This is a genomic window from Arthrobacter sp. H35-D1, from assembly GCF_030063185.1.
Taxonomy (GTDB): Bacteria; Actinomycetota; Actinomycetes; order Actinomycetales; family Micrococcaceae; genus Specibacter.
In genome coordinates this window covers 24,770-128,005 of record NZ_JASISP010000009.1, presented here as the reverse complement: position 1 = coordinate 128,005, position 103,236 = coordinate 24,770, and the positions used below count along the sequence as shown (strand labels likewise).

At 62.8% G+C, this 103,236-nt stretch carries 91 protein-coding genes and 4 pseudogenes; 63 read left to right on the top strand and 32 right to left on the bottom strand.

Going from position 1 to position 103,236, the window contains the following annotated elements; translation table 11 throughout:
• Positions 1–267 precede the first annotated feature (267 nt).
• From QMG25_RS11595 to QMG25_RS11585, 3 genes are read left to right on the top strand one after another with little or no spacing between them, the layout of a single operon-like run.
• Positions 268–600, top strand: a complete 333-nt coding sequence (locus QMG25_RS11595) for a hypothetical protein (RefSeq protein WP_283460394.1) — start codon at positions 268–270, stop codon at positions 598–600.
• Positions 597–752 carry a hypothetical protein gene (locus QMG25_RS11590; protein WP_283460393.1) on the top strand — a complete coding sequence of 52 codons (156 nt, stop codon included), beginning with the start codon at positions 597–599 and terminating at the stop codon, positions 750–752. Before QMG25_RS11595 ends, QMG25_RS11590 begins: the two co-directional genes overlap by 4 nt.
• A 12-nt stretch (positions 753–764) precedes the next feature.
• Entirely contained in the window at positions 765–1,196 is a 432-nt protein-coding gene (locus tag QMG25_RS11585; RefSeq protein ID WP_349307130.1) for an ATP-binding protein, read from the top strand.
• A gap of 175 nt (positions 1,197–1,371) precedes the next feature.
• On the opposite strand, the gene QMG25_RS11580 is transcribed toward QMG25_RS11585, so the two are convergent.
• Genes QMG25_RS11580 through QMG25_RS20530 form a run of 3 tightly spaced genes read right to left on the bottom strand, consistent with a single transcriptional unit; the run spans position 1,372 to position 3,871 of the window.
• Entirely contained in the window at positions 1,372–2,187 is an 816-nt protein-coding gene (locus tag QMG25_RS11580) for a tyrosine-type recombinase/integrase (protein WP_283460392.1), read from the bottom strand.
• Complete coding sequence (locus QMG25_RS11575; protein ID WP_283460391.1) at positions 2,184–3,116, bottom strand: tyrosine-type recombinase/integrase; 933 nt, start codon at positions 3,114–3,116, stop codon at positions 2,184–2,186. The genes QMG25_RS11580 and QMG25_RS11575 overlap by 4 nt, the downstream gene beginning before the upstream one ends.
• Positions 3,113–3,871, bottom strand: coding sequence for a tyrosine-type recombinase/integrase (locus tag QMG25_RS20530; protein WP_502866391.1), 759 nt, complete (start codon positions 3,869–3,871; stop codon positions 3,113–3,115). Before QMG25_RS20530 ends, QMG25_RS11575 begins: the two co-directional genes overlap by 4 nt.
• Before the next feature lie 635 nt (positions 3,872–4,506).
• Between QMG25_RS20530 and QMG25_RS11565 the strand changes: the two are divergent.
• Positions 4,507–4,749 (top strand): annotated as a pseudogene (locus tag QMG25_RS11565) (ATP-binding protein); the annotation flags it as partial.
• 86 nt (positions 4,750–4,835) lie between these two features.
• Entirely contained in the window at positions 4,836–5,153 is a 318-nt protein-coding gene (locus QMG25_RS11560) for a transposase (protein WP_283460389.1), read from the top strand.
• Positions 5,154–5,389: 236 nt separating this feature from the next.
• On the opposite strand, the gene QMG25_RS11555 is transcribed toward QMG25_RS11560, so the two are convergent.
• A complete protein-coding gene (locus tag QMG25_RS11555) occupies positions 5,390–5,638 on the bottom strand; it encodes a hypothetical protein (protein ID WP_283460388.1) in 249 nt (82 codons plus the stop codon).
• 316 nt (positions 5,639–5,954) lie between these two features.
• Complete coding sequence (locus QMG25_RS11550; RefSeq protein WP_283460387.1) at positions 5,955–6,824, bottom strand: GT-D fold domain-containing glycosyltransferase; 870 nt, start codon at positions 6,822–6,824, stop codon at positions 5,955–5,957.
• Positions 6,825–7,193: 369 nt separating this feature from the next.
• On the opposite strand from QMG25_RS11550, the gene istA reads away from it, so the two are divergent.
• The 3 genes and pseudogenes from istA (at position 7,194) to QMG25_RS11535 (ending at position 10,735) form a co-directional block, all read left to right on the top strand.
• A complete protein-coding gene (gene istA / locus QMG25_RS11545) occupies positions 7,194–8,717 on the top strand; it encodes an IS21 family transposase (protein ID WP_283460385.1) in 1,524 nt (507 codons plus the stop codon).
• Positions 8,714–9,493 (top strand): IS21-like element helper ATPase IstB, encoded by a 780-nt coding sequence (gene istB / locus QMG25_RS11540; RefSeq protein WP_283460383.1) that lies wholly within the window; start codon positions 8,714–8,716, stop codon positions 9,491–9,493. The genes istA and istB overlap by 4 nt, the downstream gene beginning before the upstream one ends.
• Before the next feature lie 191 nt (positions 9,494–9,684).
• Positions 9,685–10,735: pseudogene (locus QMG25_RS11535) on the top strand (IS110 family transposase).
• A gap of 591 nt (positions 10,736–11,326) precedes the next feature.
• Here the strand turns inward: QMG25_RS11535 and QMG25_RS11530 are convergent.
• From QMG25_RS11530 to QMG25_RS11515, 4 genes are all read right to left on the bottom strand, one after another.
• Entirely contained in the window at positions 11,327–12,025 is a 699-nt protein-coding gene (locus tag QMG25_RS11530; RefSeq protein WP_283460381.1) for a phosphocholine cytidylyltransferase family protein, read from the bottom strand.
• A gap of 332 nt (positions 12,026–12,357) precedes the next feature.
• On the bottom strand, positions 12,358–13,500 hold the full coding sequence (gene wecB, locus QMG25_RS11525; RefSeq protein ID WP_283460379.1) for a non-hydrolyzing UDP-N-acetylglucosamine 2-epimerase: 1,143 nt from the start codon (positions 13,498–13,500) through the stop codon (positions 12,358–12,360).
• A gap of 101 nt (positions 13,501–13,601) precedes the next feature.
• A complete protein-coding gene (locus QMG25_RS11520; protein ID WP_283460377.1) occupies positions 13,602–14,192 on the bottom strand; it encodes a YdcF family protein in 591 nt (196 codons plus the stop codon).
• Between the two features lie 128 nt (positions 14,193–14,320).
• Positions 14,321–16,072, bottom strand: a complete 1,752-nt coding sequence (locus QMG25_RS11515) for a hypothetical protein (protein WP_283460375.1) — start codon at positions 16,070–16,072, stop codon at positions 14,321–14,323.
• Positions 16,073–16,491: 419 nt separating this feature from the next.
• On the opposite strand from QMG25_RS11515, the gene nhaA reads away from it, so the two are divergent.
• Together nhaA and hutU are read left to right on the top strand one after the other, a co-directional pair.
• Complete coding sequence (gene nhaA / locus QMG25_RS11510) at positions 16,492–17,832, top strand: Na+/H+ antiporter NhaA (protein ID WP_283460373.1); 1,341 nt, start codon at positions 16,492–16,494, stop codon at positions 17,830–17,832.
• A 275-nt stretch (positions 17,833–18,107) separates the two neighbouring features.
• Positions 18,108–19,787 (top strand): urocanate hydratase, encoded by a 1,680-nt coding sequence (gene hutU / locus QMG25_RS11505; protein WP_283460371.1) that lies wholly within the window; start codon positions 18,108–18,110, stop codon positions 19,785–19,787.
• A gap of 159 nt (positions 19,788–19,946) precedes the next feature.
• Here the strand turns inward: hutU and QMG25_RS11500 are convergent, their stop codons facing one another.
• Entirely contained in the window at positions 19,947–21,038 is a 1,092-nt protein-coding gene (locus tag QMG25_RS11500) for an AI-2E family transporter (RefSeq protein WP_283460369.1), read from the bottom strand.
• A 428-nt stretch (positions 21,039–21,466) separates the two neighbouring features.
• On the opposite strand from QMG25_RS11500, the gene QMG25_RS11495 reads away from it, so the two are divergent.
• The 5 genes from QMG25_RS11495 to rsmD all read left to right on the top strand — a co-directional run bounded on the left by QMG25_RS11495 (position 21,467) and on the right by rsmD (position 27,588).
• A complete protein-coding gene (locus tag QMG25_RS11495) occupies positions 21,467–21,766 on the top strand; it encodes a hypothetical protein (protein ID WP_283460367.1) in 300 nt (99 codons plus the stop codon).
• A 903-nt stretch (positions 21,767–22,669) separates the two neighbouring features.
• A complete protein-coding gene (gene thiL / locus QMG25_RS11490) occupies positions 22,670–23,686 on the top strand; it encodes a thiamine-phosphate kinase (protein ID WP_283460365.1) in 1,017 nt (338 codons plus the stop codon).
• The gene (locus tag QMG25_RS11485) at positions 23,676–24,665 is read left to right on the top strand and encodes a DAK2 domain-containing protein (protein WP_283460363.1); all 990 of its coding nucleotides are present in this window, start codon (positions 23,676–23,678) and stop codon (positions 24,663–24,665) included. The genes thiL and QMG25_RS11485 overlap by 11 nt, the downstream gene beginning before the upstream one ends.
• Positions 24,652–26,913: an ATP-dependent DNA helicase RecG gene (locus QMG25_RS11480; RefSeq protein ID WP_283460360.1), complete on the top strand. Its 2,262-nt coding sequence runs from the start codon at positions 24,652–24,654 to the stop codon at positions 26,911–26,913. The genes QMG25_RS11485 and QMG25_RS11480 overlap by 14 nt, the downstream gene beginning before the upstream one ends.
• Before the next feature lie 84 nt (positions 26,914–26,997).
• Positions 26,998–27,588: a 16S rRNA (guanine(966)-N(2))-methyltransferase RsmD gene (gene rsmD / locus QMG25_RS11475; RefSeq protein ID WP_283460358.1), complete on the top strand. Its 591-nt coding sequence runs from the start codon at positions 26,998–27,000 to the stop codon at positions 27,586–27,588.
• Positions 27,589–27,702: 114 nt separating this feature from the next.
• Here rsmD and QMG25_RS11470 read toward each other — a convergent pair whose 3' ends face one another.
• Positions 27,703–28,293, bottom strand: coding sequence for a cysteine hydrolase family protein (locus QMG25_RS11470; RefSeq protein ID WP_283460356.1), 591 nt, complete (start codon positions 28,291–28,293; stop codon positions 27,703–27,705).
• Here QMG25_RS11470 and QMG25_RS11465 point away from each other — a divergent pair.
• Together QMG25_RS11465 and QMG25_RS11460 are read left to right on the top strand one after the other, a co-directional pair.
• A complete protein-coding gene (locus tag QMG25_RS11465; protein ID WP_349307128.1) occupies positions 28,235–29,515 on the top strand; it encodes a Gfo/Idh/MocA family protein in 1,281 nt (426 codons plus the stop codon). The genes QMG25_RS11470 and QMG25_RS11465 overlap by 59 nt on opposite strands.
• Positions 29,516–29,760: 245 nt before the next feature.
• Positions 29,761–30,303, top strand: a complete 543-nt coding sequence (locus QMG25_RS11460) for a PepSY domain-containing protein (RefSeq protein WP_283460352.1) — start codon at positions 29,761–29,763, stop codon at positions 30,301–30,303.
• A 478-nt stretch (positions 30,304–30,781) separates the two neighbouring features.
• On the opposite strand, the gene QMG25_RS11455 is transcribed toward QMG25_RS11460, so the two are convergent.
• The 7 genes from QMG25_RS11455 to QMG25_RS11425 all read right to left on the bottom strand — a co-directional run bounded on the left by QMG25_RS11455 (position 30,782) and on the right by QMG25_RS11425 (position 36,759).
• Positions 30,782–31,456 carry a DedA family protein gene (locus tag QMG25_RS11455; protein WP_283460350.1) on the bottom strand — a complete coding sequence of 225 codons (675 nt, stop codon included), beginning with the start codon at positions 31,454–31,456 and terminating at the stop codon, positions 30,782–30,784.
• 122 nt (positions 31,457–31,578) lie between these two features.
• Positions 31,579–32,145, bottom strand: coding sequence for a hypothetical protein (locus tag QMG25_RS11450; RefSeq protein ID WP_283460348.1), 567 nt, complete (start codon positions 32,143–32,145; stop codon positions 31,579–31,581).
• A 1-nt stretch (position 32,146) separates the two neighbouring features.
• Complete coding sequence (locus QMG25_RS11445; RefSeq protein WP_283460346.1) at positions 32,147–33,118, bottom strand: ABC transporter permease; 972 nt, start codon at positions 33,116–33,118, stop codon at positions 32,147–32,149.
• Entirely contained in the window at positions 33,111–34,013 is a 903-nt protein-coding gene (locus QMG25_RS11440; RefSeq protein ID WP_283460344.1) for an ABC transporter permease, read from the bottom strand. Before QMG25_RS11440 ends, QMG25_RS11445 begins: the two co-directional genes overlap by 8 nt.
• Positions 34,010–34,747, bottom strand: coding sequence for an ABC transporter ATP-binding protein (locus QMG25_RS11435; protein ID WP_283460341.1), 738 nt, complete (start codon positions 34,745–34,747; stop codon positions 34,010–34,012). Before QMG25_RS11435 ends, QMG25_RS11440 begins: the two co-directional genes overlap by 4 nt.
• A 101-nt stretch (positions 34,748–34,848) precedes the next feature.
• Positions 34,849–36,165, bottom strand: a complete 1,317-nt coding sequence (locus tag QMG25_RS11430) for an alpha/beta hydrolase (protein ID WP_283460339.1) — start codon at positions 36,163–36,165, stop codon at positions 34,849–34,851.
• Positions 36,166–36,369: 204 nt separating this feature from the next.
• Entirely contained in the window at positions 36,370–36,759 is a 390-nt protein-coding gene (locus QMG25_RS11425) for a hypothetical protein (RefSeq protein ID WP_283460338.1), read from the bottom strand.
• Positions 36,760–36,914: 155 nt separating this feature from the next.
• On the opposite strand from QMG25_RS11425, the gene QMG25_RS11420 reads away from it, so the two are divergent.
• Complete coding sequence (locus tag QMG25_RS11420; RefSeq protein ID WP_283460336.1) at positions 36,915–38,345, top strand: sensor histidine kinase; 1,431 nt, start codon at positions 36,915–36,917, stop codon at positions 38,343–38,345.
• Here the strand turns inward: QMG25_RS11420 and QMG25_RS11415 are convergent.
• On the bottom strand, positions 38,326–39,003 hold the full coding sequence (locus QMG25_RS11415; protein WP_283460334.1) for a response regulator transcription factor: 678 nt from the start codon (positions 39,001–39,003) through the stop codon (positions 38,326–38,328). The genes QMG25_RS11420 and QMG25_RS11415 overlap by 20 nt on opposite strands.
• Before the next feature lie 219 nt (positions 39,004–39,222).
• Between QMG25_RS11415 and QMG25_RS11410 the strand changes: the two genes are divergently transcribed.
• From QMG25_RS11410 to QMG25_RS11365, 10 genes are all read left to right on the top strand, one after another.
• Complete coding sequence (locus QMG25_RS11410; RefSeq protein ID WP_283460331.1) at positions 39,223–39,975, top strand: phosphatase PAP2 family protein; 753 nt, start codon at positions 39,223–39,225, stop codon at positions 39,973–39,975.
• An 8-nt stretch (positions 39,976–39,983) separates the two neighbouring features.
• Positions 39,984–42,572: a rhomboid family intramembrane serine protease gene (locus QMG25_RS11405; protein WP_283460330.1), complete on the top strand. Its 2,589-nt coding sequence runs from the start codon at positions 39,984–39,986 to the stop codon at positions 42,570–42,572.
• Positions 42,573–42,640: 68 nt separating this feature from the next.
• A complete protein-coding gene (locus QMG25_RS11400) occupies positions 42,641–43,867 on the top strand; it encodes an SGNH/GDSL hydrolase family protein (protein ID WP_283460328.1) in 1,227 nt (408 codons plus the stop codon).
• 309 nt (positions 43,868–44,176) lie between these two features.
• The gene (locus QMG25_RS11395) at positions 44,177–45,376 is read left to right on the top strand and encodes a phosphodiester glycosidase family protein (protein WP_283460326.1); all 1,200 of its coding nucleotides are present in this window, start codon (positions 44,177–44,179) and stop codon (positions 45,374–45,376) included.
• Between the two features lie 21 nt (positions 45,377–45,397).
• Positions 45,398–46,396 (top strand): decaprenyl-phosphate phosphoribosyltransferase, encoded by a 999-nt coding sequence (locus tag QMG25_RS11390; RefSeq protein WP_283460324.1) that lies wholly within the window; start codon positions 45,398–45,400, stop codon positions 46,394–46,396.
• A gap of 61 nt (positions 46,397–46,457) precedes the next feature.
• On the top strand, positions 46,458–47,864 hold the full coding sequence (locus QMG25_RS11385; protein ID WP_283460322.1) for an FAD-binding oxidoreductase: 1,407 nt from the start codon (positions 46,458–46,460) through the stop codon (positions 47,862–47,864).
• Positions 47,861–48,610 carry an SDR family NAD(P)-dependent oxidoreductase gene (locus QMG25_RS11380; RefSeq protein ID WP_283460319.1) on the top strand — a complete coding sequence of 250 codons (750 nt, stop codon included), beginning with the start codon at positions 47,861–47,863 and terminating at the stop codon, positions 48,608–48,610. Before QMG25_RS11385 ends, QMG25_RS11380 begins: the two co-directional genes overlap by 4 nt.
• Positions 48,611–49,032: 422 nt before the next feature.
• Complete coding sequence (locus QMG25_RS11375; RefSeq protein ID WP_283460317.1) at positions 49,033–49,584, top strand: hypothetical protein; 552 nt, start codon at positions 49,033–49,035, stop codon at positions 49,582–49,584.
• Positions 49,585–49,906: 322 nt separating this feature from the next.
• Positions 49,907–50,308 (top strand): hypothetical protein, encoded by a 402-nt coding sequence (locus tag QMG25_RS11370; RefSeq protein WP_283460316.1) that lies wholly within the window; start codon positions 49,907–49,909, stop codon positions 50,306–50,308.
• A 53-nt stretch (positions 50,309–50,361) separates the two neighbouring features.
• The gene (locus tag QMG25_RS11365; RefSeq protein ID WP_283460314.1) at positions 50,362–50,574 is read left to right on the top strand and encodes a hypothetical protein; all 213 of its coding nucleotides are present in this window, start codon (positions 50,362–50,364) and stop codon (positions 50,572–50,574) included.
• A gap of 6 nt (positions 50,575–50,580) precedes the next feature.
• On the opposite strand, the gene QMG25_RS11360 is transcribed toward QMG25_RS11365, so the two are convergent.
• Genes QMG25_RS11360 through QMG25_RS11350 form a run of 3 tightly spaced genes read right to left on the bottom strand, consistent with a single transcriptional unit; the run spans position 50,581 to position 53,458 of the window.
• A complete protein-coding gene (locus QMG25_RS11360; RefSeq protein WP_283460312.1) occupies positions 50,581–51,351 on the bottom strand; it encodes a spermidine synthase in 771 nt (256 codons plus the stop codon).
• Entirely contained in the window at positions 51,351–52,547 is a 1,197-nt protein-coding gene (locus tag QMG25_RS11355) for an aminotransferase class I/II-fold pyridoxal phosphate-dependent enzyme (protein ID WP_283460310.1), read from the bottom strand. The genes QMG25_RS11360 and QMG25_RS11355 overlap by 1 nt, the downstream gene beginning before the upstream one ends.
• A gap of 8 nt (positions 52,548–52,555) precedes the next feature.
• A complete protein-coding gene (locus QMG25_RS11350; protein ID WP_283460308.1) occupies positions 52,556–53,458 on the bottom strand; it encodes an SDR family NAD(P)-dependent oxidoreductase in 903 nt (300 codons plus the stop codon).
• 105 nt (positions 53,459–53,563) lie between these two features.
• Between QMG25_RS11350 and coaD the strand changes: the two genes are divergently transcribed.
• From coaD to mutM, 6 genes are all read left to right on the top strand, one after another.
• Positions 53,564–54,079, top strand: coding sequence for a pantetheine-phosphate adenylyltransferase (gene coaD / locus QMG25_RS11345; protein ID WP_283460306.1), 516 nt, complete (start codon positions 53,564–53,566; stop codon positions 54,077–54,079).
• A gap of 542 nt (positions 54,080–54,621) precedes the next feature.
• On the top strand, positions 54,622–55,671 hold the full coding sequence (locus QMG25_RS11340) for a S1C family serine protease (protein ID WP_283460304.1): 1,050 nt from the start codon (positions 54,622–54,624) through the stop codon (positions 55,669–55,671).
• 323 nt (positions 55,672–55,994) lie between these two features.
• A complete protein-coding gene (locus QMG25_RS11335; RefSeq protein WP_283460302.1) occupies positions 55,995–56,474 on the top strand; it encodes a YceD family protein in 480 nt (159 codons plus the stop codon).
• A 57-nt stretch (positions 56,475–56,531) separates the two neighbouring features.
• A complete protein-coding gene (rpmF, locus tag QMG25_RS11330; RefSeq protein ID WP_044579357.1) occupies positions 56,532–56,735 on the top strand; it encodes a 50S ribosomal protein L32 in 204 nt (67 codons plus the stop codon).
• 61 nt (positions 56,736–56,796) lie between these two features.
• Positions 56,797–57,570, top strand: coding sequence for a ribonuclease III (gene rnc / locus QMG25_RS11325; RefSeq protein ID WP_283460295.1), 774 nt, complete (start codon positions 56,797–56,799; stop codon positions 57,568–57,570).
• Positions 57,570–58,553 (top strand): bifunctional DNA-formamidopyrimidine glycosylase/DNA-(apurinic or apyrimidinic site) lyase, encoded by a 984-nt coding sequence (mutM, locus tag QMG25_RS11320; protein WP_283460293.1) that lies wholly within the window; start codon positions 57,570–57,572, stop codon positions 58,551–58,553. Before rnc ends, mutM begins: the two co-directional genes overlap by 1 nt.
• A gap of 173 nt (positions 58,554–58,726) precedes the next feature.
• Here mutM and QMG25_RS11315 read toward each other — a convergent pair whose 3' ends face one another.
• From QMG25_RS11315 to QMG25_RS11300, 4 genes are all read right to left on the bottom strand, one after another.
• On the bottom strand, positions 58,727–59,695 hold the full coding sequence (locus QMG25_RS11315) for a type IV toxin-antitoxin system AbiEi family antitoxin domain-containing protein (protein ID WP_283460291.1): 969 nt from the start codon (positions 59,693–59,695) through the stop codon (positions 58,727–58,729).
• Between the two features lie 221 nt (positions 59,696–59,916).
• The gene (locus QMG25_RS11310; RefSeq protein ID WP_283460289.1) at positions 59,917–60,993 is read right to left on the bottom strand and encodes an NAD-dependent epimerase/dehydratase family protein; all 1,077 of its coding nucleotides are present in this window, start codon (positions 60,991–60,993) and stop codon (positions 59,917–59,919) included.
• A complete protein-coding gene (locus QMG25_RS11305) occupies positions 60,990–63,665 on the bottom strand; it encodes an alpha/beta fold hydrolase (RefSeq protein WP_283460399.1) in 2,676 nt (891 codons plus the stop codon). The genes QMG25_RS11310 and QMG25_RS11305 overlap by 4 nt, the downstream gene beginning before the upstream one ends.
• Positions 63,666–63,730: 65 nt before the next feature.
• Positions 63,731–64,756 carry a 3-oxoacyl-ACP synthase III gene (locus QMG25_RS11300; protein WP_283460286.1) on the bottom strand — a complete coding sequence of 342 codons (1,026 nt, stop codon included), beginning with the start codon at positions 64,754–64,756 and terminating at the stop codon, positions 63,731–63,733.
• Between the two features lie 285 nt (positions 64,757–65,041).
• On the opposite strand from QMG25_RS11300, the gene smc reads away from it, so the two are divergent.
• Positions 65,042–68,719 carry a chromosome segregation protein SMC gene (gene smc / locus QMG25_RS11295; protein ID WP_283460284.1) on the top strand — a complete coding sequence of 1,226 codons (3,678 nt, stop codon included), beginning with the start codon at positions 65,042–65,044 and terminating at the stop codon, positions 68,717–68,719.
• 20 nt (positions 68,720–68,739) lie between these two features.
• On the opposite strand, the gene QMG25_RS11290 is transcribed toward smc, so the two are convergent.
• The gene (locus QMG25_RS11290) at positions 68,740–70,116 is read right to left on the bottom strand and encodes a sugar porter family MFS transporter (RefSeq protein WP_283460282.1); all 1,377 of its coding nucleotides are present in this window, start codon (positions 70,114–70,116) and stop codon (positions 68,740–68,742) included.
• A gap of 369 nt (positions 70,117–70,485) precedes the next feature.
• Between QMG25_RS11290 and QMG25_RS11285 the strand changes: the two genes are divergently transcribed.
• Both QMG25_RS11285 and QMG25_RS11280 read left to right on the top strand, forming a co-directional pair.
• Positions 70,486–71,532 (top strand): ATP-binding cassette domain-containing protein, encoded by a 1,047-nt coding sequence (locus QMG25_RS11285; RefSeq protein WP_283460279.1) that lies wholly within the window; start codon positions 70,486–70,488, stop codon positions 71,530–71,532.
• Between the two features lie 20 nt (positions 71,533–71,552).
• On the top strand, positions 71,553–72,410 hold the full coding sequence (locus QMG25_RS11280; protein WP_283460398.1) for an ABC transporter permease: 858 nt from the start codon (positions 71,553–71,555) through the stop codon (positions 72,408–72,410).
• A gap of 424 nt (positions 72,411–72,834) precedes the next feature.
• Here the strand turns inward: QMG25_RS11280 and QMG25_RS11275 are convergent, their stop codons facing one another.
• Complete coding sequence (locus QMG25_RS11275; protein WP_283460277.1) at positions 72,835–74,064, bottom strand: MFS transporter; 1,230 nt, start codon at positions 74,062–74,064, stop codon at positions 72,835–72,837.
• Positions 74,065–74,130: 66 nt separating this feature from the next.
• On the opposite strand from QMG25_RS11275, the gene ftsY reads away from it, so the two are divergent.
• From ftsY to QMG25_RS11250, 5 genes are all read left to right on the top strand, one after another.
• Positions 74,131–75,330, top strand: a complete 1,200-nt coding sequence (gene ftsY, locus QMG25_RS11270) for a signal recognition particle-docking protein FtsY (RefSeq protein WP_283460276.1) — start codon at positions 74,131–74,133, stop codon at positions 75,328–75,330.
• A gap of 414 nt (positions 75,331–75,744) precedes the next feature.
• The gene (locus tag QMG25_RS11265; protein ID WP_283460274.1) at positions 75,745–76,416 is read left to right on the top strand and encodes a response regulator transcription factor; all 672 of its coding nucleotides are present in this window, start codon (positions 75,745–75,747) and stop codon (positions 76,414–76,416) included.
• A 218-nt stretch (positions 76,417–76,634) separates the two neighbouring features.
• Entirely contained in the window at positions 76,635–78,026 is a 1,392-nt protein-coding gene (locus QMG25_RS11260) for an ammonium transporter (RefSeq protein ID WP_283460271.1), read from the top strand.
• A complete protein-coding gene (locus QMG25_RS11255; RefSeq protein WP_283460269.1) occupies positions 78,023–78,361 on the top strand; it encodes a P-II family nitrogen regulator in 339 nt (112 codons plus the stop codon). Before QMG25_RS11260 ends, QMG25_RS11255 begins: the two co-directional genes overlap by 4 nt.
• Positions 78,362–78,622: 261 nt before the next feature.
• Positions 78,623–79,453: a hypothetical protein gene (locus tag QMG25_RS11250; RefSeq protein ID WP_283460267.1), complete on the top strand. Its 831-nt coding sequence runs from the start codon at positions 78,623–78,625 to the stop codon at positions 79,451–79,453.
• A 343-nt stretch (positions 79,454–79,796) separates the two neighbouring features.
• Here the strand turns inward: QMG25_RS11250 and QMG25_RS11245 are convergent, their stop codons facing one another.
• Positions 79,797–81,242 carry a glucose-6-phosphate dehydrogenase gene (locus QMG25_RS11245; protein ID WP_502866390.1) on the bottom strand — a complete coding sequence of 482 codons (1,446 nt, stop codon included), beginning with the start codon at positions 81,240–81,242 and terminating at the stop codon, positions 79,797–79,799.
• 298 nt (positions 81,243–81,540) lie between these two features.
• Here QMG25_RS11245 and ffh point away from each other — a divergent pair, with 298 nt between their 5' ends.
• The 13 genes and pseudogenes from ffh (at position 81,541) to QMG25_RS11180 (ending at position 91,427) form a co-directional block, all read left to right on the top strand.
• Positions 81,541–83,115 carry a signal recognition particle protein gene (gene ffh / locus QMG25_RS11240; protein ID WP_283460265.1) on the top strand — a complete coding sequence of 525 codons (1,575 nt, stop codon included), beginning with the start codon at positions 81,541–81,543 and terminating at the stop codon, positions 83,113–83,115.
• Positions 83,116–83,283: 168 nt separating this feature from the next.
• A complete protein-coding gene (locus tag QMG25_RS11235; RefSeq protein WP_283460263.1) occupies positions 83,284–83,982 on the top strand; it encodes an alpha/beta fold hydrolase in 699 nt (232 codons plus the stop codon).
• Positions 83,983–84,091: 109 nt separating this feature from the next.
• Positions 84,092–84,643: a GNAT family N-acetyltransferase gene (locus QMG25_RS11230; RefSeq protein ID WP_283460260.1), complete on the top strand. Its 552-nt coding sequence runs from the start codon at positions 84,092–84,094 to the stop codon at positions 84,641–84,643.
• Positions 84,644–84,818: 175 nt separating this feature from the next.
• Positions 84,819–85,271, top strand: a complete 453-nt coding sequence (locus QMG25_RS11225) for a hypothetical protein (RefSeq protein ID WP_283460258.1) — start codon at positions 84,819–84,821, stop codon at positions 85,269–85,271.
• Positions 85,272–85,607: 336 nt separating this feature from the next.
• Positions 85,608–86,015 carry a 30S ribosomal protein S16 gene (rpsP, locus tag QMG25_RS11220; RefSeq protein WP_283460255.1) on the top strand — a complete coding sequence of 136 codons (408 nt, stop codon included), beginning with the start codon at positions 85,608–85,610 and terminating at the stop codon, positions 86,013–86,015.
• Between the two features lies 1 nt (position 86,016).
• Positions 86,017–86,259 (top strand): RNA-binding protein, encoded by a 243-nt coding sequence (locus QMG25_RS11215; RefSeq protein WP_283460253.1) that lies wholly within the window; start codon positions 86,017–86,019, stop codon positions 86,257–86,259.
• A 161-nt stretch (positions 86,260–86,420) separates the two neighbouring features.
• A complete protein-coding gene (gene rimM, locus QMG25_RS11210; RefSeq protein ID WP_283460251.1) occupies positions 86,421–87,035 on the top strand; it encodes a ribosome maturation factor RimM in 615 nt (204 codons plus the stop codon).
• Positions 87,035–87,832: a tRNA (guanosine(37)-N1)-methyltransferase TrmD gene (gene trmD / locus QMG25_RS11205; RefSeq protein WP_283460249.1), complete on the top strand. Its 798-nt coding sequence runs from the start codon at positions 87,035–87,037 to the stop codon at positions 87,830–87,832. Before rimM ends, trmD begins: the two co-directional genes overlap by 1 nt.
• A gap of 275 nt (positions 87,833–88,107) precedes the next feature.
• Complete coding sequence (gene rplS / locus QMG25_RS11200; protein ID WP_283460247.1) at positions 88,108–88,467, top strand: 50S ribosomal protein L19; 360 nt, start codon at positions 88,108–88,110, stop codon at positions 88,465–88,467.
• 13 nt (positions 88,468–88,480) lie between these two features.
• A complete protein-coding gene (lepB, locus tag QMG25_RS11195) occupies positions 88,481–89,137 on the top strand; it encodes a signal peptidase I (protein WP_283460244.1) in 657 nt (218 codons plus the stop codon).
• A gap of 93 nt (positions 89,138–89,230) precedes the next feature.
• Complete coding sequence (gene lepB / locus QMG25_RS11190) at positions 89,231–90,361, top strand: signal peptidase I (RefSeq protein WP_283460242.1); 1,131 nt, start codon at positions 89,231–89,233, stop codon at positions 90,359–90,361.
• Positions 90,361–91,035 (top strand): annotated as a pseudogene (gene rnhB / locus QMG25_RS11185) (ribonuclease HII). The gene lepB (QMG25_RS11190) and the pseudogene rnhB overlap by 1 nt, the downstream one beginning before the upstream one ends.
• Before the next feature lie 59 nt (positions 91,036–91,094).
• The gene (locus QMG25_RS11180) at positions 91,095–91,427 is read left to right on the top strand and encodes a DUF2469 domain-containing protein (RefSeq protein ID WP_283460240.1); all 333 of its coding nucleotides are present in this window, start codon (positions 91,095–91,097) and stop codon (positions 91,425–91,427) included.
• 80 nt (positions 91,428–91,507) lie between these two features.
• Here QMG25_RS11180 and QMG25_RS11175 read toward each other — a convergent pair whose 3' ends face one another.
• Positions 91,508–91,735, bottom strand: a complete 228-nt coding sequence (locus QMG25_RS11175; protein WP_283460238.1) for a hypothetical protein — start codon at positions 91,733–91,735, stop codon at positions 91,508–91,510.
• A gap of 126 nt (positions 91,736–91,861) precedes the next feature.
• Between QMG25_RS11175 and QMG25_RS11170 the strand changes: the two genes are divergently transcribed.
• Positions 91,862–95,137, top strand: a complete 3,276-nt coding sequence (locus QMG25_RS11170; RefSeq protein WP_283460235.1) for a DEAD/DEAH box helicase — start codon at positions 91,862–91,864, stop codon at positions 95,135–95,137.
• Positions 95,138–95,187: 50 nt separating this feature from the next.
• Here QMG25_RS11170 and QMG25_RS11165 read toward each other — a convergent pair whose 3' ends face one another.
• On the bottom strand, positions 95,188–95,406 hold the full coding sequence (locus tag QMG25_RS11165; RefSeq protein WP_283460233.1) for a hypothetical protein: 219 nt from the start codon (positions 95,404–95,406) through the stop codon (positions 95,188–95,190).
• 242 nt (positions 95,407–95,648) lie between these two features.
• On the opposite strand from QMG25_RS11165, the gene QMG25_RS11160 reads away from it, so the two are divergent.
• The gene (locus QMG25_RS11160) at positions 95,649–96,020 is read left to right on the top strand and encodes a hypothetical protein (RefSeq protein ID WP_283460231.1); all 372 of its coding nucleotides are present in this window, start codon (positions 95,649–95,651) and stop codon (positions 96,018–96,020) included.
• Positions 96,021–96,261: 241 nt separating this feature from the next.
• On the opposite strand, the pseudogene QMG25_RS11155 reads toward QMG25_RS11160, so the two are convergent.
• Positions 96,262–96,453 (bottom strand): annotated as a pseudogene (locus QMG25_RS11155) (IS1595 family transposase); the annotation flags it as partial.
• Positions 96,454–97,053: 600 nt separating this feature from the next.
• Here QMG25_RS11155 and QMG25_RS11150 point away from each other — a divergent pair.
• The 6 genes from QMG25_RS11150 (at position 97,054) to QMG25_RS11125 (ending at position 102,973) form a co-directional block, all read left to right on the top strand.
• Positions 97,054–97,410, top strand: a complete 357-nt coding sequence (locus tag QMG25_RS11150; protein WP_283460229.1) for a YraN family protein — start codon at positions 97,054–97,056, stop codon at positions 97,408–97,410.
• A complete protein-coding gene (locus QMG25_RS11145) occupies positions 97,410–98,963 on the top strand; it encodes a YifB family Mg chelatase-like AAA ATPase (protein WP_283460228.1) in 1,554 nt (517 codons plus the stop codon). The genes QMG25_RS11150 and QMG25_RS11145 overlap by 1 nt, the downstream gene beginning before the upstream one ends.
• Before the next feature lie 5 nt (positions 98,964–98,968).
• Complete coding sequence (dprA, locus tag QMG25_RS11140) at positions 98,969–100,216, top strand: DNA-processing protein DprA (RefSeq protein ID WP_283460396.1); 1,248 nt, start codon at positions 98,969–98,971, stop codon at positions 100,214–100,216.
• A gap of 143 nt (positions 100,217–100,359) precedes the next feature.
• Positions 100,360–101,313, top strand: coding sequence for an LCP family protein (locus QMG25_RS11135; protein WP_283460395.1), 954 nt, complete (start codon positions 100,360–100,362; stop codon positions 101,311–101,313).
• A gap of 66 nt (positions 101,314–101,379) precedes the next feature.
• Entirely contained in the window at positions 101,380–102,315 is a 936-nt protein-coding gene (locus QMG25_RS11130; protein ID WP_283460225.1) for a tyrosine recombinase XerC, read from the top strand.
• A gap of 154 nt (positions 102,316–102,469) precedes the next feature.
• Complete coding sequence (locus QMG25_RS11125; protein ID WP_283460223.1) at positions 102,470–102,973, top strand: DUF3145 domain-containing protein; 504 nt, start codon at positions 102,470–102,472, stop codon at positions 102,971–102,973.
• Positions 102,974–103,236 lie beyond the last annotated feature (263 nt).

The following is a 103,236-nucleotide window of genomic DNA, read 5'->3' as shown; positions in this document are numbered from 1 at the left end:
TCACGATTCTGCGTCTGGAAGGCGAAACGAACCTTGCCAAAGCCACCCGCGGAGCCCGCAACTACCCACACCGCGCCCTCAAACTCGCCGGCCTAAATATCAGCTAAACGACTTTGCAGAGGCCCTGTACCCACCCCAGCCAAAACCACAGCCCTCGCCGAACTCTGCCAACACCTCACCAACACCAAAACCCGCTACCCCGGCACCAACCTAACCATCAAATACAACATCAAAAACCAGCCCCAACCACAAACCCATTAAATCGCTATGACCAGTGCCCTGAAGCCCGGGGCATGGTCCCATTCCCCTCTGTGGGCCTTGGTCACCGACCCGGTCCGTGACTGGCTGGACCGGGCCACCGCGACGGATCGGCGCCGGCTACTGAACGCGGTGGACGCCGCGGCAGGATCAGCGGGCTTCGAGGCCGCGATGATGGCCGCCGATACCCTGATCCAGCGTGGAGATGCCCCAGACATGGCAGCTTTGGGGATGGTGGCCCGCCGACTGGCCGATGGCACCGAACCAGCAGCAGTGAACGTGGATTTGAGCGTCTATGACACCTTCACCACCCTGAACACCAGCACAGGAGAAATAGCATGAGCACAACCACCGTTCAAGACGTCATCGATGCGGGGCGACTAACCTCTTTGACCAGTTCTGTGTTGGCCGAATGGGCGGGCAAAGGCAGCCCCAAACAACGAGAATACCTACACGAAGTGTTCCGGGCCGAGCACGAATCCGGGTTGGAATAACGCCGGGCCCGGCTGCTGAAATCCGCGAGGCTGCCGGCACTGAAATCCCGGACAGGTTTTGACTACTCCAGCGTGAAATTTCCCCAGGACTACAGACGTGAAGCCCTGGCCTCGCTGGAGTTCATCAACCATGCCCAAGACCTGGTGCCCTACGGGGATGTCGGCACCGGCAAAACCCACATGGCCGCCGCCCTGGTCGCCGCAGCCTGCCAGCAAGGAATCCAAGCGAGGATCTTCACCACCTCGTGCCTAGTGATGGCGCTACGCCGCGCCAAAGACGAGGGCCGACTCGATAAAGAACTGACGTCCATAGCGAAAAACCAGCTCCTGGTCATTGACCTATGCCGAGCTGGCAACTATGCCGAGGTGCCGCGAACGTTGGCGGCAGAAAGGGCCCTGCTACTTGGCTCCGGAGAAGAATCGGCTGTTGCCATATCGGCATAGTTACAGGCTCTCGAGGAACGCCAGCGTCTTGTCGGTTGGTCGGTATCGTCCTGGAGTCGCTGCTGTAGGAGTCACTAGAGCGAGTGCCTTTTCCTTGATAGCGAGGTCCGCATGGATGTAGGCGTCTGTGGATCGAACTCCAGCGTGGCCAAGCCACAGTGCGATCACTGAGGTATCAACGCCGGCTTGGAGCAGGGACATGGCACAGGTAATGGCGAAAGACGTGAGGATGAATCGCCTTTCCTGCCAGCGAGGGGCATTGCTGTGCGGCAGTCTTGGCATGGGTGGTGGCGCGCAGTTCGACGGCATCGCGGCTGAGACGGCGTCCGTTGCGGGTGGGGAAGAGCGGTTCTTGGGGTTGGCCGGCTCGTTCTTTCAGCCAGACCCTCAGCATTGCCTCGACGATGTTGTTGAGTGGAACCGCGCGTTGCTTACGTCCCTTGCCTTCACACCTTACGTTGGCGCCGGGACCCAGGCTGATGTCGCTACAGTTCAGTCCGGTGATCTCGGAAACACGCAGCCCGGTTTGAATAGCCAGGAGCATGAGAACCTTGTCCCGGCGGCCTTCCCACTTGGACTGGTCTGGGGCGTCGATCATCGCGTCAACTTCCGGTGCGGTGAGAAAGGTGACGATGCGCTTTTCGAACCGTTTGGGTGGGATCGCCAGCACTCGCTGGATCGGGAGCGCATGTTCGGGATGGCGCAGTGATGCGTAGGAATAGAAGGAACGGATCGCGGTGAGGCGGACATTGCGCGTTCTCGCGCTATTCTGCCGTTGGTTCTCCAGATAGTTCAGGAATCGGGAGATCATGGTCGAGTCCAGATCCTCCCAATCAAGTTGAGCTGGCAATTTTTTGGTCTGTTCGTGCACGAACTCCAAGAGAAGCTTCAGGGCGTCCCGGTAGGCGGCGATGGTGCGAGGACTGGCCTGGCGCTGTTGGATCAGGCGGTCAGTGAAAAACAGTTGCAGGGTCGGGGCTATGAGCGTCATGAGTGTGCCTTAATCCAGTGCGCGTCTTGGCGTTCGGCCGCCAAGGCTAGTAGTTCCGGTGCGGCGGAAAGATACCAGTAGGTGGAAGCCGGTTCGCGGTGGCCAAGGTACGTCGAGAGTGCTGGAATCTTAGCCTGCACGTCCTCTTCGCTTCCGTACCAACTGAGAAGGGTTTCAATAGCGAACCGGTGTCCTAGGTCATGAAGTCTCGGAGCGGATGGTGCATCTGCCCCGATACCGGTAGCCGTCACCAGATGACGGAACGTCTGCGACACGACCTGGTAGCAGAGGCGTTTGCGGGTCAGCGACACGAAGAAGCTGGCATCGAACGGTGAAGGTTGCAGCTCATCGCGCATGGCGGCATAACCTTTCAAAGCCTTCGTGGTGCTCTCCTGTAGAGGCGCCATCCGGGATTTTCCGAATTTGGACTCCCGGATCAGTAGCAGCTTCTCGTTCCAGTCCACGTCGGAGCGATCGAGTTTGATGGCCTCGCCAATGCGCAGTCCCGTTGCCGCCAACAAACCGATCAGGGTCTCATACGTTGCTGCCCTCAAGGGTTGGGCGATCGAGTTGCGGGCTTGGCTCATCAACGCTTCGATATCGGCGGCGGAATAGATGAAGGGCAGACGCCATCGCTGTCGGTGAGGCATCAGCCCCAATGGCGGGACTTCGGTGTCGGGATAGATCCCTGCGAGATAGCGGGCGAATCCGCGTGCCGCGGTCATTCGCCTCGGGCCCATGCTCGAAGGAACAGCAGTCGAAGATTGTTGCGACCATTCCAACGCCGCTTGTATGGTGATTGTCGCGCATCCGCAGGTATCCAGGAACAGTACAAAGTCTGGCAACAGCCAGTGGCTTTCCGCGAGTTTGTGCCCGAGCGAATGGCGCAGCCGCAGATAGTTTTCCAAATCCTTTTCCAGTTCGCTCATCGCACTGTCCCCGGCCAAGGCTGGGCCACTTGACGCAGCGAGTCAAAATCGACCTTGGCATAAAGAGCGGTGGTGGCCAGATCTTGGTGACGAAGAACCTGGCCGATAGCGATAAGGCCGGCACCATGTTTGAGCATCTCACCAGCCAAGGCATGCCTGAGCCGGTGTGGGCCAAACTTTGGTAGGCCTGCGCGTTTGCAGGCGCGTTCAATGACGTCCCCAACCAGCTCGGCACGAATTGGTCCCCGAGGAGCACGGCAAGTCAAGAAGACATGGGTGGCATTAGCCGGCTGCCGGCCACACGACAGATATGCCACCAGGGCTTCACCGACTTCGGCAGGAAGCGGCATCCGGTCCCGCCGGCGGGCTTTGCCACGAACCACGAGCTCGCCTGCTCGCCAATCCACGTCACACAGCTCCAACCGTGCGACCTCGATTGATCGAAGCCCCAGACGGGCCACCAGCAACGAAATCGCGAAATTCCGAGCACCCAGCAGCGTGCCACGGTCAAAACTGTCAAGCAACAACTGCACGTCAGTAGGCGAGACAGATGGAGGTGGCAGTGTCGCCAACCGCCAGCCACCCACCGGGGGCACAGCCGATCCCAAACTCAGCTCAGTGATTCCCTGCAGATACAAAAAACGCAAAACCGCCCTCAGCTCGGCCACACGGCCCTTCGCCGAGCCGGCCGACACCCTGCTGCACTCCCGTAGCAAGAACTCGTTGATATCCGCCCCCGTCAAAGCCGACGGCATGAAAACTCCCTTGCCCTGGCACTGTTCATCCAAGAATCTTCGTGCCGTGTTCTCATAACGGAGCACCGTCGTTGGGGCGAGGCCACGCTCCAGGAACATCCAGGAACGATATTCATCCATCAGCTTGCCCAGTCCCGTCGCCACTGGGGCGGCCTCGGGGACAACACCGGAGCACCGCAAAAATTCCAGCAGAGGTACCAAAGCCCGGGGCCAGGGACTCTCCGGGTCCCCGCCCCTTTCCGTGCGGATAAATAAGTGCCCAGGACGTGCTCGTTCAACTCCTCGACCATCAGTCCTTCAGCACAAAGCCATCGACCAATCCGCCCGATGTCCTTGAGCATGTTCCGGATCGTACCCGGCGTATAACCCCGCCCCACCAACCATGCGCGATACCCCTCAACCTGGGCACCCAGCTGACAATCATTTCTCTTCGGACCAGACATGAGATTTCGCCTCCTTCAGGGAAGCACCGTTGCCTCCATGACCAGCGTCCTCCCACCGTAACTATGCCGATATGGCAACAGCCGATTCTTCTCCGGAGCCAAGTAGCAGGGCCCTTTCTGCCGCCAACGTTCGCGGCACCTCGGCATAGTTGCCAGCTCGGCATAGATCGATCTATGCGGACATCCGCATAGATCGATGAGCTAGGCTACCTCCCGATCGACACAGAGGGAGCCAGGCTCCTCTTCCAAGTCATCGCCGACGGCTACGAGAAACGCAGCCTGATCAGCACCACTAACCTCGAGTTCTCCCGCTGGGGAACCGTATTCGGCGATGACAACATGGCGGCCGCCGTCATCGATAGAATCGTCCATCACGGACGACTCCTACAGTTCCGCGGCGAGTCCTACAGGGTCAAGCATGCCCTCATGAAATAAGCAACCGCTCAAACGGCCGGAAACCAAGCACACATGGCAGGAATCTTAGCGCCGAAACGGCCGACATAAAGTTGACGAAACACAACGTGAAAGAACACGTGCGAACACTGCTGCGTACCAGCTCGCTGGAAGATGCCGAACTCGCTAAGGAACACCTTGAATTTCTCGTGAAGGAATCCAACCAGCCCGAGACGACCAGGCTCTACCGGACCATTTGCCGATGGTGGAAAGAGATTGAAGTTCTCATCGTCACCGGCGCCACCACGGGCAAAGTTGAGGCCAACAACACCAGCATCAAACACATCAAACGCACCGGCAGAGGCTTCGTCAATAGCACCAACTACACGAACCGCAATATGCTAAGAAGCGCCGCCCCAACAGCGGTGAACTTTCCATTGCAATAGTGGAATTCACCACGAGCCGCAGAGAGCACTCTTACCGCCCTTGTCGACAACCGAATCCCCTTCCCACGAGCCAAGAACAGGGCGATCTGCTGCCGCCTCGGGACGGGCATCGATGCTGATCATCGACGATGATCCTCCCACCGGTGCGCTCACCCAACGGCTTCACTGATTTACGCTTCACACGCTTGGATTGCAGCAGGATCGAAGGACTTGGCCAGCTTCCCCTTGGGCAGGGCCTAGATCCACCGGTAGATGGCCTCGTGGGAGACGGTGCGGCCTTCGGCGTCGGGCGATTTCGTAATGGTCTCAACGCTGGTGTCCGTCGCCTCCAAATGCAAACGGCCGGCGATCTGCCGCGACGTCCTTGACCTAGCCAGATTTGCCTTCACACGTGCAGCAATGACCGGATTGGTGTCGATTTTCCGGGCCTGCGGACGCTTGCGTTCCCGCTCAGCAGCACAGTCCGCACTCACCGGACGATACACGCGGGTCCTCGTCGAGTTACGTCCACGCTACCGCCAAATAATCGTGTAATCAAGGCCAATACCAGCCCCGATCTGCCGATCAGTCCAGCCAGCGAGTATCCCCACCGCAATATCTGCCCGATCCGAAAACGACAATCGCCTACGCCCCACCAACAACTCCTCTAATCAACCAACTTGTTGCTTCGAGGGTATGACACCGCCGACTACTTCTGCGCCGATTCGCCACTCGAGCGGTCGTTGGTTAAATCACGCGCCAACACTGGTGTGGTCACGTCCGTCATCAAGTGCGCGTTGATTCTTATGCTGGCCCTTGGCATCAACTGGCAACAGTGGTTGGTTTGCTCTCAGGCCAGGCACCATTCGAAAAGACATTCTTGTAGCTGTCGCTTATATGTCCGATGTCGATAGCCCGTTTGCCGATAGCAGCGAGCTTGGCAGTGAGCACAGTTCCCGCTGGGCCCAAGGAAATCAGAATCAGATCAGAGTCGTCGTTTGACAGAATATCCATGAGCCGAGGAATGTCCGAGAAAGCTTCGGTTGGTAAGGAGTATTCGAAAGTGATCCTGGCTGCGGAATTGAAAAGTTCAGGGGTGGCCTCGAAGCGGGAGTCTTTCCCAGCCACTACCTTAATGGATAGTCCTTCCCATACCGAACGCCAAGCTCTCACGCCTTCCTGACCAGTCAACTGGAAGAAAATTGGTCTTGTCACGTGAGCGTTGCCCATCTCAGCATGCCCTGCAATGAGGGGTTTCATTTGGCCCCACACATCAGCCCATACCCCTGACCAGTGCACATCTCTGTAAACGTGAGGGAATCCAATGAGCAATTTCTCTGCCGTGGTGCTAATTACGTCCTCAAGCGCGGCAGCTAACGCGGGAGAATTTTTTTGAAATGCAAGCTTGTACTCGGGCCGGAGCATGATTCGCATCTCCCCGTCCCCAAAACGGGTAAAGCTGAGCTTATTGTTACGAATCGATTTAATCGTCTCAATAAAGCCGAGCTGGTGCTGCCTAGCAAACCTTTGCACGTCATCGAGGATGGGCGACGTAGCAGCTAGCCTCAACACTTCCTGAGTGCGCCTGTTGGTTTGCGCTTCCCAGAGGAGCTTCATGGAAAGTTCATTCTGTTCACTGAGGGCCGCAGCGATGCGTTCTAGCAAATCGTTCTCTAGTGTTGGCTTCATCATTGCAATGGCTTTCTCCCGATGGCTGGCCTGTCCAACCACAAGCAACACTAGCCTGAGCAGCCGGTTCGACCAGTCAGCATCAGCCTGGACCCTTGCGTGGCTCGATTAAAGGTTGGCCGAACCATTGGTCCGTGCCTCGCTAGAGAGTTGCCTGAGCAGGACGCCATTCCAGTGTTAGCGGCCATGGCAAACTGCCCATAGGCGGCCACGAAACTGCCCACTGATGGCCAGCAGAAATGCCCATTGGTGGCCATGAGATCTGCCCACTCTTATTTTCTAGCATCGCCGTGTTGTTAACGGCGGGAGCCCCTTCCTGGGGTTTGATGTCGGTGTCTAATCGCACCAAACCAATCCAGGAAGAGGCTCTATATGAAGTCTGACGGAGAAATCATGGAAATTCTTGAAGCGTATGATCACACGCAGTCGTTTCGCGCCGCCGCTGTTCTCGCGGGCTGTTCGCACCACACCGTGGCCAAGCACGTCGCCGCCCGCGATGCCGGGCGGCCCTTGGCGGAGCCGGTGGCCCGGGACAAGATCACCGATGAGTACCTGCCCAAGATCGAGGAGCTCGTGGAAAGGACACGGGGTCGGATCCGGGCCGATGTTACCCACCAGAAGCTGGTGGGCATGGGCTATGCGGGCTCGGAGCGTTCCACCCGCCGCGCAGTGGCCCAGGTCAAGGCGGCGTGGAAGCTCGGGCGGGTGCGCGTGCACCGACCGTGGGTAACCCAGCCTGGCGGCTGGCTACAATATGATTTCGGAGACGGCCCTTACATTGACGGTGTGAAGACGGTGTTGTTCGTTGCCTGGCTGGCCTGGTCACGGTTCCGGATTGTCATCGCTTTGCGGGACCGGACGGCGCCGTCCGTGTTCGCGGCCCTGGATAGGTCTTTCCGCATCGCTGGCGGGGCACCCACTTATGTCCTCACGGATAACGAAAAGACGGTGACGGTCTCCCATGTGGCCGGGGTGCCGGTGCGGAACCTGCAAACCGTGGATTTTGCCCGCTACTACGGGGTGACGGTGTTGACGTGCCAGCCGGCGGATCCCGCTTCCAAGGGCGGGGTGGAGAACGCGGTGAAGGTCGCCAAGGCTGACATCGTGCCCAGGGACACGAACCTGCGCGCCGAGTACGCCTCCTTCGCCGAGGTGGAGGCCGCGTGTGAGGAGTTCATGACCCACATTAACACCCGTGAACACCGGGCAACCAAGCGCAAACCTGTGGCGATGCTCGCCGAGGAGGTCCTGCGCCTGCATCGGGTTCCGGATGACGCCCACACGGTCTCCTTTGGCTTGGCCCGTACGGTGCCGCCGAACACGCCCATGGTCACGTTCAACAACGCCATGTACTCCGTCCCATCCCACCTGTTGGGGCAAAGGGTTTTTGTCCGTTCCCATGGCACTGGCCCGGATGAGAAGGTCGTCATTGTTCACCACGGGCCGGCAGGCCCGGTAGAGGTCGCCCGCCACGGCAGGGCACGGCCGGGAAGTCCGGCGATCAACGATGAGCATTTCCCCGGCTATGTGGAGAAGATCCCCGGGGATTACACGCCGCGGGCCCGTACCGGGGCCGAGGCGGAGTTCCTGGCCATCGGCGGCGGCGCCGCGGCTTGGTTGAAGGAAGCCGCCGCCATCGGCACTGCACGGATGAACCAGAAGATGGCTGAGGCCGTGTCGCTGGCGAAGATCGCCGGCGTCATTGAGGTTGACCGGGCGCTGGGTACCGCGGCGATCCATGGCCGCTTCGCGCACGGGGACCTGTCCTCGATCTTGCAAGCAGGCAGGGCCTCCGCCACCACCCACGCCGCCAGCGAAGACACGTCCCTGACCCAGGGCACCAGCGCCTGGGCCGCAATCACCACCGCCACCACCAGTAACGAGGTAAAGCCGTGAATCCGATCAACACCACCGCCGCAGCCCTGCCCGATGACGTGGAAGCAATGATGCGGTCTTTGAAGATGCCCCACGCTCGGGCCCTGGCACCGGAACTCGTCGCGACCGCCCGTGCCCAGCGCTGGGAACCAGTCGAGGTCATCAAGGCCCTCTTCACCGAGGAAATCCGGGGCCGGGCCGCCTCAATGCTCGCCACCCGTCGCAAGGCCGCCGGGTTCCCAACCGGGAAAACCTTCGATGTCTGGGACCCGGATGCTTCCTCAATCCCGACGCCAACCCAGCAAGCCCTGCGAACCCTGGAATGGATCCGCCGCGGGGAAAACCTTGTCGTCTGTGGGCCCTCCGGCACCGGGAAAACCTTCTTCCTCGAGGCCCTGGGCCAGCAGGCCGTGGAGGAAGGCCTGCGCGTGGCCTGGTTCCGTCTCGAGGACCTAGGACAGCTCATCCGCGCCCACCGCACCGACGACAGCGTCACCAAAGCCGTCAACCGGGTGCTGCGAGCCGATCTGGTCGTGATCGATGACATCGGGCTCCTTGCCGTGGGAACCGATGCCGCCGAGGGACTCTACCGGGTCGTGGATGCCGCCTATGAGAAACGCTCCATCGCGATCTCCTCCAACCTGCACCCGGCCGGCTTCGACGAGCTCATGCCAAAGACCCTGGCGACGGCGACCGTGGACCGGCTGCTGCATCATGCCCATGTCTGCCAAACCAGTGGCGACTCCGTCAGGCTGACCCAGGCCCTAGCCGGGAAAGGGGTGACACAACTGAGCTAAAACACCGGATCAGTATGGCCAACCACAAATCTATATTTGCGGGCAGATCTCATGGCCATATCCGGGCATTTTTAATGGCCACCAGCGGGCAGATAACCTGGCCGCTGGTGGGCAGAAGCTCATGGCCCTTGACATTCCAGGCCGCTGCCGACCGAACGGTTGTCAACGCCTTGGAATGGAGGAGCACCGTCATGACCATAGTCGCAGAAAAATACGCTTACGTCATCGGTGTTGACTGGCACGCACGCACTCACTCACACCTACGCCATCCTCAGCAGCACAACCAGGCCTTCACCGGCTGCGAAGCCTTCCCCCGTCAGCGCCGCCGGCATGAAGCGTGCATCGCATGGATCCCAGCTGCAACACCACCTGGGGATCCTCACTGCAGTGGAAGAGACCTCGTCCTACGGGGCATCCTTGACGCGGGTCCTGATCGCCGAAGGTATCTCGGTGGTTGAGGCCAAGCTGCCGCCTAAGGCAGCTCGCGCCGGGGTCGGAAAGAATGATGCTATCGACGCCATCGCTGCCGCGGCGGGCATCCTGAGTACAGAGGCCTGGACCGGCTGATTCACCCCCGGGCCGACGGGGCACGAACGGCGCTGAGCGTGTTGCTGGCTGGCAGGCGCAGGGTTGAAGAGTAATGCACTGCAAACCGCAATGCGCTCACCGCATTGGTGCGCCAGGTGACCTGGCCAGGACACCCGCAAGGCACTGACTGACAAACAAACCATAGAGATCAGTGCTTGGCATGCTCGCGCCACCGATAGTGTTGAGCAGCAGGTCGCCCGTGAGGAAGAAATAGACCTGGCCAATGGCATCCTCACCGCCGCCGTCCGGGTGAAGCAGATCAAGGTGCATCTTGCCGAACTCGGCGAACAGCTGGCACTCGGCCTCCAAACCCAGCCCGGACTTGGGCCGGTGACCGTCGGAATCATCCTCCCTGCTTACTTCCAACATGGCAGGATCCGCACTGAAGTCGCCTTCGTATTCCTTGCCGGAGCGTCACCCCTGCAGGCTCCTCGGGGAAACACCACCAGGCACCGGCTCAACAGCCACGGCGACCGGCAACTCAACATGGCATTGGGCGTGATCATCGAAGCCCGCATGCGCTTCGATGACACGCCCAAGGACTACGTGGAGCTCCGCACAGCTGAAGGACTCAGTTACAGGGAAATCAAACTCGTCCTCAAACGCTATCTGGCACGGAACCTAGTTCGGCAGCTGCAACAACTATTCTCTTGACATGAACCATAAAGGGTTCGCTTTTAGTACTCGCGAAGCTTCTGGTGAATGCCCCGATGTTTTTGTGCACTGGAGAGATGGTCTAAGTCCAGACGATGGCTAGTAGCATGGAAATCACGAGCAGGAACACCTGCACCTCCATATGGGCTTCTAAGAAGGAAAATGGGAGTTCCTGAAACGATTGGTCCCGGGTGAATTCTTGGCGACAGCTGCGCAAGGTTCGGGCCTGCGGTTGGCCGCCACGACTAACAGGGGAAAATGCGGCTGCGAACGCACGACAATGACGCGGTGAGTATTGTGCCGCATCTTGGATTTAGCGGGCCACCCATGCGCGAAATATCGGGCCGCGGTCAAGGGGTGCACGGGCCCCCAAGGAGGCCCCCGCGGAACCGGCTACTTCGGCAGCACACGCATTCGCTGCACCACAATCGTGAAAGTGCAGCTGCAGGCAATGGGCGTCTCCACGATTGACCGCTTGCGGATGCCGTTCAAATGGACGCTGTATCCGGAAGGGATGCCACTGGCTCGCTCCAGAAGGAATCATTAAACCCAGCGAAAAACGGACTGCTGCAGTGAATCCGGGCCGATTGATTAGATGCTTGCGTTGGCTCGTACGAGGTCTTCGGGGAAGTCGATCTCAACTGCATAGAACTTGCTGATGTCGACAGGAAGCCACTGCACGCCGTCGTCCGTGATTGTCAGCTCGATGCCGCCTTCAAAGTAGTCCTGCTCGTCCACCTGTTCTAAGCGCTGGATGAGCTTCTTTTTATCTTTCTTGGACACGTAGTTGATTCCGACTGCCTCGCCAAGGGCAACGTTCTGGGGCACTCGTTTGGACAGCTGGTCGATGAACCCGTCGTCATTAACGGTGTACTTCACTTCCTCATCAGAGACGGATGAGACGTCGACGGTGATGAAGGACTGTTGCGCCTTGATATGCTGGCGCAGGTTTTCTAGGATCTGTGGATCGAAGACAACGTCCCCGTTCAGCCACAGAACTCCACCTTTGGGTGAGTTCTTGAGGGCTTTCAGAAGACTTTTTGATGTGTTGGTTTGATCAAAGTTTTCGTTGTAGATAAACGAGGCGTCAGGGACGTGTTCCATGATCTGTTCCATTTTGAACCCGACCACGACATTTAGCCTCAGCTTCTTGCCAAACGTGGATTTCAGGTTGCTCAGCTGTTGGTGCATGATAGTGCGGCCGTCATTGAGTTCGGTCATCGGTTTCGGGTGTGGCCTAGCAAGGCGCGTTCCCATTCCGGCGGCAAGAATTACAGCGTGAACAGTCATATTGGAGTCCGTCTTCCCCTAGATGTAGTGGTGGGGAATCGGTATCAAGATTGAGATGGTGCGTCTGCGGTCCTTGGCCAGTATGCCAAAGATCCCCCAGTATGTATTTTAGCTGAACGTTGCAGGAACAGAAGAATCCAGGTTTGGCTGACTCCAGCGAAGGTGGCCTTGAAGGCCGAACGCGGCTAGCGATGACCTGGTCGGCGCATCAGCACAAAACGCCAGACCGGAAGATAAACCAAGCCGACTGCCACCCGGTAGCCGGACCTATCCACTCCTCTGTGGAACCTCGCAGACCTTAGTTGTGAGGCTGTGGCACGTTATACCGAGCTTTATTGGGTGAAGTCGCTGATGCGGCTTCCGGTGCCCAAAAGTTGGGCGATGGCAGCAACCGTGCGGGCAGCGGCCCTACCATCGCCATAGGGGTTGACCGCCGTTGCCATGGCCTCAAAGCTGGCCGCGTCGGTCAGCAGGTTGCTCACCTCGGAGACGATGCGTTCTTCATCGGTGCCGATCAGCTTCACAGTGCCGGCCACCAGGGCCTCTGGCCGTTCTGTGTTTTCGCGCATGACGAGCACGGGCTTGCCGAGGCTCGGGGCCTCCTCCTGAACGCCGCCCGAGTCGGTCAGCACGATGTGTGCCAGCGAGAGCATGCGCGTGAATTCGCCGTATGCGAGTGGCTCGGTGACCATGACGTTTGTGAGTCCCTTGAGAGCAGGCAGCACCGCGTCGCGAACCACGGGGTTCTTGTGGATTGGCAGCACGATGACCAGGCCCGGTTCCGCCTTGGCGATACGTGCCAAGGCGCGGCCAACTCCGCGCATTGCGTCACCTTGGTTTTCCCGGCGGTGGGTGGTGACCAGCAGGACCTTCTTTCCGCTTGCCGCCAGTTCCTCGAGCGCCGGGTCGGTGAAGGGGACGTTCTTGCCCACTGTGGTCAGCAGGGCGTCGATGACGGTATTGCCGGTGACCACGATATCCGCGTCCTTGACCCCTTCAGCCAGCAGATTCGCCTTGCTTGTGCTGGTGGGGGCCAAGTGAAGGCTTGCCACCTGGGTGGTGATCTTGCGATTGGCTTCCTCAGGAAAAGGGGAGAAGAGGTTGTGGCTGCGCAGCCCGGCCTCGGCGTGGACCACCGGGATACCCCGGTAGAACGCGGCAATGGCGGCGGCAGTGGAGGTGGTGGTGTCGCCTTGGACCACCACGGCGTCCGGCATGTTTTTGGCGAAGACTGCGTCGAGTCGCTTGATGGTACGCGTCAATATTCTATTCAGCGTTTGCCCTGGACGGAGAATCTTAAGATCGTGGTCGGGGGTGATTCCGAACAACTCGTTGACTTGGTCCAGCATCTCCCGGTGCTGCCCTGTCACCGTCACCACGCACTCGAAGTCCTTCGAGTCGTTCAGTGCAGCAACGATCGGTGCCATTTTGATGGCCTCTGGACGCGTGCCGTAGATCGGCATGATGACGGGCATACTTCCCCCAGTGTAAAAGTGAATTGAACCGCCTCGAGTCTAGTCCACTGGCTGCATCCCGAAGGTGTTGTGGTGAGGTCACTAACAATCTTAGGCAGTCGCTATGGCGTGGGCGGTGGCGCGCACTGCTTGTTGAGGTGGACATCAATGAGCCCACCCGTTTCGATGACGAAACGGCGGAACCACTGCCAGGCGGTGAATTGGGGAGTGGTGGCCACCATCGTGACATCGGCGTCGACGCATTGCTGCATCAACAATCCTGCTCGCTCAATGTGGTAGGTCGAGGTGACCACGGCAATGTCCCTCCAGCCGTATTCGGCTGCCAGCCTGCCCAGATCCGTGGCTTCACCCCGGGTATTCATGGGGCTGGGGTCAAAGCAAACTATGTCAGGGTAAATGTTCTTGTTGCTGTGGGTATCGCAATATTCGTCGGCACTGGCGTTGCCGGCGGTGTGGGTGTTGGAGAGCACCAAAAACTGCGCGTCGAGATCGGAGCGCAGCATCATGGCATCGAGCATTCGTTCTTTGCTGGCACCACCGAGCATCACTACGGCATCGACGCGCTGGGGCGGCTGCGTATGGACGTTGTAAAACAGTTGGTAGGCCGTCAAGAGCCAGCCCAGGAAGAGCGCCGCCAAGACCGTGCCCGCAATGATGACGGTTTTTTTGCGAGGTCTCTTGAAGGCTGGCATCCGGCCAGCATAAGCGCGCAACCCACGCGTTCCCTGATCGGCTTGGGCCGGAAGATGCGAATCCCCGCGGGGTTGCCGCCGTCGTTCTTTCACTTGTTCCTGGGAATTCCTGGAGTGCATCTACGCGGCTAGAACGTGAAGTTCAAGATGGTGGTGGTGCCGGAGTTAAGGTCGAGCTTCAGCGTTTGCTCGCCGGCCTTGAAACCGGGTATTTTGGCCTGTTCGTCCAGCGCCATGCCTGAAGACTCCATGCCGTCGATTCGGGTTTGGTCCTCGGCAGCGAGTTCCGGGCCGGCCAGCTGGGTCATGGTGCCCGTGGCCGCCTGCTGTGGCAGCGTCAAGGTGACCTGGACCGGGGCCTGCTTGGCCGGGTCATTCTGGTTGACCACCATCACACCCATGGTGCCGTCTGCATGCTGGACAGGGTAGGTATAGATGTTCTCGTTGCCGTCCACCTCGGAGCGCAGGAAATCCCCGGCGCCCAGCTTGTTGACCATCATGATCCCGTAATACTGGGGGCGCATGGTCAGCTCGCCGTTGGGCTTGCGATATGCGCCGCTGTCGCACAGGGGAGAACCCGGAGCGCCGCCCTTGCACGCTTCGAGACCGCCGTGGAAGTTCAGCTGGGTCACTCCCACCATGGCCGAACGCATCGCGAAGTTGATGGTCCACATGGCGGAGGCATGGGTCTTGAGCACCTCGTTGTGGCCAAAGCAGGTGGAAATGTTGGTTTCGGAGTTCCAGACGGGAATGTCGTGGCCGGCTGCAGCCTCCACCGCTGCCGCAGCGTAGTCGGAGCTGTAGTCGCTCAGCTGGCGCGAGAGGGCATTGGGGATGGTCTGCGCCTGCTCTGAATCTGCCGGAGCGTCACACGTGGACAGCGGATAGTTGTGGAAGGTCAGTGCGCCTTGGTTGGGCAGGTCCAAGGCGGCGTAACCCTTCCACCAGACTTCGCTGTACGCCTGGGGACCGACAACCTTGACCCCCGGTGCCGCTTCGGCGATCGCAGCGGAGTACGCACGGACTTCCACTGCCCAATCGTCAAAGGTGTATTCGGCCGGACGCAGGGCCAGATACTTGTATTCAACCCGGTTGTAGCCGTTGGGCTCATTGCCAAGACTGATGCCGACCATGCGGTCGCCGAGGATCTCATGGGCATACTTTGCGAAGTCTGCAGCACGGTTTGGGTCGTAGTGGCCCATATCCACGGCCATCAGGACCCGGGCGTTGCCCTGATCCAGCAGATGCTTCAGGTTGGTCAAGACCGCCGGAGTAATTTTGACAACCTCGCGGTTGTCATTGGCGTAGGCCGGCACAACTTCCCAATCCGGGATGGGCTCGTCCGTGGACGTCCAGAAGAACCTGCGGTCCACGGCCTGGGCTCCGAAGCGGATGACGGGGTTGCCGGACATCTTCAGGATGTCGACAAAGTTCGATTGGGCCGGGTCCAAGTGCATGTCCACCAAGTGGTCGGTGTCCATCGAGAGCCCGGCGAGGCCCTCAGGCATGGCGAAGCCCGATGTTTCGGCACCGACCTTGATGGTTGTTGCCTTCACTGCTTCCGTGGCCGACGCCGGAACGGCCGGCTGGACGTAATCCGGCCGTTCGAAGGCAGGGAACTTCTCAGGGGTCGCCGGGGTGCTGATGACGATGGGCGGTTGAAAGGCTTCCTTGCCGGAGCTGCCCGTCAAGTTGTCAAGCAATGGCATGCCTGCAAACACCACCGCCACCGCAGCCAGGCCGACGACGGTGCCCGACACTGCCGCTGCCATGGTCCGCTTACGACGCGTCTGCCGCTGCGGTCCCCGCTTCAAGCGACGGGCCTGCCCCGAGTGGGTGGGCGCATCGGAAGATTGGGAATTGCTGCGGGACGGTGTCATTAAGGCTCCAGAAAGGCAGGGAAACGGTCCGGATCATGCGTACATTGATCCGCAATGAGTCTAACGGGATGCCCGGACGACTGCACACCGCCCCCTGCAGGGCCACGCCGGCTGTCCGGGTGACCCGGTGCCAGCTGCCCGCAGCAGCGACAGGGGCGGACGGGCCAGCCGCCGTCGAACACGGCAATGTGTATGGGGGAGCCGGGGCGCCCGCCCACTCAACTGCCAGGCGGTCGGGCGTAACATTGCGCGGACCGCCGGTTTTCTCTCCGCCGCCCCACGCCAAGGATGCGGCCCTTTCCGAGCCTGAAATGCGGCAAACGCAGTTGAGGTGGCGGCCCGGTGGGCAGTAATGTTGTTGAAGGTGAGCCGGGAAGTCTGGTCGGCGCAACGTCGTCGACCCCTTAAAGGAATCCTGTATGAAGAACGAATCTTCGAAGTCAACACCCCGCACCTCCTACGGCCGTGGCAGCTATTCCGAGTTCCTGCGGATCGGGGAGATCCTGCGGAAGGAAACCGTGGGCGGCATGCTGCTGGTCGCGGCAGCCATCATCGCCATCATTTGGGCCAACTCGCCGGTGTCGGAAAGCTACTTCGCCTTGCGCGATTTCAAGATCGGGTATGAGCCCTGGCATCTTGACCTCAGCCTGGGCACGTGGGCGGCGGACGGCCTGCTGGCCGTCTTCTTCTTTCTGGTGGGCTTGGAACTCAAACGCGAGTTCGTCGCCGGGGATCTGCGCCAGTTCAGCAAGTCCATTGTGCCCGTCTCGGCAGCCGTGGGCGGAGTGGCGATCCCGGCAATCATCTATGCCGTCATCAACCTGACCAGCCCGGACACACTGCGAGGCTGGGCCATCCCCACAGCAACCGACATTGCCTTCGCCGTGGCGGTGTTGGCCATCATCGGCTCACACCTGCCCAGCGCCCTGCGCATCTTCCTGCTGACCCTGGCAGTGGTCGACGACCTGCTGGCCATCAGCATCATCGCCATCTTCTACACCGACGAGATCCAGCTTGTGCCGCTGTTGTTCGCCCTCATCCCACTGGCTCTCTACACACTTCTTGCGCAAAAATATCGCCGCTTCTTCGGAACCAAGGTCTGGGCGGCCTGGGTGATCCTGCTTCCCCTGGGCATTGCCACCTGGGCGTTGGTGCACGCATCCGGCATCCATGCGACAGTGGCCGGCGTGCTCCTTGGATTTGCCATCCCGGTGATCCGCTCGAAGGCCAGCGGCGGACCCGAAAGCGGCCCCGGCCTCTCGGAAATCTTCGAGCACCGCTTCCGCCCCATCTCGGCCGGCATCGCCGTGCCGCTGTTCGCGTTCTTCTCCGCAGGCGTGGCGATTGGCGGTTGGGACGGACTGGTCTCAGCCGTAACGGACCCGGTGGCCATTGGCGTTGTAATTGCCTTGGTGCTGGGCAAGCCGATAGGGATCATGGGCACCACGTGGCTCATGAACAAAACCACCAAGGCCTCTCTGGACAGTTCAATCAAATGGATTGACCTGTTTGGTGTTTCGCTGCTGGCCGGGATCGGCTTTACTGTGTCACTGCTCGTCGCCGAGTTGAGTTTCGGCCAGGGCAGCCCCCACGACGACCACGCCAAGATCGGCATCCTCGCCGCGTCAGTTTTGGCGGCGCTGCTGGCGGCCGCCGTGTTGACGTCCCGCAACCGCTACTACAAGACCGTGCAGCTGGCAGAATCCGTCGATGACAACCACGACGGCATCCCGGACGTGTACGAGACGGACCGCAACTAGCGTTCACCCCTGCAACGGGCCCTTCCCATCCGGGAGGGGCCCGTTGTGCTTAAGCTCCAGGGCTGGGCTGCGGCTTGAATTCCAAGCGTCGTGCCTTCCCGGTGTGCGTTCTCTTGCCTTGGAACGGACGGCCTTGAATCCCACCGTCTTGAATCCCAGACAGGGCGGCGGCCATGCCTCTAGCTGGGCGCCGCTGCCGGGGGGTTGGATGGAGGCAGAGGAACCTTGGCCGGAAGCCGCCGGCCCGCACTGACATAGCAGTTAAGGAATTCATTATGGCCACGATGCACGACGCTACCCGCACCGTCCGCGCAGCTCGGGGCACCCAGCTGTCCGCCAAGTCGTGGCAGACCGAGGCGCCCTTGCGGATGCTCATGAACAATCTTGATCCAGAGGTTGCCGAGCGGCCCGAGGATCTAGTGGTCTACGGCGGAACCGGCCGCGCTGCTCGCTCATGGGAGGCCTACGACGCCATTGTTGCCACGCTGAAAACCCTGGACGACGACGAAACCCTCCTCGTGCAGTCCGGCAAGCCCGTCGGGGTGTTCCGCACCAACGTCTGGGCTCCGCGCGTGCTGCTGGCCAACTCAAACTTGGTGGGGGACTGGGCCACGTGGCCCGAATTCCGCAAGCTCGAGGCCGAGGGCCTGATGATGTACGGGCAAATGACTGCCGGCTCCTGGATCTACATTGGCACCCAAGGCATCCTGCAGGGCACCTTTGAGACTTTCGCAGCCATTGCCGCCAAGCGCTTCGGCGGCACCCTGTCCGGAACGCTGACCTTGACCGGCGGCTGCGGCGGCATGGGCGGTGCCCAGCCTTTGGCCGTCACCCTCAACGGCGGGGCCTGTTTGATTGTGGACGTATCCGAAGAGCGCCTGCAGCGCCGCGTGGGCAAGCGCTACCTTGACGAGCTGGCCCCCGATCTCGACACGGCCTTGGCCCGTGTGCTGGAAGCCAAGGCCGGGAAGCGGGCGCTGAGCGTCGGCGTCGTCGGCAATGCGGCCGAGCTGTTCCCGGAGATTTTACGCCGCCACCAGGCCGGTGAATTCACGGTGGACATTGTCACCGACCAGACCAGTGCCCATGACCCGCTCTCCTATCTACCCACCGAGTACTCGGTGGAGGAGTGGTCTGTGGAAGCGCAGCAGGACCCGGACGGGTTTACCAAGAAGTCGCAGAACGCCATGGCCCGCCAAGTCCAGGCCATGGTGGAATTCCAAGATGCCGGTGCGGAAGTCTTTGACTATGGCAACTCCATCCGCGACGAGGCACGCAAGGGCGGCTACAACCGTGCCTTCGAGTTCCCCGGCTTTGTCCCGGCCTACATCCGCCCGCTGTTCTGCGAGGGCATGGGACCGTTCCGCTGGGTGGCCCTCTCCGGGGATCCGGAGGACATTCGCGTGACGGATGAGGCGTTGAAGGAACTATTCCCCGAAGACGCACACCTGCACCGCTGGCTCAACGCGGCCGCCGAACACGTGGAATTTGAGGGGCTGCCGGCCAGGATCTGCTGGCTGGGCTACGGCGACCGTGCGAAGGCCGGCGTCATGTTCAACCAGCTCGTGGCCGACGGCCGCGTGAAGGCACCCATAGTGATTGGCCGCGACCACCTGGACTCGGGATCGGTGGCTTCGCCCTATAGGGAGACCGAAGCCATGAAGGATGGCTCCGACGCCATCGCCGACTGGCCGCTGCTGAACGCCATGCTCAACACGGCCTCCGGCGCCACCTGGGTGTCCATCCACCACGGCGGTGGCGTGGGCATTGGCCGCTCCATCCACGCCGGCCAGGTGTCCGTGGCCGACGGCACGCCGCTGGCCGCCGAGAAACTTCAACGAATACTCACCAACGACCCCGGCACCGGGGTAATCCGCCACGCGGACGCCGGCTACCAGCGCGCGGTGGACGTCGCCGTCGAGCGCGGTGTGCGGATCCCGATGCAGGAGCAATAGCCGCGGGATGATCCAGCGTGCCGCGAGCAACCGAGCGTGTCGATATCCGGCCCACACCGGATGCAGGGTTGGGCGAAAGCCATTGCAGCACCGACATCCACTGCGGAGCGCTTTGTGGAGTTCTTCAGGCGTTCCATATGGCCACTTCTTCCGGAGTCCTCAGTCCGGTTTTCCGGGCCTCGAAGGGCTCGCCGGAACCCATACCTGGATGATTGCCCATCCCACCGCGGCGAGCGGGACCGCCAAGATCGCGCCCAAGATTCCGCCCAGCACGGTGCCGACGGTCAGAGCAAGCAAAATCACTAGAGGATGGATCGACAGGGTTCTGCCCATGACCACCGGCTGCAGAAAGTTGCCCTCAAGCTGATTGACCACAACGATCACCACACCCACGATCAGCGCATCCACCAGCCCATTGCTCACCAGCGCCACCAGCGCCGCCAAGATACCAGTGGCAGTGGCGCCGACGATGGGAATGAAGGCACCCACAAAGATCAGCACAGCCAGCGGCAAGGCCAAGGGAACCTGCAGGATCAACAGGGTCGCGCCGATCAACACCGCATCGACGGCGGCGATGATGGAAGTACCGCGCACATACCCGCCCAGAACCTCGATGGCACGGATTCCCATGAGCCGTGTCTTGGCCCTCTTGGTGCCCTGCATCCGTTGGATGCAGAAGGCCCAGATGGACCGGCCGTCCTTGAGGAAAAAGAACAGTATGACGGCCATGAGTACGAATCCGGTGACCACTTCAGAAAACACGCTCAGTCCTGCGAGGGCGGTGTTCCCCGCCGCCTGGGTAGAGAGCAGGTCTTGGGCCCAGGTGCGCACCTGGTCCAAGGCGGATTCATCAATGGGAAGGGGACTGCCTTTGAGCTGGGTGTACAACTCATCGATGCGCTGGGTTGCCTGAGTGGCCAGTGAGTCCCATTGGGCACGTGTTGCGCTGACGATCGCGGTGACGATGGCGCCGAAGACGGCGATGAGCACGACGAAGGCGGTGGCCGTGGCGAGGGCGGCGGGCCAGTGGTGGCGGCGCAGCCAGCTGACGAAAGGCGATATCGCTGAGGCAAGGATCAGCGCCAAGAGGATCGGGATGACCACGATGGTGACCTGGAGCATTCCATAAATGACCAGGCCAGCCAGGACGATAATGAACAGCAGGTAGCGTGCTCTCTCACCGGTGCGTGCGATCAGGCCGTCCGCACCCGAGCGCTGAATGGCCGGAGTTTGGTGCTGGTTGCCGGGCATGGTGCCTCAATTTCTTCAAAAATGGCATATTGCTGGACATGGTTATGCAGGATTCCACCCTAAACGCCCGGTGGCTTGTTGCGACGCTCTTTTTGGTTGTCTTGCGCCACATGTTCTGCTGCACGGCCCTGACGCCCAGGGCCACGGACGTCCCGACGCGACAAAGATGCGACCCTGGTTTCCCAGGTCGGAGCTGGCGCCGTTCTGATGCCCCGACGAACATAAGGCTTTATACTAGATATAGATCACATTTCAGTATGTTGCTGGCATGCCGTGACGACGGGCATCATCACGGCACCTTCCCTCGCGACAACGCTGTCGCCCGGTGCCGGCGGGGAGCGTGAACTGGAGATCCATATGCGAACGATGATGTTGCATGGCCGGTGCGGATTCCGAATGCAGCTCGTCTCAACGGGAGAAGGCCTGACATGGACTCGCCAGTAGAACAGCGGCCACCGGTAAGGGGCGGCGGGGCCGGGATAAGCGTACGAGCCGAGTCCTCCAGCCAACATCCGGGCGACTGGGGCCGGGCTTTGGCTTCCGCCGTCAGCCGGCTCGTCGAGCAGATCATTGACACCACCGGGATCGATCCCTGCCACGAACCCGGCGGGCTGGACCTGTCCCTGCACATCACCGGCTTGCCAGGTGGTGAAGCCATCACCGTGACCTGGATGCCAGCTTCCAAAGGTACTGAGGAACTTTCTCCCAATCCACCGTTGGTGCCCTGACTTTGCCGTCCTCGTAGAACCAGAGTTCCTCATCGATGACCTCCACAATTTTCTACACAAACTCAAACCTCAGAGACACTTCCAAGCGCTCTTCCTTGTAGCCCAAGCAGCCGCTCGGGTCTCTCGCAAGCCGTGCACTGTCTGGAGCACTGGTCCGCGTATCGCTGGGGAGAACCGCGCGTAAGCCGGCCTAACCGTTGCCGAATTCAATCCTGATGGCGTCTTTGTCCGGCAGCACCACGACGGTGCCTTGCCTGAGCGTCCACCCCTCCGGAAGGAGGAAAAAGCGGCCCCCGCTGAGCACCAGCATTCGCAACTCCGAGTACGTGTAGACGGGGACGCCTCAGTGCCAAGCCGGGTTGCGATCACACCGGGAGCACCAATGGACAGGTCTGACTGGCTGTACACATCCGTCCCGCCCCACCGACTGGAACTGCCCGCCGGCCAGCCCGCCGGACGGTGCGCTGCGGGGTTTTGCGCGTGGAACGCAACAAAGGACGCCACGAATTCGTAGGCGGCCGTGTCAAGACAGCTCCCGGACTCAAATTGGGCCAGGGAGGATAGCCCGGCTGCAGCGTCCGTCCACCCGGATGCATCGCCCTGATAGGCCGCCCCGCAGCCGCCCGCAGCGGATCGCCGGAGTCGGCAGGTCCCGGGGCGCCCAGGCGAGAGTGCCGCCGTCGTTCTTCCCATTGCCTCCGGCGGGCTGTCCGCCGTTGCCTGAACCGTTGCCGTGTCCGGCCCAAGCCAGCAACCAAGTCCCACTGGCCAGTAGTCAGCGGCAATGGTTGATCCTTTGCCCCTCAATTATCCTCTCTGCAGGAGCAGGCAAGGAACAGTATTGACGGGCAGGCCGCGCCGTCCGGTTCCGCCAATGTCCCACCGTGGCGCTACGGTTAAAGCATGACCCTCACCGTGGCCCAGCTGTCCGAATCCGAGCTCCTGGCGCGCATCTTCCCGCGCTTGCACGCCGGCAGCTCCATGCTGCTGGGGCCCGGGGACGATTCCGCCATCATCGCCGCGCCAGACTCCCGCACCGTCATCTCCATCGACACCCAGGTCCAGGACAAGGACTTCCGCCTGCTCTGGCCCAACGGCAGCACCAGCACCGGCTACGACGTCGGATGGAAAGCCGCCGCCCAAAACCTCAGCGACATCAACGCCATGGGGGCCTCCGCCACCGCCATTGTCCTCAGCCTCACCCTGCCAAGCACCACGCCGGTCAGCTGGGTTGAGCAGCTGGCCGAGGGCCTGAGTGCGGCGATTGTTGCGCTCGGGGCACCCCAATGCTCAGTGGCCGGAGGGGATCTTTCCGGCGGTAGCGAAATTGTGGTGACGGTCGCCGTGACGGGAACCCTCGACGGCGCCGCGCCCGTATTGCGCAGCGGCGCCCGTGCAGGGGATCAGATTGCTGTGTGCGGCAACATGGGATTCTCCGCCGCTGGCTGGGCCCTGCACGAAAGCCGGGTGTCCGCAGCGGATTTCACGCCCGGTCTGGCGCTGGCCGCCCGGCTCTTTGCACGGCCTGAGCCGCCGTTGGCAGCCGGGGCGGTGGCCGCTCGCGCCGGGGCCACGGCCATGATGGATATTTCCGACGGCCTGCTCAGGGACGCCGCCAGGATGGCGGCAGCCAGCGGCGCTTCGCTCAACCTTGACCGCACCGTGCTGGCAAAACTCGCTGAAAAGCTGGCCGAACCCGCACAGCTTTTGGGTGTTGATCCACTTGCCTGGGTGTTGACGGGTGGAGAAGACCATGGACTATTGTGCACCTTCCCGGCGGGGACTCCGCTTCCGGACGGGTTCCTTGGGATAGGCTCGGTACTGTCCTTGGAAGCGGCGCAAGCCGCTGTGACCATCGACGGACAGAATTACAAAGGCGCTGTGGACGGCGCTCTGGGATGGGATCATTTTGCAGTCTAAGATCGCCGCAACTGCACCTGTGGTTCGCCGCTGGCTGACCATGGCCGAACATACGTTGGCCAACCACAGCGACAGGCTCAATGCCATCAACATCTACCCCGTGGCAGATGCTGACACCGGCACCAACCTATACCTGACGGTCCGTGCGGCAGCGCAAGCACTGGAGGAACTGGAGCCCTCGGACGTGGGAGTCACCATGGCCACCGCAGGACGGGCGGCCATGGAACAGGCCCGCGGAAATTCCGGCACGTTGCTCTCCGTGTCATTGATGGCGATGGCAGAACCCCTCTCCGGCGCCCAGCGCCTGAGTGGTCCCTTGCTGGCCGCGTCCCTGCACAGGGCGCAGCTGCGGGCTTGGAGCGCGTTGAGCGAACCCATGCCCGGCACCATCCTCTCCGTGCTGGAGGCTGCTGCCGCAGGGGCCAACTCGGTTGAGTCCACCATCCAGGGGGATGAATCCAACCACACACTGGCCGAGACCATCAACGGGGCCGTTAAAGCCGCCCGGGAAGCCGTGGTGTTGACGGAGTCCCAGCTCGGCGTGCTCAGTGATGCCCGCGTGGTGGATGCCGGCGGCGTGGGCCTGCTGCTCATCCTTGATTGCTTGCGTTCGGTGATCGTGGGCGAGCCGCTGCAGGAAGACCTGCTGGACGGGTTATCCGGCTACAAGGTCCAGGACCCCAACATTGCCCTCAACATGCCGGTGCAGGAAGGCGTTGAAGTCATGTGTTCGATCACGCTTTCCCCCTTGGCCGCCGCAGGGCTTCGCTTGGAGCTGGACAGCATGGGCGACTCCGTCATCATGAGCGCCGTGTCGGAGGAAGCAGACCCTACCGGCTCCTACCCATGGCGCCTGCACGTGCACGTGCCCTCCTCCGCCTTGGCGTTGGACGCCATCCGCGCTGTGGGTGATCCCAGCAATGTCAGTATTTCGGCGTTAAGCGCCACTTCTTCCGACAACGGCCATGACCTCCTCTAGCGCCGCGGTGCCCAATCCGGCAAGCCCGTACCCTGAGCTGAGGCTGGAGCTTTCGCGGCTTGTCGGCACCCCTTCGGCCAAGGCGATGGCCAAGGCCTTTGACATCACCACGGTGGGGGAAATGCTCCACCACTTTCCGCGCCGCTACTTGGCCCGCGGCGACCTGACGGACCTGGACCAGTTGGTGGTGGACGAGGAAGCCACCATCCTGGCCCGCGTGGTGGAGCTGAAAACGCGCCACATGCAAACCCGCAAGGGAACCATCAGCGACGTCACGCTCACCGACAATTCCGGCCGCCCCTCGGGCCTGAAGATCAGCTTCTTCAACGGTTTCAAGGCCAAACAGGAACTCAAGCCCGGAGTGCTGGCCATGTTCTCCGGCCGGGTCGGCGTGTACAACGGCAGTAAAGTCCTCACCAACCCCGGCTACGTCCTGCTGCCCGACGACGAGCTGGCCGAACACGAAGCCGAGGTCCAATCCGCCAAGCCCGTTCCGATCTACCCCGGCACCGCAAACTTCCCCAGCTGGAAGTCGGAGAAGATCATCCAAACCCTGCTGCCGGCGCTCGAGCTGGAGAAGATCCCCGACCCCGTGCCCAAGCACATTGCGGCACGGGAAAAGCTCATGCCGTTGTGGGAGGCGTACACGCAAATCCACATCCCCACCGACATGGACTCCTTCCCGGTGGCCCGCAAGCGCTTCCGCTACCAAGAAGCCCTGGCCCTGCAAACAGCGCTGGCGCAAAAACGTTTTGAAGCCATGCATCAGGACGCCACCGGCCGGGCGCGCGTCGAAGGCGGCCTGCTTGACGCCTTCGACGCGCTGCTGCCGTACACGCTCACGGCCGGGCAGCAGGAGATCGGCACGCTCGTGGCCGAGGAAGTGGCTGCCGGGCACCCCATGCACAGGCTCCTGCAGGGCGAAGTGGGTTCCGGCAAAACGGTCGTCGCCCTGCGCGCCATGCTCCAAGTGGTCGACGCCGGAGGGCAGGCCGCGTTCCTGGCACCCACCGAGGTACTCGCCGCCCAGCACTTGTACTCGATCACCGAACTGCTCGGCATCCTGGGCGCCGGGAAACTGCTGGGCGGCCCGCACGCCACCCGCGTCACGCTGCTCACCGGTTCCATGCCTGCCGCGGCCAGGAAAAAGGCCCTCCTGGCGGCAGCCTCCGGGGAGGCAGGCATTGTCATCGGCACCCACGCCCTGCTCTCGGACAACGTGCAGTTCGCAGACCTGGGCCTCATTGTGGTCGACGAACAGCACCGCTTCGGGGTGGAGCAGCGCGACGCCCTGCGCGCCAAGGCGCTCAAGCCCCCGCACCTGCTGGTCATGACAGCCACGCCCATCCCGCGCACCGTGGCCATGACGGTGTTCGGCGACCTTGAAGTGTCGGAGCTGACCGAGCTGCCCGCCGGGCGCACCCCCATCACCACCCACGTGGCGCCGATGGCCGAACACCCCGCGTGGGAGCCGCGCGTGTGGGCCCGTGCCCGTGAAGAGGTCGACGCCGGACGCCAGGTCTATGTGGTGTGCCCCAAGATCGGCGACGACGATGACCACGACGATCACGCCGGCCTGGATCCCGAAGACCTCGGTGAACGGGACGGCCCGGAACCGGAAGGCGACGGGCGCACCATGGCCGGGGTGCTCGACGTCGTCCGTTACCTGCGGGAACTGCCCGCCTTGGCCGGAAAGCGCATTGAGATGCTGCACGGGCGCCTTGACTCGCAGGCGAAACAGGGCACCATGGCCGCCTTCGCCGCAGGGGAGATCGACGTGCTCGTCGCGACCACCGTCATTGAGGTGGGCGTGGACGTGCGTAATGCCACGCTCATGGTGATCGTTGATGCGGACAGGTTCGGCATCTCCCAACTGCACCAGCTGCGCGGGCGGGTGGGGCGCGGCGGGCATGCCGGAACCTGCCTGCTGGTGACAAACCTTGAGCCTGGACATCCCAGCCGCAAGCGCCTCGACGCCGTGGCCGCCACCAGCGACGGGTTCGTGCTGGCCAAAAATGACCTGGAAATGCGGCGCGAGGGAGACATTTTGGGTGCGCGGCAGTCCGGTGGGGCCAGCGGGCTGCGGATGCTCAGCGTCCTGCGCGACGAAGTCCTGATTGAACGGGCCCGGAAAGACGCCACCGACATTGTCAGCAAGGACCCGGAGCTTGAATTCCATCCCGCGCTGAAACTTGAAATTGACATGTACCTGACCGAGAAGAATGAGGCATTCCTTGAACGTGGCTAGCGAAAGCAACGCGGCTGGCGAAACAGAGGCTGGCGAAAACGTGGCTAGCGAAAGCAACGCGGCTGGCAAAAACGGGGCAGGCGCTTGAGCCGGATCGTCGCCGGTGCGGCAGGCGGCAGCCCGCTGGTGTCGGTGCCGGGGGAGGGCACCCGGCCCACCACCGACAGGGTCAAGGAAGCCCTATTTTCGCGGTTGGAATCCATGAACATGCTTTCCGGCACCCGGGTCCTTGACCTGTACGCAGGGTCCGGCTCGCTCGGGGCGGAAAGCGCCAGTCGCGGTGCTGCCTCGGTGGAGCTGGTGGAGTTCAACGAGAAGGCCGCGGCCGTGTGCCAGCGCAACGCCGAACTTGTCAACAAGGTGCTGGGTTCCAAGGTGGTGCGCGTTCAGCGCTCCAAGGTGGAAGCGTTCCTGGTGCGTGCGGCCGAGGCAGGTGTCGAGGCAGGAGCGAACCAATGGGACCTGGTGTTCCTTGACCCGCCCTATCCATTGACCGAAACGGAGCTTTCAACGGTGCTGGAGTTGTTGGGTCCACGGCTGAGCTCCTTTGCCGTGGTGGTGGTGGAACGCTCCTCCCGGACGCCCGAACCAGCTTGGCCTGCTTCCCTTGTCCTTCTGGTTGAGAAAAAGTACGGCGAAACACGCCTCTGGTTTGCCGAACCGTCGGGGGACTGAGGCGCGGCCAGCGTGCCACCGGCTTGCCTGCACCGGCAGCTGTATCGGATCGTTCAGCGTCTTTTCCTTGCCGGGCTCAGACTTGTAGAGCTCGGACTTGTAGGGCTCAGAGCATTACCGTGCCCAGGATAGTTCGTTGGAGGTTGTGATCGAGGCCAGGAGCCCGAGCGATTGAATGCTTGCGGCGTGGGCTTCCGGAGTTGCGGCCGAGCAAGCGTCTTCGACGATGGCTACGTTGTAGCCGTGGTCCGAGGCCGCACGTGCCGAGCTTTCCACCGAGATGTTGGTGGCGACTCCGGCGAAGACCAGCGTCTCGATCCCGTGGGCTGAAAGGATTTTTGCGAGCTCGGGCGTGAATCCGCCGACCCGTTGGTTGGTCACTACCACGTCATTTTCCTGCGGGGCGAGTGGTTCGATGAAGTTGGTGGATGCGGCTCCGTGTTTGAGGGAGTCCCTTTCCTTGGCGATCTGCAGCAGCGGCGAATTTGCCTTCAAGTCGCTGTAGTCGGGGCTGTACGCGATCTGCGTGTAGATGACTGTCGCGCCAGCTTTGCGGGCGCCATCTAGCAGACCGGAGAGCTTATTCACTACATCGCGGTTCACAACTTCGTCGTGAAAAAAGTCTGCGAAGGCACCGTCGGCGCCGATGATGTCGCCTTGGCAGTGGATGGCGACAAGGGCAGTTGATTCCGGGTCAAGATTCATATCAACACTTCCTTCTGCATGGAGTTTGAGGTTGTCGTCTCGTTCCAGGCCCCCGAAGGGTGAGCCGAAACGCATCGCACGCCTCGCGGACCCACTCGCGGACCCAATGTGGCCCACCGTAGCGGTTCTGCAGGGTCAAGGCCAGCAATGGCGTCGACTGGCTGTCGCCACTCTCTCGTTGCAGCCAACGCCAGTAGTAGGGTGGTGGACGGTCCCCAGATCGCCCGAACCTAAGGAACATTCTGTGAAGCAACTACGAATCGGCCTCATCGGCGCCGGCGGCATTGCCGGCGTCCACATTGCCGGGTGGCAGCAGCTGGGGGCCCACGTGTCGGTGTTTTCGCGCTCCGGTGCCGCTGGGTTGGTGGAGCAATACGGCATTGAAGAGGTGGACTCCGTCGAGGCCCTGCTCGAAGCCAGCGACATGGTGGCCATCCTCACGCCGACTCCCTCGCACCACGGTTACGCCATGGCGGCATTTGCAGCCGGCAAGGACGTCATCTGCGAAAAGCCGCTGGCGGACACGTTTGAACACGCCGCCGAGATGGTCAACGCCGCCCGCTCGGCCGGGCTGCGGCTGTTTCCTGCCCACGTGGTGCGGTTCTTCCCGGACTATGTGGCGGCCAAGGCACAACTGGACAAGGGTGTGGTCGGCGTGCCGACAACGTTGGAGTTGAGCCGTGCCGGCGCAGCGCCGGCTGCCGGGTCGTGGTTCTTTGACGAGGCACAGGGCGGCGGCATTGTGCGCGACCAAATGATCCACGACCTCGATCAGGCCCGTTTGCTGGCCGGTGAAGTCACTGAGGTGTTCGCCGAGCAAAACCCGCCCAGCGTTGACGGCATACTGCCCCGTCCCGTCACAGCCCGGGTGGTCCTGACACATGCCAATGGTGCCACCAGTCAGGTGCGCGGAGAGTGGGGTCCTGACGGGCTGCCCTTCGGCACGAACCTGAGCGTGAAGGGTCCCCGCGGCACCATCAGCTTTGCTTCACCCGGCAGTGATAAGAACGAACCCGACGTCGTGGACAGCCCCTACACACGGCAAAATGCCGAGTTTGCCGCAGCCCGCGCATCAGGGGATCCGTCGCGCGTCAGCCCGTCCGACGGCGTCGTGGCCGTGGCACTGGCCGAAGCCGCCGCGGAATCCATCAGGTGCGGGAAGGCCGTGGACTTTTCCGCCGAAGCCGTATTGGCCTTGCTGGACCCTGAACACGCGGGATAAATGCCCGCCGTCGCGATCACAGCTCGTGTTTGTCAGTGGTGGTTGACGTGAGTTTTCGGCCGGCAACGGCTCACCCCTTCTGCAGTGCGTCGGCCGAGTGGGCTCTCAGGGTTCCTCAGCGTCCTATAAGCACCCTTGCGGGAAGGTTGTTCCACGGCGCCGCGGTTTGGTGCCAGTTCGAAAAACCGGACGGGTGCATCAAACAACCCGCCGGACCGATCACCACCACTGAAAGGTCCTCAGCCATGAACATCAGCAAACGTAAGAAAACCGTCGTCGGCTCCCTCGCGGGTCTGCTCCTGATCGGCGGCATCGCCTCAACCGGGATAGCCGCGGCAAACGCCGCCAACAACACGACTCCGCCCTCGCCATCCCAGGGGGAAAAAGGCGAGTCGCAAGAAGTCAAGATCAAGGGATCCGTCTCGGTGACCGAATCGGCCACCGAGGAATCTGACGCCGTGGAGGCCGCCAAACTGGCCAAGCTCGCCACCATCGATCAGAAAAGTGCCGACGCTGCTGCCCTGGCCAGTGTTCCAGGAGGCAGCGTCGTGACCACCAGCCTGGACGACGAAGATGGTTTCGTGGTCTACGAAGTGAGCGTGAAGGACAAAGCCGGAGCCGTGACAGAGGTCATTGTCGATGCGGGGAACGCGAAGGTTCTGGCTTCCGAGGCCGAGGGCAACGAGGCTGCTGAAGGTCCCGAGTCATCCAACGAATCGGAGCAGGGCTCCACAGCGGAGGGGACTGAGGTCCAAGACGCCACTCCGGGAGCTACCACCGGCAAGTAAGAGTAAATCACCCCGCGCAGCGGGAGGTTCGGCCGCCGGCCACGCATTCGCTTTCTTGAATGCGTGGCCGGTTGCCGTACGCCGGGCCGAGACTCATGCAGCCGGGAAAGCCCAGTTTCGTGTTTTAGCCCTCCGTCGCGTCACCGAAGGGTCGGGCACCCGCGTCGTGGGTTGGCAAGCGGACCGGATTCGCGGCACTTGAGGTCATGCCAGCCCTCTGGGTCAAGGCAGGCTTGCAGCCGTTGTGATGCGTTGTTTAGCGCTGATCTTCGATGCCAGGCCTTGCGGATCGCCACTTGGAACGTGAAGGGAACGAATCAGCGAAGCTGTGCGAACTGCCTTTTGGCGATGTGCAGGATCGCGGGATGCAGATCGAGTCCAGTGTGGTGGGTAACATCGGCCCGCAAGCAGGATGAGGGGGGTGCGGGCCCGACGGCAACGGTAGATGACTGGCTAGCCACTGGCCTGCCTGTTGCCGTCAGGCGTGGGAATCTTGTTGGACGGCTATCTTTACCGTGCTGACAGGGGCAGCTGAAAGGTCTTGTTCCTTGCGGGTTTTCCTGCGTTTTTGGACGTGCCAGGCGATGAGTCCGGCAGCGGCGAGGCCGAGGAGAGCGAAGGTGAAGGTGTGCCCGATGCTTTTTGCCACGCTGAGGTAGGCGTTGCCGGCGAAGTAGCCGAGCATCACTGCTGCGCTGCCCCAGATGATGCCCCCTGCAGCGTTGTAGACCAGAAAACGGCGGTAAGGCATGTGGGACGCGCCTGCCAGTGCGGGCATGACGGCTCGGAAGAAGGCAGTGAATCGTCCGAGAAAGACGGCTGCGCCGCCCCGGCGTGCCAGAAAATCGCGTGCGTGGTCCAGTTTTTGTCGACGTTTTTGCAAGAGACGGAGATTGAGCAGGCGCGGTCCAAAACGCCGTCCGACTTCGTATCCTACGGTGTCTCCGAGGATGGCGGCCAGAACCACCAGAGCCGTGATGAGCCACAGGTTCAGGTGCTGCTGGCTGGCCAGGACCCCGCCGAGAATGGCTGCGGTTTCGCCTGGAAGGATGAACCCGATGAACAACGCGTCCTCGGCGAAGACCAAGGCGGTGATCAGCAGGTAGGCCACCACGGGGGTCACCTGCAGTATTGCTGCGATGAGCGTGTTCATCACGGTCCGCCTTCCTTTCCGGCTTTTACCCAGCCTCCCATGATGGTCCTGAGGGGTTGCTGAGCGGGCAGGGCAGGGGACTCGCTTGCGCGTGCTGTTGTTCAGCGGCTCAAGCTGGCGTATTAGTCCAGTTTTTCTCCGGTTCCGGGTGCCTTGGTGGCTGTGCCCGTTGCTGTGGCATACCCGGTGGCGTCGGCGAGGATGGTGATGGTGACTTTGTTGGTTGAGTTTCGGTAGAGGCTGTACTTGTTTTCCGGGTAGTGACCGGGCCCCGTCCCGTTGTCGAAGTAGATGGTTTCGTTTTGGCCGGGAGAGAGGGTGAGCCCGTCCAGCTTTTGGTAGTAGGACTCGGATTTGCCGGTCTTGGCGTCCTTCATCGTGTAGTACACGTCAAGCCCCGTTATGGGTGCTGTGGTGGTGTTCGTGAGGTTGAACTGCAGCCTGTCGGCAACGGCGGCCTTGGTTTTGGGGTCGACGTTGTCTTCGGCCTTGGCGCCGGTGACGGTAAGGCCGGGTTTGGTCCCGGTAGTGTCCATGGGATTGGTTGTGACAGGGAGAACAGTGGAAGCAGCGGCTGAGGCTGAAGCAACTGGTTGGGTGGGTGTTGTGCTGGATCCACAGGCGGCCAACGACCCAAGTGCGATCAGTGCAGCAGTCAGTGTGGCGGCGGGGCGGAGGAACTTTTTCATGTCAGGGGGCCTTTCGTAGGATGGTTTTCTTGGTGCCGGACAGCAATGCTGCGCCGAGGGAGGTGGCGAGTCCGGCCAGGAGCCAGAGGGTGTTGTTGAATGTTCCAGCCCAGATGAAGGACAGGGACTGTTGGTTGTATTCGTTTTTGATGCCGAGGTAGGCGAAGGTGGCGCGTTCGTATTGTTTGGTCACCGAGGTCTGTTCAATGAGGTCGCGGGTGGTTTCGTAGCCGGTGAAGTGGGCCATGACGGCTTGTTCATGGGATTTGTCGACCTGCAGGCTGGCGAAGAGCCCGCCGGGAATCTGGTTGTCGGGGTCCATGGTGTCCCCGATTTGAGGGATGATCAGAACCACAACAAGCCACAGCACCAACGCCAGGATCAACCCGGTGCCAGTACGCAGGGCCAGCGTGGCCAAGGTCATGGCCAGCAGCGACCACATGATGAGGTAGCCGGTGGTGTGGGCTGCCACAATAGCCAGTGCCAGATAGTCGCCGCCTTGCAGGGGCGCGTTGCCCACGAGCAGCAAGGTTGCGACGATGACCAGGAACAGGGCCCCCATGGTGGTGGCCCAGATCAGGGACAGTGCGAGAATCTTCCCTCCGGCGAAGGCATACCGTCCCAGAGGGCGGCTGAAGATCAGCGCAAGAGTGCCACGGCCTTTCTCCTTGGTGATCATTGAAGCGCCCAAGACGACGGCGAACAAGCTGCCGATGATTTCCAAGTACTCCATTCCGCCACGGAGCATCTGCAGGGGAAAGAGCTGTGGGGCCGGGGCGGCGGCCGTGCTTCCGGCCGCTTTCAGGGCGTCGAGGTAGTGGCGGTAGTCGGCGATCTTGAGCCGAAAGTCCGCGGAGGCCACCACCACGGACAAAATGACGGCGACGGCCAGGAATGCGAAAAGTACAAGCAACAACCGGCTGCGGCGCAGGTCGGTGAGTTCCTTCTTGGCCAGGGTGAGCATCTCAATCATGGAGCAGTCTCCTCATCCGTGTCCGTCGAGTCATGACGACGGCGGCGCAACCAGCCACGGCGAAAGCGGCCATGGTCAAGATGCCGCCGGCCATGGTTCCGGTGGCTTGGGGGTCGGCAAGAATCAGCGCACCGACGTGCTTGAATTGCTCGCCGAGGGACAGCGGATCAACCAGGCTGCTGGTCGCTGCAAAGAACCCGCCTTGGGGTGCCGGGGGCGGAGAAACTGGATTCAGCAGGGAGACCGGATGTGCTGCTGTCCCCAGCAGCGGCAAGATGAATATCACAACACTCCAGATCACGATGGGGGTGAGTAGTGCGGAGGTGGAGGAAGCGGCGTGCAGCCCGGCTGCCATTCCCAGCGCCACAAAGGGCAGCATGAACAGCCACGCCAGGGCGTAGAGGCCCGCGATCCGGGCACTGTCTCCGCCGGCAAGAACCTGGCCGGTTACGACACTGATGCATCCGATGTTGAGCAGGGCCGAGAGGGCCAGCAACAGCAGGACGAACAGGGCCAGACCGGCGAGTTTTGACCCCAGATAGAACGCCGGGCCCACATCCCGGGAGAGAATCAGATCCGCAGTCCGGGCTTGCCTGTCCCGCAGCGTGGAGTTGACGCCGACGACGATGGCTAGCAGCGCCCCGATGAGCACTATGTAGATCACCGTGTTTCTGGCGTAGTACAACGGTGAGAGGGCATCAAAGGGGTTGGAAACGGTGGTCAGACCCTGCCGTAGTGCTTCCTGGTAGACCCCCGTTACACTCGCGCGGGCCGAGGACCCGATGAATGCCGACGCAGCAATCATTCCCACGAACACTGCCAGCAGCAGCTGAGGGAGGCGTTCGCGAGTGGTGCATAAAAGTTCGTGGACCATCACAGCGCTCCACCGGGTCATGAACGCTGGCTCGCTTCGATGTGGAGGTAGATGTCCTCCAAAGACTCCTGGGCGGGGAAGGATTCCAAGGTCGCGGCCATCGAATCTTGGTAGATCAGGGTCCCTGCGCTGAGGATCCCTATGCTGGTACACGTTTTTGTCACTTCGGCCAGCAAGTGGGTGTTCATGAATATGGTCATGCCGAGCTGCGTGTTCAAGGAAATGATGATCTCGCGCAGTTTCGCCACACCCTGGGGATCGAGCCCGGAGGTGGGCTCATCCAGGAAGAGCACCGACGGTTCGTGAAGAATGGCTTGGGCAATGCCCGCGCGTTGGCGCATGCCCTTGCTGAAGGAGCTCATCCGCTGGCTGTCGTGCCCGGTAAAGTCCAGGAACTTCAGAACCTCGCGAATCCGTGCCCTCGGTGCCTGCACACCCGAGAGATGCGCGAAAAACAGGAGGTTCTCGACCAACGTGAGATTGTCGTAAAACTGGACGTTTTCGGGCAGGTACCCGATGGTGCTGCGCACCTGGTGCGCAGCCGTTCCAATGTCGCGGCCGCCGATTTCCGCGGTCCCTGTGGAAGGTTCCAACAGGGTGGTCAGGATATTGACGATCGTTGTTTTCCCGGCCCCGTTGTGCCCTAACAAGCCGAAGATCTCCCCGGCGGGCACTGAGAGATTCAACTCGTTCAGTGCTTGGGCGGTACCGTACCTCTTGGTCAGTGCAGTGGTAGATATGGCGGTTGCAGTCATGACATTGGACGCTACGCGGCACCGGCTAAGAGAATGCTGAGAGGGCGAGGAATCCTAATCCACACCGGGCATGAGTTGAAGTGGCGTGACGCTGCCTGGTGTCAGTGGGCCAGTCCAAGTCGGGGGGCCAGCCAGGTCAAGGCTGGGCCCAGGGCGTTCAGTGGTACGTCCCAGGAGTGTCCTGCGCCCGGCACGCTGTGCGTGGTGACAGTCATGCCGGCGGACCGGGCCGCTGCAGATACTTTGTTCATGTAGCCGGTGAATCTCCTGTCCTGTGCGCCGGCGGCAAAATAGATCCAGCTCTGCGGGTACTTGTTCTTGGCCATCACGTTCAGGGGCGTCACGGCATCGAAGGCTGCTGTGTTGCCGCCGAAGGCTTTCTGAATGGTGGTGTTCATGTCGGCGGACAACGCCGGTTCAGCCTCGCCGCTCAGGTCAATGGCGGAGGGATATGTTTTTGGGTGCAGGGCAACCATTTGCAGTGCGCAGGTCCCGCCAAAGGAGAAGCCGCCGACAGCCCAGTGCTGCGGATTCGAATCGACCGTCAGATTGTCTTTGATCCAGGCAGGGACGTCCACGGCCAGGTAGGTGTCCGTCTTGGCGATTTGCGAGTCCATGCACATGGTGTTCGCTGAATTTGAACCGTTGACGTCCGGGACCACCACCACGGGTGCCAGGCCTTGATGGGCGGCGGCGAAAGTGTCCATCGTCTTCTGCAACTCGCCGGCCTTGAGCCAGTCGGCAGGGGAACCCGGCTGTCCGGCGATCAGGACCAACACAGGCAGCAAGGGCTGGTTCGTGGCTTGATAGGCAGGGGGCAGGTAGACGTACCCTGTACGCCCGGTGAATCCGGAAACGCGGCCGGGAATCTGCACGGAGTTCACGGTGCCAGCCACGGGCAGCCCGGCAGGCTTCTCCCAACGATCCACGGCCGGGCCGGAAGTCTTGGTTGCCCATCCATGGCCCGGTTGCTTTTTAGCGGTATTTGGCGACAGCGGGGCAATGTTGGCGGTGCTGGCACCGGTGACATCGCCAACGGTGCGGTATGAGCCGTAGTAGGCGTTGACTTGCATGCCGACGGTAGCCAATACCAGGCCCATGGCCAGAGGGGCCAAAACCCTGCGCCACAGGCGACCGGAAATCAGATGCAACACCATCAGCAGGACGGCGAACACGCCTACACCTATCCACACGAGCACCTGCAGCGGCAAGTCATAGGCACTGAGTGCAGCAACGTTCACCACGTACCAGTTGATCGCCCAAGCCATGAGGGCGGCCAGCGCTGCGGCGCAGACAACGCTGGGGACCCATCCGCGGTGCCGACGCAGCAGCAGCATGACTCCCGAGATGAGGGCCAGAACAGTCAATGCCAGCGGAAAGGGGCCGGAGATCAGGTCGATGTTGTCAATAAAAGACATGTCCAGGTTTCCTGACGTCCGAGGTGAGGTGCGGGAGCGGCTCCCGGGCGTGGGGCCGGCAGGGGGATGACAAGAATGGCCCGGACAGGATGGGGGAACCTGTCCAGACCATTCAGTCTAGTTGCAGCGGGCTCTCGGTGAGGGGCTGCGCGTGGCTATGCAGTAGTTCCTCCTTCCAATGCCATTGCTGGTGGGCTGGCCGGCTTAAGGTGAACCGGGCAGATCACCCGGGTCGGTGTGGTTGCCGCTCTGCTGGAGATCGGGGCCCGTGTCACCGGCCTTCTCCGCGGTGCCAGCCTTTTCACCCGGATCCGGGGCGTCCTTGGCGCCGGGAACATCCTGAGTTTCTTGGGCGTCCTTGACGCCGGGACTGTCTGGCGTATCTCCAGGTGTGGGGGTGTCCGTCGTCGACTGACTCGAGGAGGAGGAGGAGGAGGACGGTGTCGGTGCAGGGGTGGCTGCGCTGGCCGCGCCGGCTGCTCCGAAGCCGAGCCCTGCCAAGGCCATCACGCCCACGGCGCCCATGATCACTTTCTTCTTCATGTCCATGCTCGCCAACCGACCATTGAGGTTCGGTACTTTACTTTCCGTCATCATTGCCTCCTTGTTTCGCTGCCATCCGGGGGTGGGTGGCGATAACTCCACTCTGCGCGGTGGTCGCTGAGAGACCGCTGAGCCCACCTATGCGGGAGCTGAGATCCGGGGCTCTGCGATTGTGCAAAGGACACTGGCACGGGCATGGTTGAACCATGACACCTCTTCGCCTGTGGCCGCGCCCATTCCAAGGTCACGTGCGCCGCGTGTGGGGTGTGCGGGGAAGAGCGACGGCGACGGCCGTCACCGTGGTCGCCCTGGCCCTGGTTGCCGGGGGACTGTTGTTGTTGCTGCTTTTGCAGAGTTCCTTGATCGCCACGTCCGAATCGACCGCGAAGAACAAAGCTGCGGACGTGGCGGCACTGATCGCCAGCCAGGATGTTTCCGAGGCCGGGCAGTCACTGGCAGACACTGCACGGAGCGGCCAGTATGTGCAGATCATCAACCCCCAAGGGGCAGTGGTTGCCTCCTCGGAACGATCGACGGCCACCACTCCGTTGTCGGATTTGCGCCCGGGTCCCGGAGAAACCAAGACCGATTCCGTCTCCAGCTTGCAGAGCATCGAAGATACTGACGAGTTCCTGATCGTCGCCTCCGGGGTGCAAACCGACGCGGGCACCTATACGGTGATCGTGGCATCGACGGTCCAGGTCCAGGCGGACTCCGTGTCCACGGTGGCTTGGTTCCTACTCGGGGCCACACCCTTGTTGTTGGTGGTGGTGGGCTTTGCAGTGTGGTTTTTGGTGGGCAGGTCGCTGCGCCAGGTGGAGCGGATCCGTGGCCAAGTTGACCATATTGACGCCAGTCGGCTTGGCGAACGGGTGGAGGTGCCGGCCACGAACGATGAGATCCATCGCTTGGCCCTGACCATGAACACGATGCTGGAGAAGCTCCAGGCTTCCGACGGTGAGCAGCGCCGGTTTGTTTCGGATGCGAGCCACGAACTGCGCAGCCCTCTTGCGACCATTAGTGCAGGATTGGAAATTGCCGCAGCCGATCCGAGCGGGTATACTTGGCGCGAGCTCCAGGGCATGCTCAGCGGGGAGACGGCACGCATGCGCTACCTTGTGGATGATCTGCTGACCTTGGCCAAAGCCAATGATGGAGGCATCCACATCATCGCCCGGGATGTAGACCTCGACGACGTCCTGGCCGCCGAAATTCGTAGGCTGCGGCCGCTGTCCCCGCACGCTATCAGCGCCAGTCTGGTTCCTGCCAGGGTCACCGGGGACGCCCAACGCCTGGGACAGGTGCTGCGCAACGTTCTGGAGAACGCCAACCGCCACGCGAAGTCTTCCATTGCCATAGAACTTGCATCGGGTTCAGACGGGGTGGTGGTGGTCATAGACAATGATGGGGACCCCGTACCTGCGGCCGACCGCGAGCGGATTTTTGAACGTTTCGTTCGCCTTGATGAGAGCCGTTCACGCGAAAGCGGCGGCAGCGGACTCGGTCTGGCCATCGCGGCGGGCATCATGAGTGCCCACCACGGCACCATCACAGCAACCCAAGCCCCTTCCGGGAACTGCCGTTTCGAACTTCACCTGCCCAGTGGCAACGGGCAGCCTATCCCCGGTCTGCGGTGAGCAGGTATCCCATGCCGCGAACAGTGGAGAGGGTGGACAAGTTGAACGGGGCGTCAACTTTGCGCCGCAGGTACCCTATGTAGACTTCCACCACGTTGTCGCCGCCTTCAAAGGCGGGATCCCAGACGTTGTCGAGAATTTCGGCTTTGGACACCACTTGATCGTGTCGGCGCATCAAAAATTGCAGCAGCCCGTATTCGCGGGCGGTCAAGGAGATGGCAGTGTCGCCGCGGTGGACGCTGCGGTTCATCGGATCCATGCTCAACGTTCCCAACGTCATCACCACGGGTCGTTCCGGGGCGCCACGCCTGATCAGCGCCCTCAGCCTGGCCACCAGCACCAGGAAGCTAAAGGGCTTCGTCAGATAGTCGTCGGCGCCCAGGTCGAAGGCATCGGTTTGGTCGTATTCCCCGTCCTTGGCCGTCAGCATCATCACCGGTGTCCAGATTTTGCGTTGCCGTATTTCCTTCAGCACGTCGTAGCCATTTTTCAAGGGCAGCATCAAATCCAAAAGAATCACATCATAGGGGCTCTCGGTTGCCGCCCAGAGGCCGCTGACCCCGTCGTGGACAACCTCCACGATGAAGCCCTCGTTCGTCAAGCCGCGGCGCACCGTTTCGGCCAGCAATTTCTCGTCTTCCACCAATAGAACCCGCATCTGCATCCTTTCCTCGTACAAGCAGTATGACGGCCCAATCCTGAGAAGTACCTGAGAAAAAGGTTCCTCAGCTACCACTCAGGGAGGCAGTGGCATGCTGGCAGCAATAGCCCGCAACTGGTCAGGAAGACAATGATCCGCAACCCACTTTCGACATCATCGACCACTGCGCACCTTTGGCCATATTTTCGTTCGTGGTGGTGGTCGGGGCTCGGCGCCATGATTTTTGCGGCCACAGTTGTTGTTGGGCTGCTGCTCAAGCGTGGCGGGCCTAAGGTGGCTGAACTCGGTGTGGACATCCAGCTCTCGCAAGAGCGCAACCCCGTTGTGAACTTCCTGTCGCTGGCCATCCACTACGGGTTGGGGCCTGTGGGTGCCCTCTCCTTGCTGGTCTTGATCTGCCTGGGTTTGTTGCTGCTGCGACGTAGTGTGGTGCCCGTTTACGCTTTTGGATGGGTGGTGGGCATCGGATGGCTTGCGGCAGAGGTGGTCAAGCGCCTGGTGTCGCGCATTCGGCCTCCTGCCGATGCCGTGCAAGCACTCATTCACGAACATGGCATGGACAGTTTCCCCTCCGGCCACACCGCGTTCGCCGTCGCCCTGGCGTGGGCGTTCGTTCTCGTCGTGGCACACACACGCCGTGCCAGAGTGTGGGCCATGGCTGCCGGGGTCGTGTTTGTGGCGGTGGTTGCCTTTTCCCGGCTCTACCTGGGTGTGCACTACCCCAGTGATGTCATCGCCTCCGTCTTCATTTCCAGCGCCGCGATCCTTCTCTGGCTGCCGGTCTGGAACAACTTCATCGCACCCCGGCTTTCAGCGGAGCCCCGCACATCCGTCCCCGGCCCGGGCGGGACTGATGGAGCCGAGCGAAATATTTCAGGTACCGGTATATGGCCCACCATGCCTATAAGCTCAAGAGCAAAGACCGCTGGTACAACGACAGGACCGCTCCCATCGAAGCGTCAAAGGTAACAACCCCCATGAAGCCGGCATGGACATTTCGTCTGAAACCGGTCAGGCCGGGCAACCCCCTGCCCGCCTTGCTCAAGGCGGGCAGGCACGCCCCGGCAACGTGGATCCTCCTTGTACTGCTGTGGGTGCCCGGGCTGCTGACGGGCACGGTGATCTCCGGACACCACGGCGTCTGGCAATCCGCGATCCTCGCCACGCCGTCGTCCCTGCCGGAGCAATGGTGGACCATCATCACCGCTGCGTTCTGGGAGCGCGGTTTGGTGGGGTACCTCGTGGGGACCGTGCTGTTGCTGATCGTGGGCATTCCGGCTGAACGCCGGTTGGGAAGCCTGCGCTTTCTCATTGCGGGCTTCACCGGGCAAGCTGCGGGAATCGTGCTGGCCATCGGCATGGTGCACGGGATCCACAATCTGCTGGGCAGCTGGTCCGCGCAGCTCTTGTTGCAGTCCTTTGTGGGGCCTTCCGCCTTCGTGTTCGGAGCGGCCTTGGCCGCGACCACAACCTTGGGTGTGTTGTGGCGCCGCCGCCTCAGGCTCATGTTTTTTGTGCTGCTGATACTGCTGGCCCTCTACAGTGGTTCCTTCCCGGACTTGGTGCGGCTTGCAGCTGCCACAGTTGGGGTTTTCCTTGGCCCTGTGCTTTTCCGCCGTGCTCCTCGGGTCAGTGCTCCTGTTGCTTCACGACGCGAAGCACGGGTTCTGGTAGCCCTCATTGTGGCCGCCTCGGCCGTGGGACCGGTCCTGGCAGGTCTGTTGCCTCACGCTGTCGGCCCCTTGTCCGTGCTCCGCTACCTCTTCACCAACATCCAAACCGTGGATCCACAAACCCTGCAAACCCTGTGCGCCGATCCCACCCAGGTCAAGGACTGCGCTGAGGCGAAGCTGCAACTGCACGCCGGCGCCGGGGGTATTTTCATGGCAATTCTGCCCTCAGTATTGCTGCTGGTGGTCGCGGACGGGCTGCGTCGTGGCCGCCGCTTCGCTTGGTACGGAGCACTGGTCATCCAAGGCGGGCTGGCAATCCTGGCTGGCAGCTATATTGCTGCAGCACTGATGCCTGCCGGGCGGGGAACTTCCCCCAATGATGGTTTGGGAGCCGTTGACATCACCGCCCAGTACCACCCGTTGAGTCTGATCCTGCCCCTGCTGGTGCCGGTGGTACTGACGATTCTGCTCTTGGCGACGCGGAAACTGTTTCGCGTCAACGCGCCACCGAAAACCTACCGGACCCTCTTTCTGTCCCTGCTTTCCACCGCCGTAGTCCTGTCAGCGATCTATGTTCTGGCCGGTCTGGCCCTGGCGCAGGGCTTCACACCCGCCCCAGGCCTGCCGGAACTGCTGGCGGACCTGCCGGATCGGTTCCTTCCGCTGGGCTACTTGCTGGATCTATCCCCGGCGTTCTTCCCCCAAAGCACTGCCGCCGTGATCCTCTATGAAGGCATCGGCATCACCTTTTGGATCATCACTGCAGTGTTGATCCTCAGGTCCTTTTTACAGTCGGCCCACAACGCCCGGGGGACTGATGCGGCCCGTGCCCGCGCCATCCTGAAGGCCACCGAAGGTTCCTCGCTGTCGTGGATGACCCAATGGGGCGGAAACAGCTACTGGTTCTCCGGATCCGGAAACAGCTTCATCGCCTACCGGGTCCTTTCGGGCATTGCCCTGACCCTGGGGCCACCGGTGGGTCCCCCCGCTGAACTGCGCACCGCGATCGATGAGTTCATCCACTACACAACCGAGAAAGGCTGGACTCCCTGCTTCTACTCCGTGCCCGGGAACATCAAGGACGCCACGGAGAACCTCGGATGGGGATCGGTGCAGGTCGCCCAGGAAACCATTCTGGACCTGGCGTCGCTGTCCTTTACCGGCAAGAAATTCCAAGACATCCGCACAGCCCTGAACAAGGCAGCCAAGGAAGGCATCCACGCCCAGTGGGTTTCCTACCCGGAAGCGCCGCTGTCCATCGCCGATCAGATCCATGCCATCTCCGAAGAATGGGTAGCCGATAAAAAAATGCCCGAAATGGGCTTCACCCTCGGTGGGATTGAGGAGATCAACGACCCGGAAGTACGCTGCCTGCTGGCCATTGACGATCAACACACCATCCATGCAATCGCCTCCTGGCTGCCCGTCTATCGAGACGGCACGATAGTTGGCTGGACATTGGATTTCATGCGTCGACGCAGCACCGGGTTTAGGGCCAGCATCGAATTCTTGATCGCTTCGGCGGCACTGTCGTGCAAAGAGGACGGCTATGAATTCCTCAGCCTCTCCGGCGCACCGCTGGCACGCATCGAGCAAACAGGAACCGACCCCGCAGCAAAAGGGACTGAGCAGCGGCGGGCTGGCCTGGACCGGCTGCTTGAACAATTGGGGTCCATCCTTGAACCCGTCTACGGCTTCAAGTCTTTGCTCACCTTCAAATCCAAGTTCCAGCCACGCTACGAACCGCTGTTCATGGTCTACCCCGACTCCGCGGCGCTTCCCAGCATCGCCAACGCCGTCGGCAGGGCCTACCTTCCCAAAGCCAGCATCCGACAAAGTCTGAGCCTGGCCGGAAGAATCATCCGCATCCCCGCCAGGGAAAACACCAAATGATTCGGTGCCCAGCCCAGCACCCGCTCCCACCCGTCCATGCCCACCACGATTTTGCGCGAGCCTGAGCAATGACACCGCACCAGGGCAGGGTACTTGCCTTCACCCTGGCCAAGGCCACGAGAACCTGCACCATCATTGTGGTGTTGACTCTTGCCTTGAGCAGTGCCAACGCCGACGATCTCACCCGGCAACGCACCACGGAACAAGCAGCGGCGACCCACCACAGCGTCGACGCCAACACCACCTTGCGCAATCACTGGTTGTCAACCGGGGCAGGGGAGGGCCCGTTGGGATCTCCAACCACCAACGAGTACCCCGTGGGGAACGGGCGAGTCCAGGAATTCGAGCATGGAGTCATCTACTGGTCGCCGTCGACAGCTTGGCACACAACCACCAGTGGAAATATTGAACGCCGATACATGGCACTGGGCGGACCGGCGGGACCGCTCGGTTTCCCGAAAGGGGAGGAGGCAGCAGCCGGGGACACCCGGGTTCAGCAATTCTCCGGCGGAGACCTGGTCCAGGGGCCCACAGGCGTAAAAATCGTCGATCCGGAAACCTACAAGGCTTGGACCCAAAACCGCAAACTCTTCAACTGGCCGGTGAAGGATTCCTGGCGGGACGCCCGTGGTGTCCACACGGGGTTTCAATCGACGGAAACGATCTGGGATCCGCAGACCAAGGCACTCTACTCAACCGCCACGGTTGATGAGAATACTGCCATCATCATCGGTGACTCCCAGCTCAATGGGGATTCCTGGACAGAGCAGGGAGCCCGTGCTGCCGGATTTTCCAAGAAGATCGAATTGGGCTATGGCGGCTGGGGATATACCCGAGCCACGAGGGCAACCGGCGGAACACCGGACGAAGTCGTTGCAACCCACCGGATGCTTCTTCCGCAAGGAAACCCCGGAGCCATTTTCGTCACCCTGGGCGGCAACGACGCAACCGCCCAGGCCTCCGACGCCGACATCATCGCCCACGCCACCAAAACTTGGGCCGAGCTGCGCCGTCTGTACCCGAAGACTCCGATCATCGTCAACGGTGTCATGTCCACCGACGCTGCCCGCCACGCCAAAAGACGGTACCTTGACCAGCTGATCACCGATGCCGCCGGATCCCAAGGATTCATTCACGTCAGTGTGGCCGGCATGGCCACAACCGCAAGCGCGGATTACAAGGACAACGTCCACCTGACCCAAGCCGGGCAGAACCTTGTGGCCGTCATTTATGCCCAAGCCCTGTTGAAAGCCCTCAAGTTGCAAGTCTTCAAGTTGCCAACCCTCAACAAGTAGCGGGCCACCGCCGGGCACGGGTTGCCACACCACGCCTGCGACGGATTCACATAGTGATCGTCTCAACCCCACAGAAGCAGATCCAGAGAATTGCAGCGATCCGGGTCGTCTCGAGTGTGCGTCCTGCGATCAGCTGGTGGCGTTGGACACGGGTGTTCCCTGGCCCCTGGGGGCGTGTGCCAGCGAACTCTCGTGTCCACTTTCTGAGAAGTGGCTGAGCCGGTGTGGCTTTCTCAGCATTGTCTTATCCAAGGGCGCGGATAGTGGCACATATCAGAGACCACACGGCGCAGTATCGAAGGAGGACCCATGAGACCCCCATACTCTCCGCAGTGCGATGAGGTGCCGCTGGAACCCGACACGGTGGAACCGCTGGAACGCCAGGACAAGAATCGCGGGAAGAAGCCACGGTCTGTGCGTGCTCGACGTATCCGCAGATTCGTTTTGATCGGGTTGCTGTGCCTGTCGATTATCCCTGTCGGTTCCTACGCCCAAGCGCTAACGTATCCAGGCAACGCTTCTTTCGCTGACAGGTCTGTTGGATGGATGCGCAACAACGGTGCCAACGACCTCGTCAACGCCGTTGAAAATTGGTATTACACCAACAATGCACCCTCGGGGGCCAGGCCGGAGCCAGGTGCCGTTCCCCACGCGCTCATGGCTCCTGTCCCGGTTGGCGCAACTTTGCCGGTGTTGAAAGTCAACCACGCCTCGGGAACATCCCTCCCCAATGAAGGGCAATGGCTGCCCGGTCAACTGGGTTCCGATGGGAAGCCGGCCATTTACACCTCGTTTATTCAGCCTGACGACAACCACCCCAGCGTCATTGCCGGGGTGGCGCTGATCCGCCAAGCAGCCAGTACCGCCCACCTGGTTGCCGGCACTCGACAACCCGACACCAACACGTGGCCAGGGAACGCCGCCGTCCCGAGAAACGATGTCAGCCACCTTTTGGCGACTTTCAACGCCGGTTTCAAAGCCAAGGACATTAGCGGAGGTTTCTACTTCAACGGCCAGTACTCCAGGGCTCTCATCACCGGGGAAGCCTCAGCGGTCATCACCAAGGACGGACGCATCGGGATCGGTGCGTGGAACCAGGGTGTTTGGATGACACCGCAGGTTGCAGCTGTCCGGCAAAACCTTCACCTGATCGTCGCCAACGGCCATCCAGAACCGGGCCTCACCAGCAATGCTGGAGGAACGTGGGGAAGTGCCAAAAACCAACTTCAATTCACTTGGAGATCCGGGCTGGGCACGGACGCCAACGGGAATCTGATTTACGTCGCCGGAGATGGCCTCACCTTGGAAACCCTCGCCAAAACACTCGTTCAAGCTGGAGCAATCCAAGGAATGGAACTGGACATTCACTCCGGGCAAGTCAACTTCTCCTCCTGGGCACCCCAAGGAACCACCTCAGTTCCCACGAAGCTGCTGCCCGGCATGCCCAACTCATCCGACCGCTATCTGAACCCAGACCAGCGCGACTTCTTTTATCTCACCGTGAAATAGCCACACCCACCAGGAGCGATCATGACCGAGCTCACAGCAGGCCTGCCACTGCCCTCCCCGGACGCACCACTGCGCGAGCAAGCTGGAAAAACCCAGGCAGAGTCACACTCCGGGACCATCGCCAGCCTCTTCGCCGCAGCCAGGCCGACCCAATGGCCGAAGAACCTTCTCCTCTTTGCCGCCCCGGCTGCGGCCGGAGTCCTCACCGAACCCAACGTTGCCGTGCACGCGCTTCTGGCAGCGGTGGCCTTCACTCTTGGCTCGGCGGCAACATACTTCCTCAATGACCTGCGCGACATTGCCGCAGACCGCAGGCACCCCACCAAATGCCACCGACCCTTTGCATCCGGGCGGATCAGCACCAAAGTTGGGTACGTGGCAGCTCTGATCCTGGCAGCTGCAGCATTGATCACGGCGATGACCGTGGGGTGGCTGACGCTCGTTGGCCTGTGCACTTACCTCGTGCTGACCACAACGTATTCTCTCTACCTGAAACGATTCGCCGTCCTTGACATCCTCGTTGTCGCCATGGGCTTCGTCCTGCGTGCGGGGACAGGAGCGCTGGCCACGGGCGTCGCGGTGACTTCCTGGTTTTTGCTGGTCACGTTCTTCGGAGCGCTGTACATCGTCACCGCCAAACGACAGGCTGAACTCCAATCCCAGAACACCGGCATGCAGCCCGCCGGAGTTGCGGGTTCGCTCCTGCCAACCAGCCGCGCCACCTTGTCGCTCTACAGCAAAAGCTGGCTCGAGCAGACACTAACCCTCGCTCTCACCAGTGCGATCATCTGCTATTCGCTCTGGGCCGTCCAATACCCCGGGACTCCTTGGGGATCGGCCCTCATCCAAGTCTCCATCCTGCCGTTCATTGCCACCCTCCTGCGCTACGGCTATCTCTGCTCGCGTGGCGATGGGCAACGCCCTGAACATCTAATGTTCAGCGACGTGTTCCTGGCAGCGGCAGCGATTGCCTGGTTGGCCCCCGCCATGGCAGGAATCTACATGACCGTCGCACGATGAGTGAGTTCCTCGTTCACCGGACCCGCCAGCCCACACAATTGCCCAGCCCGTCGGAGAAGCCATGAAAACCCCCAACCCACAGTCATCGCCAGTCCGCTGTGACAGCCACAATGAATTGGCCTCCACCCACGAGCGCACGATCACCGGGTGGGGACGGACCACCCCCACCCGCGCCCACCTCGACCGTCCCACCTCGGCACACCAGATCCAAGACCTCATCAGCACATCCAGGGGCCCTGTCACCGTCCGTGGAGCTGGCCGCAGCTACGGGGACGCTGCGATCGGGCACCACACCATCGATCTCACAGGCTACGCAACCATTCGGTCCTTCGATCCAGGGACTGGTGTCCTCGTCTCGGACGCCGGCGCAACACTGCAGGCCCTGCATCAGGTATCCATTCCCGAAGGCTGGGCACTTCCAGTGCTCCCTGGCACCTCCCACATCACGGTTGGCGGGGCCATAGCCAGCGATGTCCACGGAAAGAACCACCCACACCAAGGATCCTTCGGTGATCACGTTCTTCAATTGGAACTCATGCTTGCCTCCGGGGACATCCTGCGACTTTCTCCGGATGCCCACCCCGAGGATTTTTGGGCCACGGTCGGTGGAATGGGACTGACCGGCGTCATTGTCTCCGCCACGCTCCAGCTCCAACGGGTGGAAACGTCCTACCTGCGCGTTGTTCGTCGGAAAGCAAGATCGCTGGAAGAGTCCATGGACATCATCACCGCCTCGGCGCAAACCCCCTCCCATGCCGTGGCCTGGATAGACGCAGCCCACCACCAGCTGCGCGGATTGGTCGATGTCAGCACACCTGCGACGTCAGAGATGCTGCCCGCAGGCAGGAAAGGAGAACAACTGGCACCGCACGGCACCACGATGCGCACCATCCACTCCTTCCCCGGACCTGGAATCGTGAACCACCGCAGTGTTGCTGCAGCAAACGCAATGCGCTGGAACCTTCCCGTGAGCGCCAGCGCCAAGATGGTTCACTTCACCACGGCACTTAACCCACTGGACGGGGCGGACTTCTGGCCCGCCGCGTTCGGAAAGCAGGGATTGATCCAATACCAGTTCTCCGTCCCCACCAGCGGCACGAAGACCCTGCGGCATATTCTGGAAAACCTTCAACGCGCCGGAGAAGTCCCTGCCCTTGCCGTACTGAAGCCCTTCGGCGCTTCAGGGAAAGGCCTGCTGTCGTTCCCACAGCCAGGATGGACCCTGGCGCTGGACTTTCCCGCCCGTTCCCCGGGACTGGCAACGGTCCTTTCCCACCTCGACACGGTGGTCGCCAACGCAGGAGGACGGGTCTACCTCAGCAAGGACAGTCGGCTCTCTGCCCGGATGCTTCCCCTGATGTATCCACAACTGCTCCGCTGGCAGGAAGCCAGATCCCGCCTGGACCCAACCCAAAAAATGGGCTCCCTGCTCTCCCAAAGACTCAACCTCCTGGAGTTGCCATCATGACCGCTCACAACCAACCCTTTAAACGCATCATTTTGCTGGGTGGCAGCTCAGAAATAGGGCTCGCCATCGTTGACCAAACCAGCGCACCCCACGCGGCAATCTGTCTCGTGGGACGCTCCAGCAGCAAACAAACAGCCGCCGCCCACCTGCTGCGGGGCAAAGGCCACACCGTCACGGAAGCCACCTACAACACGACAATGACGCTCAACGAAACCCACGATGTCCTCCTGAACGCCCAAAACCTCATTGGCGGCACAACAAGCCCCGTAGATGCAGTGATCATGGCCATCGGAACCATGGGCGAGCCCCAAACACCTGAAACAACCCTCACCACGAACCTTGTGGGACCCGCCCTGCTCATCCGCAGCAGCCAGCGACTCCTGGCCAGCCAAGGCTCCGGGACGCTCATCGTGCTCTCTTCCGCCGCCGCCGTTCGCCCCCGCGAAGCAATCTTGGACTATGCAATCGCAAAACAAGGAATCGACACCCTGGTCCGAACCACCACGGCGTCAATGACAGCCCAAGGAGTCAGGACCCTGCTGGTCAGACCCGGATTCGTGTCCACGCCCATGACCGCGCACCTGACACCACCCCCACTCGCTTCAACGCCACAGGCAACAGGACACCAAGTTGCCCAGGCACTCCGGAGCGGAAAGAGCGTGGTCTGGGTCCCCAAGAAAATGCGCTGGGCGATTCTCCTGCTCAGAATTCTTCCCCGCCCTGTCCTGCCTCCGGCACTGAGATAAAACGGAGACACCGGTCGCAGCCGCCCCTAATATTGGCGCAGAATTCCAGCGAGGCGCCACTGTGGTGGGGCTGCCAACCGGAGCCCCACAACAGCGGTGGACAACGGTCAACGGGGCCATGCAGATTGTGAAGCCGACAGCGAGCTGCGGCCGGAAGGCACATTAGAATGTTGTGTGCTTCGCCACAGGCCGGTATTTCTGCTAAAAACACGCCCGGTTGCGGTGCGTGTGCGGCCATAATTCCAGCGGGAAGCTTGCAGGCAAGCGGAAGTGCACTGCGGCTCCAGACCCAACGCCATTGCACTCGGAGGGGTGTCCGCGGCAACGAGCATTGCGGGAAAACAGCTTGTTTATGAGAGAAACAGGCCTTTTTCGCCACCAGTTGGATTTGTTCAAGAGTCCGGGTGGGCAATCATGAACACATGACCACTCAGAAGAAAACAGCTAAAAAATTCTCCCTGCCAGTACTTGCAGGAGCCTCCTTGGTGATGCTGGGCCTCTCCTTGGCCGGCTGCTCCACGGATGCCCCGGCCCCCGCCGCGGAATCCTCGAGCGCCGCCTCAGCAACCCAAGAAGTCACTGCCACGGAAACTGCCACGGAGGGCGCTGTCACCGCACCCGTCGCCACGCCGGCCGAGGCCAGCAAAAAGGCCACGAGTGCCCCGGCCGGCAGGCAGGTCACCCTGCAGGTGAAAGGTGCCAAGAGTGACGGCCTCGTCAAGGCATTGGTCATCACCGCCGATGGCAAGGAAAGCGGCGGCGAGATGAAGACGGAGAAGCTGCCGTTCAGCCAGGAGCTCACCGTGCCGACGGATTCCGTCTTCACCAAGATTCTGGTGCTGGGCAAGTACCCGTCCGGTGGCACCGGAGAAATCTCCTGCTCCATCAGCATTGACGGCCAGGAAGTTGCCAGCCAGACGTCCACCAGCCACAAGCCTGCAGAGTGCTTGTTTGTCGAAAAGAACTCCAAGTAACTCAAGAGTTCCAAGCAAGACGGTGCCTCCCATTGCCGGCTGCTCAGTTTTCCATGCCCCTAGCCAAGCTCCATGGCGGGTGCAGGGAAATATTCTTTGACACCCACACGCTGCGGCCATAAGTTCAATGCATAGCACTCCTGCCGAGCCAAAGGCTGGCATCATCGCATACGCATCGGGCCACTACCCCTGGCCCTCTGTGCGCTGATGGTCTCAGGACTGACTGCGTGCGCCTCCGAAATACGGCAACCGCTGGCTGACTCGGCGGAGGCCACAACCACGCAGACGGCCACCGGAACTTCGGCAGGAAGTTCCGCCAACGGTGCCGGGAACCAGCCTCCTCCCGTCGCCGGGGCCCAACCTCCAATCATGGGAGGTGCTGGCCCCGCGATGGTGGATCAGGGGAGACTGGTGGCGCGGGAGAGACTGGCGTGGCGGCGACGACGCAGCGGCCGCCATCAACCGCCTCGATGGGAACGGCTTTGAGAGCCTCTGGTATTTGTGGGTGGCCGACGGCGCCAACGCCGTGCAGGTGAAATACCCGATTGCGCAGCTCAGCCGCTGCGGCACTGTGGTGGATTCCGTGGTCGCAGGGAAGGGCGGCGTCACCGTGACCCAACGGCTGCGCGTCTCCGGCGAGGACGACAAGGTGCCATATTCGGGTGCGGGCAGCGGCCTGCAGGCGCGCACCATCACCGTTAAGGCTGTGGACGGGGAGCTGTAGCCTGTGCAAACAGCGCCGGTGCCTGCCTGGGGCGGCATCTGCCCGGGTCTCCAATGCTCGACCCCAACACGGTCCTGATCAACCTCTACTCGGCGCCGTCAATGGACTCCGCCCAGGCTGCCTCAGCCAATGCGGATGGTGCCCTGTTTTGGCTCAACGAGGCCCCGCTGATGCAACGCGAGGGCTGGGACTTTATCGGCTTCATCCAGTCCGCGGTGGACGTGGGGGATATCAAGCTCCAGTGCGGGTGGGCAGTGCACGAGTGAGGATCCTCAGCCTGTCAGCTCGTCAAGTTCAACGCCTGTCAGGACCGTGGCAGGGTGCGGTCCGGCAGCCACCAGTGCCTGGGCCCAGCCTTCGGGCCATGCACCGTTCTTGCCCACCAGGATGATGTTTCCGGGGTAGCGGCGGGTGAAAAGCATGGTGGTGCCATAGGCGGCCACCTGTTCCATGGCCGCCTGCAGCGCCTGCGTTTGGCTTGTCACTAGCGTGAAGCCCGGCTCGTCGCCCACGTTGACCGCCAGGATTCCCTCCGGTGCCAGCACTGCTGCCGCTTCGCGGTAAAAGTCTGCGCACGCAAGGTGGGCAGGGGCGTCGGGTCCGCTGAAAATGTCCAGAATGACGACGTCGAACTTCAGCCCGGAGGGCAGTGCGGCCAGCTCTTCACGGGCGTCGCCCACGTGGGTGGAGAGCTCCGTCCCTTCCGGCAGGGGAAGCTTGTCCAGGACAAAGTCCAGCAGTTCGCGTTCCAGTTCTACGGCGTGCTGCACGGAACCGGGCCGGGTGGCTTGGATGTACCGGGCCAGGGTCAGCGCGCCGGCGCCCAGATGCAGCGCCGCGACGGGCTCGCCGGGGGACTTGAGCAAGTCCACGGCATTGGCGATCCGGCGCAGGTATTCGTAAAAGACGTCCTGCGGTTCGGCGAGGTTCACCTGCGATTGCTCGGCGCCGTCGATGCTCAGGACGAAGGCGTGCTCATGCCAGGGGTCCGGGTCGATCGTGGCATGGACGCCGCTGGTGCGCAGGAAGCGGCTGGCCGCCACTAGAGCTTGTCCCGCAGCGTGGCGAGGCGTTCGGCAGCCATCTCCAGCAGCGGGACCTGCTTGCAGAAGGCGAAACGGAGCAGCGAACGGGTGCGTTGTGCCCCCTCAGGGTGGCAAAACACCGGGACCGGAATGGCTGCCACGCCGATCAGTTCCGGCAAGCGGCGGGCCAGCGCCGTGGCGTCGGTGATACCGAGGCCCTGCGTGTCCGCGTTGATGAAATACGTTCCCTGGGGCAGGTACACCTCGAAGCCCGCGGCGCGCAGGCCCTCGCCAAGGATGTCGCGCTTGCGGGCAAGCGTCGCGGCAGCATCGGTGAAGAACTCCTGGTCCATGCGCAGCCCGGCGGCGATGGCGCCTTGGAACGGGGTGCCGGAGGAATAGCTCAGGAACTGTTTGACGGTGCGAGCCGCGGCGACCAGTTCCGTCGGGCCGGACAGCCAACCGATCTTCCAGCCGGTGAAGGAGAACGTCTTGCCGGCCGAGGAAATGGTGAGCGTGCGCTCGGCGGCTCCCGGCAGCGTGGCCACGGGTATGTGCCGGGGACCAAACGTCAGGTGCTCGTAGACCTCATCGGTGAGGATGACGGCGTCGTACCTGATGGCCAGGCGCACCACCTCGCGCAGCACTTCCGCCGGGAACATGGCGCCGGTGGGGTTGTGCGGATTGTTGACGATGACCATTTTGGTGCGCTGGCTGAAGCTTTTTTCCAGTGTGGCCAGGTCCGGCATGAAGTCGGGGGCAAGGAGCGCGGCGGTGGTGTGGCGGGCTCCGCTGAGGCCGATCATGGCGCCGTAGGAATCGTAGAACGGCTCGAAGGTCAGGACTTCGTCGCCCGGGCCGGTCAGGGCCAGGACCGTGGCGGCAATGGCCTCGGTGGCGCCGGTGGTAATGATGATTTCGGTGTCCGGGTCGGGGGCGAGACCGTAAAAGCGGTCCTGATGCTCAGACACGGCACGGCGCAGATCGAGGAGGCCCTTGCCGGGGGCGTACTGGTTGTCACCGCGGGCGATGGCGTCCTGGGCGAGGCGGCTCAGCTCTGCCGGTCCGTCTTCGTCAGGAAAGCCCTGGCCTAGGTTGATGGCGCCGTGCCGGTTGGCCAGGGTGGTGATTTCCTCAAAGATGGTCACGCCCAGGGAGCCGTCCGGGCCCAGCAGGTTGGCCCCTTGTGCGGTGCGTTGCCAGGGCGTGCTCATGAGTGCTCCTATGTTTCCTGCGGCGCAGTTGTGCCCGGACCGGGGACGGTGTGGGCTGCCGGGGCCGCGGTTGGCGCGGATTGGCGGCCGGTGAAATGGTCCATGCTGTTGTATACCTTGAACACGTTACCGGCCACGGCATCCCACACCCTAGTGGGCAGGACCCCGCGCAGTCCCATGGCCAGCTTGGCCGTCCACGGTGTCAGTTTGATTGGCGTTCCGGCGAGCATGGCCTGCCACGCCCGCTCCACGGCAGTATCGGGGCTCATGATGGGAGTCAGCAGCGGCCCCTTGACCCCTTCAAACATGCCTGTGCTGATGTAACTGGGGCAGAAAGTGGTGACTTTCACCGGGGAGCCGTGGCGCTCAAGCTCAAGGCGCAGGGAGTCGCCCCACCCGATGACGGCCCACTTGGACGCCGCATAGACGCTCATGTTGGGGTTGGCCAGTGTGCCGGCGGCCGAGGCAATGTTCAGGATGCGCTGGTCCGTGCCCTTGTGCATCATGGCGGGCAGGAATTCCGCCGCGACGTACATGGGCGCCAGCGCATTGATGTTCATGACGGTGCGGGTGTGGCGTTCGGAGTCGTGCTCCCAAAACGGGCCGCTCTTCACGATGCCGGCATTGTTGATGAGAACGTCCGGGGCGGCGATGCCGTGCTCGTCCCGGAGGGCGGCGGCCGCAGCCTGAATGGCGGCCAGCTCCGAGAGGTCCACCCGCTGTTCCACCGCCTTGGCGCCGTGTCCGCGGACTTCACGGCCGACGTCGTGCATGGAAACCGCATCCACATCCCAGAGCACCACCGTGGAGGCACCTTCGCTGGCCGCGCGCAGGGCGTAGAGGCGCCCCATGCCCATGCCGGCACCTGTGACGAGGACGGTTTTGCCCTGGACGGAAAACTTTGGGTTCATGGCGATTCTCCTTTTAGTCTGCTACTGGCCAGTAGAGCACAGATCACGGCCAACATGGGTCTAAACAGTGGCAACGGGGCGGGGAAGTCGGCTAGATTCGTCAGTATGCGACGCGCCGTATGCCCCGGATCCTTTGACCCCATCCACAAGGGCCACATTGAAGTGATTGCCCGAGCGGCTGCACTTTTCGACGAAGTGATTGTGGCGGTCTCCACGAACTACTCCAAGAACTACCGCTTCACGCTCAATGAGCGCCTGGAGCTGGCGAAGACCACGTTCTCGGCCCTGTCGGGCATTGTGGTTGAGCCGATGGGGGAGGGACTGCTGTCCGATTTCTGCCATGCGCGCGGCGCCTCGGCCATTGTGAAGGGGCTGCGTTCCTCCTCCGACTTTGACTACGAACTGCCCATGGCCACCATGAACCGGCAGCTCTCCGGCGTCGAGACGGTGTTCCTGCCCGGGGACAGCCGCTACCTGCACCTCTCCTCCACGCTCATCAAGGAAATCCACACCCTGGGCGGGGACGTGGCCGACTTTGTCCCGCGCGCTGTGCTGCGCCGGCTCCAAGGCGACGTGGGCCCGGACACCCGGCCCGTCACCATTGTGCAGAAGAGGCACTAGCTCGGCTGGCGTGTTCCCTGGTTTCCATTGATTCGCGTGCCGTGCGCAATTCTCCTCACTTGTCCGCACCACTCATTGTGAGCTGAACGGACAAGCACTTCTCCGAGCAATCGGGACTGAATTCTACGGATAAGTGGAGTCCCCAGCTTTCATGGCACACGGATGGGTCCATTCCGGGATGAAAGCGACTCGTCGGAAGATTGTTGCGAATTTGTGTGGTCAAAGCTGCCGGCACGGGCTATTTTTGAGAAACACGGTCAATGTCGACCGAATGGATGTCCGGGAACGGACTGAACGAAGGACTCGGCATGAAAAGTCCGGCTTTTCTCAGCATTCTCGTTTGCACGGCATTGGTTGCATCACTTGCAGGTTGCGTTCCGGGTTCCACCAACGCCATGGACCCTCCCTCGTCATCCAATGCGGACTCCTCATCCGGAGCCGTTGGTGAACCTCCGGTGGCAACAACGAATGCTCCCGAGCCATCCGACACGGCTACGCCTACACCTACACCTACGGCTACGCCTACACCTACACCTACGCCGTTGCCGCCCACCTGGGAGCAAACAGCGGCCGAAGTCGGGACGGGAGTGGCCCGGATTTCAAACACCTTGTGTGCAGGCGCCAGCACGACTGGTACCGGATTTCTCGTAGCCGAGAACTTCATCGTCACCGCAGCCCACGTGGTGCGGGGGGCAACGGCACTGGCCGTGCTTGTGAACGGACAAGTTACCTCGGCGTCCGTGGTGGCACGCGACGATCAGCAGGACATCGCCCTTATCAAGACCGGTGGCCCGATCGACGGTCACATGTTCAAGTTTTCCGACGGCGACCCGACCATGGGAGTGGATGTGGCTGCCTTCGGATACCCCTGGGGTCAGCCCATCGGGATGACGAAAGGCACGATCAGTGGCGCAGACCGGCATTTCAGCACCGAGTTCGGGGACCTTGGGCATCTGTTGCAAACGGACGCTTCCGTCAACCCGGGCAACAGCGGAGGGCCCCTCACCGCACTTGACGGGACTGTTGTTGGAGTGGTCAGCGCCAAGTTCCGGCCCGGCAGCGGAGAAATCGCCGAAAACATGGGGTACGCCGTGGCGGCGTCCGCGGTGCAGCCCCAGATTGACGCGTGGTTGGACAGCAGCTCGGTGTTGAAACCTGCGAAGTGCGGTGATCAATATGAGGACGGATCGGGATCCTTTCCAATGATCAACAATTCTGATGCACCGGAGGCCAACGATGTTGCCCAGATGCTTTACGCCCACGGGCAAGCCATCAACCGCAGAGCCTACGAAGCTGCGTTTGCCGATTTCACAGCCGAAACCAAGGGGCAATTTGGCGGCGCGGACGCCTGGAGCGAGGGTATGAAATCATCCTATTGGTCCCAACTGACTCTTCAAGAGATCAACAGCGGGGAGGGTGTCGTGACCGCCTCAATCGTCCAGCAAACAAGCCAGAGCGCGGAACACGGTGTCAACGGGCAGACCTGCTCGGACTGGTCGATGGTGTATGACGTTGTCTTTGCAGAGGGGAAGTGGTTGATCAGCCGAGTGATCTCAACGGACCCCGGAGGAGTCCCTGCCTCATGCAGCTAACGCAACGCTGGCCGGCTCAATGGCCGGTGGCAGCGAAAGCCAGCCAGCCGGCGTCGGACATCCAGACAAGCGCTTGAGATTCACATCACGCGCCACGCGGGCTGGCCAGTTCGCGTCAAGGGGTGATGCTGTCGTAGACTGGATAAGGCCGATTTGGTCCAGCACCGCACATTTTGATGCCCGTGAGCTTTCGGGCTAAGATGGTGCGTCGGTCATATGTTTTTACAGGAGTTCTCATTAGCGAAACCACGTTGGGCAACAAGTCCAACCATGGCACGCCCCTCACCGTTGGTGTCAGGGAGCTTGGGCGTAGCCCGGGCAACATGTGGAAATTCAACGAACATGTACCCGTGCCGGAAGATTTTGGCACTCCGCTCATTGGTGTGACGCCCGGATCCATTTTGGATTTGGAACTCCGTTTTGAGGCCGTCCATGAAGGAATTCTTGTGTCGGGCAATGTGCTTGTCGATGTGACAGGCCAATGCTCCCGCTGCTTGGAGACCTTCGAGGATGAACTTGAAGTCGATGTGCAAGAACTTTTCTTCTACGAGGAACCGTCCGCGGAACACCTTGCTGAAGAGGAAGACGAGCAACGTTGGGTCGAGCACGATTCTATCGATCTTGAACCGGTGTTGCGGGACGCAGTGGTAACCGCCCTGCCGTTCCAGCCGGTGTGCCGGGAAGACTGTGAGGGTCTGTGTTCCGAATGCGGAATTCTCCTTGCAGATGAGCCGGGGCACCATCACGAGGTTGTAGATCCTCGGTGGGCTGCCCTACAGGGCTTTACCGGCGAAGAAAACTAGCAAAAAGTTTTACTTTCGGGCATGAGCCCTTGAGTTATCGAGAGAAAAGAGTTTGCCGTGGCTGTCCCGAAGCGGAAGATGTCCCGTGCCAATACGCGCGCACGCCGTTCCCAGTGGAAGGCCACCGCGCCTGCTCTGGTGAAGACCATTGAAAACGGCCAGGTTGTCTACAGCCTGCCGCACCAGGCAAAGGTCGTCACCGACTCAGCCGGCACCGCACTGTTCTTGGAATACAAGGGCCGTAAGGTTGCCGACGTCTAAGACGTCCGGGCGGCCAACAGGTCCGTTCGTTTAGTGGTTTATAAAATATTGCAGGAGTGCCATGTCCGCTGACCTTCCCTCACCGGAACTCACGGACGGACACAAACTGCTGCTGAAGCGTCTCGGTGTCGATATTGATGCCGGGACGCTTCGTCTTGCCCTGACGCATAGGTCCTACGCCTATGAAAACGGCGGGCTGCCCACCAATGAACGCCTTGAGTTCCTCGGCGACTCCATTTTGGGATTCTCCGTTACCGACGCGTTGTACCGTGACAATCCGTTGCTGCCCGAGGGCGATTTGGCCAAGCGGCGCTCCGCCGTGGTTTCCACCCGAGCCTTGGCCAGCATTGGCCGTGGGCTTGGTGTGGGCGAATTCATCTATCTCGGCCAAGGGGAGCGGCTCACCAAGGGCCGCAACAAGTCCTCCATCCTGGCCGACACCATGGAGGCCCTCATCGGGGCGACCTACATCTCCCACGGCATTGAAGTGGCACGCGAACTGGTCATGCGCCTTGTGGGACCGCTGCTGGCCGACGCCGCCGTGCTGGGTGCCGGCACGGACTGGAAAACAAACATCCAGGAGATTTCCTCCGCCCGCCGCCTCGGGGCCATCTCGTACGAAATCACCGGCTCGGGCCCCGACCACGACCGCAGCTTTGAAGCCCAGCTGATCATCGGCGGACACCTCTATGGAACCGGCACAGGCCCCTCCAAAAAGGAAGCCGAACGTACCGCAGCAGCAGGTGCCTGGCTTGAACTGCAGGAACACTTCGGCGAGGAATCCGGGGCCGGCGAAGTGTCCGCCCCCTCCGGCTCGGCCGCTACCGGGAAGTAATGCCCGAGCTTCCCGAAGTCGAGGTTGTCCGCCGCGGCCTTGAACGCTGGATCGCCGGGCGGCGGATCGAAGACGTCTCCGTGGTGGACCCGCGCTCCATCCGCCGCCATGCACTGGGCGTTGAGGACTTCTGCGGAAACCTGGTGGGTGCCACGGTTCTGGATGTGGTCCGGCGCGGAAAATTTCTGTGGATGCCGCTCAGTGATGATCCCACCAGTACTTCGGCCCCGCACGTCGCTCTCATGGCCCATCTGGGCATGAGCGGCCAGCTTCTGGTGGAATCCCCGGAACAGCCCCATGAAAGGCACCTCAAGGTCCGTTTCAGCTTTTCCGCCCGTGACGATGCACCGCAGGAGCTGCGCTTCGTCGACCAGCGAATCTTCGGCGGCTTGTTCGTCACCTCCCTTATTCCGACGCCGGACGGGGGCCCGGGCGGGTGCGGCACCGGCACGGCGGGGAGCGCGGGCGCTGAGGGCAGCGATGCGGCCTTGGCGTTGATCCCCGACGCTGCTGCGCACATTGGGCGGGACCCCCTTGACCCATATTTTTCGTTGGAAGCACTGCACCAGAAACTTCGGGCCCGCAAGACCGGCCTCAAGCGTGCCTTGCTCGACCAAGCCCTCGTGTCCGGAATTGGCAACATCTATGCCGACGAGGCGTTGTGGCTGGCCAAGATGCATTACGCACGTCCCACCGACACATTGCGGCGTCCAGACACCGAACGGATCATCGCCGCAGCGCGCGAAGTGATGTCACGGGCCTTGGATGCCGGCGGCACCAGTTTTGATTCGTTGTATGTCAATGTCAACGGCGCCTCCGGGTACTTTGCCCGTTCGCTGAATGCTTACGGCCGTGAAGGGGAACCCTGCCTGCGCTGTGCGGAGCTGGGCCTTGCCAGCCTGATTCGCCGAGACTCGTTCATGGGCCGGTCCTCCTACAGCTGCCCCGTCTGCCAGCCGAAGCCGCGCAACGCCCGGCTCTAGTACGCACGACTCCTGCACAGTTTCTTCCAGCACTGGGTCGGCCCACTATGCCACGTTGTCATCGAGTTCTGACTGGAGCTGCGAGATGCCTGGGTGCACTGATGCAGATGCTGCTGCAGTCAGTAGCGGTGCCGCTGCTCACTCTATCAACCATGAATGGCCCAGCAATGTCCTCACGGAGCAGCCTGCTGCGCTGCCAGATAGGCTTTCATGATCCGAGCCTTGAGCAGCTCCGGGCTGTTGAGGTGCTTCCACTTGACGCGGATGATCCTCCAGCCCTCCTCGATGAGGGCATTTTCCCGCTCACGCTCTTCCAACAGCGCTTGTTCGGTGGTTTGAGCCTGGTCGAAATATTTCGTGTCCCCGTCGAATTCTAGAATCAGCCGGAACGCCCGCCACGCAAAATCCACGCGGTACCTGCCGCTGCTGGTCTCGATCGTGACTTGAAGTTCCGGCTGCTCAATGGGGAGTTCGGCGATCATCAGCCGAGTTCTGGTTTCACCCGCCGATTCGGACAATGCGTTGAGGGCGTTGACGACACGCCGGGCACGCTTGATGCCACGGCAGCCGTGGAACAAGGGAAGGAGGTTCTCGAGGACCACGAGATCCAGTCCGGCATGCAATGCGGAATCACCGATGACGGCTGCCTGCTCAAACGTGGTTGTCATGGCACATTGCAATACGGTTCGTGGCAGCGCGGTGAACTTGGCCAAACCAGTCCCCGGGATGAACCGTTGAACAATGTCCTGGGCCTCAACGGTTGCAAAGTGCATGGCGACATCCTGTGACGTCCTTGATGGAGCACCTCGGTAGGGCGCACTAACATGAATGAGCCTGGAACTGTTCCAGACTTGCAGCTTGTGCAAGCGGGCCGCACTGACATGGGAGTACACGTATTGGCCATTGGTGGCAAGGATATGCCCCGAAAGCACCAGCTTGTCCTTGTCCCATGGCTTGCGGTCTCTCCACTGGTTCATCGGAAGGTACACACCCCGTCGCAACCGGTACAGCAGGCCAAACTGCAAGCCGGCCTTGATGGTCCTGGAGTCCAGACCGGCACCGGCAAGCTGTCCGGTGGTGGCCACCACCCGTTCGCAGGGCCAGCACCGTTCGAATAATTGGAGTGCAGTTTGTTTGTCCATGGCATAGATTCTGGGAAATATCGCCCCAGCGAACAAGCGACAAACCGGTTTTCCTGCGAATCTGTGGACAAGAAACGCCAGGAACCGCATACAGGCGAGAGCGACTTCGAACCGGAGCTCCGTATATCCCGGACGTAGCCAAGCACTTCGCCGCTCCGGTCAGAACTCGTAGAAACCGGAGCGGCGCGGGCTCACGGTCCTGCACATCGAACAACGGGGTGTCAGCCCTGGTAGTACTCCGCCAAGCGAGCCAGCCCCTCGTCCAGGCTCACGGCTGGTTTCCAGTCCAGCACGGACTGGGTTTGCCGCTGGTCGAACCAGTGTGCCGTGGAAAGCTGCTCGGCCAGGAAGCGGGTCATGGGCGGCTCGTCGTGCACCCAGCCACGCGTGCCCGCAGCAGTCCAGACCTTTTCGATCACGGTGCCTGCGCCGCGGGCCAGCCAGCCGGGAACCGAATATGCCGGTGCGGGGACACCGGCTGCGGCGCAAATGCCGGCAATGAGCTCACCCACCGGGCGCGGCTCGCCGTTGGTCACCACCAGCGCCTGGCCGTGGGCGTAGTCCATGCGCTCAAGCCCGCGCACAATCGCCTCGGCCGCATTGTCAACATAAGTGGTGTCGATCAGGGCGCGGCCGCCGTCGAGCAGAGGGAGCCTGCCCGCGCGTGCGCGTTCGACGACGCGCTCCACCAGTTGGGTGTCGCCCGGTCCCCAGACCACGTGGGGACGGATGGCGGCGACCCGGAAGGCGGGGGAGTCCTGGGCCAGCGCAATTTCCTCGGCCGCGGCCTTGGACCGGGCGTAGAAACCGCGGGCAAGGTAGGGACTGGCGGCCCCGGCTCCCGCCCCGACAATCGATGCGCCCAAGTGGGCCACCGAGGGGGAGGAGACAAACACAAAGTCGCGCACTCCTGCACGCCGTGCGGCGGCAAGGAGCTGGCGGGTCCCCACGATGTTCGTGGCCACAAAATCATTCCACTCACCAGTGAAGGAGACCTTGGCGGCCAGGTGGATGACGGCGTCGACGCCGTGCACTGCCCGTGCAGCAACGTCGGGATCGGCCACCGAACCCTGCATGGAGTCCCACTCCTGCTCCACGGCACGGCGCTGCAGTGTCAGCACCGAATGGCCGCGGTCGTGCAACAGCTGGGCCACGGCTTTGCCGAGCAGGCCGCTGGCACCCGTGACGAGAACCCGGCGCCCAGCACCTTCGGGCTCTGCGCCTTCGGGCTCTGCGCCTTCGGGCACTGCGCCGGTGGGCATTGCACCCGTGGGCACTGGTTCGTGTGGGCCGCTCATGGGCGGCCCGGCTTCCCGCCGGACAGCAGGCGCGACGCCCACCGGGACAGCTTGGCCCGGTCGATCTTGGAATTGTGGCGCACATCAACGGGCATGGCATCAATGACCACCACGGCTGCCAGCGGCAACCCGGCGTCCTTGGCGGCAGTGCGAACGTCGGCAGCCAGCGAAGCTGGTGCCAAACCGGCGCGTTTTACCGGCGGAACCGTCTGAACAATGGCAACGGCTGCCTGCGTTCCCGCCGGTCCGACGCCCACCACTGCGGCCCGGGCCACGGCCCCCAGCAGCTCAATGGACTGCTCGGCGGCAACAGGGGTGCGGACGCCCTCGGCGGTGCACAAAATATGTTCCAGCCTGCCCTCGACCCAGAGCCGGCCGTCGGCATCCAGGTGGCCAATGTCCCCGCTGCGGTGCCAGCCGGGGATCGAAGTGCTGTGCTGTTCGGTGATCCACAGCCTGTCGTAGCGTTCCTTCACGTGCGGGGCTCGCACAAGGATTTCACCGCTGACCCCGGCCTCGGTGGTTGGCACGGGACGGACGGCGCCGTCGCTCTCGATCGGGGCTATCGCCACGGTGGCCCCGCTGACGGGCGTGCCCACGCACACCCCGTTTCCGGCGCCGGCGGCGCTGATCCCTGCCAGATCGATGTCCGTCACCGGCAGCGCCTCGGTCATGCCGTACGGCGTATGCAGGGCGGCGTTGGGCGCCAGCTCCTGCACCTTGTGCAGCAATTGTTCGGCCAGCGGCGCACCGGCTGACAGGACAAGTCCGACGTCGGCCAGCGCCTGGTGCTGGGCCGGTGAAAGTTCCGCGGCGGTCGCCACCACGTTGACAAGGGCGGCGGGGGAGGCAAACACCACCGTGGCGTCTATGGCAAGGGCAGCGTTGGCCAGGGCCTGGGCGGTGAGGGTGCTCGGAGCCGTGACGTCCATGCCGGGGGTGACAGTGGTGGCGCCCAGTGCAGGGCCCAGCAGCGCGAACGGTGCGAAGCCTGCCACGAGGGCCGTGCCGGCCTCCAGGGAATAGGTGGCCTTGAGTGTGTCGCGCATGGCGGCCAGCCGGCGGTGCGTGTAGACAACGCCCTTCGCCGGGCCGGTGGAGCCGGAGGTGAAAAGCACGGCTGCGTCGGCGTCGGCGTCGGCGTCGGGCGGGGTGAAGGCGGGGAGGGTGTCGGCCAGGCGCATGACCCGGCCGTTGGCCATGAGCTGCGGGACGGTCGCCGCGGCGTTGAGGAGCTTCTTGCGCGTGTTGGCCGTTGTTTGGGGGAAGTCCTCGGCGGCAATTTTGATGCCGGGCCAGTTGTATAGGCGGGCTCCGGCCAGGGCCTTGTCGATGCCAATCAGGTAGCTGGGGCCGGCGCCCTTGATGGCACGTCCCAGGCCACGGGTGCCCAGGCCGGCGTCTGCCACCACGATCACGGCGCCCAAACGCAGGCACGCGTAGATCAGTGTGGTCAGATTGATGCCTGGGGGCACCAAGAGGCTCACCCGGTCCCCGGGCTGGACGCCAAAGTCGCGCAGGCCTGCGGCGAGGTCGTCGACGTCACGGGCCAACTGGGCCCAGCTCAGCTTCCACGTGGCGTCGGCAGTGCCACCCGGCAGCATGTCCACCACGGCAACGGAGGTGTCCGCACGGCGGGCATCCAGTTCGGCCAACATGGAAACGTACGGTGCCGCAGCTTCGGTGTTCGAGCTTGCTGAACCCGTCGAGGCCCGTGCGGCTTGATCAGCGGGGGCGGACTGCGCCAAGACGTTGCGGGCCGGAACGTTGCGCGCCAAGACGTTGCGGGCCAGCCACGCGAAGGTGGGCACGGCGATGTCGCGGTCTTCCTGGACCAAGTGGCTGGCGCCTTCAAAACGGTGCACATCGGCCTGGGGCATGCGCGTGAGCAGGTCGCGCAGGTACCTGTCGGAAAACACGGGATCCTTGGGGCCCCAGAACATGAGCGCCGGAACATCCAGTGCGCAGATGCCGGTGGACACGGCGTCCAAGGCAGCCCAGGAAGGGTGCGACTCCGTGGCGGGAATGTCGGCCACAAAGTTGCCCACACCGGCCCGGCGCGCGGCACTTGCGTAAGGTGCCATGAACGCCGCACGGACGTCGTCGCCCAAGCCGGGCTGGGCCAGACTGTGCGTCACGGACAAAAAGGCGGGGGTCGCCGTCGTGCCCCAGGAATGCACGGCGGGGTGCAGGGCAAGCTTCAAAGCCGGCGGCAGCGAGAAACCGGCGGGGTGGACGGCGGTGTTGGTCAGCACCACACCGGCCAACAGTTCACGGTGGCGGACGGCCCAGCCGAGGGAGATGATGCCGCCCCAGTCGTGGCCCACGCTGACCACGGGGCCACTGAGTTCCAGGGCGTCGCCGAGGTCGCCCAGATCGGTGATGCGGTCCTCCAGCCGACGGAAGGTGCCGGTGCGTTCGGAGAAGCCCATGTCCAGCTGGTCCACGGCAATCACTCGCCAGGGGCCGCCGGCGGCGAGGGTGGCCGGGGAGGTGGCCTCAGCGAGCAGGGTGCGCCACAAGTAGCTCCACGTCGGGTTGCCGTGCACGCAGTACAAGGTGCCGACGGGCTCCATGCCGGTGGCGGCGACGTCGTCCGCGTTGTCCAGCAGGTGCCACTGGCGGCGGGTGCCGGGGGCATCAACGGCGGCGGTGGAGGGGACCGAGAGCATGCGGCGCCAGTGCGCCTTGACGCCGGGCCACGGATCGGGAAGTTCAGTTGCGGGCAAGGTGGCGCCTACCACTGAATCTCCATCATCGTCGTGTTGAGTCCGGAGCCCACGCCCATGCACAGCACGCGGTCGCCAGTGGAAAGGCTTTGGGATTCCTGCGCCAGGGTCATGGGCAGCGAGGCCGGGCCCACATTGCCCCACTTGGGGAACGTCATGGGCACCTTGGAACGGACAAGGTTCACGGCCTTGATGATGGCATTCGTGTAGGAATTGGAAACCTGGTGGGTGACGTAACGGTCCATGGAACGCCAGTCCCAGCCGTCTCCGTGGGCTTCGTGCCAGGCGTCGGTGACAAGTTTCAGGCCGTTGTCCAGCAGGCCCTTGGTGTCGGTGAACATGCCGTCGGGGCCGCCCACGCACAATTCGTGGTGCTGGGTGCCTGCGCGCGAGACGCCGCCGAGGATGCGGTGGCCGGCCGGGTGCAGGTCCGCCCGGCCAATGACGGCCGCGGCCGCCCCGGAGCCCAGCGTCAAGGTGGCAAACTCGCGCAGGTAGTCGTCGCGGGTGGACGTCTCGGCGTTCAGCCGCTCGAAAGTGGTTTCCTGGGTGGCCTGCGCATCTTCGCCGGCCACGATGAGGGCATACTGGATCTGGCCAGAATCAATCATGTTGGCGGCCAGGGTCATGCCGTTGACAAAGCCCAGGCAGGCGTTGGCCACGTCAAAGTTCATGGCCGAGGACGGCAGCCCCAGACCGTTGTGGACTTTCACGGCCACCGAGGGTTCCAAGTTGCGGCGGGTCACCGAGGTGTTGATGAGCAGGCCCACCTGGGAGGCGTCGATGCCGGATTCGGCCAGCGCCTTGGCGCCTGCCTCGATGGCAGCGTCGTCAAAGTCGGTCCCCGGCGCCCACCAGCGTCGTTCCTCCACACCGGCCACACGCTCAAGCAGGCGCTTGGACAGGCGCAACCGTTTCAGGCTGGGGGCCAGGCGCGTGTCAAAGTCACTTGACTTGACTACAACTGGCGCCTCAACGCAGGCAACGGAGAGCAAGGCGGTGTTGTGGTGTCGAAACGTGGCATTGCCGATCAAGTTCCAGCCTTTTTCTTGAGATACATGCGGTGTTACATGCGGTGTAATGTGGCACCGGAAAACCAGTGAGGCCGAGCTGATTGCGTAAAGACTGCGGCGGCATGGCTCGCGCAGGCGGTCGTGGTTCAATGCGGCCCACCCTTAACTATGCACCTTTGCGCGTGTTCACGCACATACGCGATGATGCATACACGCAGTGTCCACCCACGCCCGCCCGGGTGTGCCGAGCCAATTCGCGGTAGATTGGCTTTTGAGAAGCAGCCCGGCGCAGGAGAAGAAAACAGTTTGCATTTAAAAAGTCTTTCCGTGCGCGGGTTCAAGTCCTTCGCCTCGGCCACCACTTTCGACTTTGAGCCGGGCGTGACGGCCGTTGTCGGCCCCAACGGCTCGGGCAAGTCGAATGTTGTGGACGCCCTGGCCTGGGTCATGGGCGAACAAGGCGCCAAAACGCTGCGCGGGGGCAAGATGGAAGACGTCATCTTTGCCGGGACCTCCGGACGCCCGCCGCTGGGACGCGCCCATGTGGCACTGACCATAGACAACGCCGACGGCGCCCTGCCGATCGATTACGCCGAAGTCACCATTTCGCGCACCTTGTTCCGGGCCGGGGGCTCCGAGTACGCCATCAACGGCACCGCCTGCCGGCTCCTTGACATCCAGGAGCTGCTCTCCGATTCCGGCCTGGGCCGGGAAATGCACGTCATTGTGGGCCAGGGCCAGCTGGACAAGATCCTGCACGCCACGCCCGAGGACCGGCGCGGTTTCATCGAAGAAGCCGCCGGTATCCTCAAACACCGCCGCCGCAAGGAAAAAACGTTGCGCAAGCTCGAGGCCATGTCAGCCAACCTGGCCCGGCTCAGCGACCTCACCGGAGAGATCCGCCGCCAGCTGACCCCGCTGGGAAAACAAGCAGCCGTGGCCCGGCGCGCCCAAAGCGTGCAATTCGACCTGCGGGACGCCAAGGCCCGGCTGTTGGCCGACGACCTTGTGCAGCTGCGCACCACCGTGGAGAAGGACGCCGCCGACGAGCTGGCCCTGAAGACCCGCCGCCAGGACGTGGAGAAGCGCCTGCTCACCAACCGGGCGCAGCAAGGCAGCCTTGAACAGCAGGCCGCCGCAGCCGCGCCCGTGCTCAATGCCGCCCGGGACAATTGGTACCAGCTGTGCGCCACCCGCGACCAGCTGCGCTCCCTCGGCACGCTGGCCGCCGAACGCCAGCGCCACCTGGACAGCCCCGACGCCGTTCCGGACCCCAGCCGCGACCCCGACAAACTGGCCGAACAGGCCTCCTTGCTGCGCAGCGAAGAGACCGAGCTGGACCTCGCCCTGGAGGAACGCCGCTACGGGCTCGAGGCGGCCATGGAAATCAAGGACGACGCCGAGACGGCCGTCCGCACCGAGGAGCAGCGGGTGCGCGAGCTGCTGCGCGCCATGGCGGACCGGCGCGAGTCGCTGGCCCGCCTGGCCGGCAAGGTGTCCGCCGCCCGCAGCCGGGTGGAGTCGGCCGAAGCCGAAATAGGCCGACTGCACCACAACAAGGCCGACGGCACCGCGCGCCACAGCGCCGCCACCGAGGAATTTGCTGCCCTGGAATCCCAGGTGGCCGGCGTGGAAGCGGGGGAGGAGCGCCTGGACGCCGACTACGAAACCGCCGCAGCAGCCCTCGCGGAGATCGACGAGCAGATCAAGGCAGGCAACGCCGCACAGCTCGCAGCCGACCGCGAACGCGATTCCCTCACCGCCCGCCGGGACGCTCTCGCCGTGGGCCTGTTGCGCAAGGACGCCAGCACCCACCTGCTCGCTGCCCGCCCCGACGGCGTCATGGCGTCCATGGCTGAACTGCTGCACGTGGTCCCCGGCCACGAAACCGCCATCGCCGCAGCGCTTGACTCCATCGCGGAAGGCGTGGCTGTCAGCGACGCGGCGGCGGCCGTGCAGGCCCTTGAACTGATCAAGGCGGACGACGGCGGACGCGTCACCCTGGTGCTGGCCGCCCGCAGTGCGGCGGCCGACGGCACTGCGCCGGCTTTAGGCACTGCGCCTGCTGACCACACTGTGCCGGCCGACGGTGCCGGCGACAACAAACGCAACCCTTTGGCGGGCACAGCGCAAGCCGCCGCTGCCGCGGTGGGCGGTGCCGCCGTCGGACGTGCCCAGGTTTCCGGTCCGGCGGAACTGGAACCGGCCCTTGATGCGCTGCTCGACGCCGTGGTGCTGGTGCCCGACTTTGCCGCGGCGCACGCCGTGTTGGCCCACGATGCCCGGTTGACGGCGGTGACGGCGCAGGGGGATGTGGTGACGGCGTCGTATTTGAAGGGCGGTTCGGCCACGGCACCTTCCACGCTGGAGCTGCAGGCCTCCGTCGATGAGACGCAGGAGCGGTTGCGGGCGGCGACGGCGCGGGGGGAGCAGGCGCGGTTTGCGCTGTCCGGGCTGCGGACGCGTCGGGAGGACCTGGCGCAGGCGGAGGCCGGGGCCCTGGCCCAGCTGCACGAATCCGATGCACGCATGGCCGCCGTCGCCGAACGTCTGGGCATGCTTGGGGCGACGCTGCGCTCGGCAGCCGGCGAATCCCAGCGCCATGGGCAGGCCCTGCAGACGGCCGCAGAAAACCTGGCCCGCGAACAGCAGGCATTGGAGGAGATCGCCGCACGGCTGGCTGCTGCCCAGGAGGCGCCGACCGATGCCGAGCCGTCCATGGACGAGCGCGACGCCCTCGCTGCAGCCGCCTCCGCCGCACGCGCCGTGGAGCTGGAAACACGTCTGGCCCTGCGCAGCGCCGAGGAATCGCTGAACACCGTGCGGAACCGTGCAGCCGCACTGGAACGTGCCGCTGCCACGGAGCGCATGGCCCGCGAACAAGCCGCGCAACGGGCCAATCGGCGTCGTTTCCAGGCACGGAAGGCCGCTGCCGTTGCCGAAGCCACCGAGCACATTGCCGGCTTTGTTGCCGCATCAATCGAGCTGGCCGAGCACGTGCGCGACGACGCGGAGGACCAGCGGGCGGCACGCGAGGTGGAGCTGATGGCCGTGCGCGCAGCCATCCTGGAGGATGAAAAGGAGCTGTCCACGCTGACCGATTCAGTCCACAAGGACGAGTTGGCCCGCGCCACCGCGCGACAGCGCATTGAAACCCTTGAAAACAAGTCCATTGAGGAACTCGGGCTCAGCGTGGACCACCTCGTCAACGAGTACGGCCCCGAAACGCTGGTCCCGCCGAGCCCGGGGGAGGCCCCCGACAAGTGGGCGGCGCTGCACGTGGAAGTGGACGAATCCGGCGCCGAAGTCCCCGCAGGCGTCCCGTTTGTGCGGGTGGAGCAGGAGAAGCGGCTCAAGCGTGCAGAACGCGACTTGGCGGCCCTGGGCAAGGTCAACCCGCTGGCCCTGGAGGAGTTTGCCGCCCTTGAGGAACGCCACCAATTCCTCGCCTCGCAGCTGGAGGACCTGAAATCCAGCCGCAGGGACCTGATGGACATCATCAAGGAAGTGGATGCGCGCGTGGACGAAGTCTTCACCTCCGCCTTCGCCGACACGGCCGTGCAATTTGAGCGCGTCTTTGGCCGGCTCTTCCCCGGCGGGGAGGGCAGGCTGGTGTTGACGGACCCGGAGGACATGCTCACCAGCGGCATCGAGATCGAGGCCCGGCCGGCGGGCAAGAAGATCAAGCGCCTGTCCCTGCTCTCCGGCGGGGAGCGCTCGCTGACCGCCGTGGCGCTGCTGGTGGCCATCTTCAAGGCGCGGCCGTCGCCGTTCTACGTCATGGACGAGGTGGAGGCGGCCCTCGACGACACGAACCTGGGCCGGCTCATCAGCATTTTCGACGAACTGCGCGAATCCAGCCAGCTCATCATCATCACCCACCAAAAGCGCACCATGGACATTGCCGACGCCCTGTACGGCGTCTCCATGAGGGGCGACGGCGTCTCGACCGTCATCAGCCAGCGGATGGACCGTGCGGGGTAGCCTGACTATTTCCTGAGCGACTATTTGCTGCGCGCGGCTTCCCGGCTGCGCCAGTAGTCTTCAATCTCCTCCAGCGACTTGCCCGAGGTTTCCGGGACGCGGCGCAGCACGTAGACGAAGGCCAGCATTGACAGCACGGCAAACAACAGGAAGACCAGGGAGCCGAAGCGCTCAATCGCAGAGGGGAAGGCTTGGGCGAACACCGCGTTGAAGAGGTACTGGGTGAACGTGATGACTCCCATCCCGATGGCGCGCATCCGCAGTGGCAGTGCTTCCGGCACGTAGAGCCAGAACACCGGACCCAACCCAAACCCGAAGGAGAAGGTGTAGAGGAACACGGCAGTGACGGTGAGGTATCCGGACTCCGGAAACATCCATAGTCCCAGCATGGACAGGGCCTGCCCGGCCATGCTGATGGCCAGCATTTTAACCCGGCCCAATTTGTCGATCAACGGCAACGACGCCGCGGTGGAGACCACCAGCGCGATACCTACACCGTAGTTGGCCACCACGCCCGGATTCGCGCCTAACGAGGGGACATCGGCAAAAATGATGGGAGCGTAGTAGACGACGGCATTGATGCCGGTAAAAACCTGAAAGAACGTGAGTACGAAGAGGACGGACATGGCCGGACGGGCCGATTTGAACAGCGCCGAGATCCCGGCATCCTGGTGCTTGAAGGTATCCTCGATTGCTTGTGCTTCGGCCTCGGCGATCTCCTCCGTTGCACGCAACTTCCGCAGCACCTTCACGGCTTCATCGCGCCTGCCGCGCATGATCAGCCAGCGCGGGCTCGGCGGGCTGAGCAGCATGCCGACAAAGAAGATGACGGCAGGAATGACGCCGGCGCCGAGGATCAAGTTCCAGTTTCCCGACGCTTGCAGTGCATCGCCGACGATGTACGCGCACAGGATGCCGACATTGACGGACAGCTGGTAAAGGGCCGTCAGCAGGCCCCGAATCCGGGTTGGTGCCAGCTCGGCGAGGTAAATGAGGCCGAACATGTTGGCAATGCCAACGGCCAGGCCCAGAAAGAACCGGGAGAACATCAAAACGGTGATTCCGGGGGCCACGGCACATGCCAACGAACCAACGATAAAAATGGCAGCGGCCACCAACAGCAGGTGCCGACGGTCGTAACGCTTGGCTGCCAAGGTGGAGCCGATGATGGCCGGCAGCGCCCCCCAGAGCAGGAGTGAGGTGATCAGGCCCTGGGTTCGGGCATCAATGCCAAAGTCGTTGATGAGCAAGGGCAATGCCCCGGAGATTGCTCCGGAGTCATAGCCGTAGAGAAGGCCGGAAAACCCTGCCAGAACTGCGATGAGGATGACCACTTTGGGAATGGCTTCGGTGCTGTGGTCACGATGGTGCGTGGCGCCTGGGGCTTCTGGCTTCATTGCTTCCAATTCTGTGGCAGTTCATGGTGCGCGTCTTGCCCGGCAAGATACTTCGGTGCGGCAAGCAGGGTCCGTGGTGTGCAAGCAGGCCTGCTTTCACGTTGCTCCCGTGAAACTCGCAGCTGAACACTCCGGTGCTGGCGACTTCGATGAACAACTGCGTCTCCCACAGCCTCTTGCCCGGCAGCCGGAATATGCGGATTGAAACAGTCTAGACATCGGATGTATTAAGTGGCAAATGCCACATTGATTCAATAGGTCTGTACTTCAGCTCACATACATCTGATGTTATCTCCAGCTGATGAAGCACCAGCCGTACTGGTGGGAAGGGGCGGGACAACAATGCGGCCCTCGAAATAGACTTGGCCTGTGACTTTCGTAGAAGCCGAGGGGCTGACCAAGATCTACACACCCAAGGGTTCTTCTCCCGTGCGTGCCCTCGACGGGCTGGACCTTGCAGTGCCGCAGGGCACGGTGACGGCGCTGCTTGGCCCCAATGGAGCGGGAAAGACCACAGCGGTGAAAGTGCTCACCACCTTGATTACGCCGAACACCGGCCGTGCTGTCATTGGCGGGATCGATGTGCTCAAGCATCCTGAGCGCATCCGTCCCATCATCGGAGTGTCCGGGCAGTATGCGGCGGTTGATGAGAACCTGACCGGATTCGAGAATCTGGACATGGTGGGGCGGCTCTACCATTTGGGCGCGAAGGCCTCGCGCCAGCGTGCACACGAGTTGATTGAGCTATTTGAGCTGACCGACGCGATGAACCGGCCTGTCAAGGGCTTTTCAGGCGGCATGCGGCGGCGAATAGACCTTGCCGGTGCCTTGGTCACCCGGCCCCAAGTGTTGTTCCTGGACGAGCCGACCACCGGACTGGACCCGCGCAGCAGGCTCGGAATGTGGGATGTGATCACCAGCCTTGTCGGGGAGGGCACCACCGTGCTGCTCACCACCCAGTATCTGGAGGAAGCGGATCGGCTCGCCGACAGTATTTCCGTCATCGACGGCGGGCAGGTGATTGCCCGCGGCACCGCAGACCAGCTGAAGGCGTCCATCGGAGGGCAGCAGATAGAGCTGAACTTGGAGTCCGGCGAGGACAGCGCCGTCGTGGTGGAGCTGTTGGAGCGCATTGGCAATGCTGCGCCGAGCGTGTCAGCCGACGGGCGCGAGCTGAGGGTCGGTGCCCATGATGCGCCCGCTGCCTTGCAGGCGGTTCTCGCTGAACTGGGGTCGCGCGGCATACCGCTTTACGACGCCGGCATGCGGCGGCCCACGCTTGACGACGTGTTCCTGCGTCTCACCGGCCATGCCGTCGACGCAGAGAACACGAGTCAACGGACCAGCGACCAAGAGAACACGGCCGAAGTAAACACGGCTGAACTGAACACCCACGAACGGAAAACGGGGGCATGATGGCCATCTCGAAACGATCCATGCCTTCGCCGTCGTCCCCGCCGTCGTCCCCGCCGTCGTCCCCGCCGTCGGGCGCTTCGCCTGTTGCGCACTGGTTTTCGGATGGTTGGATCACCACCCGCCGCAACTTGATCAAGATCAAGCGGGTCCCGGACATCCTGGTGTTCACCACGCTGCAGCCCATCATGTTCGTGCTGCTGTTCACCTATATTTACGCCGGCGTCATCAACATTCCCGGCAGCAGCTACAAGGAGTTCATCATGGCGGGCATTTTCGCCCAAACTGTGGTGTTCGGTTCCACATTTTCCGGTTCGGCGATGGCGCAGGATCTCAGGGACGGCATTATCGACAGGTTCCGCACCCTGCCGATGAGCTCCTCGGCGGTGCTGGTGGGGCGCACCAACGGCGATCTGTTCATCAACGCCATTTCCATGGCGGTGATGATGACCACCGGTCTGATTGTTGGCTGGCGGGTGCGCTCAAGCTTCATCGAGGGTGCTGCCGCGGTGGCGCTGCTGCTGTTGTTTGCCTACTCGTTTTCCTGGGTGATGGCCTATCTGGGGATGTTGGTGCGCAGCCCCGAGGTGATCAACAATGTCTCGTTCCTGGTGCTTTTTCCGCTCACGTTCATCTCAAACGCGTTTGTGCCTGCGGACACGCTGCCCACGCCCTTGCGGGTATTCGCCGAATACAACCCCGTGTCGGCGCTTGTTCAGGCAGTGCGGGAACTGTTCGGAAACGTGCCTCCCGGTGCGGCCGTGCCGGATGTCTGGAGCCAGCAGCATCCGATCCCCACGGTGCTGATCGGGATCACGCTGGTGCTGCTGATCTTCATCCCGCTCGCCATCCGCCGGTTCAAAAAGATCAGCTTGCGCTGACGTCCCTTCCCGCTGCCCCTGTCATCTGCGCCACGGCGTCGGGACCGTGGGCCGGAAACCGGCCGCCAATAGCGGGAATGCCCCGTTCTCGCGGCCGCATGAGCCGCGTGCCCTGACTTCGGGCGTCGTCCGGCTGGCGTGGCCCCCGGATCGGTGGTTTCCCTGGGCTTCGGAGTTCGTTGAGGCAGCCGATGCGGGTGAAAGCGCGCCCCGGTTCATGCAGCAGCTGATGCTGGTGCAGACGGCGGTGGGCATTCGATTATGCAGCTGATGCGGGTGCAGGGCCGGCGCAGTCGCATCACCTGCCAAAGGGATTCGGTGATCTCGGCTTGACCCGCGCCAGCTGCAGAACTGATGCACATGCCGGGGCCCTCTGCTGCATATCCGGCAGACCGGGCATATCGGGCCCACGTTCCTCGGAAAACTACACGGGTTGCTGGGTGCCCTTGGTCCCGAGCCAGAACGCGATGCTGACAAAGGCAACCAGCGTGGCCATGAGAAACGCAGGGCCGTAGGAGAACGCGTCCACCAGGAAACCCGCTGCGATGGGCCCGATGATGGTGCCAAAGTCGGAGCTCATTTGGAATGTTGCCAGGACCTTGCCGCCGGAGCGTTCATTGCCGATGACGTCGGCCACGGTGGCCTGCTGCGCCGGCCCCATCAGTCCGCTGCCAATGCCGGCAACGGCGGAGATGGCGAAGAACCAGAATTCATTGCCGGTGAAGCCCAAGGCACCCATGGCGATGCCGTTGACGGCCAACCCCGCCACGATCATGGGCTTGCGGCCCCAAGCGTCGGCGAGCTTGCCGGAAAAGGTGAGGGCCACTCCGGTGCCGATGGCGAAGACGGCCAAGGAAACGCCCGCCACTTCGGGGCCGGCGCCCAGCGCTGCGGTGGCGAAGAGCGGGACAAGGGCCATGCGGATACCGATGGCCGACCAACCGTTGGCGAATCCGGAGGTGAGCACGGCTCGGTAGGCCGGCATGGCCAGGGCAGCGCGCAGCGGCAGCACTTCCGGTTTCTTGGCAGCGGCGTTTCGCAGACGGGCCGGCACGGCCTTGACAACCGGAAGCATGGTGGCCACCAGAATCGCCACGAGCAGCAGGGCGCCGGCGTACACCAGGAAAGGCAGTTGCAGGCCGAGCCCGGCCAGCAAGCCGCCTGCCGCCGGGCCGGCAATATTGCCCAGCAGGAAGGAACCGGCATACAGGCTGGAGATGCGGCCGCGGGCCTGCGGGGGAGCGAGCCTGATGAGCAGTCCCATGGCGGCCACGGTGAACATGGTGGAGCCAATGCCGCCCAGCCCGCGGAAGAGCAGCAGCTGCCAGTAGTTCTGCGCAAAGGCGCAGGCAGCCGAGGACGCCGCCACGATCAGGATCCCCAGGATGTAGGTGCGCCGTTCCCCCATCCGTTCCACGAGCCAGCCGCTCAGCGGGGCGAAAATGAGCCGGGTGAAGGCAAAAACACTCACGACGACGGCTGCTGCGGTCACGCTGACATCGAAGCTTCGGGCAAATTGCGGCAGCACCGGGGCCACAATGCCAAAGCCAATGGCGATGAGAAAGGCTGCGGCGACAAGTACCTTGATTTCCCTGCCCAGTGCGGGTACCGGTGCTTGCACCGTCTTCTGGGGTCGTGGGGCGTTCGTTGACATCGCTTATGAGTTTGCCACAGCACGGCACAAAGCGGTGCGCCGGATCCCCCGTGAGAGACTGGGGGAGTGAATGACATTCTCCCCATCATCCTGACCATTGTTATTGGGCTCGCCGTTGTTGCCGGCCTTCTGGTTCCCGTTTTGCTCAAGGTTCGTCGGAGTAAACAGGACTACGAAGGCCCGCGCGACGCCAACGACCCGGACCCGCTGGATTCCGCTGGCACCGCCGCCTCGAGCGGCACTTTGGTGCAGGAGCGTCCCGAACCCCAGGCGCCGCCGTCGGACCTTGACACAGCAGTTGCCGAACCGGTTGCCCCGGCGGCCCCGGCGCTGGAAACCCCGCTCCCGGTCGAGGGGCGGCTGGTCCGATTGCGGGCGCGGCTGGCGAAGTCCAACAACGCCCTGGGCAAGGGGCTGCTGGCGCTGCTGGCCCGCGACACCATCGACGAAAACGTGTGGGACGAGGTCGAGGAGACGCTGCTGCTGGCGGACATCGGCACCGATTCCACCATGGAACTTGTTGACACGCTGCGCGACCGCGTGAAGGTTCTGGGCGTGCGCAGCCCGGAGCACGTCCAGGCGATGCTGCGCGAAGAGCTCATCAAGCTGATTGACCCGGCCATGGACCGCACCTTGAACATCGATCGCCACGACGGTCGGCCCGCCATCCTCATGGTGGTTGGCGTCAACGGCGTGGGCAAGACCACCACCGTGGGCAAGCTGGCGCGTGTGTTCGTTGCCGAGGACAAGGACGTGCTGCTGGGTGCGGCCGACACTTTCCGTGCCGCAGCTGCCGAGCAGTTGGCCACCTGGGGTGCGCGGGTGGGTGTTCCCACGGTGAAGTCCGACGTCGACGGGGCGGACCCTGCCTCTGTCGCCTTTGAGGCCGTGAAGGCAGGCATCGAGCAGGAAGTGGACGTGGTCATGATTGACACGGCCGGCCGCCTGCAAAACAAGGTGGGCCTGATGGACGAGCTGGGCAAGGTCAAGCGCGTCATTGAAAAGCAGGCAACTGTGGACGAGGTGCTGCTGGTGCTGGATGCCACCACAGGACAGAACGGACTGACGCAGGCGAAGGTTTTCGCCGAAGTCGTCAACATTTCCGGCATTGTGCTGACCAAGCTGGACGGCACCGCCAAGGGCGGCATCGTGGTGGCGATTCAGAAGACGCTCGGCGTCCCGGTCAAGCTGATTGGCTTGGGCGAAGGCGCCGACGACCTGGCTCCGTTTGACGCTGAAAGCTTTGTCGACGCGCTCCTGGATTAATAACTCAAACCAAGTTGTTCATGGTTGCACGCACGGCGCCGGAGTTTCTGTCCGTGCATTGCACAACAAGATAAAGTGCCCGCTCCGGCGGGCACTTTTGTTTAACCCTGAAAAGAACCGGATTCAGCCGACGATGGGGCGCGGCCCTTGCCTCAGTGGCGGACCAACGCACCCAAGACTGGCCTTTTGGACGAGCTGGATGGGCGGAATTTAGTCATTTGATGGCTCGCCCCGCGATATTATGAGGGCAGCAATATGCGCTGATTTCCGGGGTGAATCCCATCAAGACAAACACTGTTCGAAAGCGGACAGAGTGTCGTTTTGTGCAGCGTCCCGGAGGATGCCCGCGTCGCTGTTTGGAGTTCCCTGGACAGCATTTGAGGATCTTATGGGGAAGTACTTGGTGTTGGCTCAATGAGTCTTGTGTTTGCGGAAAAGACTGAAACCATGCGGATGGCAGTCGCAGGATGTGATTCCAATACCCGCCGCGGTGTGGAACAACTCCTGAACGGTGCCGATTTCATCGAAGTTGTCGCCTCGGTGGCTGATGCCTGCGAGGCACAGTCCTTGATTGAGAACGAATCCGTTGATTTGCTGCTGGTGCTGGCTGCCGGCATGCCGGCGGCAGATTTGGACCAAGAGTGCAGACGGATCGGCAAAATGGCCGTACCGCCCAAGATAGTCGTCATGGGCGAGTTGGACTTTATTCAGACAGAGGCGCTGGTCTTTGCCGGTGTCAGCGCCTTCTTGAAGAACGGGTTGGTCGGCGAAGACCTCCCGGCTGCCTTGCGCTTGATCCATCGCGGCGGGTCGCTGCTTTTGAGCGATGCCGCACGGGACACGCTTTTGGCACGCGGTGGCAGCAGTTTTAGCAGCAAGAACCGGAGCAAAATCGACACCCTCAATACGCGCGAACGCACTGTGGCCCAAGGCATCGCCGAGGGCAGGACCAATGGTCAGTTGGCAGGTTCAATGCACCTGAGCGAGGCAACTGTGAAGCTGCTGGTTTCCAACGTCATGAACAAGTTGGGGGTCTCCAACAGAGTGCAGATTGCGGTGCTTGTGACGAAGGCCCTAGCAGCCTGAGAATTCCACCGGCAGGTGTGGACATGGAGGGGGCGGGCGTGTGCAACACGCCTGAAACCCGGCCGTAGCGCAAATTTAACTCTGGAACGGCGGATGTAACATGCCGGAAATCCAAGGCGCCCCGCGATGAAACACGCCGACACCAGCATTGTAAGAGTCCACATTGCACAGCCCCGACAAGGTGGCAGGCAATAACTTTTGCAATGAAAGGCCGCGCAATGAATTCTGGCGATACGGCATGGGTCCTCGTTTCGGCAGCCTTGGTGCTGCTGATGACACCCGGACTGGCATTTTTTTACGGTGGCATGACCCGGGCCAAGGGCGTGCTGAACATGATGATGATGAGCTTTGGCGCGATCGCCGTTGTGGGCGTCATCTGGATTCTCTTTGGCTACTCTGCCGCGTTTGGCACAGACCTTGGCGGTGGGTTGCTGGGCAATCCCCTTGAGAAGTTCGGCCTGCAGGGCGTTCTTGACACCGGGGAAGGCGTGCCGCTGCTGGGCTCCATCCCTGAAATCGCCTTCGTCGGATTCCAGGCAGTCTTTGCCATCATCACGGTGGCCCTGATCACCGGCGCCATTGCCGACAGGGCAAAATTCGGTGCGTGGCTGCTCTTCGCCACCATTTGGGTGAGCGTGGTGTACCTGCCCGTGGCGCACTGGGTCTTCTCCTTTGCCAAGGACGACGCCGGGAACCCCACCGGCGGCTGGATTGGCCAAGGGCTCGGGGTCATTGACTTTGCCGGCGGTACGGCGGTGCACATCAACGCAGGTGCGGCAGCGCTTGCCTTGGCCCTGATCCTGGGCAAGCGCAAGGGCTTCGGCAAGGATCCAAGCCACCGCCCGCACAACCTCCCCTTCGTCATGCTCGGAGCCGGCTTGTTGTGGTTTGGGTGGTTTGGCTTCAACGCCGGTTCTGCACTGGGCGCCAACGCCGTCGCCGGCTACGTCTGGATCAACACCCTTGCCGCCCCCTGTGCCGCCATTCTTGGCTGGCTGCTGGTGGAGAAGCTTCGCGACGGCCATGCCACCTCCTTGGGGGCTGCCTCCGGCGCGGTTGCCGGGCTCGTCGCCATCACACCAGCGTGCTCGGCCCTGACCCCCCTGTGGGCCATGGTGCTGGGGCTCCTGGCCGGGGCTGTCTGCGCATTGGCCGTGGGACTCAAGTACCGCCTGGGCATCGACGACTCCCTTGACGTGGTCGGGGTGCATCTGGTGGGAGGCATCGTGGGGACATTGTTTATTGGCCTTGCCGCCAATCCAGGGTCGCCGGCCGCTGGCCAAGGACTCTTCTACGGTGGCGGTCTGGAGCTCCTCGGCAAGCAGTCCATCGGTGCGTTTGCCGTCTTCGGATACTCTTTCACACTGGCCTACTCCATTGGTTGGCTCATCAACAAGACCATCGGCTTCCGCATCTCCACAGCCCACGAGGCGGCCGGCATCGACGTGTCGATCCACGCCGAGTCCGCCTACGACCTGGGTGGCCGCAGCTCTGGAAGTTTCCACCCGCTGACGGAAAAGCTCCCGTCGGCATCAACGGGCCGTGAACCACGCACTACGGAAACAAGCAGTGCAGAAACAACCAGTGCAGACGCAAAGGTGAACGCATGAAACTCATCACGGCAATCATTCGGCCGGAACAACTCGACGATGTCCGCACGGCCTTGGAGGGCTTCGGCGTCCAGGGGCTGACGGTCAGCAGCGCCCACGGCTATGGCAGGCAGCGCGGCCATACGGAAATTTATCGTGGTGCGGAGTACACAGTTGACCTCCATGCCAAGATCCGCATCGAAGTTCTCGCCTCCGATGAACAGGCACTGGACCTCATGGATATCATCGTCGCCAGCTCCAACACCGGAACCGCCGGCGACGGGAAGGCCTGGATGATTGAAGTGTTGGAGGCTGTCCGCGTCCGGACCGGTGAACGCGGGGTCGCGGCCATCTAGATGTTGTCCACGGGCACATGCCCACACGTCCACTCACCCGCACATCCGCACATCCACTCACCCGCAGGTCCACATGTCCGACGCCGGCACCCGGGGGCGGAAGCAATCTCTCCCGGGTGGTCTGCCGTCCTTTCAAACCATGTGAAAAGTGGAGCATTGCGGATCCGTCAATTCCGCCACACGGCGGACCACACCCGAACTTGTGCACAAGTTCGTCCAGAGGACTACCGGCGGGATGAAGGGCCGGGCACGCTGGATGCCATGACCAGCTCCCCGAGCAAAAGCACAAAGCAGTTGGTGGCCACCATCGATGCCCTGGGCAAGGTGGCGCGGCAAAAGGACCTGTTGCGGTACGGATTCACGCCATGGAATCTGAAACAGGCGCTGGCCGCCGGAACAGTTGCGTGTATTTCCCGCGGGTACTACGCCCTCCCGGACGCGGATGCCTTGGATGTTGAACTTGCCCGGCACCAAGCACGAAGAACGTGCTTCACAAAGGCTGCGCAGCTGGGACTTTGGGTTCTCACCCCGATGCCACAGCCCCATGTGGCTGCCGCGCACGGCCGCCCCATCCCCGGTTGCGTGGTGCACCGGGTCAGCGGCGGGCAGACCCTGATGGACATTCTGCGCCAGTGTGTTAAGTGTGGGAGCGACGTGGAAGCCCTGGCCGTGCTGGAATCGGCAGTGGTACTCAAGAAATGCACGTTTCACGAACTGCGCGAGGCCTTTTCGGGCCGGGAGGACACGGCGGGCCGGGCGATCGTGGCGATGATCGACCCCCAGTCCCAGTCAATTGCGGAAACTGTGGCCCGGTATTACCTGCTGCAGGCCGGCTACAACGTGCAGTGCCAGGTTGCCATCAAGGGCGTGGGGCACCTTGATTTGCTAGTGGAAGGAATCCTGGGTGTGGAAACAGATGGCCAGCAGCATCACAACACCCCCGCGGGGTGGGCCGAGGACTTGCGACGGGACAATCTGCTGGTGATTGAAGGGATATGGAAGCTGCGGATCCCGGCCGCAGTGGTCCTCTACCACCCGAGCACCATGCTCCGCTGGGTCAAGGACGCACTGGCCCAGATCGCGGCCGGGTAGTCATGCGTTTATGCGCCCGTTCCGTACTGGAATTTTGCGCATGCTCAAAGTCCCGCATAGTTGTGCGCAGGACTAACCCGTGAACCCTGCGCATGTTCAAAGTTCCGCATGGTTATGCGCAGGACTCACATTTGAATCCTGCGCCAGTGACGAAGTGGCGCAACATTTGACCCCCAATCCAGCGCATGGCTGAAGTCGCAGATGGTTATGCGCTGAATGGGCGGCCGGTTCAACGCATATTCATGGAACAAGCCGGAGGAACGAGGCGGAGTTAGTGGAACGAGCCGGAGGAACGGGGCGGAGCGGGGAGACAGCCGCTCAGTCGCACGGCGAAAAGTGTTCGTCAGTCGTTGCTGGTGGTCCAATCCGCCGGGCCGTCGGAGCCGGACGCATACTCTTCCATGGGGACAGTGCCCGCCTTCCACGCGGCAAAGGCCGGTTCCACTATCCGCCAGCATTCCTCGGCCGTGTCGCCCCGGACCGACAGCAACGGGTCTGCGCGGAGGATGCCTTCGAGCACTTCGCCGTATGGCAGGAGCGGGTCGCTGCCCAGCTCGGCTTGGAGATTGACACGGTCAAGGGTGAACACGTCGCCGGGTCCGTTGACATCAAGGTCCAGAACCAGCGTGTCCGGGCCGAATCCAATGTGCAGGCGGGTGGGGGAGTCTGCGCCCTTGAAGCCGACGGGCAGGTGCGGCACTGGTTTGAAGGTCACCACGGCTTCCTTGCGAGAGCGGCCCAGCGCCTTGCCGGAGCGCAAGATGAACGGCACCCCTGCCCAACGCCAATTGCTGACATACACTTCAACCTCGGCCAATGTCTCGGTGTCATTGGCCGGATCAACGCCGGGCTCGTCGAGGTAGTTCGGGACCTTGCGCTCCCCGATGGTCCCTGCCGTGTAGCGGGCGCGACGGCTATGGTCGGCCAGATCGCTGCCGTTGAGGCCAATCGAACTGGCACGCAGCACGGTGGCAATGTTGGTGCGGACGTCCTGTTCCCCCAAGGTTGCCGGCGGTTCCATGGCCATGATGGCCATAATCTGCAACAGGTGGCTTTGAATCATGTCCCGTCCGGCCCCTGCATGGTCGTAGTACCGGGCCCGGTCCTCCAGTGTCAGTGGCTCATCAAAAATGATCTCCACTTTTTCAATGTGCGCCCCGCTCCAGGAGTGCTCCAGCAGCCTGTTGGCAAAGCGCAGCCCCATGATGTTGAGGACCGTCGATTTGCCAAGGAAATGGTCCACCCGGTGAATATGGTCTTCGGGGACCAACTGGGCCAGGGTGGCATTGAGCGCGCGCGCCGTTTCCGTGCTTGAGCCAAACGGCTTTTCCATGACCAGGCGGGTGCCTTCCGGCAGGTCATCCGGGGACAGCGCCTCGCATGCCTTTTGGCTGATGGCCGGCGGCAGGGCGAAGTACAGGGCCACGGGCCCCGGAATGTCCTTGAGGAATTTTCCCAGCACGCCCTTGGCCGTGACATCGAGCTGGTGATAGCTGCTGCCGGTCCGGAGCTCGTTCAAGTCCTTGATTCCCGTATCCGTCGACAAGCCTCCGGGTTCCAGGGCGTCGGAAAAACTGTCCTGGAGCCGGTCCTGCCACTGCGTCTGCGACCAGTCGTCGTTGCCGGCGCCGACCAGCGAAAGCCCCGGTGCCCTGCCGGAAGCAATCAAACGGCCGACCCCGGGCAACAGGAGACGTCCGGTGAGATCACCGGAAGCCCCCAAAATCACCAATGTCTTCACCCGCTTGCTTGAGTCCGACTCCAGGGCCGGGGACGCGACGTCGTGGATGGAAGGGGAAGCATGGGGTGCTGCTGTGGGAGTGGTCACGATCCCAGCATCGCACGGTGTCTGGCGCATTGGGTGGCAATGACACCCGGATCCGGCCGACTTTTGCACGCACCATGGCGCGGCAGTTGATACCCTTGATAGTTGAGTCCCTCAGGAAAGGGAGTGGGACGGAGCCTCAGGCCCCATCCCGCCGGTCTCATCCTGACTAATGTAAATTGCCATGCGCCATGCACGGCCAGGCCAAGTGGTCCGGCCGTACGGGCGTTGGTTAATCCCAGACGAAAGAAGTGCGCGCCGCGTGTTCAACTCCCTATCTGATCGGTTGACAGCAACCTTCAAGAACCTTCGTGGCAAGGGCCGGCTGAGCGAGGCCGACGTCGATGCCACAGTGCGTGAGATCCGTCGCGCCCTCTTGGACGCCGACGTCGCAGTGCCCGTGGTGCGCGCGTTCACCTCCAAGGTCCGTGAACGCGCGCTTGGCTCCGAGGTCAACGAGGCGCTGAATCCTGCCCAGCAGATCGTCAAGATTGTCAATGAGGAACTCGTTGCCATCCTGGGCGGGGAAACCCGCCGCATCAACTTGGCGAAGAATCCGCCCACTGTCATCATGCTGGCTGGTCTGCAGGGTGCGGGCAAGACCACCCTCGCTGGAAAGTTGTCCAAGTGGCTCAAGGGCCAGGGCCACAGCCCGTTGCTGGTGGCCGCCGACCTGCAGCGACCCAACGCCGTCAAGCAGCTTCAGGTCAACGGTGAGCGCGCAGGCGTCCCCGTTTTTGCCCCGCACCCCGGGGTCAGTAGCGAATTTGAAAGCGCCACCGGTGATCCCGTCGCCGTGGCCATGGCCGGTCTGGCCGAAGCCAAGTCCAAGCTGTACGACGTGGTCATTGTGGACACCGCCGGCCGCCTCGGCATCGATGCGGAGTTGATGAAGCAGGCTGCCGACATCCGCGCCGCCGTCAACCCCGACGAAGTCCTGTTCGTCATCGACGCCATGATCGGCCAGGACGCCGTCAACACGGCCCAGGCGTTCAACGAGGGCGTCAACTTCACCGGTGTGGTCCTGACCAAGCTCGACGGCGATGCCCGCGGTGGTGCCGCACTCTCCGTCGCGTCTGTCACCGGCAAGCCCGTGATGTTCGCCTCCACGGGCGAGTCTTTGGACGACTTTGAGCTCTTCCACCCCGACCGCATGGCCAGCCGCATCCTGGACATGGGCGATGTGCTCACGCTCATCGAGCAGGCCGAAAAGAACTGGGACAAGGGCGAAGCCGAGCGGATGGCGCAGAAGTTCGCCGACCAGGAAGACTTCACCCTCGACGATTTCCTCGCCCAGATGCAGCAGATCCGCAAAATGGGCTCCATGAAGAAGATGCTCATGATGATGCCCGGTGCAGCCAACATGCGCCAGCAGCTGGAGAACTTCGACGAGCGCGAAATTGACCGCGTCGAGGCCATTGTCCGCTCCATGACCAAGCATGAGCGGCTGGCGCCGAAGATCATCAACGGCTCGCGCCGCGCCCGCATCGCCAAGGGCTCGGGCGTCCACGTCTCCGAGGTCAACGGCCTGCTGGAACGCTTTGGCCAGGCCCAGAAGATGATGAAGAAGATGGCCCAGGGCGGGGGCATCCCCGGCATGCCGGGGATGTCGGGCCCCGGCGGGTTCAGCGGTGCCCGCAAGGGCAAACAGGGTGCCAAGAAGAAAGCCAAGTCCGGAAATCCAGCCAAGGCCGCCGCAGAATTGAAGGCTGCGCAGGAAAAGGCCAACGCCCCGAAGCAGCTGCCCACGGGTGCTGCATTTGGTGCCGGCGCAGAGGACTTTGACCCCTCGAGCCTGAACCTGCCCAAGGGCTTTGACAAGTTCCTCGGAAAGTAACCTTGTCCATCAGCTTTATTCGAGACGGACGCAGTGCAGCCAGGCCGGAATCCAACCGACTTGGCGGTAGTGCGTCTGTTTCTGCGTTGCGGGTCCGGCACCGGAGGTCCGCGTCGCGGGATCGGCCTGGGTGCGGCCACTTGCCGTGGCGTCCGGTAACCTGCAGCAATGAGTAAAACGCGGATTGTGTTCGTTCACGGCATGGACGGGTATGGCGCAGCAGCGTGGCCGGCCCAGCACTTCCTGGCCGGGAACTACGACTGTCTCTTTATCAAGCGGACCGGATTCAACGCCGTCGAGCCTCCCGCGGCGACCGATTTTGGCAAAGATGCGCGCCTGGTGATCGATGAGCTCGGAGACGGTGGGCACGTCGTTGCCCACGCCCAAGGCGCCATTGCTGCGATGATGGCGGCCGTGCAGCGTCCGGATCTTGTGCGCTCCTTGGTCCTGTTGGAGCCGCTGCTGCTTTCGCTGACGGCGGAGCTGCCCGCCACTGCCGCATATTCGGTGCAGCTGGGTGAGTTGTTTGCCCATGCCAAGGAGCTTTCAGACAACGAGTTCCTTTCCGAGTTCAACACGCTGATGGCCATTGCCGCCACGCCCGGCACCGAGACCGTCAGGCGGCTGGCAGCTCGTGCCCGGCTGCAATTGCCCTCCACACAGGCGCCGCTGCACATCGTGCCCGGCGTGCCCACCACTGTCATCACCGGCGGCTGGGAACCGCTCTATGAAGAAGTGGCCCAGTATCTGGGTACGACCGGGGCCCGGCACATCATCCAGCGCAGCGGGCACCGGCCCCAGGACACTGCTGGCGGTGCGGCACTGATTGAAGAAATTCTCCGGGCCGCGGACGCACGCACTGCGTAGTTGAAGCGCCGGACCGGGCTGGCAGCTCGTGCTCCCATGTAGGTGTTGTGCGGAACTGTGTGGCGCTGCGTGCCCTGTCAATGTCAGTGCCTGGGGCTAGTCTTTTCCCATGATTGAAATTCGCCCGGCAGCCCTGCGTGAATTTGCGCTCCTGCCTTTCATTGAGGCGGAGGCCGACGCCGCCTTTGCAGGGCTGGATCCGGCCATCGAGACCGCCAGCTTTCCGGCTCCCGGAACTGCGGGGGAATTTGCCGAGGCGTTTCACATCATGGTCGCCGGAAGGCCGCCCGTGGGATTTGTGCGCCTGGAGATTGTTGACGGCCAAGCCCACGTTGCGCAATTGGCAGTTCATGCCGATCATGCGCGGAAGGGGATCGGGCGTGCACTGCTCGTGGCCGCCAAGGCGTGGGCGCAGGAGGCCGGCTTCCGTTCCATAACGCTGACAACTTTCAAGGACGTCCCGTTCAACGCACCCTTCTATGCCACCTGCGGTTTCACCGCGTTGGCGCCGGGGCAGTGGGGAGCGGGGCTCGCTGCCATCCGAAGGCAGGAACAGGAACTGGGCCTGGACGGTGCGGGGCCCAGAATCGCCATGGTGGCAACCCTTGGTGGGGAAGCTGCCTTGGGAGAGGACCATTTTCGCCGCCCGCGCCACGCTTAGTGGGAGGATCGTGCGTTGGTCCCGGAGGGTTGTCGAGGCCGGGGCCGTGATCCGCGGTGGCGATCCATGGAAGGCCCGGATTCGCGTTAGGGTTGATCACGTACAGTCCCCTTCCCAGGATGCGGGGCTGACCGGGAAGCTACCGGCCCGGAACACCCACTTGAAAGGCGCCTGCGTGGCCAATTACTCAGAGTTCTTCATCGCCGACCACCACCAGGCCGTTGCCCGGGCCAAGGCCCGCCAAAGTGGAAAGCCGCCAGCCATCGACGTGCCCGTGCTGCCCACGCCGGGCCTAGGCGACTTTGAGATTGAAGTGCTGGGTGAATTTGCCGTCAATAAAGTCCATGCAACGGGCGTCGCAGCCGAGTTGAGCCTTGTCGACATTGAACTGGACACCCTGTTTGCCGTGCCGGACGCGCTCCTTGAAGTGTTCGCCGAGCTGGAAGGGCTCGAGGACCAGGAAGAAGTCTCCGAGCTGGCCGCCGAATGGGCTGCAGCGGAGGAAATGGAATCCACCCCGGAAGTGACGGAGCCGTTGGTGCGCGCCCTGGCCGCAATGTCGGTCGCCGCGGTGAAGGCTGCCGAGGAGAACGCGAAAATGAGCCTGTTCTTCTACTCCGCGGAGTAGCACCGGGCTTTCACGCTCTCCGCCCAGTCGCCCCTCGAGTCTCCGCCCCGCCCCGAAGTGAAACTCGCACAAATCGAACGGGCAGTAGTTGTGGGTGTCGCGCTTAAACATTGCCGACTACTGCGCTTTCGAGCAGCGGATCCAGCGCATCACTCGGGCCCGGCGTGTCACAGGTACCGAGCATCGTGGATCATCTGGCATAATGGACAGGTACTCGATCCGCATGGCCCCTCTCTCCGTGTGATGATCCTGTCCTTAGAAGTCCGCAGATCGGCCCGCCCCACGGGAGCGTGAAACGGAGTTCGCCCCTTTTTCGAACCAGGAGTAACCACAAAAGTGGCCGTAAAGATTCGCCTTAAGCGCTTTGGTAAAATGCGCGCACCGTACTACCGCATCGTCGTCATGGACTCACACTCAAAGCGTGACGGCCGTGCCATCGAAGAGATCGGCAAGTACCACCCGACCGAGCAGCCTTCATTCATCGAGGTCAAGAGCGACCGCGCACAGTACTGGCTTGGAGTTGGCGCACAGCCGTCCGAGCCCGTGGCCAAGCTCCTGAAGATCACCGGTGACTGGCAGAAGTTCAAGGGCATCAAGGGCGCCGAAGGCACCTTGAAGACCAAGGCCCCCAAGGAAGCATTCGTTGCTCCCGAGGCCAAGAACATCGTTGTCAAGGAAGCCATCACCAAGAAGGCCAAGAAGGCCGACTCGGACGAGGCTGCCGAGAGCACCGAGGCCGAGTAACTTGTTGGCTGAAGCGCTGGAGCACCTGGTTCGCGGGATTGTTGACACTCCCGAGGACGTAAAGGTGAGCGTCAAGAACAACCGCCGCGGGGAATCCCTCGAGGTGCGCGTTCATCAAGACGATCTGGGTCGGGTTATTGGCCGACAGGGCCGCACCGCCCGTGCCTTGCGCACGGTGGTTGCCGCACTGGCCGACGGCGAACCGGTGCGTGTTGACGTTGTCGACACCGACCGCCGCCACTAACCTGCGCAGATTGTTGCCCGGCCCCGGCCGAGCGAGTCGTTTTCAGCAGTAAAGCCAAACGTTTGGCCCCGGCACCATAATGGTGGCGGGGCCAATTTTTTCCGCATTTTCTTTCAGCTTTCTTTTAGCAAGCACTTTTTAGCAAGCACTTAGGAGTACCCATGCAGGTTCAGGTCGCCAGGATCGGCAAACCCCACGGCATTCGCGGGGAAGTGACGGTGCTGGTCCTCACCGACGCCCCCGACTCCCGCTTCGCCGTCGGCACGCAGTTCGTCGTGGAACCGGCCACGCTCGGCACCCTGACGGTCAAGAGCTCCCGCTGGAACAAAGACATCCTGCTGCTGGGCTTCGAAGGCACCAGCACCCGCAACGAGGCGGAGCTGCTGCGCGGGGCCACCATGTTCTTCGAGTCCGAAGACGACGAGGACGACGACGCCTGGTACGAACACGAACTGCTGAACCTTGAGGTTCGGGTCGGCAGCGAGAAGGTGGGCAAGGTGACCGGCCTGCGCACCCAGGCCGTGCAGGACCTGCTCATCGTGGAAGACAACGAAGGCGATGAAGTCCTGGTTCCATTCGTGGACGAGATTGTCCCGGAAGTGAAAATCGAGGAGGGCTATGTGCTGTTGACCCCGCCGGCAGGTTTGTTCACGGTGAACAAGGACGCCGCCGAAAACGACGAAGCCGGCGAAGCGGCAGACCTGTCAGGCGCGGAAGGCAGCAGCACTGAAGGCAGCAACTCGGAGGGCAGCAACTCGAAGGACAGCGGCGAGTAATGCGCTTTGACGTAGTCAGCATTTTCCCGGAGTACCTGGCGCCGCTGGACCTGAGCCTGATTGGCAAGGCCCGCACCGAAGGTTTGCTGGAGCTTGCCGTGCACGACCTGCGCACGTATACCCAGGACAGGCACCGGACGGTGGATGACACCCCCTACGGCGGCGGCGCCGGCATGGTCATGAAACCCGAACCGTGGGCGCAGGCGCTCGGCGACATCGCCGAAGCGTCTCCCTTGGCCGAAGGCAGCAAGCCAACATTGATCGTGCCGTCGCCGGCAGGGGAAGTGTTCAACCAGAAACTGGCCTACGAGCTCGCCGAGGAGGACCACCTGGTCTTTGCCTGCGGACGCTACGAAGGCATTGACGAGCGCGTGCTGGAATGGGCGCAGGACGCCTACACCGTCCGTCCCGTGAGCTTGGGCGACTATGTCCTCAACGGCGGCGAAGTGGCCGTCCTGGCCATGGTTGAAGCTATTGGCCGCCTGGTCCCCGGTGTGGTGGGCAACCCCGAATCCCTCATTGAGGAATCCCACTCCGACGGCCTGCTCGAGTACCCCGTCTACACCAAACCCTCCAGCTGGCGCGGACGCGAGGTGCCCGAGGTGCTGCTCAGCGGCAACCACGGCAAGATCGCCAAGTTTCGCAAGGAACTGCAGCTGCGACGCACCGCGGACCGCCGGCCGGACCTGATCGACGCGCTGGACGTTGCAGCCTTCAGCAAAACGGACCGCAACGTGCTCTGGGAACTGGGCTACGCCGTCGTCGACGGCAAAGCCGTGCTCCGCCCCGAAAGCTAGCTGCGCGCCGAAAGCCAGGCCGTTCAGGATTAGGGTGTTCGGGGCCGCCAAGAGGCGCAATTAGTTGTTGGCGTCCGACGTATGGCAAAATGGGTGCATGTGCCGACTGGGCGCGTTCCTGCCACAGGGGGATCGCTCGTCAACAGGATGGCACACCGGTGAACCAGTCTTGGGTATCCGGTCCTCATCTTTCGTCTTTCATGACTGGCCCTGCGCCGTCCATGAAAGTCGTGACACAAAGCAAATGACCTGTGGTGTTTGCCTGGAGTGAGAAAATGCATCTTCTCGATTCTGTCGACGCAGCCAGCCTGCGCACCGACATCCCCGCCTTCCGTGCCGGCGACACCCTCAACGTTCACGTGAACATCATTGAAGGTTCCCGCTCACGTGTCCAGGTTTTCAAGGGCTTCGTCCTTGGCCGCCAGGGCGACGGCGTTCGCGAAACCTTCACGGTTCGCAAGGTCTCCTTCGGTTGCGGTGTTGAGCGTACCTTCCCGGTGCACTCCCCGATCCTGGACAAGATTGAAGTTGTCAGCAAGGGCGACGTTCGCCGCGCCAAGCTGTACTACATGCGCAATCTGCGCGGCAAGGCTGCAAAGATCAAGGAAAAGCGCGACGCCGTTCCCGCCAAGTAACGGGAATCGCACTTTGAACCAAGCGAAACGCCAGTCCAGGAAACTGGGCTGGCGTTTTGTTGTTTTGGCAGTGGTCGTTATCTTCGTGCTCCTGGCGCTGGTGCGCAATGTGTGGGTGGATGTTTATTTCATCCCCTCGGAGTCCATGGAACCGCTGCTGCTCTCGGGCGACAGGGTTTTGGTGTCCCGCACCAGCTTTGCCACCGAGGCCATTGAACGCGGGGATGTGGTGGTTTTTGACGGCCGCGGGTCCTTCGCACCGCTGAAATCCGGGGCCGGTCCGGTGGCTGACGGGATCACAGCCGCCGGTCAATGGCTGGGGCTGGTGCCGAACAACAACATCTACGTCAAGCGCGTGCTGGGCGTCGCGGGTGACACCGTCAAGTGCTGCACCGACGACGGACTGTTGGAAGTCAACGGGGTGCCGGTGTCCGAGAGTTACCTGTACCCGGGGGACGAGCCCAGCGCGTTGAACTTCGAGGTGAGCGTGCCACAAGGTAAATTGTGGCTCATGGGCGACCACAGAAACGTCTCCCTGGATTCACGCTCACTGCTCGGTGCTCCCGGCGGCGGCCTGATTTCCACCTCGAGGGTCATTGGTTCGCCCATTGCCACGGTGTGGCCGCCGGGGCGCATGCACGGCATCGACAGCGACAGCCCGCTGCCGTAGGGTCCGGAAACCCTGCGCCCGGCACGGGCAACGTGTCCGACGGCGGTGTGCTCCACCCAAGCTTTTGTCCTGACTTTGCTAAGGAAATAAACGTTGACGCAACACAGTGCTCCCGGAGAACCAGATGGTGTGCAACCAGAGAGCGTGGAACCAGGAACGGGCGATCCCCGGCTCCCATCGGAGTCGCCCGAGGTTTCCGGGGTGCCCGACGCTTTTGAGCCGCCCGAAGGATCCGCGGCTGCCGAGGTGCCCGAATCTGGCGAGCCGGCTGCACCCGGGACGTCCGAGTCTTCCGAGGCGCGCTTCAGTCAAAACGGGAGGGCGCGGCACCTGAACGGCGGGCAACCCGGCATCGACGATGACAGCGACTCCGACACGGCCGCTGCGCACGAGGGCCCAGATACCGACGGCCCAGTGCACGACGGCCCTGTGCACGGGGGCCCTGCGCACTCTGCCGCTGCAAGCCACCGTTCCGGGGACGGGAACCACGGCGGCACGGCCACGGAACGGCTGGGACGCCAGGCATGGGCATGGGGCAAGGAACTGCTCACCATTGTTGTCATCGCCATTGTGCTGTCCTTCCTCATCAAGACGTTCCTGTTCCGCGCCTTCTTCATCCCGTCCGGCTCGATGGAAAACACTCTGCAAATCAACGACAGGATTTTCGTCAACCTGCTCGTGCCGGAACCCTTCGCACTCAAGCGCGGCGACGTCGTCGTGTTCAAGGACACACAGGGCTGGTTGACGCCGGAACCGGTTGCCGAAGGCCCCTTGAGCTGGGTCAACGATGCGGCCACCTTTATCGGGTTGGCGCCGGATAATTCCCAGCAGCACCTGGTCAAGCGGGTCATCGGCATGCCGGGCGACAAAGTTGTCTGCTGCAGCGCAGAGGGCAAGCTGACCATCAACGGCGAGCCCATCACCGAGCCCTACCTCTTTCCCGGCGCGGCGCCGTCGGACACCACCTTTGAGGTCACCGTTCCGGAGGGCCACCTGTGGGTCATGGGCGACCATCGCAACAACTCGCAGGATTCCCGCTTCCACAACAGCGACAACGGCACGGGTTTCGTGCCCATTGCCGACGTCGAGGGCCGGGCAGTGGTCATCGCCTGGCCGTTCTCGCACTGGAGCGTCCTGGGCAACTACCCCGATGTGTTCAGCAACGTCCCCGAGCCCGCGGGTAGCAGCGTTTCCGGCCAACAGCACGCACCGGCAGGGCCTTGATGGCGGCCGCAGCGCCCACCCTGGCCTGGGAGCGGGAACTTGCCGCCCAGGGCTACCAGGTGGTTGCCGGCTGCGACGAGGTGGGCCGCGGTTCGCTCGCCGGGCCCGTCAGTGTGGGCGTCGTCGTCATTCATGCGGAAACGGCCACCGAATTGCCGGGCGTGAAGGACAGCAAGCTGCTCCGCCCCCTGGTGCGTGAAGCCCTGGTGCCGAGCATTGCCGCCTGGGCTGCGGCAAGCGCCGTCGGGCATGCCTCGGCCCGGGAAATTGACGACGTCGGACTGGTCGCCGCCCTGCGCCTGGCCGGTACGCGCGCGATGGCGCAGGCCGCATCGACGCTCGTGCCCGACTTTGTGATTTTGGACGGCAACCAGGACTGGCTTTCAACCCCGGAATAGCCACCCCTTGACCTGTTTGCGCCAGCACCGCCGCAGGCTCCCGCGGCGCACTGGCGGATCCAGACCCGCATCAAGGCCGACCTGACGTGCCTGTCAGTTGCCGCTGCCAGCGTGCTGGCCAAAGTTGAGCGCGACGGCATCATGAAAGGACTCGCCGAGCACTTTCCCGCCTTCGGATGGGACGCCAACATGGGCTACGGTACTTCCGCGCACCGCGCCGCCATTGCCAAGCAGGGCCCCACCGACCACCACCGCAAGAGTTGGCGGCTCGTGTAGTTTCGTCTTGTGGTCCCGCCATTTGGGCAAGTGGAGCACAAGTGATGGATGATGGAGCCATGAGCACCGAGGATCTGGAAAACTACGAAACCGACATGGAGTTGCAGCTCTACCGCGAATATCGTGACGTGGTGAACCTGTTCAGCTATGTGGTGGAGACCGAGCGCCGGTTCTATCTGGCGAACCATGTCGATTTGCAGGCCCGCTCAGCCGACGGCGAGGTCTACTTTGACCTGACACTGCAGGATGCCTGGGTGTGGGATGTGTACCGCACCGCCCGGTTTGTGAAGAATGTGCGTGTCATCACCTTCAAGGACGTCAACGTTGAAGAGCTGATCAAGACCGACGACCTGCAAATTCCCAAGGACGGCGCACTGGGCCCGCTGGGCTGACCGCCCGCCCCAACCGCCACCCTGCGGCGGCTGGTGTCGAACGGTCTTTTACGTGGTGGCGTTGCTGAAGAGGCTCGATTTTAGGACGGTGTGAGGCTGGTGGCAGTTGCCGGGTTTCGGGCTCGGCAGGCAATTTCGGGGTCCGCAGTGGGCGCTTCGGGGCCGGCAGGGCAGTGCCCGGGGCCGTAGAGGCCCGGCTGGCCCTGGTCCCGGGCCCCGTGCCGGCACCGTAGCAGGCCTGGACGCTCCGACCGGTGTGGTGGGGTGATGTGGCTGATTTCAAGCACGCCAAGGCGGGCGATGTTCACGGGGGTATGTCTTTGCCGCCGCGGCGTGGCGGATGAGTTGTTGCTGGAGCCGCCTGAGCAAAACCGAACTGCTGGTCGTCCCACCGAGTCGGTTATCCAGCCACACTCATGTGGCAGAATCTGAGCATGGGGACGGACGAGATTGACGACGATCGCCGGCAGATTCTGCGGTACTGGTGGATGCTGGAGCTATTCAGTCCACAGAAGGTGCCGAAGCTGACCAAGCCCTCGACGCGCCCGGATGACAGGCAAGTGATCAAGTGGGGACTGGGGGAGCCGCTGCCGTGGGACGTACTGCGCCCGCCGCAGTCGGTGGGCAGGACCCGCCGGGTGTGGCAGCACACGCTCTACCTCGGAGTGTACGACCTGGAGGACACCTACCAGCACCTGCACCGGGCCTTCGCCGAGGACCGGGATGCGTATGACGAACGACCCGCCGGGTTCAGCGCCTGCGCGGGCTTGCTGCTTGACGAGCACGGCGTGCTGATGGCCGGCTCCGCGGTGCTCTCTTCGGCTCTTTGGGCTGTCGCCCGGATCGGAAACCGTACCCGGGCGCACGATGCACACTGGGCCGATGGGTTCCCCGCAGCAGCCAGCGCCTTCACCGAGAGAGTTGACGCCTTCGACGGTCTGCGGCGCGAGGCGGCAGACGCTCAGACGGCGCCTGCTCATGACGAGGCGTCCTTGCAGGTCCTGCTGCGGATTGCCCACGAGGCCGCGGGGATCGACGGCACGGCTGGGCTGGCCAGTGAGAGGATCGTCATTGCTTCAGTTGCCGTCGCCGAGCGTCGCGGTGAAGACTCTGCGGCGAGCATAGACTTTCTGAACAGCTTCTTTCTCGAGGACCTCGCGGCCGTCCAGAAGCATGTGCAGGGCGGGAGGTGCCCGACGGCCTTGTCAGCGTACCTGACCGGCGATGCCTCGATCCCGGTCGAGTTGCGGATCGACGTCATGACTGACCACGCTGCGGTGAACGCGGGGGCCGAGATCGAGAGGCTGCCCAAGGGCCGATGGCCTTCCGAACCGGCGCATGGTCTGGCGCTGCGGCAGCAGTTCGCCGTCAATCAGGCGTTGCACGACTTTGCCGGCACGCGGGGGCTGATGGGCGTCAACGGCCCACCCGGCACCGGGAAGACGACAATGCTGCGTGACGTCCTTGCCGGCAACGTCGTCGAACGCGCCCGACGACTCGCGTCCCTGCCGCGCCCCGAGGACGCTTTCACCGCAACCACCCATCAGTGGACCGCCATTGACGGGTACCCGCGCAAGGTCCGTCAGCTGCGCGACGAGCTGACGGGTTTCGAAATGGTCGTGGCGTCAGCGAACAACGCGGCTGTGGAGAACGTGAGCACCGAGATCCCCGCTCGAGAAGCCATCGCGGATAAGTGGATGGACGAAGCCGACTATTTCGCGGACATCGCCTCCGCCACGCTGGAGTCGTCCGGCGGTGTCTACTCCGAAGACCTCGTTGATTTGGAGGACGACGCCGACCCAGGGAAAGCGGAACGGAGAGCGTGGGGCCTGGTTGCCGCTCGTCTAGGCAACAAGAGCAACCGCGGAGCGTTCCGGTCCGCTTTCTGGTTCGACAAGACCGACCCGCGCACGAAGCAGCGCGTCCCCGGGACCGGTCCACGCATGCAGACACGACTGGCCCAGTGGCGCGATGGGACAGTGCCCCACAAGAGCTGGGAGGACGCACGGGCGGACTTTCGGCGGGCCGAAGGTCGCGTCGACGAGATCGTTGAACTGCGACGGAGGGCGCAAACCCGCCTTGAACGACTTCCGGCCGCCCTCAAAGAAGAATCGGGCCTGGCCACACATGCGGGACGTCTAGGAACCGACGCCGCCGCTGCCGTCGACGTGAGCCGTGCCTACTCGCCGGTCGCCGAGCGCGTCGAGACTGAGCACTTCAGAGCGATTGAGGCGCGGGATCGGCACATCGAGACCAGACCCCGAGCGCTCGAGACCTTGTTCACGTTGGGCCGTGCCGCCCGCGACTGGCGGACCCGGCTGGAACCGCTCGAGGAGGGCCTGCGAGTGGCGGAGCAGCACCGGCAACAGTCCCGGACCCAGGCGCAGCACCTCGCCCAGCAGGCGCAGGAGCTCCGCGCGGAGGCCAATCGGACCGAGGCCTCACGGGCACAAGCCGCCCGGGAGGTGGCCGAACTTCGTCGACGGGTAGCTGCCGACCGCGAGGAACTCCGGTCCGGGTACCCGGACGAGACGTGGGTGGGACCGGTTCGCGAACTGCACGCCCCGTGGCTCGACCCACAGTTGGATGAGGCCAGATCAGAGCTTTTCCTCGCGGCACTGCGACTGCATGAGGACTTTCTGGCCAACGCAGCAGGGGAGATGGTGCTCGGGCTGCGCGCGGCGGTCGAGGTTGTCGCCGGTTCCGTTCCGCGACGGCTGGAGCCGGAAAAGCTGCGTGCGGCATGGCAGACGTTTTTCCTGGTCGTGCCGTTGGTCTCGACGACCTTCGCGTCCTTCGGGCGCATGTTCGCCGGCCTTGGCTGCGAGTCCCTCGGCTGGCTGCTCATTGACGAGGCCGGGCAGGCCTCACCGCAGTACGCGGCCGGTGCGATCTGGCGCTCACAGCGGGTCGTTGCCGTCGGGGACCCGCTGCAGCTGCAGCCGGTCGTGACGATGCCGCAGAAGGCCCAGCGCGACATCGCGGCCGCCTACCGGGTCTCGTCGACGTGGATCCCGCCGCGGGCATCGGTGCAGAGTCTTGCCGACCGTGTCTCACAGTACGGGACCACTCTGCGTCAGGGCGAGGAGTCCGTCTGGGTGAGTGCTCCTCTGACGGTGCATCGCCGATGCGACGACCCGATGTTCAGCCTGTGCAATCAGATCGCCTACAACGGCATCATGGTCAGCGGCGTCCATCGCTGCCTGGACGACCCCGACCGTCCAGACATCTACGACAGCTCAGACGGCCCGAGAATGGCGCCAAGCCAGTGGTTCGACGAGCCAGCGACCACTGCTGGCACGCACCTGCAGCCAAACCAGATCGTCCGACTGCATCAAGAACTCGCGCGTCTCCAACACGAGGGCGTTGCGATGTCCGAAGTCATCGCGATCTCGCCTTTCCGAATGGTCGCCAATAAGCTCGAATCTCTCATGGGGCAGTACCCGGACCTGCGGGCCGGCACGATCCACACCGCTCAGGGGCGCGAAGCCGACGTCGTATTCCTCGTCTTGGGTGGAGATCCTGACGCGCCCGGGGCAAAGATGTGGGCCTCGTCAACGGTCAACCTCGTCAACGTCGCCGCAAGCCGGGCCAAGCGCCGCCTCTACGTCATCGGCGACCGCGCCTCCTGGGCACGGCACAACTACTTCGACCAGCTCTCTGCTGCTGTCAATCCAGATTTTCGACCGAAACCCCCTTCAGGAGGCTGAACCGAGCATGAGTCACATAACCCGCTGCGAGACTGCGAGACTGCGACGACCTACACCTGCAAATGTCCGTGTGGCGGGGCACGCCACGGGGCGGTACTGAGCCGCGGCATCACCTCCACCAACTCTTCCGCGCAGGACGAAGCCTTTGACTGGGCAAACCCGAAGAGATGGACTCGTGCCCCGGCCGCGGCGAAGCAGTCGACGGTCGGTGACAACGTGGTGGACCGGCAGCCGGCGATGACCGGGGTCATCAGCGAATTAACCGTCACGATCCTCGATGAGATCCGCAAGAACGGACAGGTCGACGCGATCGATGTCCTTGCACAGGAGATCTGTGAGAAGATCGGCGACGAGTTCGAAAGCCATCTGGCCGGGGGCGGTCCCAAGCCGCACAGCAACCGGCACCTGTGGTGCGTGGTCCTGGCCAGCATCTGCAGGCTCTATGACCAGACATTCGAGTTCACGACACGCTCCGTCGACACGCGCCGTCGACAAGCTCGTCGGCGAGGTGATGAACCTCCTGAGGGAGGACGTCTCCGCAGCTCGGGGCGAGGAGACCCGGGCACGCGACATCTACGCCTACAAGCATCTCATCGCCGCTTCATTCAAACTCGAGGAGTATGCCTTCCTTGAGGTACTGGCAATGCGGGCGATTGGGAGCATTGTTGCTGCGATGAAGGCGATCGGGGAAGCGACCGTCATGAAGCATCTCCGCTTGATCGGAGGGATCACCTGTCCCGATCCCGACCGCCACCCGGACGTCGTCAAGTACTGCATCTGGCCGCTGCTGGCAGGCCCGTTCCGGGAACTGCTCGAAGAGTGGACGGCAGTGGAGATGCGTACGTGGTTGCGCAACGCCTACGTCAGTTTGCCCCGGAACTGATCCGAAGCTCTTCAGGCCGTGCCACCAACGGGGGGCATAACCGCCGCGCGATCGGGGAAGTTCAGGCTCATTCAGGGAGGACGAGGCTTTGGACTGGGGTGGTGTACTTCCCGCCCGATCTGTACCTCATCGATCCACCGGTTCGTTACAGGCCACGGGATGCTCCACGCTGCGAGGATGCGCAGGTCGCGTAGGCGGGAGGGTTGTGCGTTCTGCGATGAATGCCGCTCAATTGGATGCGGAAATTGACGGGGTGGTGGTGAACGGAAAAGTGGAGCAGACCATGGAATATCAACCCGCGGCTTCGTGAGGTCCGACGGTTGACCCGGACGACGAACCCATCCAGATAGCTGGCCAGATGTTTCGGGTTCACGGCGCCTTGGTGTGTGCCCAGTAGCCGGCATTTGGTCAGCGAAGCTACCCGGTGAACGCCGTGAGGCGAAGATCCGGGGTCTTCGCCCCGGGTGGCGGCGATGATGCACTACGGTTCTGTGCCGTTCGACGTGTCTACACGGCGTCTGGGCTTCCCCACCACGGAGGATGGATATTTGCTTCACTCGAATGTCACCCACGCTAAATCCAGAGGCACCGTCAGGTTGACCAGCCTGGACTTTCGAGACCAATTCATAATGCGCCCACGCTACTCCATTGATGAGCTGGGTCATGAAATGACTGTCACGATCTCGGGCATCCGCCGGGCCCGGAAAGTTGTGTCTCAGCCGGCCACATCCGCGTGGGCGAGAACTGAGTTGCACCCGGCCCAGATGTTCGACGTGATGAAGAGATCGCCGACTACAGCCACAGCATGCTAAACACTGTCTACCACCCGGCCGGCAGCGTGCCCATGGTGCTGATGACGACGCATTGGCCGCAATAGATTCTGCGCGGTGGGTCAAGGGTGTCACAGGGCCTCGTGCCTGCTGGGGCTTTTTGTTCCCCCACAGGAGGCGGCGGCTGACCAGACTATCCACAATCGACGTGCGGGCCCTGTTGCGCCGCCCCGCCGCCAGCCAAGCTGGAAGTGGAGGCAGCCATGAAAGCTAAAGATACATTGGGCCGGACCGGTGAACGGCTGGCCGCGGACTACTTGGAAGACCACGGCATCAGGGTCATTGACAGCAATTGGCGGTGTGCCAGCGGGGAAATCGACCTTGTGGGCCTCGACGGTGCCGAACTTGTCATTGTCGAAGTCAAGACGCGCAGTTCGCGCCGGTATGGCGATCCGTTGGAGGCACTGACCCGGGCCAAGCTGGTGCGCCTGCGCACCCTGGCTGTGCTGTGGGCGCGGGAACACCAACGGGTTGCGGGTCCGATGCGGATTGATGCCGTGGGCATTGTCATGGACCGGACGGCCGCTGCGAGCATCGATCATTTGAAGGGTGTGGCCTGATGGGCATGGGCCGGGCGCTGGCCGTCGCACTCGTGGGACTCAACGGCCATGTCATCGAAGTCGAGGCCGACATCGGCCAAACCCTGCCAAACTTCGTGCTGCTGGGCCTACCGGATGCCTCCTTGTCGGAGGCCCGGGAACGGATTCGCGCCGCCGCACAGAACACGGGGATACCGCTGAGCAGAAGGAAGATCACCGTGAACCTGGTACCGGCATCCTTGCCCAAGAAGGGCTCGGGTTTTGACCTGGCCATCGTGATGGCGGCCTTGAATGCTGCCGGTGATGTGCGGGGCACCAGCGGCACAGTATTTCTGGCCGAGTTGGGACTCGATGGCCGGTTGCGGCCAGTGCGCGGCGTGCTGCCGGCCGTGCTGGCCGCCTACCGTGCCGGACACCGGGAGTTTGTGGTGGCGGCCGCCAACCGGGCCGAGGCGCAGTTGGTGAAAGGGGCCAAGGTGCGGGCCTACGAGTGCCTGGCCCAAGTGGTCCTCGACTTCGAGGCAGACCCACAGAACTTGGCGGGGCTCGAAATCGGCTGGGCGACCGGTGCGGAGGCCGCCGCTGCGCTGCAGGCAACAGCCAAGGAACCGGCCGGGATGGACTTGTCCGAAGTGGCTGGACAGCCCGTTGCCCGGTTGGCCCTGGAAATTGCTGCCGCCGGCGGGCACCATTTGATGATGGTGGGCCCGCCCGGTTCGGGCAAAACCATGCTGGCTGAACGCCTGCCCGGGCTCCTGCCGGATCTCAACGATGCCGAAGCCATGGAAGTCACGGCCATCCACTCCTTGGAACACAGGGGCAACGGTGTTGCTGAGTTGATGCGCCGCCCACCCTATGAGCGGCCGCATCATTCGGCCAGCACGGCTGCCATTATTGGTGGCGGAAGTGGCATTCCACGTCCCGGGGCCGCTTCGCGGGCCCACCGTGGCGTGCTGTTCCTTGACGAGGCCCCCGAGTTCGACAAGCGTGTCCTTGACGCCCTGCGCCAGCCTTTGGAGAGCGGAGAATTGGTCTTGCACCGCTCCGCCGGAACTGCCGCCTACCCGGCCCGCTTCCAACTGGTCCTGGCAGCCAATCCCTGTCCGTGCGGAAAAGCGACCGGCAAGGGGATCAACTGCGAGTGCACGCCCATGGCCCGCAGGCGCTATTTCGGCAGGCTGTCGGGCCCGCTCCTGGACAGGGTGGACATTCAGCTCCAGGTCAACAAGCTGCAACTGTGCCAGTTGGCCAGCACCGAGCCCCGGGAATCCAGCATTCAAGTGGCCCGGAGGGTGCAGCTGGCCCGCAACATCGCAGGGGAACGGCTCAAACAGTGGGGACTTGTCCACAACGCAGACCTGACCGGCCGGATCCTGCGCGGCCCGCTGCGACTGGACGGGCACCACACCGCGCTGCTGGACAAGGCCATGGGCGCGGGAGTGCTCAGCGCCCGCGGGTACGACAGGGTGCTGCGGCTGGCATGGACAGTGGCCGATCTTCAGGGGCGCGAACGGCCGGGCAGCGATGAGGTAGGGCTGGCACTGACATTGCGGCAACGAGGAGAGGGACTGTGAACAGCATGAACCACGGAAAGAGCATCGCAGCGCAGACAACGGTGCGCTGCGCACGGGCGGCCCTGACCCGGTTGATGGAGCCGGCGGACTTGCCCGGACTGGCGCTGATCCGTGCGTTGGGTCCGGAACGGGCGCTGGACTTCATCGCCGGCAAGGATGCCTCCCACGCCGCAGTGGAACAGCAAGTGACTGCGATTCTCAACGAGGCAGGCACGGAACGGTGGACCGGACTGGCCGAAGCCTTGGGGCGGTGGCGGCCGCGGCTGGCCGACCTCGCCCCGGAACGAGACCTGGGCACTGTGAAAAGGCTCGGTGGCAGGCTTCTGGTCCCTGAAGACGCGGACTGGCCGCGTGGCTTTGACGGCTTGGAGCTTCAGGCTCCCATCGCCCTGTGGTGCAGGGGATCGAAACAGTCAATCCCGGCGCAAGGAAAGTGCATCGCTGTAGTCGGTTCCCGCGACAGCACCAGCTACGGGGCAAACGTCACGGCCGAGATCGCCGGCTCCCTTGTCCAGCGCGGATTCACGGTTGTCAGCGGCGGGGCATACGGCATTGATGCGCAGGCCCACCGCGGGGCCCTGGGCGTGGCCATGGCAGTGCCGAACGAGCTGCCCACCTTGGCTGTCATGGCCGGGGGAGTGGACAGGTTCTATCCCTCGGGCAACGAGGAACTGCTGCGCACCATTGCAGAACAGGCACTGCTCGTGGCCGAAGTGCCCCCCGGCACCAACCCCACCCGCTATCGCTTCCTGCAACGCAACCGCCTGATCGCCGCACTTTGTTCAGTCACGGTGGTTGTGGAGGCGCGCTGGCGTTCGGGAGCACTCAACACTGCCCACCACTGCGAAGGTCTCAGCAGGGTGGTCGCTGCCGTGCCGGGCTCGGTGTACTCGGCCAATTCCGCCGGATGCCACAGACTACTGAAGGAAGGAAGCGCCGTCTGTGTCACAGATGCTGCCGACATCGCCGAACTCGCCGGGGCCATGGGGGAGCACCTGGCGGTTGAGCCGCAGGTCCAGGCGGCACTGTACGACGGATTGGGAACTGCCGACCTGCTGTTGATGGATGCATTGCCGCTGCGCACCGCCACAAGTGTGGAAAAGCTGTGCGTGGTTGCAGGCCTCAGCGCGGCCACCGTGCTGTCGGGCTTGGGCAGGCTCGAGGCGCTGGGGCTGGCGGAACGACGCGGGGGAGGGTGGTTGCGCCGCAGCCAAGGACTGGAAGGGCAGGCGTCGATGACAACGCCTTGGTAACAGTTGCACCCGGGCGCGGACAAATCCCGTGCGCCAGTGGCAGCATGTGCACTATGAGCGCCGATGCACAGAGCCCAGTCCCCAGCCGCCGGAGGCGCAACAAACGGCGGAACATACTACTGATCTTCTTGGTGTTGGTTTTGGTGGTATCGTTGGCCGGCGCCGTCGGTGTGCTCTACCTTGGCAATCTGGCCCGCAGCTTTGACAGCAAGACGCAGACAATTCCCCAAGCCTTCCCCCAGGAAACGCTCAGGCCGGCGAAACCCACACACGGCCCGGCCGCCAAAGCCATGAATGTGCTGCTACTGGGCAGTGACAGCCGCGGCGACTCACTGAATCTGACCGAGGAGGGTGCCCCCTCCAACCAGCGTTCGGACACCATGATGTGGGTCCACATCCCCGCCGACCGCAAGCACATCTACCTCATGTCCATCATGCGCGACACCTGGGTGGGAATACCCGGCGTCGGGGAAGCGAAAATCAACGCTGCGATGGCCAACGGTGGTGTCCCGCTGGTGGTGCAAACCCTTGAAGGGATGTTCAAGAACCGGATAGACCATGTGGCCATCGTTGACTTTGACGGGTTCAAGGCCATCACCGACGCCCTGGGCGGTGTGGAGGTGGACGTCCCGTTGGCCTTCACCCCGCTACACGGCAAGACCGACTTCAAGGCCGGGCCGCAATTGCTCAACGGCGACCAGGCCCTGGCGTTCGTCCGTGAACGCTATGCCTTCACCGACGGGGACTACCAACGCGTGAAGGACCAGCAAATCTTCCTCAAGGCGCTGCTAAACTCCGTCTTCGCGCCGGCCACGATGGCAAACCCTGCGACGGTGAGCACTATTGTGAACGAGCTTTCCCCTTACATCAGTGTTGATTCTGGGTTTGATTCGGCCACGCTCGGGGCGCTCGCAGTCAGCCTCAAAAGCGTGCGCGGTGCAGATGTCACGTCCTTCACCCTGCCCACCCTCGGCACCGGGACCAGTGCTGACGGACAGTCGATTGTGCTCAGGGACGACGCCTCCATCGCGGCCATTTCCAAAGCCTTGCAGGAAGATACGCTGGGGGCCTATCTGGAGTCGGCAGGCCTGGGCTAAAACGTATTTGCTCCCGTTGCGGCGGGGCTGTTTGCCCACGCGACGCGGACAGCGCACAGTGGAGGTGTGGATCGGGAAGAACGCGCAGCATTGCCTCCTGCCTTGGCTCAGCCGGCCGAGGCCTTTGAGCGCTATTTGCGCACGGAACGCGGACGCTCCGAACACACCATCCGCGCTTATCGCGGCGATATCGATGCTTTGCTGATTCATGCAGTGGCTGCAGGAAATCTCACGCTGGGCGACCTGGAGCTCAGTTCCCTGCGGCGCTGGTTGGGCGAGCAAAGTGGTGCCGGCCTTGCACGCTCCACCCTTGCCCGTCGCACCGCCACGGTGCGCAGTTTCACCGCTTGGGCGGTGCGCGAAGAAATCATCGAGCTGGATCCGGCTTTGCGGCTCAAGGCCCCGCAGCGTGACAAGAACCTTCCGGCGGTCTTGCAGCAGCAGCAGTTGCGGCGTCTTCTTGAGGCCATGGCGGCCGCGGCGGAATCCGACGAGCCTCTGGCACTTCGCGACTTGGCAATGGTTGAACTGCTCTACGGAACCGGCATCCGGGTGGGGGAGTTGGTCGGGCTCGACGTCGACAGCGTAAATCGGGAGCGGCGCACGGTCACTGTCTTGGGCAAGGGCAACAAGGAACGAACCGTCCCTTTTGGCGTGCCGGCCGACACTGCGCTGGGGCGGTGGATTCGGGTGGGTAGGATGGGACTGCACAAACCGCACAGTGGCGCCGCACTTTTCCTGGGCCAACGCGGTGGACGCATCGACCAGCGCACGGTGCGCACCGTGGTGAACAGGCTCCTTGCCTCCTTGGGGGACACTTCTGCCACCGGCCCGCATACCTTGCGCCATTCAGCGGCCACGCACCTGCTTGACGGCGGGGCCGACCTGCGGGCCGTGCAAGAAATCCTCGGTCACAGTTCGTTGGCCACGACCCAGCTGTACACCCATGTTTCGGTGGAGCGGCTGCGGGACAGCTACCGCACAGCGCATCCGCGTGCCTAGGGGATGAAAATCGCCTCATGATGTCATGACTGGTCGTTGCGGTGGCGCAAAGCGCCCGGCTACGGCAGAATGAAAGAAGCCAAAATTAAATAACCTTGGTTTCATCCTGGAGAAGGTCGTTGGGGAAGACGCACCTACTGCAATGGAGGATGGAATGAAGGTAGAAAACACGCGCGGTGTCTTGTTTGTGCACTCGGCCCCGGCCGTGATGTGCCCACACATTGAGTCATCCGTTGCCGGTGTCATGGATCAGCGCACGGACTTGCAGTGGACTGCACAGCCCGCGGCGCCCAATGTGCTGCGCACTGAACTTTCGTGGCGTGGCCCTGCCGGCACCGGCGCGCGGCTTGCCTCGGCACTGCGCGGCTGGGCGAATGTTCGTTACGAGGTCACTGAAGACCCCAGTGCGGGTGTTGACGGCTCACGCTGGTCACACACCCCGGAACTGGGGATCTTCCATGCTGTCACCGACGTCCATGGAAATATCATGGTTGCTGAAGACCGCATTCGCTACGCCTACGAGTCCGGCAAGGGCGATCCCTCCCTCGTGTACCAGGAGCTCTCACTGGCTCTGGGCGAGGCATGGGATGAGGAATTGGAACCCTTCCGCCACGCAGCGGCTGGCGCTCCCGTCCGCTGGCTCCACCACGTCGGATAGTCCCCACGCCCTCCCACCGTTCGCAAGCTCACGGCGGGTCCCTCGGGCGCGTGGGCCTGATCTCCAACTTGAACGAGAGAAGCGGCGGGCCCCAAACTTGTGGGGGCCGCGTCTGTGATTCGGGGTAAATGGTAAGGCATATGTGCAGAGGGGGGGGTGGTGGGGGTAGCCCCAACGGGATTGTGGGCGCCGCTCGGAACGTTTGTGTTGTGCGCGACACTATGTCGCTCGGGCGGGTCTAGCGGGGGGGGGGTGGGTCCAAA

Excerpts from the sequence above, each read along its gene's own strand:
- QMG25_RS11595 (WP_283460394.1), top strand. The coding sequence starts at position 268 with ATGACCAGTGCCCTGAAGCCCGGGGCATGGTCCCATTCCCCTCTGTGG.
- QMG25_RS11590 (WP_283460393.1), top strand. The coding sequence starts at position 597 with ATGAGCACAACCACCGTTCAAGACGTCATCGATGCGGGGCGACTAACC.
- QMG25_RS11580 (WP_283460392.1), bottom strand. The coding sequence starts at position 2,187 with ATGACGCTCATAGCCCCGACCCTGCAACTGTTTTTCACTGACCGCCTG.
- QMG25_RS11575 (WP_283460391.1), bottom strand. The coding sequence starts at position 3,116 with ATGAGCGAACTGGAAAAGGATTTGGAAAACTATCTGCGGCTGCGCCAT.
- QMG25_RS20530 (WP_502866391.1), bottom strand. The coding sequence starts at position 3,871 with ATGCCGTCGGCTTTGACGGGGGCGGATATCAACGAGTTCTTGCTACGG.
- QMG25_RS11550 (WP_283460387.1), bottom strand. The coding sequence starts at position 6,824 with ATGATGAAGCCAACACTAGAGAACGATTTGCTAGAACGCATCGCTGCG.
- istA (WP_283460385.1), top strand. The coding sequence starts at position 7,194 with ATGAAGTCTGACGGAGAAATCATGGAAATTCTTGAAGCGTATGATCAC.
- QMG25_RS11530 (WP_283460381.1), bottom strand. The coding sequence starts at position 12,025 with ATGACTGTTCACGCTGTAATTCTTGCCGCCGGAATGGGAACGCGCCTT.
- wecB (WP_283460379.1), bottom strand. The coding sequence starts at position 13,500 with ATGCCCGTCATCATGCCGATCTACGGCACGCGTCCAGAGGCCATCAAA.
- QMG25_RS11520 (WP_283460377.1), bottom strand. The coding sequence starts at position 14,192 with ATGCCAGCCTTCAAGAGACCTCGCAAAAAAACCGTCATCATTGCGGGC.
- QMG25_RS11515 (WP_283460375.1), bottom strand. The coding sequence starts at position 16,072 with ATGACACCGTCCCGCAGCAATTCCCAATCTTCCGATGCGCCCACCCAC.
- nhaA (WP_283460373.1), top strand. The coding sequence starts at position 16,492 with ATGAAGAACGAATCTTCGAAGTCAACACCCCGCACCTCCTACGGCCGT.
- hutU (WP_283460371.1), top strand. The coding sequence starts at position 18,108 with ATGGCCACGATGCACGACGCTACCCGCACCGTCCGCGCAGCTCGGGGC.
- QMG25_RS11500 (WP_283460369.1), bottom strand. The coding sequence starts at position 21,038 with ATGCCCGGCAACCAGCACCAAACTCCGGCCATTCAGCGCTCGGGTGCG.
- QMG25_RS11495 (WP_283460367.1), top strand. The coding sequence starts at position 21,467 with ATGGACTCGCCAGTAGAACAGCGGCCACCGGTAAGGGGCGGCGGGGCC.
- thiL (WP_283460365.1), top strand. The coding sequence starts at position 22,670 with ATGACCCTCACCGTGGCCCAGCTGTCCGAATCCGAGCTCCTGGCGCGC.
- QMG25_RS11480 (WP_283460360.1), top strand. The coding sequence starts at position 24,652 with ATGACCTCCTCTAGCGCCGCGGTGCCCAATCCGGCAAGCCCGTACCCT.
- QMG25_RS11465 (WP_349307128.1), top strand. The coding sequence starts at position 28,235 with ATGATGTCGCCTTGGCAGTGGATGGCGACAAGGGCAGTTGATTCCGGG.
- QMG25_RS11470 (WP_283460356.1), bottom strand. The coding sequence starts at position 28,293 with ATGAATCTTGACCCGGAATCAACTGCCCTTGTCGCCATCCACTGCCAA.
- QMG25_RS11460 (WP_283460352.1), top strand. The coding sequence starts at position 29,761 with ATGAACATCAGCAAACGTAAGAAAACCGTCGTCGGCTCCCTCGCGGGT.
- QMG25_RS11455 (WP_283460350.1), bottom strand. The coding sequence starts at position 31,456 with ATGAACACGCTCATCGCAGCAATACTGCAGGTGACCCCCGTGGTGGCC.
- QMG25_RS11450 (WP_283460348.1), bottom strand. The coding sequence starts at position 32,145 with ATGAAAAAGTTCCTCCGCCCCGCCGCCACACTGACTGCTGCACTGATC.
- QMG25_RS11445 (WP_283460346.1), bottom strand. The coding sequence starts at position 33,118 with ATGATTGAGATGCTCACCCTGGCCAAGAAGGAACTCACCGACCTGCGC.
- QMG25_RS11440 (WP_283460344.1), bottom strand. The coding sequence starts at position 34,013 with ATGACCCGGTGGAGCGCTGTGATGGTCCACGAACTTTTATGCACCACT.
- QMG25_RS11435 (WP_283460341.1), bottom strand. The coding sequence starts at position 34,747 with ATGACTGCAACCGCCATATCTACCACTGCACTGACCAAGAGGTACGGT.
- QMG25_RS11430 (WP_283460339.1), bottom strand. The coding sequence starts at position 36,165 with ATGTCTTTTATTGACAACATCGACCTGATCTCCGGCCCCTTTCCGCTG.
- QMG25_RS11425 (WP_283460338.1), bottom strand. The coding sequence starts at position 36,759 with ATGACGGAAAGTAAAGTACCGAACCTCAATGGTCGGTTGGCGAGCATG.
- QMG25_RS11420 (WP_283460336.1), top strand. The coding sequence starts at position 36,915 with ATGACACCTCTTCGCCTGTGGCCGCGCCCATTCCAAGGTCACGTGCGC.
- QMG25_RS11415 (WP_283460334.1), bottom strand. The coding sequence starts at position 39,003 with ATGCGGGTTCTATTGGTGGAAGACGAGAAATTGCTGGCCGAAACGGTG.
- QMG25_RS11410 (WP_283460331.1), top strand. The coding sequence starts at position 39,223 with ATGATTTTTGCGGCCACAGTTGTTGTTGGGCTGCTGCTCAAGCGTGGC.
- QMG25_RS11405 (WP_283460330.1), top strand. The coding sequence starts at position 39,984 with ATGAAGCCGGCATGGACATTTCGTCTGAAACCGGTCAGGCCGGGCAAC.
- QMG25_RS11400 (WP_283460328.1), top strand. The coding sequence starts at position 42,641 with ATGACACCGCACCAGGGCAGGGTACTTGCCTTCACCCTGGCCAAGGCC.
- QMG25_RS11395 (WP_283460326.1), top strand. The coding sequence starts at position 44,177 with ATGAGACCCCCATACTCTCCGCAGTGCGATGAGGTGCCGCTGGAACCC.
- QMG25_RS11390 (WP_283460324.1), top strand. The coding sequence starts at position 45,398 with ATGACCGAGCTCACAGCAGGCCTGCCACTGCCCTCCCCGGACGCACCA.
- QMG25_RS11385 (WP_283460322.1), top strand. The coding sequence starts at position 46,458 with ATGAAAACCCCCAACCCACAGTCATCGCCAGTCCGCTGTGACAGCCAC.
- QMG25_RS11380 (WP_283460319.1), top strand. The coding sequence starts at position 47,861 with ATGACCGCTCACAACCAACCCTTTAAACGCATCATTTTGCTGGGTGGC.
- QMG25_RS11375 (WP_283460317.1), top strand. The coding sequence starts at position 49,033 with ATGACCACTCAGAAGAAAACAGCTAAAAAATTCTCCCTGCCAGTACTT.
- QMG25_RS11365 (WP_283460314.1), top strand. The coding sequence starts at position 50,362 with ATGCTCGACCCCAACACGGTCCTGATCAACCTCTACTCGGCGCCGTCA.
- QMG25_RS11355 (WP_283460310.1), bottom strand. The coding sequence starts at position 52,547 with ATGAGCACGCCCTGGCAACGCACCGCACAAGGGGCCAACCTGCTGGGC.
- QMG25_RS11350 (WP_283460308.1), bottom strand. The coding sequence starts at position 53,458 with ATGAACCCAAAGTTTTCCGTCCAGGGCAAAACCGTCCTCGTCACAGGT.
- coaD (WP_283460306.1), top strand. The coding sequence starts at position 53,564 with ATGCGACGCGCCGTATGCCCCGGATCCTTTGACCCCATCCACAAGGGC.
- QMG25_RS11335 (WP_283460302.1), top strand. The coding sequence starts at position 55,995 with ATGTGGAAATTCAACGAACATGTACCCGTGCCGGAAGATTTTGGCACT.
- rnc (WP_283460295.1), top strand. The coding sequence starts at position 56,797 with ATGTCCGCTGACCTTCCCTCACCGGAACTCACGGACGGACACAAACTG.
- mutM (WP_283460293.1), top strand. The coding sequence starts at position 57,570 with ATGCCCGAGCTTCCCGAAGTCGAGGTTGTCCGCCGCGGCCTTGAACGC.
- QMG25_RS11315 (WP_283460291.1), bottom strand. The coding sequence starts at position 59,695 with ATGGACAAACAAACTGCACTCCAATTATTCGAACGGTGCTGGCCCTGC.
- QMG25_RS11310 (WP_283460289.1), bottom strand. The coding sequence starts at position 60,993 with ATGAGCGGCCCACACGAACCAGTGCCCACGGGTGCAATGCCCACCGGC.
- QMG25_RS11305 (WP_283460399.1), bottom strand. The coding sequence starts at position 63,665 with ATGCTCTCGGTCCCCTCCACCGCCGCCGTTGATGCCCCCGGCACCCGC.
- QMG25_RS11290 (WP_283460282.1), bottom strand. The coding sequence starts at position 70,116 with ATGAAGCCAGAAGCCCCAGGCGCCACGCACCATCGTGACCACAGCACC.
- QMG25_RS11280 (WP_283460398.1), top strand. The coding sequence starts at position 71,553 with ATGCCTTCGCCGTCGTCCCCGCCGTCGTCCCCGCCGTCGTCCCCGCCG.
- QMG25_RS11275 (WP_283460277.1), bottom strand. The coding sequence starts at position 74,064 with ATGTCAACGAACGCCCCACGACCCCAGAAGACGGTGCAAGCACCGGTA.
- QMG25_RS11265 (WP_283460274.1), top strand. The coding sequence starts at position 75,745 with ATGAGTCTTGTGTTTGCGGAAAAGACTGAAACCATGCGGATGGCAGTC.
- QMG25_RS11260 (WP_283460271.1), top strand. The coding sequence starts at position 76,635 with ATGAATTCTGGCGATACGGCATGGGTCCTCGTTTCGGCAGCCTTGGTG.
- QMG25_RS11255 (WP_283460269.1), top strand. The coding sequence starts at position 78,023 with ATGAAACTCATCACGGCAATCATTCGGCCGGAACAACTCGACGATGTC.
- QMG25_RS11250 (WP_283460267.1), top strand. The coding sequence starts at position 78,623 with ATGACCAGCTCCCCGAGCAAAAGCACAAAGCAGTTGGTGGCCACCATC.
- QMG25_RS11235 (WP_283460263.1), top strand. The coding sequence starts at position 83,284 with ATGAGTAAAACGCGGATTGTGTTCGTTCACGGCATGGACGGGTATGGC.
- QMG25_RS11230 (WP_283460260.1), top strand. The coding sequence starts at position 84,092 with ATGATTGAAATTCGCCCGGCAGCCCTGCGTGAATTTGCGCTCCTGCCT.
- rimM (WP_283460251.1), top strand. The coding sequence starts at position 86,421 with ATGCAGGTTCAGGTCGCCAGGATCGGCAAACCCCACGGCATTCGCGGG.
- trmD (WP_283460249.1), top strand. The coding sequence starts at position 87,035 with ATGCGCTTTGACGTAGTCAGCATTTTCCCGGAGTACCTGGCGCCGCTG.
- rplS (WP_283460247.1), top strand. The coding sequence starts at position 88,108 with ATGCATCTTCTCGATTCTGTCGACGCAGCCAGCCTGCGCACCGACATC.
- QMG25_RS11180 (WP_283460240.1), top strand. The coding sequence starts at position 91,095 with ATGAGCACCGAGGATCTGGAAAACTACGAAACCGACATGGAGTTGCAG.
- QMG25_RS11170 (WP_283460235.1), top strand. The coding sequence starts at position 91,862 with ATGGGGACGGACGAGATTGACGACGATCGCCGGCAGATTCTGCGGTAC.
- QMG25_RS11160 (WP_283460231.1), top strand. The coding sequence starts at position 95,649 with ATGAACCTCCTGAGGGAGGACGTCTCCGCAGCTCGGGGCGAGGAGACC.
- QMG25_RS11150 (WP_283460229.1), top strand. The coding sequence starts at position 97,054 with ATGAAAGCTAAAGATACATTGGGCCGGACCGGTGAACGGCTGGCCGCG.
- QMG25_RS11145 (WP_283460228.1), top strand. The coding sequence starts at position 97,410 with ATGGGCATGGGCCGGGCGCTGGCCGTCGCACTCGTGGGACTCAACGGC.
- dprA (WP_283460396.1), top strand. The coding sequence starts at position 98,969 with ATGAACCACGGAAAGAGCATCGCAGCGCAGACAACGGTGCGCTGCGCA.
- QMG25_RS11125 (WP_283460223.1), top strand. The coding sequence starts at position 102,470 with ATGAAGGTAGAAAACACGCGCGGTGTCTTGTTTGTGCACTCGGCCCCG.